The sequence below is a fragment of the Embleya sp. NPDC055664 genome (assembly GCF_053618075.1).
The window spans coordinates 1-112,559 of the sequence record NZ_JBSHGZ010000024.1; the positions used below are offsets into that span (position 1 = coordinate 1).

At 70.9% G+C, this 112,559-nt stretch carries 102 protein-coding genes and 4 pseudogenes (1 of these 106 running past the window's edge); 60 read left to right on the forward strand and 46 right to left on the reverse strand.

The window, feature by feature from the left end:
• Positions 1-142: 142 nt before the first annotated feature.
• Genes ACWGR4_RS30895 through ACWGR4_RS30905 form a run of 3 tightly spaced genes read right to left on the reverse strand, consistent with a single transcriptional unit; the run spans position 143 to position 2,317 of the window.
• A complete protein-coding gene (locus tag ACWGR4_RS30895) occupies positions 143-559 on the reverse strand; it encodes a DUF3052 domain-containing protein (RefSeq protein WP_452130935.1) in 417 nt (138 codons plus the stop codon).
• A 48-nt stretch (positions 560-607) separates the two neighbouring features.
• On the reverse strand, positions 608-841 hold the full coding sequence (locus ACWGR4_RS30900; protein WP_452134280.1) for a hypothetical protein: 234 nt from the start codon (positions 839-841) through the stop codon (positions 608-610).
• A gap of 57 nt (positions 842-898) precedes the next feature.
• Complete coding sequence (locus ACWGR4_RS30905) at positions 899-2,317, reverse strand: family 2B encapsulin nanocompartment shell protein (protein WP_452130936.1); 1,419 nt, start codon at positions 2,315-2,317, stop codon at positions 899-901.
• A gap of 657 nt (positions 2,318-2,974) precedes the next feature.
• Between ACWGR4_RS30905 and ACWGR4_RS30910 the strand changes: the two genes are divergently transcribed.
• From ACWGR4_RS30910 to ACWGR4_RS30920, 3 genes are all read left to right on the forward strand, one after another.
• Positions 2,975-4,324, forward strand: a complete 1,350-nt coding sequence (locus ACWGR4_RS30910; RefSeq protein ID WP_452130937.1) for a family 2 encapsulin nanocompartment cargo protein terpene cyclase — start codon at positions 2,975-2,977, stop codon at positions 4,322-4,324.
• An 18-nt stretch (positions 4,325-4,342) separates the two neighbouring features.
• Positions 4,343-5,218, forward strand: coding sequence for a geranyl diphosphate 2-C-methyltransferase (locus ACWGR4_RS30915; protein ID WP_452130938.1), 876 nt, complete (start codon positions 4,343-4,345; stop codon positions 5,216-5,218).
• 248 nt (positions 5,219-5,466) lie between these two features.
• Entirely contained in the window at positions 5,467-6,063 is a 597-nt protein-coding gene (locus ACWGR4_RS30920) for a TetR/AcrR family transcriptional regulator (protein ID WP_452130939.1), read from the forward strand.
• A 19-nt stretch (positions 6,064-6,082) separates the two neighbouring features.
• Here ACWGR4_RS30920 and ACWGR4_RS30925 read toward each other — a convergent pair whose 3' ends face one another.
• A complete protein-coding gene (locus ACWGR4_RS30925; RefSeq protein WP_452130940.1) occupies positions 6,083-6,814 on the reverse strand; it encodes a response regulator transcription factor in 732 nt (243 codons plus the stop codon).
• 224 nt (positions 6,815-7,038) lie between these two features.
• Between ACWGR4_RS30925 and ACWGR4_RS30930 the strand changes: the two genes are divergently transcribed.
• From ACWGR4_RS30930 to ACWGR4_RS30945, 4 genes are all read left to right on the forward strand, one after another.
• Entirely contained in the window at positions 7,039-8,787 is a 1,749-nt protein-coding gene (locus ACWGR4_RS30930; protein WP_452130941.1) for an amidohydrolase, read from the forward strand.
• Positions 8,784-10,097, forward strand: coding sequence for an ArgE/DapE family deacylase (locus tag ACWGR4_RS30935; protein WP_452130942.1), 1,314 nt, complete (start codon positions 8,784-8,786; stop codon positions 10,095-10,097). Before ACWGR4_RS30930 ends, ACWGR4_RS30935 begins: the two co-directional genes overlap by 4 nt.
• Positions 10,094-11,272: a nitrilase-related carbon-nitrogen hydrolase gene (locus tag ACWGR4_RS30940; protein WP_452130943.1), complete on the forward strand. Its 1,179-nt coding sequence runs from the start codon at positions 10,094-10,096 to the stop codon at positions 11,270-11,272. The genes ACWGR4_RS30935 and ACWGR4_RS30940 overlap by 4 nt, the downstream gene beginning before the upstream one ends.
• 104 nt (positions 11,273-11,376) lie before the next feature.
• A complete protein-coding gene (locus tag ACWGR4_RS30945; RefSeq protein WP_452130944.1) occupies positions 11,377-11,676 on the forward strand; it encodes a hypothetical protein in 300 nt (99 codons plus the stop codon).
• 90 nt (positions 11,677-11,766) lie between these two features.
• Here ACWGR4_RS30945 and ACWGR4_RS30950 read toward each other — a convergent pair whose 3' ends face one another.
• The gene (locus ACWGR4_RS30950) at positions 11,767-12,447 is read right to left on the reverse strand and encodes a TetR/AcrR family transcriptional regulator (RefSeq protein ID WP_452130945.1); all 681 of its coding nucleotides are present in this window, start codon (positions 12,445-12,447) and stop codon (positions 11,767-11,769) included.
• A 151-nt stretch (positions 12,448-12,598) separates the two neighbouring features.
• Here ACWGR4_RS30950 and ACWGR4_RS30955 point away from each other — a divergent pair, with 151 nt between their 5' ends.
• Both ACWGR4_RS30955 and ACWGR4_RS30960 read left to right on the forward strand, forming a co-directional pair.
• A complete protein-coding gene (locus ACWGR4_RS30955; RefSeq protein ID WP_452130961.1) occupies positions 12,599-13,525 on the forward strand; it encodes an NADP-dependent oxidoreductase in 927 nt (308 codons plus the stop codon).
• A gap of 983 nt (positions 13,526-14,508) precedes the next feature.
• Positions 14,509-15,225, forward strand: a complete 717-nt coding sequence (locus ACWGR4_RS30960; RefSeq protein ID WP_452130946.1) for a helix-turn-helix domain-containing protein — start codon at positions 14,509-14,511, stop codon at positions 15,223-15,225.
• A 36-nt stretch (positions 15,226-15,261) separates the two neighbouring features.
• Here ACWGR4_RS30960 and ACWGR4_RS30965 read toward each other — a convergent pair whose 3' ends face one another.
• Positions 15,262-15,831 carry a TetR/AcrR family transcriptional regulator gene (locus ACWGR4_RS30965; RefSeq protein ID WP_380006849.1) on the reverse strand — a complete coding sequence of 190 codons (570 nt, stop codon included), beginning with the start codon at positions 15,829-15,831 and terminating at the stop codon, positions 15,262-15,264.
• Positions 15,832-16,020: 189 nt separating this feature from the next.
• Between ACWGR4_RS30965 and ACWGR4_RS30970 the strand changes: the two genes are divergently transcribed.
• From ACWGR4_RS30970 to ACWGR4_RS30985, 4 genes are read left to right on the forward strand one after another with little or no spacing between them, the layout of a single operon-like run.
• Positions 16,021-17,493 carry an MFS transporter gene (locus ACWGR4_RS30970; protein ID WP_452130947.1) on the forward strand — a complete coding sequence of 491 codons (1,473 nt, stop codon included), beginning with the start codon at positions 16,021-16,023 and terminating at the stop codon, positions 17,491-17,493.
• A gap of 55 nt (positions 17,494-17,548) precedes the next feature.
• Entirely contained in the window at positions 17,549-17,941 is a 393-nt protein-coding gene (locus tag ACWGR4_RS30975; RefSeq protein WP_380006142.1) for a GntR family transcriptional regulator, read from the forward strand.
• Positions 17,938-18,957, forward strand: a complete 1,020-nt coding sequence (locus tag ACWGR4_RS30980; protein WP_380006144.1) for an ABC transporter ATP-binding protein — start codon at positions 17,938-17,940, stop codon at positions 18,955-18,957. Before ACWGR4_RS30975 ends, ACWGR4_RS30980 begins: the two co-directional genes overlap by 4 nt.
• Entirely contained in the window at positions 18,942-19,913 is a 972-nt protein-coding gene (locus ACWGR4_RS30985; RefSeq protein WP_452134281.1) for an ABC transporter permease subunit, read from the forward strand. Before ACWGR4_RS30980 ends, ACWGR4_RS30985 begins: the two co-directional genes overlap by 16 nt.
• Positions 19,914-20,023: 110 nt before the next feature.
• Here ACWGR4_RS30985 and ACWGR4_RS30990 read toward each other — a convergent pair whose 3' ends face one another.
• On the reverse strand, positions 20,024-21,508 hold the full coding sequence (locus ACWGR4_RS30990; protein WP_452130948.1) for an MFS transporter: 1,485 nt from the start codon (positions 21,506-21,508) through the stop codon (positions 20,024-20,026).
• A 120-nt stretch (positions 21,509-21,628) separates the two neighbouring features.
• Between ACWGR4_RS30990 and ACWGR4_RS30995 the strand changes: the two genes are divergently transcribed.
• Positions 21,629-22,069: a helix-turn-helix domain-containing protein gene (locus tag ACWGR4_RS30995; protein WP_380006150.1), complete on the forward strand. Its 441-nt coding sequence runs from the start codon at positions 21,629-21,631 to the stop codon at positions 22,067-22,069.
• 66 nt (positions 22,070-22,135) lie between these two features.
• Here the strand turns inward: ACWGR4_RS30995 and ACWGR4_RS31000 are convergent, their stop codons facing one another.
• On the reverse strand, positions 22,136-23,038 hold the full coding sequence (locus ACWGR4_RS31000) for a MurR/RpiR family transcriptional regulator (RefSeq protein WP_380006152.1): 903 nt from the start codon (positions 23,036-23,038) through the stop codon (positions 22,136-22,138).
• 206 nt (positions 23,039-23,244) lie between these two features.
• On the opposite strand from ACWGR4_RS31000, the gene ACWGR4_RS31005 reads away from it, so the two are divergent.
• The 6 genes from ACWGR4_RS31005 to ACWGR4_RS31030 all read left to right on the forward strand — a co-directional run bounded on the left by ACWGR4_RS31005 (position 23,245) and on the right by ACWGR4_RS31030 (position 29,864).
• Complete coding sequence (locus tag ACWGR4_RS31005) at positions 23,245-24,399, forward strand: C45 family autoproteolytic acyltransferase/hydolase (RefSeq protein ID WP_380006852.1); 1,155 nt, start codon at positions 23,245-23,247, stop codon at positions 24,397-24,399.
• A 78-nt stretch (positions 24,400-24,477) separates the two neighbouring features.
• Positions 24,478-26,130, forward strand: coding sequence for an ABC transporter substrate-binding protein (locus tag ACWGR4_RS31010; protein WP_452130949.1), 1,653 nt, complete (start codon positions 24,478-24,480; stop codon positions 26,128-26,130).
• A 62-nt stretch (positions 26,131-26,192) separates the two neighbouring features.
• Complete coding sequence (locus ACWGR4_RS31015; protein WP_380006156.1) at positions 26,193-27,143, forward strand: ABC transporter permease; 951 nt, start codon at positions 26,193-26,195, stop codon at positions 27,141-27,143.
• Positions 27,140-28,015 (forward strand): ABC transporter permease, encoded by an 876-nt coding sequence (locus ACWGR4_RS31020; RefSeq protein ID WP_380006158.1) that lies wholly within the window; start codon positions 27,140-27,142, stop codon positions 28,013-28,015. Before ACWGR4_RS31015 ends, ACWGR4_RS31020 begins: the two co-directional genes overlap by 4 nt.
• Positions 28,016-28,017: 2 nt before the next feature.
• Positions 28,018-29,046, forward strand: coding sequence for an ABC transporter ATP-binding protein (locus ACWGR4_RS31025; RefSeq protein WP_452130962.1), 1,029 nt, complete (start codon positions 28,018-28,020; stop codon positions 29,044-29,046).
• On the forward strand, positions 29,043-29,864 hold the full coding sequence (locus ACWGR4_RS31030; protein WP_452130950.1) for an ABC transporter ATP-binding protein: 822 nt from the start codon (positions 29,043-29,045) through the stop codon (positions 29,862-29,864). The genes ACWGR4_RS31025 and ACWGR4_RS31030 overlap by 4 nt, the downstream gene beginning before the upstream one ends.
• Here the strand turns inward: ACWGR4_RS31030 and ACWGR4_RS31035 are convergent.
• Complete coding sequence (locus ACWGR4_RS31035; protein ID WP_452130951.1) at positions 29,777-30,565, reverse strand: TetR/AcrR family transcriptional regulator; 789 nt, start codon at positions 30,563-30,565, stop codon at positions 29,777-29,779. The genes ACWGR4_RS31030 and ACWGR4_RS31035 overlap by 88 nt on opposite strands.
• Positions 30,566-31,409: 844 nt before the next feature.
• Here ACWGR4_RS31035 and ACWGR4_RS31040 point away from each other — a divergent pair.
• Together ACWGR4_RS31040 and ACWGR4_RS31045 are read left to right on the forward strand one after the other, a co-directional pair.
• Positions 31,410-32,426, forward strand: a complete 1,017-nt coding sequence (locus ACWGR4_RS31040) for an ArsR/SmtB family transcription factor (protein WP_452130952.1) — start codon at positions 31,410-31,412, stop codon at positions 32,424-32,426.
• A 278-nt stretch (positions 32,427-32,704) separates the two neighbouring features.
• On the forward strand, positions 32,705-33,598 hold the full coding sequence (locus ACWGR4_RS31045) for a hypothetical protein (RefSeq protein ID WP_452130963.1): 894 nt from the start codon (positions 32,705-32,707) through the stop codon (positions 33,596-33,598).
• Positions 33,599-33,617: 19 nt separating this feature from the next.
• Here the strand turns inward: ACWGR4_RS31045 and ACWGR4_RS31050 are convergent.
• Positions 33,618-33,725, reverse strand: a pseudogene (locus ACWGR4_RS31050) (SAM-dependent methyltransferase); the annotation flags it as partial.
• 106 nt (positions 33,726-33,831) lie between these two features.
• Positions 33,832-34,281 (reverse strand): nuclear transport factor 2 family protein, encoded by a 450-nt coding sequence (locus tag ACWGR4_RS31055; RefSeq protein WP_452130953.1) that lies wholly within the window; start codon positions 34,279-34,281, stop codon positions 33,832-33,834.
• 129 nt (positions 34,282-34,410) lie between these two features.
• On the opposite strand from ACWGR4_RS31055, the gene ACWGR4_RS31060 reads away from it, so the two are divergent.
• Complete coding sequence (locus ACWGR4_RS31060) at positions 34,411-34,953, forward strand: MarR family winged helix-turn-helix transcriptional regulator (protein ID WP_452130954.1); 543 nt, start codon at positions 34,411-34,413, stop codon at positions 34,951-34,953.
• Positions 34,954-35,141: 188 nt separating this feature from the next.
• Here ACWGR4_RS31060 and ACWGR4_RS31065 read toward each other — a convergent pair whose 3' ends face one another.
• From ACWGR4_RS31065 to ACWGR4_RS31080, 4 genes are all read right to left on the reverse strand, one after another.
• Positions 35,142-36,620, reverse strand: a complete 1,479-nt coding sequence (locus ACWGR4_RS31065) for a GntT/GntP/DsdX family permease (RefSeq protein WP_395795079.1) — start codon at positions 36,618-36,620, stop codon at positions 35,142-35,144.
• Between the two features lie 118 nt (positions 36,621-36,738).
• The gene (locus ACWGR4_RS31070; protein ID WP_380006176.1) at positions 36,739-37,158 is read right to left on the reverse strand and encodes a RidA family protein; all 420 of its coding nucleotides are present in this window, start codon (positions 37,156-37,158) and stop codon (positions 36,739-36,741) included.
• A gap of 58 nt (positions 37,159-37,216) precedes the next feature.
• Positions 37,217-37,972: an IclR family transcriptional regulator gene (locus tag ACWGR4_RS31075; RefSeq protein WP_452130955.1), complete on the reverse strand. Its 756-nt coding sequence runs from the start codon at positions 37,970-37,972 to the stop codon at positions 37,217-37,219.
• Complete coding sequence (locus tag ACWGR4_RS31080; RefSeq protein ID WP_452130956.1) at positions 37,969-39,084, reverse strand: sugar kinase; 1,116 nt, start codon at positions 39,082-39,084, stop codon at positions 37,969-37,971. The genes ACWGR4_RS31075 and ACWGR4_RS31080 overlap by 4 nt, the downstream gene beginning before the upstream one ends.
• 176 nt (positions 39,085-39,260) lie before the next feature.
• Between ACWGR4_RS31080 and ACWGR4_RS31085 the strand changes: the two genes are divergently transcribed.
• Positions 39,261-40,550 carry an amino acid deaminase gene (locus tag ACWGR4_RS31085; protein WP_452130957.1) on the forward strand — a complete coding sequence of 430 codons (1,290 nt, stop codon included), beginning with the start codon at positions 39,261-39,263 and terminating at the stop codon, positions 40,548-40,550.
• 10 nt (positions 40,551-40,560) lie between these two features.
• Entirely contained in the window at positions 40,561-42,177 is a 1,617-nt protein-coding gene (locus tag ACWGR4_RS31090; protein WP_452130958.1) for an N-acyl-D-amino-acid deacylase family protein, read from the forward strand.
• A 57-nt stretch (positions 42,178-42,234) separates the two neighbouring features.
• On the opposite strand, the gene ACWGR4_RS31095 is transcribed toward ACWGR4_RS31090, so the two are convergent.
• Positions 42,235-43,113, reverse strand: coding sequence for an SDR family oxidoreductase (locus ACWGR4_RS31095; RefSeq protein WP_452130959.1), 879 nt, complete (start codon positions 43,111-43,113; stop codon positions 42,235-42,237).
• Between the two features lie 211 nt (positions 43,114-43,324).
• Here ACWGR4_RS31095 and ACWGR4_RS31100 point away from each other — a divergent pair, with 211 nt between their 5' ends.
• Genes ACWGR4_RS31100 through ACWGR4_RS31110 form a run of 3 tightly spaced genes read left to right on the forward strand, consistent with a single transcriptional unit; the run spans position 43,325 to position 45,241 of the window.
• Positions 43,325-43,981, forward strand: a complete 657-nt coding sequence (locus tag ACWGR4_RS31100; RefSeq protein ID WP_380006188.1) for a HemK2/MTQ2 family protein methyltransferase — start codon at positions 43,325-43,327, stop codon at positions 43,979-43,981.
• Positions 43,982-44,015: 34 nt separating this feature from the next.
• On the forward strand, positions 44,016-44,204 hold the full coding sequence (locus ACWGR4_RS31105) for a CDGSH iron-sulfur domain-containing protein (RefSeq protein ID WP_452130964.1): 189 nt from the start codon (positions 44,016-44,018) through the stop codon (positions 44,202-44,204).
• Positions 44,201-45,241 carry an iron-containing redox enzyme family protein gene (locus ACWGR4_RS31110; RefSeq protein WP_380006190.1) on the forward strand — a complete coding sequence of 347 codons (1,041 nt, stop codon included), beginning with the start codon at positions 44,201-44,203 and terminating at the stop codon, positions 45,239-45,241. Before ACWGR4_RS31105 ends, ACWGR4_RS31110 begins: the two co-directional genes overlap by 4 nt.
• Positions 45,242-45,662: 421 nt before the next feature.
• Here the strand turns inward: ACWGR4_RS31110 and ACWGR4_RS31115 are convergent, their stop codons facing one another.
• The 4 genes and pseudogenes from ACWGR4_RS31115 to ACWGR4_RS31130 all read right to left on the reverse strand — a co-directional run bounded on the left by ACWGR4_RS31115 (position 45,663) and on the right by ACWGR4_RS31130 (position 48,217).
• Entirely contained in the window at positions 45,663-45,983 is a 321-nt protein-coding gene (locus ACWGR4_RS31115; RefSeq protein ID WP_380006192.1) for a hypothetical protein, read from the reverse strand.
• A gap of 403 nt (positions 45,984-46,386) precedes the next feature.
• Positions 46,387-46,482: pseudogene (locus ACWGR4_RS31120) on the reverse strand (SDR family oxidoreductase); the annotation flags it as partial.
• Positions 46,483-46,551: 69 nt separating this feature from the next.
• The gene (locus ACWGR4_RS31125) at positions 46,552-47,154 is read right to left on the reverse strand and encodes an O-methyltransferase (protein ID WP_452131291.1); all 603 of its coding nucleotides are present in this window, start codon (positions 47,152-47,154) and stop codon (positions 46,552-46,554) included.
• A gap of 34 nt (positions 47,155-47,188) precedes the next feature.
• Positions 47,189-48,217, reverse strand: coding sequence for an alpha/beta hydrolase (locus ACWGR4_RS31130; protein WP_452131292.1), 1,029 nt, complete (start codon positions 48,215-48,217; stop codon positions 47,189-47,191).
• A gap of 156 nt (positions 48,218-48,373) precedes the next feature.
• Here ACWGR4_RS31130 and ACWGR4_RS31135 point away from each other — a divergent pair, with 156 nt between their 5' ends.
• Positions 48,374-48,838, forward strand: coding sequence for a MarR family winged helix-turn-helix transcriptional regulator (locus ACWGR4_RS31135; RefSeq protein WP_380006198.1), 465 nt, complete (start codon positions 48,374-48,376; stop codon positions 48,836-48,838).
• A 325-nt stretch (positions 48,839-49,163) separates the two neighbouring features.
• Here ACWGR4_RS31135 and ACWGR4_RS31140 read toward each other — a convergent pair whose 3' ends face one another.
• Positions 49,164-49,307 carry a hypothetical protein gene (locus ACWGR4_RS31140; RefSeq protein ID WP_452131293.1) on the reverse strand — a complete coding sequence of 48 codons (144 nt, stop codon included), beginning with the start codon at positions 49,305-49,307 and terminating at the stop codon, positions 49,164-49,166.
• Positions 49,308-49,350: 43 nt separating this feature from the next.
• Here ACWGR4_RS31140 and ACWGR4_RS31145 point away from each other — a divergent pair.
• Positions 49,351-49,455, forward strand: a pseudogene (locus ACWGR4_RS31145) (IMP dehydrogenase); the annotation flags it as partial.
• Positions 49,456-49,677: 222 nt separating this feature from the next.
• Positions 49,678-51,639, forward strand: a complete 1,962-nt coding sequence (locus ACWGR4_RS31150) for a bifunctional aldolase/short-chain dehydrogenase (RefSeq protein WP_452131294.1) — start codon at positions 49,678-49,680, stop codon at positions 51,637-51,639.
• 178 nt (positions 51,640-51,817) lie between these two features.
• Here the strand turns inward: ACWGR4_RS31150 and ACWGR4_RS31155 are convergent, their stop codons facing one another.
• The gene (locus tag ACWGR4_RS31155) at positions 51,818-52,540 is read right to left on the reverse strand and encodes a GntR family transcriptional regulator (protein WP_078982397.1); all 723 of its coding nucleotides are present in this window, start codon (positions 52,538-52,540) and stop codon (positions 51,818-51,820) included.
• Positions 52,541-52,654: 114 nt separating this feature from the next.
• Between ACWGR4_RS31155 and mtnA the strand changes: the two genes are divergently transcribed.
• The 6 genes from mtnA to ACWGR4_RS31185 are packed head-to-tail and all read left to right on the forward strand — an operon-like array spanning position 52,655 to position 59,522.
• Complete coding sequence (mtnA, locus tag ACWGR4_RS31160; RefSeq protein ID WP_380006202.1) at positions 52,655-53,698, forward strand: S-methyl-5-thioribose-1-phosphate isomerase; 1,044 nt, start codon at positions 52,655-52,657, stop codon at positions 53,696-53,698.
• A gap of 53 nt (positions 53,699-53,751) precedes the next feature.
• Complete coding sequence (locus ACWGR4_RS31165) at positions 53,752-54,894, forward strand: sugar ABC transporter substrate-binding protein (RefSeq protein WP_452131295.1); 1,143 nt, start codon at positions 53,752-53,754, stop codon at positions 54,892-54,894.
• 33 nt (positions 54,895-54,927) lie between these two features.
• Positions 54,928-56,547, forward strand: a complete 1,620-nt coding sequence (locus ACWGR4_RS31170; RefSeq protein WP_380006206.1) for a sugar ABC transporter ATP-binding protein — start codon at positions 54,928-54,930, stop codon at positions 56,545-56,547.
• The gene (locus tag ACWGR4_RS31175; protein WP_452131296.1) at positions 56,544-57,680 is read left to right on the forward strand and encodes an ABC transporter permease; all 1,137 of its coding nucleotides are present in this window, start codon (positions 56,544-56,546) and stop codon (positions 57,678-57,680) included. The genes ACWGR4_RS31170 and ACWGR4_RS31175 overlap by 4 nt, the downstream gene beginning before the upstream one ends.
• Entirely contained in the window at positions 57,673-58,890 is a 1,218-nt protein-coding gene (gene mtnK / locus ACWGR4_RS31180) for an S-methyl-5-thioribose kinase (RefSeq protein WP_452131297.1), read from the forward strand. Before ACWGR4_RS31175 ends, mtnK begins: the two co-directional genes overlap by 8 nt.
• Positions 58,887-59,522: a class II aldolase/adducin family protein gene (locus ACWGR4_RS31185; protein ID WP_452131298.1), complete on the forward strand. Its 636-nt coding sequence runs from the start codon at positions 58,887-58,889 to the stop codon at positions 59,520-59,522. Before mtnK ends, ACWGR4_RS31185 begins: the two co-directional genes overlap by 4 nt.
• A 259-nt stretch (positions 59,523-59,781) precedes the next feature.
• On the opposite strand, the gene ACWGR4_RS31190 is transcribed toward ACWGR4_RS31185, so the two are convergent.
• Positions 59,782-60,645, reverse strand: a complete 864-nt coding sequence (locus tag ACWGR4_RS31190) for an acyl-CoA thioester hydrolase/BAAT C-terminal domain-containing protein (protein ID WP_452131299.1) — start codon at positions 60,643-60,645, stop codon at positions 59,782-59,784.
• Between the two features lie 280 nt (positions 60,646-60,925).
• Here ACWGR4_RS31190 and ACWGR4_RS31195 point away from each other — a divergent pair, with 280 nt between their 5' ends.
• The gene (locus ACWGR4_RS31195) at positions 60,926-62,044 is read left to right on the forward strand and encodes an FAD-dependent oxidoreductase (RefSeq protein ID WP_452131300.1); all 1,119 of its coding nucleotides are present in this window, start codon (positions 60,926-60,928) and stop codon (positions 62,042-62,044) included.
• A gap of 17 nt (positions 62,045-62,061) precedes the next feature.
• Here the strand turns inward: ACWGR4_RS31195 and ACWGR4_RS31200 are convergent, their stop codons facing one another.
• The gene (locus tag ACWGR4_RS31200; RefSeq protein WP_452131301.1) at positions 62,062-62,583 is read right to left on the reverse strand and encodes an EF-hand domain-containing protein; all 522 of its coding nucleotides are present in this window, start codon (positions 62,581-62,583) and stop codon (positions 62,062-62,064) included.
• 165 nt (positions 62,584-62,748) lie between these two features.
• On the opposite strand from ACWGR4_RS31200, the gene ACWGR4_RS31205 reads away from it, so the two are divergent.
• On the forward strand, positions 62,749-63,939 hold the full coding sequence (locus ACWGR4_RS31205) for a PP2C family protein-serine/threonine phosphatase (protein ID WP_452131302.1): 1,191 nt from the start codon (positions 62,749-62,751) through the stop codon (positions 63,937-63,939).
• A gap of 43 nt (positions 63,940-63,982) precedes the next feature.
• Here ACWGR4_RS31205 and ACWGR4_RS31210 read toward each other — a convergent pair whose 3' ends face one another.
• From ACWGR4_RS31210 to ACWGR4_RS31225, 4 genes are all read right to left on the reverse strand, one after another.
• Positions 63,983-64,480, reverse strand: a complete 498-nt coding sequence (locus tag ACWGR4_RS31210; protein WP_452131303.1) for a WD40 repeat domain-containing protein — start codon at positions 64,478-64,480, stop codon at positions 63,983-63,985.
• Positions 64,456-66,702: an nSTAND1 domain-containing NTPase gene (locus ACWGR4_RS31215; protein ID WP_452131304.1), complete on the reverse strand. Its 2,247-nt coding sequence runs from the start codon at positions 66,700-66,702 to the stop codon at positions 64,456-64,458. The genes ACWGR4_RS31210 and ACWGR4_RS31215 overlap by 25 nt, the downstream gene beginning before the upstream one ends.
• A 506-nt stretch (positions 66,703-67,208) precedes the next feature.
• Complete coding sequence (locus tag ACWGR4_RS31220; protein WP_452131305.1) at positions 67,209-68,066, reverse strand: alpha/beta fold hydrolase; 858 nt, start codon at positions 68,064-68,066, stop codon at positions 67,209-67,211.
• Positions 68,063-68,779, reverse strand: a complete 717-nt coding sequence (locus ACWGR4_RS31225) for a DUF899 domain-containing protein (protein ID WP_452131306.1) — start codon at positions 68,777-68,779, stop codon at positions 68,063-68,065. Before ACWGR4_RS31225 ends, ACWGR4_RS31220 begins: the two co-directional genes overlap by 4 nt.
• Before the next feature lie 346 nt (positions 68,780-69,125).
• Here ACWGR4_RS31225 and ACWGR4_RS31230 point away from each other — a divergent pair, with 346 nt between their 5' ends.
• The 7 genes from ACWGR4_RS31230 to ACWGR4_RS31260 all read left to right on the forward strand — a co-directional run bounded on the left by ACWGR4_RS31230 (position 69,126) and on the right by ACWGR4_RS31260 (position 77,718).
• Positions 69,126-70,106 carry a C-terminal binding protein gene (locus ACWGR4_RS31230; RefSeq protein ID WP_452131307.1) on the forward strand — a complete coding sequence of 327 codons (981 nt, stop codon included), beginning with the start codon at positions 69,126-69,128 and terminating at the stop codon, positions 70,104-70,106.
• 67 nt (positions 70,107-70,173) lie between these two features.
• A complete protein-coding gene (locus ACWGR4_RS31235) occupies positions 70,174-71,373 on the forward strand; it encodes a KamA family radical SAM protein (protein WP_452131308.1) in 1,200 nt (399 codons plus the stop codon).
• Complete coding sequence (locus ACWGR4_RS31240; protein ID WP_452131309.1) at positions 71,370-72,593, forward strand: alanine racemase; 1,224 nt, start codon at positions 71,370-71,372, stop codon at positions 72,591-72,593. Before ACWGR4_RS31235 ends, ACWGR4_RS31240 begins: the two co-directional genes overlap by 4 nt.
• A 53-nt stretch (positions 72,594-72,646) precedes the next feature.
• Positions 72,647-73,726, forward strand: a complete 1,080-nt coding sequence (locus tag ACWGR4_RS31245) for an iron-containing redox enzyme family protein (protein ID WP_452131310.1) — start codon at positions 72,647-72,649, stop codon at positions 73,724-73,726.
• Between the two features lie 35 nt (positions 73,727-73,761).
• Positions 73,762-74,811: a pyridoxal phosphate-dependent aminotransferase gene (locus ACWGR4_RS31250; protein WP_452131311.1), complete on the forward strand. Its 1,050-nt coding sequence runs from the start codon at positions 73,762-73,764 to the stop codon at positions 74,809-74,811.
• 156 nt (positions 74,812-74,967) lie between these two features.
• Positions 74,968-76,143, forward strand: coding sequence for a methionine adenosyltransferase (gene metK, locus ACWGR4_RS31255; RefSeq protein ID WP_452131312.1), 1,176 nt, complete (start codon positions 74,968-74,970; stop codon positions 76,141-76,143).
• A gap of 204 nt (positions 76,144-76,347) precedes the next feature.
• A complete protein-coding gene (locus ACWGR4_RS31260; RefSeq protein ID WP_380006239.1) occupies positions 76,348-77,718 on the forward strand; it encodes a glutamate-cysteine ligase family protein in 1,371 nt (456 codons plus the stop codon).
• A gap of 42 nt (positions 77,719-77,760) precedes the next feature.
• Here ACWGR4_RS31260 and ACWGR4_RS31265 read toward each other — a convergent pair whose 3' ends face one another.
• Both ACWGR4_RS31265 and ACWGR4_RS31270 read right to left on the reverse strand, forming a co-directional pair.
• Positions 77,761-78,069: a TSUP family transporter gene (locus tag ACWGR4_RS31265; protein ID WP_452131313.1), complete on the reverse strand. Its 309-nt coding sequence runs from the start codon at positions 78,067-78,069 to the stop codon at positions 77,761-77,763.
• A 203-nt stretch (positions 78,070-78,272) separates the two neighbouring features.
• On the reverse strand, positions 78,273-78,848 hold the full coding sequence (locus ACWGR4_RS31270) for a TetR/AcrR family transcriptional regulator (RefSeq protein WP_452131314.1): 576 nt from the start codon (positions 78,846-78,848) through the stop codon (positions 78,273-78,275).
• Between the two features lie 117 nt (positions 78,849-78,965).
• Between ACWGR4_RS31270 and ACWGR4_RS31275 the strand changes: the two genes are divergently transcribed.
• Positions 78,966-80,075, forward strand: coding sequence for an NADP-dependent oxidoreductase (locus ACWGR4_RS31275; protein ID WP_452131315.1), 1,110 nt, complete (start codon positions 78,966-78,968; stop codon positions 80,073-80,075).
• 133 nt (positions 80,076-80,208) lie between these two features.
• Here ACWGR4_RS31275 and ACWGR4_RS31280 read toward each other — a convergent pair whose 3' ends face one another.
• Positions 80,209-80,682, reverse strand: a complete 474-nt coding sequence (locus ACWGR4_RS31280; protein WP_380006255.1) for a carboxymuconolactone decarboxylase family protein — start codon at positions 80,680-80,682, stop codon at positions 80,209-80,211.
• 34 nt (positions 80,683-80,716) lie between these two features.
• Positions 80,717-81,454, reverse strand: a complete 738-nt coding sequence (locus ACWGR4_RS31285; protein WP_380006257.1) for a TetR/AcrR family transcriptional regulator C-terminal domain-containing protein — start codon at positions 81,452-81,454, stop codon at positions 80,717-80,719.
• Between the two features lie 84 nt (positions 81,455-81,538).
• Here ACWGR4_RS31285 and ACWGR4_RS31290 point away from each other — a divergent pair, with 84 nt between their 5' ends.
• Positions 81,539-83,050 carry an MFS transporter gene (locus ACWGR4_RS31290; RefSeq protein WP_452131316.1) on the forward strand — a complete coding sequence of 504 codons (1,512 nt, stop codon included), beginning with the start codon at positions 81,539-81,541 and terminating at the stop codon, positions 83,048-83,050.
• Positions 83,047-83,700 (forward strand): NAD(P)-dependent oxidoreductase, encoded by a 654-nt coding sequence (locus tag ACWGR4_RS31295; RefSeq protein WP_452131317.1) that lies wholly within the window; start codon positions 83,047-83,049, stop codon positions 83,698-83,700. Before ACWGR4_RS31290 ends, ACWGR4_RS31295 begins: the two co-directional genes overlap by 4 nt.
• A gap of 34 nt (positions 83,701-83,734) precedes the next feature.
• On the opposite strand, the gene ACWGR4_RS31300 is transcribed toward ACWGR4_RS31295, so the two are convergent.
• Positions 83,735-84,574 (reverse strand): alpha/beta fold hydrolase, encoded by an 840-nt coding sequence (locus tag ACWGR4_RS31300; RefSeq protein ID WP_452131318.1) that lies wholly within the window; start codon positions 84,572-84,574, stop codon positions 83,735-83,737.
• A 360-nt stretch (positions 84,575-84,934) separates the two neighbouring features.
• On the reverse strand, positions 84,935-85,864 hold the full coding sequence (locus ACWGR4_RS31305) for an NADP-dependent oxidoreductase (protein ID WP_452132675.1): 930 nt from the start codon (positions 85,862-85,864) through the stop codon (positions 84,935-84,937).
• A 75-nt stretch (positions 85,865-85,939) separates the two neighbouring features.
• Between ACWGR4_RS31305 and ACWGR4_RS31310 the strand changes: the two genes are divergently transcribed.
• Positions 85,940-86,320 (forward strand): winged helix-turn-helix transcriptional regulator, encoded by a 381-nt coding sequence (locus ACWGR4_RS31310; RefSeq protein WP_380006271.1) that lies wholly within the window; start codon positions 85,940-85,942, stop codon positions 86,318-86,320.
• Between the two features lie 70 nt (positions 86,321-86,390).
• Here the strand turns inward: ACWGR4_RS31310 and ACWGR4_RS31315 are convergent, their stop codons facing one another.
• The gene (locus ACWGR4_RS31315) at positions 86,391-87,128 is read right to left on the reverse strand and encodes a S1 family peptidase (protein WP_452132674.1); all 738 of its coding nucleotides are present in this window, start codon (positions 87,126-87,128) and stop codon (positions 86,391-86,393) included.
• 263 nt (positions 87,129-87,391) lie between these two features.
• Between ACWGR4_RS31315 and ACWGR4_RS31320 the strand changes: the two genes are divergently transcribed.
• Both ACWGR4_RS31320 and ACWGR4_RS31325 read left to right on the forward strand, forming a co-directional pair.
• Entirely contained in the window at positions 87,392-88,117 is a 726-nt protein-coding gene (locus ACWGR4_RS31320; RefSeq protein ID WP_452132673.1) for a DUF3152 domain-containing protein, read from the forward strand.
• 277 nt (positions 88,118-88,394) lie between these two features.
• The gene (locus tag ACWGR4_RS31325) at positions 88,395-89,360 is read left to right on the forward strand and encodes a hypothetical protein (protein WP_452132672.1); all 966 of its coding nucleotides are present in this window, start codon (positions 88,395-88,397) and stop codon (positions 89,358-89,360) included.
• Between the two features lie 66 nt (positions 89,361-89,426).
• Here the strand turns inward: ACWGR4_RS31325 and ACWGR4_RS31330 are convergent, their stop codons facing one another.
• From ACWGR4_RS31330 to ACWGR4_RS31345, 4 genes are all read right to left on the reverse strand, one after another.
• A complete protein-coding gene (locus ACWGR4_RS31330) occupies positions 89,427-90,029 on the reverse strand; it encodes a TIGR03086 family metal-binding protein (RefSeq protein ID WP_452132671.1) in 603 nt (200 codons plus the stop codon).
• Positions 90,030-90,082: 53 nt separating this feature from the next.
• Positions 90,083-92,062, reverse strand: coding sequence for a helix-turn-helix domain-containing protein (locus ACWGR4_RS31335; protein ID WP_452132670.1), 1,980 nt, complete (start codon positions 92,060-92,062; stop codon positions 90,083-90,085).
• A gap of 30 nt (positions 92,063-92,092) precedes the next feature.
• Positions 92,093-92,887 (reverse strand): 3-hydroxybutyrate dehydrogenase, encoded by a 795-nt coding sequence (locus tag ACWGR4_RS31340; RefSeq protein WP_452132669.1) that lies wholly within the window; start codon positions 92,885-92,887, stop codon positions 92,093-92,095.
• A gap of 143 nt (positions 92,888-93,030) precedes the next feature.
• Positions 93,031-94,344 (reverse strand): tannase/feruloyl esterase family alpha/beta hydrolase, encoded by a 1,314-nt coding sequence (locus ACWGR4_RS31345; protein WP_452132668.1) that lies wholly within the window; start codon positions 94,342-94,344, stop codon positions 93,031-93,033.
• 372 nt (positions 94,345-94,716) lie between these two features.
• On the opposite strand from ACWGR4_RS31345, the gene ACWGR4_RS31350 reads away from it, so the two are divergent.
• The 3 genes from ACWGR4_RS31350 to ACWGR4_RS31360 all read left to right on the forward strand — a co-directional run bounded on the left by ACWGR4_RS31350 (position 94,717) and on the right by ACWGR4_RS31360 (position 98,671).
• Positions 94,717-95,979 carry an esterase/lipase family protein gene (locus ACWGR4_RS31350; protein WP_452132667.1) on the forward strand — a complete coding sequence of 421 codons (1,263 nt, stop codon included), beginning with the start codon at positions 94,717-94,719 and terminating at the stop codon, positions 95,977-95,979.
• A gap of 11 nt (positions 95,980-95,990) precedes the next feature.
• The gene (locus ACWGR4_RS31355) at positions 95,991-97,052 is read left to right on the forward strand and encodes an alpha/beta fold hydrolase (RefSeq protein WP_452132666.1); all 1,062 of its coding nucleotides are present in this window, start codon (positions 95,991-95,993) and stop codon (positions 97,050-97,052) included.
• Positions 97,053-97,288: 236 nt separating this feature from the next.
• The gene (locus ACWGR4_RS31360) at positions 97,289-98,671 is read left to right on the forward strand and encodes a hypothetical protein (RefSeq protein WP_452132665.1); all 1,383 of its coding nucleotides are present in this window, start codon (positions 97,289-97,291) and stop codon (positions 98,669-98,671) included.
• Between the two features lie 68 nt (positions 98,672-98,739).
• Here the strand turns inward: ACWGR4_RS31360 and ACWGR4_RS31365 are convergent, their stop codons facing one another.
• From ACWGR4_RS31365 to ACWGR4_RS31380, 4 genes are all read right to left on the reverse strand, one after another.
• On the reverse strand, positions 98,740-99,615 hold the full coding sequence (locus ACWGR4_RS31365) for a glutamate ABC transporter substrate-binding protein (RefSeq protein WP_452132664.1): 876 nt from the start codon (positions 99,613-99,615) through the stop codon (positions 98,740-98,742).
• Positions 99,616-99,916: 301 nt separating this feature from the next.
• Positions 99,917-100,471, reverse strand: a complete 555-nt coding sequence (locus ACWGR4_RS31370; RefSeq protein WP_452132663.1) for a hypothetical protein — start codon at positions 100,469-100,471, stop codon at positions 99,917-99,919.
• Positions 100,468-101,922 (reverse strand): ATP-binding protein, encoded by a 1,455-nt coding sequence (locus ACWGR4_RS31375; RefSeq protein WP_452132662.1) that lies wholly within the window; start codon positions 101,920-101,922, stop codon positions 100,468-100,470. The genes ACWGR4_RS31370 and ACWGR4_RS31375 overlap by 4 nt, the downstream gene beginning before the upstream one ends.
• 62 nt (positions 101,923-101,984) lie before the next feature.
• Positions 101,985-102,692 (reverse strand): response regulator, encoded by a 708-nt coding sequence (locus ACWGR4_RS31380; protein ID WP_452132661.1) that lies wholly within the window; start codon positions 102,690-102,692, stop codon positions 101,985-101,987.
• A gap of 303 nt (positions 102,693-102,995) precedes the next feature.
• On the opposite strand from ACWGR4_RS31380, the gene ACWGR4_RS31385 reads away from it, so the two are divergent.
• On the forward strand, positions 102,996-103,784 hold the full coding sequence (locus ACWGR4_RS31385) for a polysaccharide deacetylase family protein (protein WP_452132676.1): 789 nt from the start codon (positions 102,996-102,998) through the stop codon (positions 103,782-103,784).
• Between the two features lie 36 nt (positions 103,785-103,820).
• On the opposite strand, the pseudogene ACWGR4_RS31390 reads toward ACWGR4_RS31385, so the two are convergent.
• Both ACWGR4_RS31390 and ACWGR4_RS31395 read right to left on the reverse strand, forming a co-directional pair.
• Positions 103,821-105,109, reverse strand: a pseudogene (locus tag ACWGR4_RS31390) (acyltransferase family protein).
• Positions 105,110-105,210: 101 nt separating this feature from the next.
• Positions 105,211-106,059, reverse strand: coding sequence for an SGNH/GDSL hydrolase family protein (locus tag ACWGR4_RS31395; RefSeq protein ID WP_452132660.1), 849 nt, complete (start codon positions 106,057-106,059; stop codon positions 105,211-105,213).
• A gap of 204 nt (positions 106,060-106,263) precedes the next feature.
• Here ACWGR4_RS31395 and ACWGR4_RS31400 point away from each other — a divergent pair, with 204 nt between their 5' ends.
• The 3 genes from ACWGR4_RS31400 to ACWGR4_RS31410 all read left to right on the forward strand — a co-directional run bounded on the left by ACWGR4_RS31400 (position 106,264) and on the right by ACWGR4_RS31410 (position 109,969).
• Entirely contained in the window at positions 106,264-107,205 is a 942-nt protein-coding gene (locus ACWGR4_RS31400) for a YihY/virulence factor BrkB family protein (RefSeq protein WP_452132659.1), read from the forward strand.
• A gap of 263 nt (positions 107,206-107,468) precedes the next feature.
• Positions 107,469-109,010, forward strand: coding sequence for a M4 family metallopeptidase (locus ACWGR4_RS31405; protein ID WP_452132658.1), 1,542 nt, complete (start codon positions 107,469-107,471; stop codon positions 109,008-109,010).
• Between the two features lie 287 nt (positions 109,011-109,297).
• Positions 109,298-109,969: a FadR/GntR family transcriptional regulator gene (locus ACWGR4_RS31410; RefSeq protein WP_380006313.1), complete on the forward strand. Its 672-nt coding sequence runs from the start codon at positions 109,298-109,300 to the stop codon at positions 109,967-109,969.
• A gap of 65 nt (positions 109,970-110,034) precedes the next feature.
• On the opposite strand, the gene ACWGR4_RS31415 is transcribed toward ACWGR4_RS31410, so the two are convergent.
• Entirely contained in the window at positions 110,035-111,045 is a 1,011-nt protein-coding gene (locus tag ACWGR4_RS31415) for a hydroxyacid dehydrogenase (protein ID WP_452134282.1), read from the reverse strand.
• A 476-nt stretch (positions 111,046-111,521) separates the two neighbouring features.
• Here ACWGR4_RS31415 and ACWGR4_RS31420 point away from each other — a divergent pair, with 476 nt between their 5' ends.
• Positions 111,522-112,559: the 5' portion of a sugar ABC transporter substrate-binding protein gene (locus ACWGR4_RS31420; protein ID WP_380006320.1), read on the forward strand. 291 nt of this gene lie beyond the right edge of the window; only the first 1,038 of its 1,329 coding nucleotides appear in the window; the start codon lies at positions 111,522-111,524; its stop codon lies off the right edge, out of view.

The following is a 112,559-nucleotide window of genomic DNA, read 5'->3' on the forward strand; positions in this document are numbered from 1 at the left end:
TACCCCTTCACACCACCCGGTTCCACTAACACATGGTTTCCCTACCAATGGTACGTAACCCCCCAAACGGCCCCGCCCCCCCGCCCCGAGCGGTCGGCCGGGCCGTGGCGCGAGCCGCACACCCGGACGCGACGAACCGGCGTTATGCGGAGGGTGGTTCGGGTCGGACGAAGTGGTTGCCGGACCATGCCCCGAGGGCGACGGAAGCCACGGATACGAGGCCGGCCGCGTGCGCTTCCTCGGCGATCTCGCTCGGGTCGACGCAGCCGGGTTTGCCCGTCGCGGGGGTGAGCACCCAGATCGCGCCCGTGTCGGCCAAGGCCCGTGCCATATCGATGAGTTCGCAGGCCAGGTCGCCGTCACCGATTCGCCACCACAGCAGGACGGCGTCCACGACCTCGTCGGTTTCGTCGTCCACCATCGCGCCGCCGATCGTGTCCTCGATGTCGGCGCGGATTTCGTCATCGGTGTCGTCGTCCCAGCCCAGTTCCCGAACCGCCATGGCCGGCACGATGCCCATCCGCCGCGCGTGGTTCGGCGCGTCCGCGGCAGCCCCCATCACAACCTCCGCTCTCGACACGCGTCCGTACACCCGTGCACGCGGGCGCTACCAGCCGATCGTCGGGTGAAAGCCGATGCAGTCGGGGTCTTGCAGCGGGCAACTCGGATGCGGCTTGCGTTCCTCCTGCGGGGGCGTCGCGGCCGGCAGGCGTGACTGGGCGACGGCTTCGGCCGCGTACACGTACTCCGCACACGTGCAGGTCCGGCATCCGCCCCGGCGTTCGGGCGGCCCGCTGTGCCGGGAACGTCCGTGACCACACAGGCATTCGAACCCGGCCATCCGGACCTCCGCGCCTCGGCAGCACTTTGCCCACCACGATAGCGCCGCCCTCCCCGGTCAGCGGCGGTGACCGACCTCGACGTTCTCCAGGATGCCGAGCGCGTCCGGGACGAGGATCGCGGCCGAGTAGTAGGCGGTGACCAGATACGAGATGATCGCCTGCTCGTTGATGCCCATGAAGCGCACCGACAAGCTCGGTTCGATCTCGTCGGGGATGCCGTCCTGCCGCAGGCCGACGACGCCCTGGTTGTCCTCGCCGGTGCGCATGCACATGATCGACGTCGTGCGCTGCTCGGTGAGCGGGATCTTTCCACACGGGAAGATGGGCACACCGCGCCAGGCCGGAATCCGGTGCCCGTTGAAGTCCACCGAATCCGGGACCAGACCGCGCGCGTTGCACTCGCGTCCGAAGGCGGCGATCGCCTTGGGGTGCGCGAGGAAGAACTTGTTGCCGCGGCGGCGGGAGAGCAGTTCGTCCATGTCGTCGGGACCGGGGACGCCGTCGTGGGGCTGGATGCGCTGGCTGTGGTCGCAGTTGGCGAGCAGCCCGAACTCGCTGTTGTTGACCAACTCGTACTCCTGGCGCTCGCGCAGCGCCTCCACGGTCAGGCGCAACTGCTGCTCGGTCTGGTTCATCGGCTCGTTGTAGAGGTCCGCGACCCGGGTGTGAACCTTGAGCACGGTCTGGGCGGCGGAGAGTTCGTACTCGCGCGGCGCGAGTTCGTAGTCCACGAAGGTGTGCGGGAGGACCGCCTCACCGACATGGCCGGCGATCAGATCGATCGGCGCCTCGCCGTACTTGTTGGTCCGCTGCTTCGGGATCCGCGCCACGCCGTCGAGATGGGCGCGCAGCGACTCGGCCCGCTCGGCGAGGTTGTCCACGTCGGCGCGGGTCAGTTCCAACACCGTGCACGGCGTGCTCGCCCGGAACGTGCACGGCCAGGTCGGCTCCGCCGCAGTCAGACACTCGTCGCCGAAGTACGCGCCGTCCGCCAGCGCGCCCAGAACCGTTACACCCCCGTACGGCCCCGACCCCACTCGGTCGACGCGTCCGTGCGCCAGCAGGAACACCCGCTCGACGTCCGCCCCGGACTCGGCCAGCACCGCGCCCGCCGGGTATTCGCGCTGCTCGCAACGCCGGGCCAGCTCCGTCAGCACGGCCTGGTCGGGATAGTTCCGCAGCGCCGGCAGCTCACCCAGTTCGGCCGGGATCACCTCGACCCGGCCCGCGGTCTGCACGAAGGTGACCCGCCCGTCGCCCACCGCGTAGCTCAGCCGCCGGTTCACCCGGTACGTACCGCCCTGCACCTGCACCCACGGCAACATCCGCAGCAGCCAGCGGGAGCTGATCTCCTGCATCTGCGGGACGGACTTGGTCGTCGTCGCCAGATTCCGCGCCGCCGCGGTGTCAAGGCTCTGTTGTTTCCGTTCCCGATCCCGATCCGCGGATGGCTGCGGATTTGCGTCGACCGACATGAAGCGCCTCTTCCTCCCGAGCTTGGAGCAGACGGGAACAGCCTGACAACAACGAGGGTGAATCTGCTACTACACGAAAGAGTGAATAGCGCGCCCGACGTGCGGCAATTGAACGGGATTTCGACCGATTAAACACGACGACACCGTTCATGGAAAGGATTCGGGTTTCGTTCCGGCGCGAAGCAGGAAAGCGGAATCGCTCGTCGCACTTCCGGATCGCGATGCATCACCCGTTTTCCACCGGATCGAACCCGGCGGATCCCCGGCGGCCGTCCGGGTCCGCCCGTGCGCCCGCCGAAGCCCCGCCGGTCGGGATGCCACCCGATCGCAGGCGTGTGATGCACAGGTCATCCACGGTGTGCGCCCGGCAAACATGCGACCGAAAGTTCACTACATCGAATGACAATCGACCCCTCCTCCTCGCCGAATCGGGGAGTCGCCCTAACCTGTTCCCGGATGCGAAAAGGACGCTCTCCGCCCATCGTCCATTTCGACCCGCCGCAGACGAGACACGCCTCGCACAATCACATCGCCCCGACGCTAGGGGCGGCCCCGTCGACCGGATACGGAATTTACTTTCCGCCGTTTTCCCGGACCACCGGCCGTGTATTCCCGACTTTCGGCAAACCCTCCATCCGATCACCCAAGGAGTCACGGATGCCCGATCACTCGCTCCATCCGGTGCCGACACCGGGCCCACGGGCCGTGGCGGCGCCCGCCGCACTCCGCGCCGCGCCCGAGGACGGCGTCCGGGGTGATCCGGATCCGACTCGCGAGGTCCTGGAGCGGGTGCTGCGCGGCCCGAGCGGCCTGGGTACGTCCGCCCTGTATGCGGCGCGGCGCCCGGGACCGCCGGAGCCGCCCCGGGAGAGCCCGGCCCTTCACCACCCCGCGGCCGAGCCCGAAGCTCCCGACGCCGGCGCCCGGGACGTCGTGGCCCGCGACGTATGGGAGCGCGCGTTGCGCGGCCCGAGGGGCCTGGGGACCGCGGGTCTGCACTTGGGGCAGCGCGCGCAACCATCGATGCCGTGCCGGGAGATTCCGGGCTTGTACTACCACCCGGTGGGTGAGCCGGACGAGGTGCGGGTGGCGGAGGTCGGTCGTCGGATCAAGGACTGGGCGGTGGACGAGGTTGCGCTGTTCCCGCCCGAGTGGGAGGAGCAGTTCGACGGTTTCTCTTTGGGCAGGTACATGGTCGCGTGCCATCCCGATGCGCCCTCGATCGAGCACCTGATGGTCGCCACCCGGTTGATGGCCGCGGAGAACGTCCTCGACGACTGCTATTGCGAGGACCACGGCGGCTCACCGGTCGGCCTGGGCGGACGCCTCCTCATGGCGCACACCGCGCTCGATCCGGTGCACACCACGCCGGAATACCAGGGCCCCTGGGCGCAGTCGCTGCGCGGGGACGCCCCGCGGCGGGCGTACCGCTCCGCCATGGACTACTTCCTGCGGCTCGCCGGCCCCTCTCGGGCCGACCGGTTCCGGCACGACATGGCGCGTCTGCATCTGGGCTATCTCGCGGAGGCGGCGTGGGCGCAGACGGAGTACGTGCCCGAGGTGTGGGAGTACCTGGCGATGCGGCAGTTCAACAACTTCCGTCCGTGTCCCACCATCACCGACACCGTCGGCGGGTACGAACTGCCCGCCGATCTGCACGCCCGGCCGGACATGCAGCGTGTCATCGCGCTGGCCTCCAACGCCACCACGATCGTCAACGACCTGTACTCGTACACCAAGGAACTCGCCGCCCCGGGGCGGCACATGAACCTGCCCGTGGTGCTCGCCGAACGCGAAGGTCTCGACGAGCGCGAGGCGTTCCTCAAGGCCATCGAGGTGCACAACGAGCTGATGCGTGCCTTCGAGGCGGAAGCCGCCGCGCTGGCTCTCGCGTGTCCCGTGCCCCAGGTGTCCCGCTTCCTGCGCGGGGTGGCGGTGTGGGTCGACGGCAACCACCACTGGCACCAGACCAATACCTATCGCTACGGCCTGCCCGATTTCTGGTAACCAATGAGGAGATCCATCGTGACCCAGACAGCCCAACCCGCCATCTCGGTGACCATCCCCGGCCCGGCGACGCCCTACCAGGGCGACATCGCCCACTACTGGGATCACGAGGCGCGGCCGGTGAACCTGCGCCTCGGTGACGTGGACGGCCTCTACCACCACCACTACGGCATCGGGGCCGTCGACGACTCCGCGTTCGCCGGCTCCCAAGGCAGCGACCGCGAGAGCAAGCTCATCGCCGAACTGCACCGACTGGAGTCCGCGCAGGCCGATCTGCTCCTGGACCATCTCGGGCCGATTCGGCGCGACGCCCGGCTGGTGGACGCCGGTTGTGGTCGTGGCGGCTCCATGGTGATGGCCCACCACCGCTTCGGATGCGCGGTCGACGGCGTGACCCTGTCCGTCAAGCAGGCCGAGTTCGCCAACCGGCGCGCCCGCGAACTCGACATCGACGCCTCCGTGCGCGCCCATGTCTGCAACATGCTCGACATGCCCTTCGCGAGCGGGCAGGCGCGGGCTTCGTGGAACAACGAGTCGAGCATGTACGTCGACCTGCACGACCTGTTCGCCGAACACGCCCGCATCCTCGCCCCGGGCGGCCGGTACGTGACCATCACCGGCTGCTGGAACCCCGTCTACGGGCAACCCTCCAAGTGGGTGTCGCAGATCAACGCCCACTTCGAGTGCAACATCCACTCGCGTCGCGAGTATCTGCGGGCGATGGCCGACAACCGCTTCGTGCCCCAGGCCGTCATCGACCTCACGCCCGCGACGCTGCCCTACTGGGAATTGCGCGCCACGTCCTCCCTCACCACGGGCATCGAGGATGCCTTCCTCAACTCCTACCGCAACGGCTCCTTCCAGTACCTCCTGATCGCAGCCGACCGCATCTGACCGCATCCGACCGCCGGGCGGTGATCACCGCCCTTCCCGGAACCATTCCCACGCCTGATGGCGCGTCCGCTCTTCCCACCTCTCTTCCCGCCTCCTCGCGAAGACCGTAGCACCAGTTTTCTCCAGATGGAGAAAACTTTGCCGGGGAACTAGCGCGTGTCTTCAATCTCCCGTCGGGCTCCGCGGCGTTCGGTGCCGTGCATCGGCGTGCCGGGGAAGCAGGTGAAGACACGCGCTAGGGTGCCCCCATGTCCACTCCCGTCCGAGCACCCCGATCGGCCGGCGGCGCGGCGCGGCGCGAGGCCCTTCTCGACGCCACCGTGCGGCTGCTCGCCCGGGACGGCGCCCGGGCCGTTACGCACCGCGCCGTGGCGGTCGAGGCGGGCACCACCCACGGGTCCGCCCGCTACTACTTCGGCACCCGTGAGCAGCTGCTCGACGAGGCCCTGCGCCGCCTCGCGGCCCGGCAGATCGACGAGATCCGTACCGTGTTGCGGCGCTCGGCCACCGCCGACCCGCAGGAGTTCGCCACCCGGCTCGCCCGCTACCTGACGGACACCGTCGCCGGCGATCGGGACGCGAGCATCGCCCGATACGAGCTGTTCCTGGAGGTGGCCCGCCGACCCGAGCTGCGCCCGGCCCTGGCGGAGTGGGGGGCGGTACAACGCGAGGCCCTGGCCGCCCGGTTGGCGGCCGTGGGCGCAGCCGAACCCGAGGCCGCCGCAGCCGACCTGCTGACCCTGCTCAACGGCCTCGTCCTCGAACAACTCGCCACACCCGACGACGACTTCGAGCACACCCGCCTGCGCCCCGCGATCCTGCGCCACTGCGCCGGCCACGGATAGGCCCTGTCCGGGCCCGCCGTCAGCGCGCCGCCCGATCCGCCGGCCGGTCCCGCAACATGTGGGCCAGAAGTCGGCCCCGGGACCGCAGCCCCGTCTTGTCGAAGATGTGCTGAAGGTGACTCTTGACCGTCGGCACGCCGATCGACAACACGCGGCCGATCTCCGCGTTCGTGGCACCGTCGAGCAGCAGGGCGACGACCTCGGCCTCGCGCGCGGTCAGCTCCCAGGCCGCCTCGGGGGCCGGATCGGCCGCCGGCTGCTGCCACGCCCCGAACGCATACTCCACGTACGGGTGCGCCTTGCGGAGAAACCGCAGCTCGCGCGCGGTGAAATCGCCCTCGCGCGCGTCCCGCAACAGCGACACACCCCCCACGAGCCGGCCATCGTGGCGCAGGTACAACTCGGCCTCGTAGCGGATCCCGAGCGGACGCATGAAGTGCCGGTAGTAGTCCGACGCGTCGAACCGTTCCCCCAGGTCGAACAGCGTCGCCAGCGGGGTGTCCGACGCGGCGAACCGCCTCGGGTGGAACGGATCGAGCAGATGGAAATGGCTCAGGTAGCCGACATTGCGCACCGGCGGAATGGCCCGGAAGACGTGGCCGACCGCGTTCAGGCCCGCGTCGACGGAATAGAAGACCATCCCGGTCGCCGAGACCGACTCGGCCAGGAAGTCCATCGTCTGCGCCTTGAACTCGTCGACGCTTCGCGGGCCGACGGTGGATCGTGTGCCGCTGGGGTGCGTGGGGTGCATCGGGGCCGCCCGCTTCGTCCGAAGGAAGGGTCGAGGAGGGGCCGACCGAGGTGGCCGACCGGAAGAGATCGACACGAGGAGGTCGAAGGGAGGCAGGAGGAACCTAACCGCGTCCGAAGCCGGGGGTCAAGGTCGGGTGTCAACCGTTGGATCGATGTGCCCCACCGCGTCCGCGCCTACTTTCACCCGATGACCGGACCCGCCGGTCGGAGCGGAGGCAGCGGATGGCCAGGACACTCATCACCGGTGGCAACGTACTGACCCTCGATCGGTCCGCGCCGGACGCCGAGGCGCTGGTGGTCGAGGCGGGACGGGTGCTCGCCACCGGCGGCGCCCGCGACATGGCGAGCCTCGCGGGTCCGGGCGCGCGGACGATCGACGTGGCCGGGGCGACCGTGCTGCCCGGTCTGATCGACACCCACCCGCACGTGCTGCACTTCGGTGGCCTGGCGGCGGGCCTGGTCGACCTGACCGACGCCGTCGACCACGCCGACATCGTGGCCCGGATCCGCGAGCACGCGGCACACACGCCCCCGGGCGAGTGGATCATGTGTACGCCGGTCGGGGAACCGCACTACTTCGTCCGGCGCTCGTCGGCCGACCTCGCCGAACGGCGCCTGCCCGACCGGCACACCCTGGACGCGGCGACCGCCGATCACCCGGTGCTGATCCAGGCATGGGCGCCGCGCATGCCGAACGTGGTGGCGTTCAACAGCGCGGGACTGCGCGCCGTCGGGCTGAGCGCCTTCATCCCCGACCGCGTCTGCGACGTCGAGATCGACAAGGACGACGACGGCGCACTCACCGGCATCCTGCGCGGACCGGTCACCAACTACTACACGTACGACCCGTTCTGGTCCCAGATCCTGAGCAAACTGCCCCCGCTCGACCCCGCCCGCGCCGTACAGGGCACCCTCGACGAGATGGCCCGCTTCACCGCGCGGGGGGTGACCACCGTGTACGAGGGCCACGCGATGGAACCCGAACACATCGACGTCTACCGGCACTTGCGCGCCCAGGGGCTGCTCACCTTCCGCGTGCTGACCGCGCCGGACATCGAATCGGTCATCTTCAGCCCGTTCGAGCCGCTGACCACGGCCGACTTCGGGGCCCGCCTGGAGCGGCTGACCGCACAGCCCTGCGAGCGGGACGACGAGTTGTTGCGCGTCGACGGCATCACCATGAGCCCGGGCGGGCCGTGCTTCTCCGGCTACTTCGCGACACACGAGCCCTACCCCGACCCGTTCGGGCGGCCCACCCGGGGAGTTCGGTTCCTGTCCCTGGAGAAGGAGGAACTGTTCGTCCGGTTCTGCGCCGAGCGCGGCATCCGCGCGAACATGTGCATGGGCGCCTTCCGCGAGCACGACGACTTCCTCGCGATCGCCGAACGTGTGGTCCGCGAGCACGACTTCCGCGATCGGCGCTGGATCCTGCAACACGCGATCACCATCACCCCCGACCAGGTCCGCCGCTACCGCGCGCTCGGATTCCAGGTCACCACGTCGGTCGGCTTCGCCTGGGGCAAGGGCCGGATGTACGGGGAGCGGATGGGCGAGCACGTGTGGCGCGATCTCGTCCCCCTGCGCCGACTGCTCGACGCGGGCCTGGACCTCGGCGGCGGTACCGACTGGGGACCGAAGAACCCGTGGGAGCAGATCAAACTCGCTCAGACGCACGAGTTCGCCGGCTCCGCTCACCGCAACGCCGGTCCCGACCAGGTCCTCACCCGCGCCCAGGCACTGGAGATGTGGACCACCGGCGCAGCCCGGGTGCTGGACTGGCCGGACATCGGAGCCCTGGTACCCGGTCACCACGCGGACATCGCGATCGTCGACCGCGACCCCTTGCGCTGCGACATCGACGACCTCGCGGACACGCGGGTGCTGCGCACCCTCCTGGGCGGACGCACCGTGCACGACAGCGGCGACCTCGCGGACGCCGGCGACGAACCCGAAACGGAGAACGGCCGATGACCGCACACGAGCAGGTGCTCACCCGAATCGACGGCCTGCGCGACGAGTTGCTGGCCACCGTCGCCGCGGCCATCCGCATCCCGAGCGTCACGCCGACCTTCCCCGGCGAGGACTACGCCGACGTGGTGGGCGCAGAGGGCGCGGTCTCTCGCCTGTTGGCGGGCGTGTACGCCGACGCCGGCGCCGAGGTCGACGTGTTCGCGGTCGACCCCGGGCGGGACAACGCGGTCGGGGTGATCCGCGGTACCGGGGGCGGCCGTTCGTTGATTTTCAACGGTCACGTCGACGTCGTCCCGCCCGGCGACCCCGCCGCGTGGCGCTCCGGCGACCCGTTCGACGGGGCGATCGAGGACGGCTGGATCCACGGGCGCGGCTCGGCGGACATGAAGAGCGGCCTGGTCGCGCAGGCGTTCGCGGCCCGCGCGCTGCGCGAGGCCGGGGTGCGGCTGCGCGGCGACCTGATCCTCCAGGCCGTGGTCGGCGAGGAGAACCTCGAACACCACATGGGCACCTCGATGGTGCTCGCGCGCGGCTACACCGCCGACGGCGCGATCGTGGCCGAACCCACCGGCGCGGCTCGGCCGTTGACCGTGATGGCCGCGACCCCCGGCGTGCTGGTGATGAAGGTCGACGTGGTCGGCAAGAGCGCGCACTCGTCGATGCGAGGGCGCATGTTGCGCGGGCAGGGCACGCGGGACCCGATCGCGGTCAGCGCCATCGACCGGGGACTGGTGATCCACGAGGCCCTGCGACGCCTCGAACACGACTGGGCCGTCACCAAGTTCGACCCGCTCTTCGAATCCGGACAGTTCACCATCGCCCCCGGCGCCCTCGACGGCGGCGCCCGACACTCCCGCAGCGGCGCGTTCATCCCGGACCAAATGAGCATGGTCTACGCGGTGTTCCACCCGCCGGCCGAGGAACAGGACACGATTCGGGCGGAGATCGAGAGCCACATCGCGCACGTCGCCGCCACCGACCCGTGGCTGTGCGACCACCCGCCCGTGGTCACCTGGCAATTGTGCTATCCCGGCTCGCGTGTGGACCCGACCCATCCGCTGTGCAACGTCGTGGTCGGCGCGCGCGAACTGGCCGGGCACGACAGTCGATACGCGGCCCGGCCCGGCATCGAGGCGTTCCCCTCCGCGACCGACGCCACCTGGCTCTGCCGGGCGGGTATTCCGACCGTGGGCCTGGGTCCGGGTGAACTGGCCATGGCGCACACCTACGACGAACGTTGCGCGGTCGACGAGATCATCTGCGCGGCCCGTACCTACGCGCTCGCGGCGATCGATTGGTGCGGCGCATGAGCGGTTCCGAACCGATCGCGCCGTACATGGCCGTCGGACTGTCGACCATCGTGCACGGCATCGGCGCCCGCCGGCACATCACCCGCAACCTCGACACCATCGAGGACGCCATCCACGCCGCGGTCTCGACCGTCGGGATCAACATGCCGGTCAAGCTGATCGCGCTCGCCGAGGGCGCGCTCACCGGCTTCACCGACGAGATCTTCGACCTCCCGCACGTCCGGGCCGCCCGGGACCTGTTCATCGACATCCCCGGCCCCGAGACCGACCGCCTCGCCGCCCTCGCCCGCCACTACGGCACCTACCTCGTCGTCCAGTGCAAGGCCCGCTGGCCCGAGATCGTGCCCGACCGCTACTTCAACGTGCTGTTCGTGATCTCCCCCGACGGCGAGATCGTGCACCGCGCCGCCAAGAACCACGTCTGGTGCCGCGAGCGCTCGTGCACCCCGCACGACGTCTACGACCGCTGGGTCGAGGTGTTCGGCGACGGGATCGACGCCTTCTACCCGGTGCTGCGCACCCCGGACATCGGCAACATCGGCACGATCTGCTGCAGCGACGGCGAATACCCGGAGGCGGTACGGGCGTTGGCGCTGAACGGCGCCGAGGTGGTGTATCGCCCCAGCGAAGCGGTGCCGATGACCCAGGCCGGCCCCGACCCCGGCGGCACGTGGCTCCTGCAGAACCGGGCCCACGCGCACTTCAACTCCCTGTACATGGTCTGCCCGAACGTCGGCCCGGTGTACGTGACTCCCGACGCCCGGCACCCCTACGACATCGCCGGCGGGCACTCGCACATCGTCGACCACCTCGGCGCCGTGATCGGACACACCGTCTCCGGCGCGAACAGCTTCGTCGCCGGCATCGTGGACATCGAGGCGCTGCGCCGATTCCGGACGATGAACCTCAACTCCAACTGGCTGAAGGACCTGCGCACCGAACTCTTCCGCCGGATGTACGACCACCCCGTACACCCGGCCAATCTGTGGCTCGATCACGATCCGACGGGCCATGCCGACGTCGACGAGATCTATCGCGCCAACATCCGCCGCCTGATCGATCGCGGCTCCTACACACCGCCCGCACACGCCTCCCCGGGCGCGCGGTACATCCCACCGCCCGGCGGCGACGATCCGGCGATGCTTTTGGACCGGTGGGCGGACGCGGACGGGTGAACGTCGGCCGGTGAACCCGTGCCGTCGGCCGTCCGTGTAGGTGACGGAGACTCCAGGCTCCGGCCCACCGTCGGGGCCCTGCCGGAATCAGGAGGGGATCGACGATGGCGACAACTTCCACGAGGCCGACCCGGGGCGCACTGTTCGCGGCCGGGTTGGCCGCCGCCCTGCTGTCCGCCGCCGCGCCGGCGATGGCGAGCGGGACGGCGCTGTACTGCGGTGCGGGCATGGGCCCGACCGCCGACATCGCGGTTCGAGCCGCGATCGAGGATGCCCAGGGCTCGGCGCGCACGGACGGCCGCTACTCCTGCGAACCGGCCGACACGCCGCAGGTCTCCGAGGTCTTCGACGACCCGTATCGCGGCCACGTGTTCTACGCGAGTGTGACGATGAACTGCGGTTAGGTTTCGTGCCGTGGGGCCTTGCCGCCCCACGGCGTTCTGCCACTGCGACCCGACGACCGCGACCCGGACGACGCCGACCGGTGCGGGCGTTCACTGCGCTCGATGCGCCGGCCGGTGGAGGTCGTCGAGGTGGAGTGGGGCCGGGGCGGGCAGGGGTGTGTCGGGCGATGGCCGGCAGGACTGGAGGAAGTAGGCGAGCAGGCGGCGGGATGCGGCGACGGAGTCCGCCGGGGAGTCGCGCAGGACGCCGTTGTTGGCCAGGAGCAGGAGGGTGACGTCGCTGGTGTCGAAGTCACGGCGCAGTTGTCCGGCGTCCTTCGCCCGCTGTACCAGCCGGGCCAGGCCCGCCTCGGCGCGGACACGCTCGCGCCGGACGTCGGGCGCGTCGGGGAATTCGGCGAGGAACGCGGCGCTGAACCCTCGGTCGTGGGCCTGCATCATGCAGACCTTGGTGAGGGCGGTGCGCAGTCCGCGCCAGGGATCGTCGTCCCGGAGGGCCTCGTCGAGGGCGGCTGCGCACTGGGCGAGTTGTTCGGAGAACGCGGCGGCGATCAGCGAGCCGCGGGTGGGGAAGTGCCGGTAGAGGGTGGCGGCACCCACGCCCGCCCTGCGGGCGATCGCGCCGGAGGACACGCCGGGGCCGTCCAGGGCGTACGCCTCGCGGGCGGCTCGGAGGAGCCGGGCGCGGTTGTTCCGGGCGTCGGCCCTTCGGCCCGTCGCGGGGGTGCCGGAGGTGCTGGGAGGGGGGTTCCGAGACAGTCGGGCAGGCATGTCTCCCACTTAAGCACAAACGGAAGGGGTCGACCGTTTGGCGGGTTAGCGTGACGTGGTGCCGCGGTGTTTCGCGGCCGACCGTCGGCCGCGAAGGTGCGCGGCCGTGAACTCTCCCGCCGAACGACGGGCGTGTGTACGGAGGTTGACCGTGTTTGCCGTGCAATACCACCGCTATGGGGGTTCCGAGGTTCTCGCGGTCGAGGAGGTCGAGGAGCCGCACGCGGGGCCCGGGCAGGTCCGCATCGCGGTGCGGGCCACCGGTGTCACCCCTGCCGACTGGTACCTGCGTTCGGGGAGGCTGCGGGACTTCGTCTCCCTGGACTTCCCGCATACGCCGGGCATGGATGCCGCGGGAATCGTCGACGAGGTGGGGGAGGGGGTGATCGGCACCGCCGTGGGAGACGCGGTGTTCGGTCTCGTTCCCTTCGTGGATCAGGGCGGCGCCGCGGCCGAGTACGCCGTGCTGGAGGCGTGGGCGCCCAAGCCTCGGTCGTGGTCCTTCGAGGAGGCGGGTGGAGCCGCGGGCAACATCGACACGGCCACGCGGGTATTGGAGGCGTCGGCCGCCGCCGAGGGCATGACCCTGTTGATCGAGGGCGCCGCCGGAGGCGTCGGCACCATCACGGCGCAACTCGCCCGGGCCCGGGGCCTCGCGGTGATCGGCACCGCGAGCGAGGCCAACCACGGCTTTCTGGAGCAGTTCGGTGTCGTACCGGTCACCTACGGGGCGGGGCTGGCCGATCGGGTCGCCGCGCTTGCTCCGCGCGGGGTCGATGTGGTTCTGGATGCGGCGGGCAAGGGCTCTCTCGCCGACCTTGTGGCCATCGCCGGTGACCCGGAGCGGGTGGTGACCATCGCGGACTTCGATGCCGCTCGGCACGGTGTGCGGTTCTGCCGCTCCGAGGCGGGGGAGTCGCCGGGCTGGGCCGGGCTGCCCCTGGCGGCCGAACTGGCCGACGCGGGCCGCCTCACCGTCCCGCTGCACGCGGTGTTCCCGCTGAAGGAGATCGCCACGGCGCACGACGTCAGCGCCCTCGGCCACGCACGCGGCAAGATCGTCGTGACGGTGCCTTGACGCCCGGCGGCGGGTTTGCGGATGGGCGGCCCGGAAGCACACCGAGGCCGCGCACGATTCCCGGCGCGACCACCCGGCTCCGCGCTTCGCCGTTGATCTCGGCACGGACGAGCGGGGCCGAGGTCGCGCCGGGTACGCCCTGCCGGCCCGCGCGTCGAACGTTGCCCGACCCCGACCCGCTTGCTCCGTCGCGACGGGTTCGCGATCGTCCCCACCGGGCCCGGATGGGCTTCGCTGCCCGGTGCTTCCCTCCCGGGGGCATGAGGACAAGCACGGCTCCGGGCCGAGGCATGGGTGGTGCCTCGGCCCGGGCGGCGGCCCCGCGGATCGGGCGCGGCATCACACGAGGTGGCGATTCGTGTCTGCCGCGGGTCGAGGACCCGGGCGCGTCCGAGGGCGTTTTGGTGTTCATGACCGGTCGCGAGCGCCGGTCCGCTCGCCGGGGAGGCCGGATCGGCGACGCGGGCGCGGGCAGCGCCCTCCCCCCGGTGCTGCCCGCCCCCCGTCGACGGGCAGCCGGTCGGTCGAAGCGGTGATATCGGTACTTCTTCGTCCGTCCGCGGCCCGCCCCGCGGCCGATTCGCGGCCGATTCGCGACCGAGGAGCCGGCGGTGCGGGATCGCCGTGCCCGAGTCCCAGATTGGCGGGTCCGAGGGCGCGTGTATTGCACGAATACGTCACGGTGGGGGCTGCGGCGCGTTCCGGCAGCCAAACGGTCCGATTCCGGGCTCGTCGGCGCCGTGACGGACACGCTACTGTGCGTCGATATGCGAGAAGCCGGTCGACCGTCGGGGGACAGGCGCCCCGAAGCGCGCGGTGGTGGGAGCGCGACGAGTGCCGTCCGCGCCGAGGTGAGCCCTGCGGCAAACGGTGCGGAGGCAGGGGAGTTCGTGGCCCGAAGGGCGGATCCGGCATTGCGCGGACAGGTGTTGGGCCTGCGTGGATTCCGCCTCCGAGCCCGTGGCACCAGACACCGGTTGGTCGTGCCGGACGGGGTCGTCAGGGTGATGATCGGGTTCGGCGAACCGGTGCGGGTGGTCGACGCGATCGACCCGAGGCGTGCCGTGTCCGGAACCTCGATGGTCACCGGGGGGTGTACGAAGACCGTGATCGGCGAGCACACCGGTGTCCTGGCGGGCGTCACCGTGCTGCTGACGCCGCTCGCGGCCTACCGGATCTGCGGCCTCCCGATGGCCGAATGGGTTGACCGCCCGCTGGACCCCGTGCACCTGCTCGGCTCGCCGGGGCGGCACTTCGACGAACGCCTGGCCGAATGCCCGGACTGGTCGGGCCGTTTCGGCTTGGTCGAGGACCTGCTTGCCGCCCGGCTCCGGGACGGTCCGCTTTGTTGTCCCGAAGTCGTTGACGCCTGGCGGGAGTTGGTGCGGGTGGACGGACGCGCGCGAGTGGACGAGCTGGCCGACGCGGCCGGCTGGAGCGTACGGCGCCTGGAGCGGCGCTTCCGCGAGCAGATCGGCACGTCGCCCAAGACCATGGCTCAAGTCCTGCGCCTGCGCGCGGCGTTGCGACTGCATGACGCGGGGCTGTCGTGGACGGAGGCGGCCACGGAGACCGGCTACCACGATCAGCCCCACTTCGTCCGCACCTTCAAGGGTCTGATCGGGTGTACGCCCGGCCGATTTCGGTCCGACCAGGAGGTGCGGCGAAGTGTGGGCGAGGCGGGGTGGGTCGATTCGTGACCGGGTCGATTGTGGGATTACCCGGCCGGCGGCGGGTCACGACAACAGTCGGTCGACCAGCCCGTCGATGTACTCCGGAGTGAGTGCGCCGATCCCGAACAGGACCCGGATGTACATCGGGGCCATGACGTGGTCGAGTACGTCCAGCGCGTCGGGTGGGTTTTCCCCGCGCTCGGTGGCGCGGTCGAGCATCGACTGCAGTTGCCGGGAGCGTTCGGCGAGGAAGTCGTCGCGTGCCCGCAGGCCCTGTTCGTCCATGTCGGACAGCGCGATGGTCAGGCGCAACACCGCCGGGCCGTCGGGGCCGGTGATTTCGCGGGCCACGTTGGCCGCGTAGGTGTGGAGGTCGCCGGACAGGCTTCCGGTGTCGGGCATCGGCGAGCGTGCGGTGAGGCGGGAGTTCGTCACGTCGGCGAGCAGATTCTCCAGGCTGCCCCACCTGCGGTAGATGCTCGTGTCGGCCACACCCGCGCGGGCGGCGACCTCGCCGACGGTGAAGCCGGTGTAGCCGCGTTCGCCGACCAGATCCGCGACGGCCTGGTGTACCGCCGCGCGCACGCGGGCGCTGCGGCCGCCGGGCCGCCGGGCTCGTTGTGGTTCATCCATCCGCGGCTCGTCGATCTGTGACTCGTCCATCCGCTCACCTTAACGCAGCCACTGCTTGCGTTAGTGGGCGGATGCGCTTTACAGTCCTCTCTAACGCAGTAGTCAGCTGCGTTTGTGGGTCCTGTCGGGCTTTTTTGTGCCGGCAAGTCGGTCATGCCCGGTCGTACCGGGCGAAAGAGGGGGACGAGCATGGCTGCATTGCCTGTGGCCGCAGGCGGTCGATCGAGCCGGACGGCGTTGCTCGCTGCGACCTGCGCGGGCCAGTTCATGGTGCTGCTCGACAACACGATCGTCGGCGCGGCGCTGCCCGACATGCAGGAGCGCCTGCATACCGAACTGACCGGCCTGCAATGGATCGTCGACGCCTATGTGCTGCTGGTGGCCATGTTGCTGCTGTCCGGCGGCGTGTTCGCCGACCGCTTCGGCCGAAAACGGGTGTTCCTGTCCGGCGTGGCGGTGTTCACCCTCGCGTCGTTGATGTGCGCCATGGCGCCCTCGGTCGGCTGGTTGCTCGCCGGACGGGTGCTCCAGGGCGTCGGTGCCGCGGCGTTGAGCCCGGCGTCGCTGGCCCTGCTCGTCGCCGCCCATCCCGTTCCGCAGGAACGAGTGAAGGCGATCGGACTGTGGGCCGGCTTCAGCGGCATCGGCCTGGCCGCGGGTCCGCCGGCCGGTGGCATGTTGGCCGATGCCTTCGGATGGCCCGCCATCTTCCTGATCAACGTGCCGATCGGCGTGCTGCTCCTGGCTGCCGGGCTGCGCCTTCTGGGCGAATCCCGTAATCCGAACGCGCCCGCGATCGACGTCCCCGGGACGGTGTTGTCCGTCCTCGGCGTGGGGACGCTGACATATTCCCTGATCGAGGGCGGCAGCCGCGGCTGGACCTCGCCGCCGATCCTGGGCGGCTTCGCCGCCGCGGTCGTCGTCCTCGCCGCCTTCGTCGTCGTCGAGGGGCGCCGCGCCAATCCGGTGCTCCCGCCGCGGTTGTTCCGCCGGCGACTGTTCACCGTGTCCAACACCGCCATGGTCGTGGTGGGCTTCGCGCTCATGGGCTCGACGTTCTTCTTCTCCCAGTTCTTCGTGTACGTCCAGGGCACTTCGCTGGTGCGCGCCGGCCTGCAGACCCTGCCGTCCACGCTCGCGATGGTGATCGTCAGCCCGTTCGCGGGCAGGCTCGCCGCCCGGTACGGCTTCCGCGTCGTGGTGACCGCAGGTCTGACCCTGGCCGGACTCGGGCTGCTGGCGCTGGGCTTCGTGCACGCCCACACCGGCTACGGGAACGTGTGGTGGCGACTGGCGATCGTCGGTATCGGCTTCGCCCTGACCATGTCCCCGCTCACCGGCGCCGCCATCCAGGCGGTCGACCCGCAGGAGGGAGGGCTTGCCGCGGGCATCAGCAGCACCACGCGCCAGATCGGCGCCGTGCTGGGCGTGGCCGTGCTCGGGGCCGTCGTGCGCACGCGGCAGTCCGACGGTGCCTCGTTCGAGGCGGGCCTGAACAGCGCGTTCCTGGTGGCCGGCGTGATCACCCTGATCAGCGCCGTATTCACGGGCCTGTGGCTGACGGCAACCACGCCCACCGAATCCCCCACGCGACGGCACCAGGCCGGCGATCCTCGCGTGACCGCGGCCGCCGGCGCGGTCGAGCCTCCCGGGAACAGTTGACTCGGGGTTCTCGCCTCTCTACTTTTACTATCATCATAGTGAAACGGAGAGTCGGGTGTTGAAGTTACGTCTCGACGGTGCCACCGGCGTGCCGCCCTATCTGCAGATCGTGCAGCAGGTCCGACAGGCGCTGCTGCTCGGCTACATCCGCGTCGGTGACCGACTGCCGACCGTCAAGGAGGCGGTCGCCGAACTGGCGATCAACCCGAACACGGTGGTCAAGGCGTACCGGCAACTGGAGCACGAGGGCCTGGTCTCGGCCAAGCCCGGCCAGGGCACGTTCGTCGTCGGCGAGGTGGCCCCGGTGCCGCCCGGCGTACACGCGGCGCTGCGGCGGTCGTTGCAGCGGTGGGTGCACGACGCCTACGCGGCTGGGCTGGACGACGAGATGGTCACCGCGATGTTCGCGACGATTCGTGCCGAGGTTCGAAACGAGGGCGTCGCGTGAGCGCGCCGCTGTCCATCGAGCCGGTTCTCGCCGGCGCGGCGCCGGCCCTGGAGACCGAGCGTCTGGGCCGGCGTTATGGGAAGGTCCGGGCGCTGCACGACTGTTGGTTGTCGTTGCCGGCGGGTTCGGTGATCGCGTTGGCGGGGCCCAACGGCGCGGGCAAGAGCACCCTGCTGCAGTTGGTGACGGCGCTCCTCGAGCCGACCGAGGGCGTGATCCGGGTGTTCGACGAGCCGGTGCGGGCGGGCGTGGCGGCGGGTCTGGAACGGGTGGCGTTCGTCGCGCAGGACCACCCGCTGTACCGGCACCTCACCCTGGCCGACCATCTCGAACTGGGCCACAGGCTGAACCGGCGCTGGGATCGGACGCTCGCGGAACGGCGCTTCGCCGAACTGGACCTGCCGCTGCGCCGTCGCGCCAAGGACCTCTCCGGCGGCCAACAGGCCCAGGTCGCCCTCGCTCTCGCGATGGCCAAGCGCGCGCCGTTGCTGGTCCTGGACGAGCCACTGGCCAGTCTGGACCCGCTGGCCCGACGCGAGTTCATGGCCACCGTGCTGGCGGCCGTCGTGGAGGACGGGCTGACCGTACTGATGTCCTCCCACGTCGTCGCCGAGCTGGAACGGGTCTGCGACTGGCTCGTGGTGTTGTCCCACGGCCGCGTCCGGATGACCGGCCCGGTGGACGACCTGGTCGCCTCGCACCGGGTACTGACCGGCCCGCGCACCGAACTCGGCACGTCCATACCGGGCGTGGTGCGCCACGAACAGGCGGAACGACAAAGCACGTTGCTCGTGCACACGATCGGCGAGCGACCACCGGTGCACCCGAACTGGCAGTCACGGCCGGTCGGGTTGGAGGAGTTGGTACTCGCCTATCTGGAACTCCCGGAGGGGGAGCCGGTGGTGCCGGGCAACGCGCCCGGGATACCCGGAACACCCGGTAAACCTCGAATACTTCCGGACCCGTCGACAGGCCGGGCGTCGAATTCTCCTCCTGCCGAATGGAGTTCCCGGTGATCTGGCTGACCTGGCGTCAACACCGGATCCAGGCGCTGAGTGCCGTCGGCCTGTTGATCCTGGCCGGCGTGTTCCTCGGCATGCACGGGCAATCCCTCCACGACGAGTACAACCGGCACGTCGCAGGTTGCCTCCATCAGACCTCGCCCTCGCCCGCCTGTTCGCTCACGGTCCGGTCGTACTTCAACGAAGTCGCCCGGGCGGAACGGCTGATCACCTGGGTCAACGTGATTCCGGGCCTGGTCGGCGCGGTCGTCGGGGCGACGCTGCTGGCCCCCGAGTACGAGAACGGAACGTGGCGACTGGTCTGGACCCAGGGCGTCACCCGCACCCGGTGGCTGGTCACCAAGTCGGCGCTGATCGTGTCGGCCACGCTGCTCTTCGGCGCGGCGATGTCATGGCTGTTCACCTGGTACCGCGAGCCCCTGGACAAGGTTTCCGTCGACGGCCGCTTCTCGGCGCAGGCCTTCGATACCGAGGGCCTGTCACTGGCGGTGTACACGCTGTTCGCGCTGTCCCTCGGTGCCCTCGCCGGCTTGCTGCTCCGCCGTACGGTCGCCGCCATCGTCGTCGCCTTCGCGGTGTTCCTCGCGGTCCGGCTCCCGGCCGAGAACTACCTCAGGCCGCACTACCAAAACCCGCTGACCCGCTACTGGTCACCCACGCCTCCGCGTTCGGAGAAGGTGCCGCGCCGGGACTGGATCCTGTCCGACGGCTGGCTGGACGCCTCCGGACGGCATCTGTCCCACGACGAATTCCGCCGCATTGCCAACGCCCACGCGGACGACGCGAGCCTGGTCGAATACCTGCGATCCCACGGCATGCGCTCCTGGGAGACCTACCAGCCGGCAACTCGCTTCTGGCACTTCCAACTCGTCGAAGCGACCCTGTACGTCACGCTCTCCGCCCTGCTGCTCACCGCGACCGTGCTGTGCCTTCGACGGCGTCCGTTCTGACCGACCCTTTGAGGGGTGGCGTCGCGTGTGGAGTCGTGGTTCCGGGGGCGCCGCTTGTTGCCGCCGGGCGCGTGCGGGGCGGGTCTGTCGGGCTGGTGCGGGGGTGGCCGTCAGGTGTCCGAGGTGGGTGCCCGGGCCGCCGTCGGGCGGGTGTTTCGTGGCATCGCGACGAGGGCCATCACCGATGCGCCGGCTACGCAGCCGGCCGCCACCGCCAGGGCCGCCGCGTAGCCGTCGGCGAGGGCGTGCGGGGCGGGGGTTCGGCCCGCGCCCGTCACGGCGGAGGCGATCGTGCTCAGGACCGCCAGGCCGACGGCGCCGCCGACCTGGCGGACGGTGTTGAGCAGCCCGGCCGCCACACCGCCTCGGGCGGGCGGGACACCCGCGGTGGCGGCCAGCGTGATCGGCGTGAAGGCGGCGGCGGTTCCGAGCCCGAACAGCATGCCCGGGACGGCGACGGCCCACCAATAGGAGCCGTGCGCGGCGGCGGTCGCGGACGCCGCGAGCGCGGTGAGCCCCACTGCGCCCAGGGCGCAGTACGCGGAGACGGCGCGGCGCGGGCCGAGCCGAAGGCTCAGTGACCCGGCGGTTCGTGCCCCGACCATCATGCCGAGGCCGATCGGCAGGAATCCGCATCCGGCGCGCAGCGGTGTGTAACCGCGGACGTACTGCATGTGGAACGACAGGATGATCAGCGTCGCGACGAAACCCAGCGCCACCAGGAACATCACCACGTTGGCGCCGCGCACCGACCGCAATCGGAACAACCCCGGCGGCAGCAGCGGATCGGCGGCCCACCGGGCCTGATGTACGGGGAAGAGGCCGAGCAACAACACGCCGACCGTCAGCACGGCCCACACCGACGAACTCGCCCACCCCACCGCCTCGGAACGCATCACGGCGAACACCACGGCCACCAGCCCCGACGTGGCCAGGAGCGCGCCGACGACGTCGAGCCGACCGGGCCCGCCCGATCCGCGTCGGTGCGGCGCGAGTACGGCGAGGCCGACGGCCACGGCGCCGATCCCCAACGGGACGTTCACCAGGAACACCCAGCGCCACCCGAGCCACTGGGTCAGCACCCCGCCGAGCACGGGCCCCGCCGTCGCGGCGATCCCGCCGACCGCGCTCCAGGTGCCCAACACCCGGGCCCGACGCGGCCCTTCCGCAAACGTGGCGGTGAGCACGGACAGCGTGGTGGGCATCGACAACGCCGCCCCCAGGCCCTGCGCCGCCCGGGCCGCCGACAACATCGCCGGCGACGTGGCCAGTGCGCACACGAGCCCGGCCGCCGTGAAGAGGGCCATCCCGACGGCGAGGCTCCGGCGCGGCCCGTACACGTCGCAGCAGCGCCCGCCGAGCAGGAGGAACCCGGCGAACGCGAGCGTGTAGGCGTTGACCACCCAGGGCAGCGCCGCGGGGGAGTAGCCGAGGTCGACCCGGATGTCCGGCAGCGCCACGGACACGATCGTCGCGTCCAAGACCACCACGAACGAGACCACGCAGGCAAGCACGAGCACCACCCGCTCCCGGCGCCGGGTCGCCCGCTCGCCGATCGAGGTCGGCGGCGTACTCGTGTCGCGGACGGTTCTCATCGGCTCTCCCGAGGTGCGCGTGGCAGACCGACTCGCAGCCGGCGCGGACATCCGCGCCCGGGGCCGGGTCGAGTGGGATCGACCTTGCCTTCTCAACCCGGGTTGAGGTCAACTGTGGCGATGAGGGACACCCCGGTCGCGGTCGGCGACGTCGCGGACCGCTTCGACCTGCCGATCTCGACGCTGCACTACTGGGAGCGCCGAGGGCTGATCACCCCGCACCGCCGCGCGGGCCGGCGCTACTACGACGCGGAACACCTGTACCGAATCGCGCTGATCCGCCTGTGGCGCGACACCGGCCTGATGTCGCTCGACGAGATAGCCGCCGTCCTGGCCGGCCGCACTGCGACACACAACTGGCGCGACACCGTCGCCTCGAGGATCACCGCCATCGAGGCGCAAATAGACCAACTCGACACGGCCCGCGGCTACCTCGGGTACATGCTCGAATGCACCCGAGACAACCCGGCAGCCGACTGCCTCCAATTCCGCACCGAAGTCCGGGTCCCCGCCCCCAAACACCCGCCAACCCACGACCGACCCGCGCCACCCGCCCCCTGAGCGGAGGCTACGAGCGGCGTGGTCGAGGTGGATGGCCGGGGCTCGTGACCACCCCCTGCTTCGGTTTCAGCGTTTGGGGCGGGCTTCTCTGGGGTCGAGGAGTTGGGCTCTGAGGGATGTGAGTTGGTGGGAGTGTTCGACGGAGCGGGTTTCGTCGAGGGAGGCGACGGCCAGTAGGAGTGCGTCGCCGAGGACGAGTGCGGCCAGGGATTCGGTGGTGATGCCGGTCGGGGTGTGGGGGGCGTACAGGACCGCGTCCGCCGTGTCGGCCAGGCGTTCCACCAGTTCGTCGGTGACCACCACGATGCCGGCGCCGAGTACGCGGGCGCGGTCCAGCAGTACCTCCATGTCATGCAGGAATCGGCCCGGGACGAACATCACCACCACGTCCTGGCGGCGCAGCGTGAGCAGTTCGTCGGCCAGCGCGAAGCCCGTGGTGCCCACGAAGCGGGCTCGCCGGCCCATGCGGTTGAGCTTGAGCGCGAGATGGCGGCCGGCCAGTTCGGAGGCGCCGACGCCGTACGCCAGCACCTCGCCGGCGTCGGCCAGCAGTTGGGTGGCCCGGCGGAAGGCGGTCGCGTCCAGGTTGGCCCGGCCGTGTTCCAGCCGTTCGATCGCCTCGTCGTAGACCCTGGCGCGGATGCCGTCGAGGTCCTGGCCGACCTGGGTGATCCGCTGCCGGACCCGCACCTCGGGGGCCACGTCCGTGACGAAGTCTGCGGCGATGTCGCGCTTGAGCGCGGACAGGCCACCCAGCCCCAGGCGTTGCAGGGTGCGCACCACGGTGGCGTTGCTGACGCCGATGCTCGCGCCGAGGTCCGCGGCGCTGGCGAAGAGTACCTGCTCGGGGGAGCAATTGGTCAGGTATCTGGCCACGTTTCGCTCGGCCGGAGACAGGTCGGCCCACTGCTCACGGATCGCCGCCCGGACTCGGGCCAGCGCCGGATTCTCCTGCGGTTGTTCGCTCACGCCTCTTGACTCCCCGGTATCAACCATTACTCTCCTCATGAAACAAGCAATACATGTTACCGCGATCTCGTAATGACTGTTACGGCGGCAGCTCGGATCGAACCGACCCGGGACGACCCGGAACGACAAGTGTCGCCGCGACCCCCGCGATACCCCCGCACGGCGGACCCCCATACCCCAGCACCCCAGGAGACGACGTGAGTGGCGTGTCCCTTCCGACCATCGAGATCGGCGGCGAGCCCCGGAGCCGGGGCCGCCAGTACGGCGAAGGGGCGAGCGCGCTCATCCATACCGCTGTCGACTACTACGCCGAGGCGTTCGGCGCCGCCGGCGGCCTGACCTGGAGTCAGGTCACCGCCCGCGCCGAACACTGGCTCGCCCCGTCCCGCGCCTTCGCCCCCGACCTGGTCGAGGAGATGACCGGGATCGCCGAGGGAGCCGGTCTCGACCTGCTCGACATCCTCGCCCTCAACGCCCGCGGCGAGATCATCTACGACGACACCTTCGCCGCGATGGGAGCCCCGGCCGCACCCCCGACCCCAAAGACCCCGGAGACCCCCGACGGTTGTACCTCCTTCGCCCTGCTCGAACCGGCCTCCGGCGACGGCCACGTGTACGCCGGTCAGAACTGGGACTGGCGCCACGGCGTGCGCGAGACGGTCATGGTCGTGCGCGTGGTCCAGCCCGGCAAGCCCACCGTGGTGATGCAGGTCGAGGCGGGCCAGGTCGGCCGGCAGGGCGCCAACTCGGCCGGCCTCGCGCTCAACGCCAACGGCCTCGGCGGTCGCTTCGACCACGCCATCGGCATCCCGCAGACGCTGATCCGGCGCCGCGTACTCGACTGCGCCAACCCGGCCGAGGCGCTGGACGTGCTCTTCCGCACCCGCGCACACATCGCCAGCAACGCCCTGCTCACCCACCGCGCGGGCTTCGCGATCGACGTCGAGACCACCCCCGGCGCCAACGGCTGGATGTATCCCGACGACGGCCTGCTCGTGCACGGCAATCACTACCAGGCCTTCATGCCCACCCAGCTGGCCGCGAACTACCGCCCCTCGGCGCCGGATTCGCTGCTCCGAGTGCCGCGCGCAGAGGCCGGCCTTCGGCGCTGCCGGGACGCGGGCGACCCGGCCGCGACCCGCAAGCTGATCCACGCCGCGATGTCCGACCACCTCGGCTACCCCGAATCGTTGTGCACCCACCCGGATCCGGCCCGACCGGCGGTCCGACAGTGGGCGACGCTCCTGTCCAGTTGCGTCGATCTGACCACGGGCGAATACCGCGTCACCGCCGGCACCCCGTGCGATCACGAGTACGAACTCCTGCCCTGGAACCTGCACGACGGCCCCGGCGGCGCCTGAACCCGCCGCTCCCGGCGCCGCTCGGCCTCGCATCCCCGCACCCCGCGTCCCCGCACGCCCGCATCCCCGGAGAGTCGCATGCCCCGCACCCGTACCCGTTCCCTCGCCGCCCTCGGCCTCGCGGCCCTGCTCGGCCTGAGCACCGCCTGCTCCACCAAGACCACCGGCGGCAACCACCCCGCGGGCACCCCCGGCAAACCCGCCGACCTCGCGCTGACCGACACCACCGCCAAGGGCACCGGCCCGGTGGACAGCGTCAGATGGCTGCTCGCCAAGGAACCCAAGTCGCTGGACCTGGACGTGCGTTCGGACAGCGACTCGAACGCGCTGCTCGCGAACGTCTGCGAACGACTGTTCCAGACCCAACCCGACCTGAGCTCGCGCCCGCACCTGGCCGACTCGGCCACCTACACCGACCCCACCACGCTCGTCCTCAAGCTGCGCGCCGGCGTCACGTTCCACGACGGTTCGCCGATGACCGCCGACGACGTGGTGTGGAGCCTGCAACGGCACGCCGCCGACGGCAGGAACGAGTCGGACGAGTTCGAGCGGGTCGGCTCCATCGAACGCACCGGCGACGCCGAGGTCACCGTGCGCCTGAAGGAACCCGACGCGCTGTTCACCAAGGCCCTCGCCGGCAACGCGGGCGTCGTGCTCGACCGCGAACAGGCCGAGCCCGCGGGCAAGGACTACGGCACCCCGGGCCGCACCGACGCCTGCACGGGCCCGTACACCCTCAAGGAATGGAAGGCCGGCAGCCGGATAACCCTGGAGCGCTACGACGCCTACTGGGACAAATCCCGCAAGCCGCTGGTGCGTTCGGCCACCTTCGGCTGGGCCGACGAGAACGCCATGGTCAACAGCATGACCACCGGCGCCGCCGACGGCACCTACCTGACCACGATGAGCGCCGTCCCGCCGCTGGCCGGCAACGGCGCGCTCACCGTCTCCTACGGCTCCTCCTCCCGCGCCTGGACGCTCATCCCCACCGAGCGCGGCGGCATGAAGGACTCGCGCGTGCGGCGCGCGCTCTCGCTCGCGCTGGATCGCCAGGGCATCGCCAAGGCGGCCTTCGCCGGACTGGCCACCCCCTGGAAGACCCCCCTGGGACCGGGCGCGTGGGGCTACGAGAAGGCCACCTTCCAGGCCGGCTACGACGCCCTCCAGGGCGCCCCGGCGCAGCCCACCGCCGCCGACCTGGACGCGGCGAAGAAACTGGTCACCGAACTGGGCCCGGCGGCCCCCACCCTCGTGATCGCCAACGACGGCACGCCCACCCGCAACCTGATTGCCAACGCGGTGGTGGACGCGGCCCACCGGATCGGCCTCAAGGCCCAGATCAAGACCATGTCCGGCGCCGACTTCACCTCCCTGTACACCGACCAGGCGCTGCGCAAGAGCGTCGACATGTTCGCCGACGACTGGTACATCTCCAAGGCCGACCCGGCCGGTTTCTACGACAACGCGCTCACCGGCTCGAACAACAACTGGGTCGGCTTCAGTTCGCCCGAGTACGACAAGGTCGTCAACGAGGCACTGCGCACCACCGACGACGCGGCCCGGGCCAAGCTGCTGGTCGAGGCCGAGCGCCGGTTCACCGCCGACGCGGTGTGGCTGCCGCTGGTCCAGGTGCCGAACGTGCTGGTCACCAGCACCAAGCTGACCGGCGCCCCCGCGTCGATGTCCAACGTCGCCTACCCGTGGCTGGCCGACCTCGGCGCCAAGGGCTGACGTCCCGCGCCGGTCCCACCGGCGCGCCCAGGCCCGTTTCCCCGCCCCCGGAGGTGTCTCCCATGCCCGCCCGCGCCCTGCGCATCACCCTTGGGCTGCTCGTCACCCTGCTCGCCGCGTCCTTCGTGATCTTCGGCGCCATCTACGCCGCCCCCGGCGACCCGGCCGCGTTCCTGGTCGGCGGCCAGGAGGACGCGACGCCGGAGAAGCTGGCCGCCGTCCGGGCCGCCTACCACCTCGACGACCCGCTGTGGGTGCAGTACGGGGACTGGATCGGCGGCGTCCTGCACGGCGACCTCGGCCGCTCGATGCAGTACCACGACCAGGTCGCGGACCTGGTGTCCTCGCGCGTGCCCACCACGCTGTTCCTCGTCTCCTACTCCGCCGTGCTGTTCGTGGTGGCCGGCGTCGCCCTCGGCGTGGTGTCGGCGGTGCGCGGCGGGCGGGTCGACGCGGTCGTCGTCGCGGTCACCACACTGCTCGCGTCGATCCCCAAGTTCGTCAAGGCGCTGGCCCTGGTCGCCTTCCTGGGAGTGCAGTTGGGCTGGTTCCCGGTCACCGGCGCCGGCGAGGGCTTCGGCGACCGGCTCCACCATCTGACCCTGCCCGCGCTCTCCCTGGCCCTGGGCGAACTGGCCGTGGTCAGCCGGGTGACCCGGCAGAGCATGCTGGAGCAGTACGCCCAGGACCACGTCGCCGTGGCCCGCGCGGCGGGACTGTCCGAGTTCAAGGTGATCCGCCGACACGTGCTGCGCAACGCGCTCGCGCCGGTGGTGACCATGTGCGGCCTGATCACCGCGAGCCTGTTCGCGGGCACCGTGGTCGTGGAGACCGCGTTCGGGATCAGCGGAATGGGCTCGCTCCTGGTCCAGGCGATCAATACGCACGACTTCCCGGTGACCCAGGCCGTGCTGCTGCTCATGGTGCTCGCGTACATGCTCGTCACCACGCTCGTCGACCTCGTCCACCCGCTGATCGACCCGCGGGTGCGCCTCGAAGGAAGCGCCGCATGACCCTCCTCCAAGCCGCCGTGCCGTCGGCCACCACGGCATCCCCCGAGCCGGCCAAGCCCAAGCGGACCTGGCCGATCCCGTTCCGGATCGCGGCCGGATTCCTGCTGCTGACCGCGGCGTCGGCGATCCTGGCGCCGCTGGTGGCGCCGTACGAACCCGACGCGATCGACCTGAACGCCTCGCTCGCGCTGCCCGACGGCGCACACGTGCTGGGCACCGACCAGTCCGGGCGCGACCTGCTCTCCCGGGTGTTGCACGGGGCCGGCCCGAGCCTGGTGGCGCCGCTGGCGCTGCTCGCGCTCGCGTCGGTGATCGGCATCGCGCTGGGCACGCTGGCCGCCTGGCACGGCGGTTGGGTGGACGCGTTCGTCTCGCGCGTCACCGACGTGATGTTCGCGTTCCCCGGGTTGTTGTTCGTGATCCTGATCGTGTCGGTGTTCGGCGACGGACTGACCACGGCGGTGATCGCGCTCGCGCTGGCCTACTCGCCGGTGGTGGCCAAGTACACCCGCAGCATCGCGCTCGCGGAGCGGGCCAAGCCCTACATCGACGCCTACCGGGTGCAGGGCATGGGCGGATTCGCGATCTGCGCCCGGCGGCTCGTGCCCAACCTGGCGCCGTCGCTGATCGGCTACCTGGTGCTGATGTTCGGCCAGGTGCTGATGGGCATGGCCACGCTCAGCTATCTGGGTTTCGGTGCCCAGCCGCCCAGTTCGGAATGGGGGCTGATGGTCAAGGAGGGGCAGGCCGCGCTGATCCAGGGCGCGCTGTGGCCGGCCCTGGTACCCGGCACCGCGATCGCCCTGGTCGTGGTGGCCTTCAACGTCGTCGGCGTGCGGATCTCCGACCGCCTGGGGGTGAGGGAACGATGACGATGGTCGACAAGGCGAACGCGGCCGTCGAGAACCGGCTCGACCACGATCGCCTGCTGGACATCGAGGACCTGACGGTCGAACTGCCCGGCGTCGGCGCGCGCCGCCCGGTGCTCGACGCGGTGCGCCTGTGCGTGGATCGCGGCGAAGTGGTGGGCCTGGTCGGCGAGTCCGGCTCGGGCAAGTCCACCGCCGCCAAGGCCGTGTTGCGGATGTTGCCGCGTGACGCGCGGATCCGCGGTCGGGTGGGCGTGGCCGGGCGCGATGTACTCACCCTGGACACCGGCGACCTGCGCGAACTGCGCGCCCGCCGGGTGGCCATGGTGCACCAGGACCCCCGCTCCTCGCTCAATCCGGTGCGCCGGATCGGCGACTTCCTGACCGAGCGGCTGATCCACACCCTGGGCCGGCCGAAGGCGCAGGCGTACGCCGAGGCACTGCGGCTGCTGGAAGCGGTGGGCATCGTGCGACCGGCCGAGCGGTTGCGGCAGTTCCCGCACGAGTTGTCCGGCGGGATGCTCCAGCGGGTGGTGATCGCGGCGGCGCTCGCGGGCGACCCCGAACTGCTGCTCGCGGACGAGGCGACCAGCGCGCTGGACGTGACGACCCAGGCCGAGATCCTGGCCATCCTGCGCGAACACCGCGCCCGGCGCGGCCTGGGCCTGCTGTTCATCACGCACGATCTGCACCTGGCCGCGGCCTACTGCGACCGGGTGTACGTGATGTACGCCGGACGGGTCGTGGAGGAGCGCACGGCCGAGCAGCTGTTCGCGGATCCTCGCCATCCGTACACGGCCGGACTCCTCGCCTGTACACCGGAGTTGGGCGATCCGCGCCCGATCCGGCCGATCCCGGGCCGGCCGCCGTCGCTGGACGACGCCTTCCCCGGCTGCCCGTTCGTCGCGCGCTGCCCGGCGGCGCAGGGCGCGTGCGAGACCTGGCGGCCGGTTGCCCGCGAACTCGACGGCGGCGGCAGCGTGATGTGCCGCCGCACCGACTTGGACCACCCCGTGGAGATGGTGCGCGCATGACCACGCCGGCTTTGGAAGTACACGGCCTGTGCCGCGAGTTCGCGCTGCCGGGCCGTCGTGGCGGCCGGACGGTCGCGGCCGACGACATCTCCTTCACCGTGCCGCCGGGCGGTTCGCTCGGCCTGGTCGGCGAGTCCGGCTCGGGCAAGACCACGATCGCGCGCATGTTGGTGGGCCTGGTCCGCCCGGACGCGGGCACCATCGCGGTGGACGGACATCCGCGCGCGCCACGCGCACGGGGCTCGGCGCAACGGCTGCGTCGGGCGCGGGAGATCCAGATGGTCTTCCAGGACCCGTACGTCTCGCTGGATCCCAGGCTCACCGCCGCGCAGTGCGTGGCCGGCGTACTGCGGCTGCACGGCGAGGCGGATCGTGACAAGCGGGTGCGTGAACTGCTCGACCAGGTCGGCCTGGGCACGCGCGAGGCCGACGCGCGTCCGCATCGGCTCAGCGGCGGACAGCGGCAACGGCTGTCCATCGCCCGGGCGTTGGCGGCCCGCCCGCGCGTCCTGGTGCTCGACGAGGCGGTCTCCGCGCTGGATGTGTCGATCCAGGCGCAGATCCTGCACCTGCTCACCGAGTTGCGCACGGAGACGAACGTCGCGCTGGTGTTCGTCAGCCACGACCTCGCGGTGGTGCAGCAGGTCACCGACGACCTGTTGGTGCTGTATCGGGGCGTGGCGGTCGAACAGGGCCGCACCTCCGACATCCTGACCGACCCGCGACACGCCTACACCCGGCTGCTGGTCGGCTCCGCACCGCGCCCCGGCTGGGACCCGGCCTCGGTCGGCGCACTGCGCGCGGAACTCGTCGAGTGAGACACGCGGTCGCCGGCGCGTCGGTTCGAGAGGCGGGCCTCGATGCCGTCGAGGATGAAGTCGAGGCCGGTTCGGAAGGTCTCGTCGGGGTCCGGGTGCGGGCCGTCACGGACGACCGATTCCAGCGCCGGGAATCGGCCGGTGGCGAAGACGCGTTCCAGATAGGGCCCGAAGGCGGCCTGCCACTGCCGCTTGTCCATCCCGGTGGCCCGCTCGGCGCGCCACTCGGTGATCTCGCGGCGCACCGCGCCGATCACGTAAGCATCGACCGCGTCGACGGCCGGCACGACGATGTCCAGGCCGATGTCGCCCATCGCGGCCAGCACGGCCTCCCCCCGGGCCAGCGCATGCGGTCCGAGCCGGGGACGCCCACCGATCAGATCGGCGAACCATTCGTGCCGGTGGGCTGCCTGCCGGGTGCTCTCGGCCAGGGAGTGCAGCACCTCGCGCCAACCGTCCCCGACCGGCCGAATCTCCGCGTGAACCGCATCGACCATCAGGTCGAGCAACTCCTCCTTGGTGGCGATGTAGCCATACAGCCGCATCGGCCCGACGCCCAGCACGGCGGCCACCTTGCGCAGCGACACCGCCTCCAGGCCGTCCACATCCGCCAGCCCGATCGCCGCACCCAGAATCCGCTCCCGGCTCAACGGCGCCGGCACCGGCCGACTCGGCGGCTCCTCCCGCTCCCACACCAACATGCCGCCGACGATACATCGCCTGCATCGATACGACGTATTCCACCAATACGGCGCATCATCACCAGTCGTGACGACCACCACCCTTGCCGAAGCCGCCTCGGTTTTGATCCCATTCCGCGGCCGGCCCGGGAGAGGTCGAGGCGTGCCTCGTCGCCCTGCTCGACGTTCGGATGAGCCGTGACGCAGCCGACCGATGGGCCGCGCACCGGGTCCAGCGGGATGCCCTCGACGACGGCAGCCGGATCGAGTGGGACGAACCGACCTGGTGGGCGCCGGGGTCGTTGTACGGCGTCGACTCGAGACACGGCCCCGGCGAGGACCACCTCCACGACGACGACCGGGTACGGGAGTGGCCGACCGAGTTGCGGCGGCGCAGGCCCCGACCGGTCCGACCGACGAGTGCGGCCGGAGGTGGGCGGATATCCGCTCACCTCCGGCCGGGTTCGAGTCCGGTGGACGTCCCGGCCCTCCCCGTTGGGCGGGGTGCGATCCGGGTGTGGGTGCCGCATGGGGTTGGGCGGCGTGCTCGTCGGCCTGTGCTTCCGCCCCGTGTCGGATCCTCGGCCGATTGCGTCGCCTGTACCCATGTGGTCTCGCACCCGGAGTCCTCCACTCCGGCTCGAATCTGCTCGGCGGGCGGACGACGTTGTCCGTTCGCCTCGTTCCCGAAGCCTGGTCGATCCGGCGTCGTCTGAAAACGCCTTTCAGGCTGGGCCGAAACCCCCTGGTCGGAGCGCCGTCGAGGACGCACACTGTCGTGGTCCTCCCGATGAGGTACGCACCGAACGGGAGGCGGCATACAGCGCGTCTCGGACGAATCGCCCCCGACCCTCGGAGTACACGAGTGCTGCGGATCCACTTCACCGCGGAGGACCTGGCCCGGACCCGACTGGCCACGACGGTCGGTGCGGCGGCCGAGACCTACCACAGCCTGGAACTGCTGCACGGTCCGCGCAGACCGCTGCCCTTCCGGGCCTGGCGCGCCGAGGTGGCCGCGCGACTGGAGACGGGGCCCGGTCCGCTCACCGCGCTGATGCCCGTCCGCGGCCCGGGCCTGGACCTGCGCACGCTGGTCGGGGACTCGCCCTCCCTCGACGAGGGCATCGAGAACCTGCTCGCGGTACCCGGCGCGCGATTACGCGCGGAACTGGCGGACCTGACCTTCGATCCCGCCTACTCGACCTGGGTGCGCGATTTTCTGGACGGCGCCCTCGAACCGCGCCGCGAGTTCGCCGAGGCGCTGCGGGCCGCTCATGCCGCGACCGTCGCGCCCTTCCACGAGCGGGTGCGCTCGCACCTGGAGGCGGCCCGCAGCCGCTACACCCGCGCCTTGCTCGACGGCGGTGTCGAGGGGCTGTTGGCCGGGTTGTACGTGCCGTTCATCCGGTGGAATCCGCCGGTCCTGGAGATCCGGCGACGCAAGGACCACGACATCGTGCTCGGCGGCCGGGGCCTGGTGATCGCACCGACGCTCTTCGTCTGGCGGGAATCGGCGGTGCTCTGGGACGTCCAGGACGAAACCGCGCCGTACGTGCTGGCCGTGCCCACGGTGCGCGACCTCCAGGACGGCGCCGCGCTGTGGCGGCCCGGTACGGGCGACGACCGCGCGCTCGGCGCACTCCTGGGGCAGACCCGGGCCGCCGCGCTGACCGTGATCAACGACGGTTGTACGACCACGGAGTTGGCCCGTCGGCTGAACGTCTCGGCGGCGTCCGCGAGCCAACACGCGACCGTGCTGCGCAACGCCCGGCTGATCACCACGACCCGTCGCGGCGGCGCGGTCCTGCACTCGCTGACCTCGCTGGGCCTGGAACTCCTCGGCGAAACCCCGCCGCGCGCCCGCCACCCGGCGCGGACCTGACCCGACCAACCCGACGCGACCCGACTCCACGACGCGACCCGGCCGCTCACGCCGGCGGCTCAGTCCGTCGGCGGCGCCGGCACCGGAATCACCGGCTCCCCGAGCGCTTCGCGGTTGCGCAGCAGGGCCTGGAGCCCGATACCCGACCCGTCGTCGCCATCGTCGCACGCCCCGGGAACGTCGAGGCGGGTCGGCGGGCCGGGATTGCGCGGCGGGCGCGGGCGGGAAGGCTGCCGGTGACCGGTTGTCGTCGTCGTGTCGGGAAGGAACCGCCCGTGATGCGCAGGGGTTCGGGTACGAGCGCCCAAAAGGGTCATCCGTTCGGTCGTCGGCCCACCGGCGGTTGGGCCGACACGGTGTGGGACTGGTCGAAGTCCGGTACCCGCGACGCCGCCCGGAACCGGCTGTTACGCCGACTACCCGGAATCGGTCCGGCGACGGCGTACCGGTTCGGCCTGGTGGAGCGGCCCCACTACGCCTACGGCGTGCGCCGGGCCACCGAATCGGCCGCGCGCCTGGGGCATCGCGGCGTGACGGTGGTGGAGTTCGGGGTGGCCGGCGGCAACGGCCTGCTGGCGCTGGCCGAACACGCCCGCCACTACGCCGCCGCCACCGGCGTGGCGGTGCGCGTGGTCGGCTTCGACGGCGGGGTGGGCATGCCGCCGGCCAAGGATCCCCGCGACCTGCCCTACCTGTTCGGCCCCGGCTTCTACGCCATGGACCACGCCCGATTACGCGCCCGCCTGGGCGAGACCGAACTGGTGATCGGCGACCTCGACCGCACGCTCCCCGACTACCTGGACACCCACACCTGCGAACTCCGGGAAAATCCGGTCGGGTTCGTCGCGTTGGACCTGGACCACTACACCTCGACGACCACCGCACTCGAACTCTTCCGCAGGTCCGACCACGGCCACCTGCTGCCCAGGGTCACCTGCTACCTCGACGATCTCCCGGGCACCGTCGAGCAGATCGGCGAGGCCGCCGCGATCGCCGACTTCAACGCCGCCCACCCGACCCGACCGATCGGCCGCGTCCTGGGCCTGCGCGCGTTCACCCCGTTCGACCCACCGTGGGCCGACCAGATCTACGCCCATCACCGCCTGGACCACCCCGACTACCCGACGCTGGAAGCGGGCGCCACCGGCAGCCAACTCCCGCTCACCCGCTGACCGCACGCCGGCACCGAGGTCAGGGTTTGCGGGCGACGAAAGCCCACTGGTCGACCGGGGTCGTGGTGACCGGCTCGTCGGGGCGCCACAGGGTGATCGAGCCGAAGCCGGGTTCGGCGAGGTCGAGTCGGCCGACGCCGATCCCGAACACGCTCCGGAGGCAGGGGAGTTCCGCGACCCGGTCGAGCCCCCGCAGCCCCGGACGTGCCCGGCGTCGCCACGTCCTCCGGGCGCTACGCCGTCTCGGCCGCCGAGTCGTCGCCGATGATCGAGTCGACGGTGATCCAGTCCGGCGGCATCGTGGGCGGCGTCTTCCAGAAGATGTCGAGCTTGCGGATCAGTCCGTCGTCGTTCAGTTCCAGGTAGTTGGCGAAGCGCATCGCGAGCGGCTGCTCGCCGGCGGCGTACGTGATGGTCTCCACGGCCTCGTTGAACGCGTAGCGGCCGTCGTCGCTGAGGAACGTGAAGCGCGACCGCAGTTCGTGGGCCCGGGTGCGGCCGATCACACCGGACACGAACGCGATGTACGCGTCCTTGCCCCGGCAGGTGTCCTCCTCGTTGTCACGCATGCCGATGCGGATGAAATCGTCGGCGAGAGTGGACGCGACGAGGTCCCAGTCGTGGCTGTCGACGCCCTTCCAGAAGTTCGCGACGGTCTTCGCCCGCTGCTCGCGGTCGCTCATGACGGCGGGTTCCTTTCGCTGGTTTGCCCGGCCCTGCACCGAACCACAGTTGCGACACTGACGCAACTATCTTGCTAGGGTGGGCCCGCCGGGCCGCCCGGCAGCACGCGACGCGACCGGGAAGCCCAGATGACCGACGCCACCCCCCGACCCGACCCGCACCCCCGACTCAGCGAGGCCGCCATAGGCGGCGACTCGCCGCACGGTGCCTGGCTGCGCTCGGTCATCCCGCCCCTGCGCGACCTGGTGCGCGTGTCCCGCGACGACCGCCTCGTCGAGCGTGTGGGACGTGAGGCCGGCGTACGGGTCCCCACCCACCTCGTGCTCGCCCTGACCCGCATCGGCGACTTCCAGCCGGTACGCCTGTCCGACCTCGCCGATCGGATGGAGGTCGGCCGCACCACGCTCAGCCGTCAGGTCGCCGAACTCGTCGCCGTCGGATTCGTGCGACGCACCCCCGACCCCGACGACGCCCGCGCCGCCGCCCTCGAACTCACCGACCACGGCGAGGAGACGCTGCGCCGGATCTGGGCGGCCTGGAGCGACGCCATCGCCGAAGTCACCCGCGACTGGCCCGAATCCGACCGCGAGGCCCTTCCCATACTGCTGGGCCGCCTGACCTCGGGACTGCAGGGCCTGACCGAGAACGGACCGAAGTCCCCGACCCGGTAACGGCGGTCGGGCAACGATCACCCCGAAGGCCCTCTTGCCGCCGGCCGAGCAGGTGCCGGGTGGCCGACCGGCCCACCGACCGCCGGCCGCCGGCGCCCCCTTCGGTCACCGCCGTGCGCGAGCCGTCGACGGTAAAGGCCGCCTTCCCGTTTCCGGGAAGACGGCCTGCGGCCCGCGTACGTGCGCCGCTAGATCACCAGGCTCAGCAACGCCGCGACCGCGAAGCCCGCCACCGACAGCACGGTTTCGAGGACCGTCCAGGACTTGAGGGTGTCGCGCTCGGAGATGCCGAAGTACTTGGCGACCATCCAGAACCCGCCGTCGTTGACGTGGGAGGCGAAGATGGAGCCCGCGGAGATCGCCATGATGATCAGGGCGAGGTGGGCCTGCGACATGTCCTGGCCCTCGACCAGGGGCACGACGATGCCCGAGGTGGCGACGATGGCGACGGTCGCCGAACCCTGGGCGACGCGCAGGACCACCGAGATCAGCCACGCGAGGACGATGACCGGGAGGCCGACGTTGTCGAAGGTCGTCGCGAGCGCGTTCGCGATACCCGACGCCTTGAGGACCGCGCCGAAGACCCCGCCCGCGCCCACGACCAGCAGGATGTTCCCGACGGGCTTGAGCGAGGCGGTCGACACCGTTTCGAGTGACTTGCGGGACCAGCCCCTGCGGATGCCGAGCAGGTAGTACGCGAGGATCAGCGCGATCGTCAGGGCGACGAAGGGGTTGCCGAAGAACTCGATGACCGAACGCACGGTCGACGGGTCGAAGGCGATGGAGGAGAACGTCGCGCCCAGGATCAGGATGAGCGGCGTGCCGATGATGGCGAGAACCGTACCGAGCGCGACGGGCTTCTCCGGCGGCTCGATGCCCGAGGCGGCCTGCTCGGCGGCGACGGCGGCCTTCGCCTCCGCGGCGGCCTCGACCATGTCGTGCGGGACGTCGACGAAGATGCGCTTGCCGATCCACGCGGCGTACGCCCAGGCGGCCAGCACGGCGGGGATGCCCACGACGACGCCCATGAGGATGACCCAGCCGAGCGAGACGTCGAACAGCCCCGCCGCGGCCACGGGTCCGGGGTGCGGCGGCAGGAACGCATGGGTCATCGACAGACCGGCGAGCAGCGGCATCGCGTACAACAGGATCGACTTGCCGGAGCGCTTGGCGGCGGCGTAGACGATCGGCGCCAGTACGAAGATGCCGACGTCGAAGAAGACCGGGACACCGAAGATGAGGCCGGTCAGGCCCATGGCGAGCGGCGCGCGCTTTTCGCCGAAGAGGTTCAGTAGGCGGGTGCTCAGCACCTCCGCGCCGCCGGACACCTCGAGGATCGCGCCGAGCATCGTGCCCAGGCCGATGATGATCGCCACATGGCCGAGAATGCCGCCCATGCCCGACTCGATGACCGAGACGGCGGCGGACTTCTGGACGGTACCGAAGAGTTCGGTGACGGACAGCCCCGCGCCGAGGCCGACGGCTATGGAAACCGCGAGCAGCGCGACGAACGGCTGAAGCCTGACCTTGATGATCAGGTAGAGAAGGAGCGCGATGCCGAGCGTCGCGACGGTCAGCAGGGCGGCCGTGCCGTCGAACAGGAGCAGCAGACCGCCGGTGTGCGGTGGGGACTTCGGGGGCGGCGTCGAAGCCGGCAGCGTGGACAGCACGGAGGGGACCTCATGGATTCCGGGCGCGTGGGGCAGGGGGACCGCGGCACGGCGCCATGGGGGAGGAGGGCGCCGTGCCGTGGGGGACAGCCGGGAACGATCGGGGCAAGGGGGCTCAGCCGAGAACGGCGAGCGCGTCGATCTCGATGAGCAGACCCGCGGGGAGGCCGACGTAGACGGTGGTGCGGGCGGAGGCGGGCGCGGTCAGGCCCTGCTCCTCGAAGTACGCGTTGTAGATCTCGTTCATCTCGGCGAAGTGGCCGGTGTCGGTCAGGTAGACGCGCATCATCATCACGTCGTCCCAGCTCGCGCCGCCCTCCTCCAGGATCGCCTTGACGTTGGCGAAGGTCTGGAGGGTCTGCTCGCGCAGGGTCGGACCGGCGGGGGTGGGCGCCTGGCCCTCGACGGCCGGGAGGAACCCGACCTGGCCGGCGACCTGGAGGATGTTGCCCTTGCGCACGCCGTGGGAGAACTTGGCGGGCGGCGCGGTGTGCGTGGCGGGGGTGATCGCGGTCTTTTCGAGCTTGTCGGTCATGAACATGCCTTCGTGGTCGGGGCGGTGATCGGGCGCTGATCGCGCGGTCGTCGGGCGGTCAGCGCGGGGGGTGGGCGGTGCCCGAGTACTCCCGCGTGATGGCGTCGGCGGTGCGGCGGACCAGCGGGAGCAGGCTCAGGAGTTCCTCGGCGGTGACGACGACATTCGGCGCGGAGACCGACATGGCGGCGACGACCAGACCGTCCGCACCGCGGACGGGGGCCGCGATGCAGTTGATGGACTCCTCGTGGCCACCGAGGTCGGTGGCCCAGCCCTGTTCGCGGACGGTCGCCAGTTCCCTGAGGAACGCGGCGGCGTTCGGTATCGAACGGGACGTGTACATGGGGTAGTCGAGCCGCTCGGCGATGGCGCGCCGTTCGGGCTCGGGCAGGTCGCCGAGGAGCAGCTTGGCGACGGCGGCGACGGTGATCGCGACCGGCTTGCCCACACGCGAGTACATCCGCACCGGGTAGCGGCTCTCGACCTTGTCGATGTAGAGGACCTCGTTCTCCTCGTACACCGCGAGGTGCACGGTGTGCCCGCACTGCTCGTTGAGCGCGACCAGGTGCGGGTGCGCGATCTCGCGGACGTCGAGGTTCTCGACGGCCTCCTGGGCGAGCGCGAACAGGCGCGCGCCGAGGCGGTAGCGCTGGTCCTGCTGGCGGTAGACGAGACCGTGCTCGTGCAGGGTGCGGAGCAGACGCAGTGCGGTGGACTTGTGGACGCCGAGGCGCTCGGCGACCTGTCCGAGGTCCGCGGGCCCCTGGGCCAGCAGCGGCAGGATGCTCAGCGCGCGGTCGACGGTCTGGCTCATGGCGTACATACCTCCCGGTCCGCCCCGGTGGCGGTGGCCTCGGTCCAGCCGGGGCCGAGACGCAGTCTGCCCCAGGCCGCGTCGTCCAGGGCCGCGAGGCGATCGGCGACGGCGCGCGGCGGCGGGACGGCGAGGTCGCCCGCGACGGTGAGGGCGGCGGCGGCCATGAGGTGGCCGTGGCGGATGCGCCGGCGTACCGGCAGACCGCGCAGGGTCGCGGACAGGAACCCGGCCGCGAAGGCGTCGCCCGCGCCGACGGGAGCGGCGATGTCGACGGTGAGGGCCGGTACGAACACCGACGGCCCGTCGTCGGTGAAGACGGTGGCGCCCGCGCCGCCCTGCTTGACGACGACCACGCCCGGCTCGGGGAGCGCGGCCCGAATCGCGTTCGCGCCGCGGATGTTCCACGCGGCCGCGGCCTCGTCCTCGCCGACGAAGACCAGGTCGGCGCCGCGCGCCAGGTCGAGCAGGACGGTGGGGTCGGCCGCCACGCTCCGGCGCTCGTCCCAGAGGTTCACGCGGTAGTTGACGTCGAAGGACACGAGGGGCCGACCGGGCCGGCGGCGGGTCGCCTCGCCCAGGAGTGCGAGGCAGTCGTCGGAGAGGGCGGCGGTGATGCCCGAGACGTGCAGGATGCGGCCCGACCACAGGTCCCGGTCGGGGACGACGCGGGGCGACATGGCGGAGGCCGCGGAGCCGGCGCGGTAGTAGAGGACTTCCGCGACGGGTTCGGCTTCCGTGGCGACCGCGACGGCTGCGGGCGCAGCGTCGGTTCCGGCCCGGTCGCCGGTCCCGACGGCGCGTTCGCCCGCGGTGCGGAAGTAGATGCCGGTCGGGCGGAGCCGGTCGCGCTGCACGGCCGACGTGTCGACCCCGTACGCCGCGACCGCCTCGACGAGGTGGTCGCCGAAGCCGTCGGTGCCGACCCGGCTGAGCCAGCGCGTACGGTGCCCGGCCGCGGCCAGCGCGCACGCCACGTTGGACTCGGCGCCGCCTATGCCGCGCTCGAAGGACGGAACGTCGGCGAGGCGACCGGAGCGTGTGGGCACGAACGTGACCATGGACTCGCCGAGGCAGACGACGTCGACGGTTGCCGGTGCGGTCACGCTCACGATCGCTCGGGCTCCTGGTTCATCGGATGATCGCAGATCATCGGGCGGTCGCATCCGCCTCGTCGACGGCCGCGCGACGCCGACCATTGACCCGGCGTTGGCTCGGATGTTAGACAGCAGCGAGCGATATACGCAATGGCCGTTGCACAGGATGCAACGATACTCCGGAGGTGCCCATGGCCGTCGACAACGCCGTCGGACGGCTCGCCAGGCTCGCGGACGAGCGTGTCGACCACCGTTTCAAGGGCCTGCCGCCGGACGCGGAGGGCCTGACCGTCGGCGAACTGGCCGCCGAGCGGCGCAACCTGTTCACCGGCGGCTTCACCACGCCGGTCCTGGCCCTGTCCGCCGAATCCGTCGAGCACAACCTCGCCCTGATGGAGACGTACGCACGACGGCACGGCCTGGCGTTCGCCCCGCACGGCAAGACGTCGATGGCGCCGCAGTTGTTCGCCCGCCAACTCGAGCACGGCGCGTGGGGCATCACGGTGGCCGTCCCGCACCAGGCCAGGGTCGCCCGCGCGTTCGGCGTCCCGCGGATCTTCCTCGCCAACGAGGTGGTCGACGCGGCGGCGCTGCGCTGGGTGGCCGCCGAACTCGACGCGGACCCGGACTTCCGGTTCCTGTGCTACGTCGACTCCGTGCGCGGCGTCGCGTTGATGGACGCCGCGCTGCGCGCCGCCGGGGCCCGCCGCCCGGTCGACGTGGTCGTCGAACTCGCGGCGGGCGAGGGCGCCCGCACCGGAGCCCGGACCGAGAGCGAGTGCGCCGAGATCGCCGACGCGGTCGCCGCCTCCCCGGTCCTGCGCCTCGTCGGCGTCGCCGGCTACGAGGGCGAGGTGCCGCGGGCCGACGGCGACCGCGTGCGTGCGTGGCTGCGCCGACTGACGTCCCTGGCCGCCGAGTTCGACAAGCGGGGCCGCTTCGAGCAGCTCGACGAGATCGTGCTCGGCGCGGGCGGCAGCGCCTGGTTCGACGCAGTGGCCGACGTTTTCGCCGAGCTTCCCGCGCTGTCCCGCCCGGTCCTGAAACTGCTGCGCTCCGGAGCGTACGTCTCGCACGACGACGGCCACTATCGCCACCTCACGCCGTTCAACCGGGTCCCCGACGAGGGCGTCCTCCAGCCGGCCTTCCGCCTGTGGGCCCAGGTCGTCTCCCGCCCGTCCGCGACACAGGCGTTCGTCAACGCCGGCAAGCGCGACGCCGCGTACGACCTCGACCTGCCGGAAGCACAGGTGGTGCGCTCCGCGCGGGACGGCTCGACGCGTCCCGCCGCCGGCATCGCCGTCACCGGCCTCTCCGACCAGCACGGCTGGATCACCACCGACGCCGACGCCGAGTTGGAGGTGGGCGACTGGCTCGGGATGGGCCTGTCGCACCCGTGTACGTCCTTCGACAAATGGCAGCTGATCCCGTTGGTCACCGCCGACGGCACCGTGACCGACTACATCCACACCCTGTTCTAGGAGCCGTCGCATGGACCTCGTCATTCGTGATGCACGCGTCATCGACGGCGCCGGCGGCGCGTCCTACCGGGCCGATGTGGGTCTGGACGGCGGCCGGATCAGCGAGATCCGGCGTGCGGGCGGTCCCCGGCTGTCCGGGCGGCGCACCCTCGACGCGGGCGGGCTCGCGCTCTCGCCGGGCTTTATCGACATGCACGCGCACAGCGACCTCGCGCTGCTGCGCGACCCGGACCACTCCGCCAAGGCCGCACAGGGGGTGACGCTCGAAGTCCTCGGCCAGGACGGCCTGTCGTACGCGCCCGTCGACGACCGTACGCTCGCCGAGGTGCGCAGGTCGATCACCGGCTGGAACGGCGACGGCTCCGACATCGACTTCGACTGGCGCACCGTCGGCGGCTACCTCGACCGCCTCGACCGCAACTTCGGCGGGCAGGGCATCGCGGTCAACGCGGCCTACCTGATCCCGCAGGGCACACTGCGCATGTACGCCATGGGGTGGGACGGCCGCCCCGCGACCGACACCGAACTAGCCCGGATGAAACAGCTCGTCGCCGAGGGCATGGAGCAGGGCGCGGTCGGCATGTCGTCCGGGCTCACCTACACGCCCGGGATGTACGCGGACGACGCCGAACTCACCGAACTGTGCCGCGTCGTCGCCCGATACGACGGCTACTACTGCCCGCACCACCGCTCGTACGGAGCCGGGGCGTTGCAGGCGTACGAGGAGATGGTGCAACTCACGAAGGCGGCCGGCTGCGCGCTCCACCTGGCCCACGCCACGATGAACTTCGGCGTGAACAAGGGCCGGGCCCCCGACCTCCTGGCCCTGCTGGACGCGGCGCTGGACGACGGCTGCGACATCTCCCTCGACACATATCCCTACACCCCCGGCTGTACGACGCTCGTCGCCGTGCTGCCGAGTTGGGCGAGCGAGGGCGGCCCCGAAGCGACCCTGGCCCGGCTCCGGGACGACGCCGAGGCCGAGCGCATCCGTCACCACCTGGAGGAGATCGGCTCCGACGGCTGCCACGGTGTCCCCATCGAGTGGGACACGATCGAGATGTCCGGCATCACCGATCCGGGTCTGGAGGCGTACGTGGGCAAGACCGTCGCCCGCAGCGCCGCCGAGCACGGCGAGGAGCCGTGGGTCACCGCCCGACGCCTGCTCATCGGCGACCGGCTCGGCTCGACGATCCTCCAGCACGTCGGGCACGAGGAGAACGTTCGGCAGATCATGCGCCACCGGGTCCACACCGGCGGCAGCGACGGAATCCTTCAGGGCGACAAGCCACACCCGCGCGCGTACGGCACCTTCCCGCAGTACCTCGGCCGCTACGTCCGCGAGTTGGGGGTGCTGAGCCTGGAGGAGTGCGTGGCGCACCTGACCTCGCGTTCGGCGGCCCGACTGGGCCTGCCCGACCGGGGTCTGGTCCGCGAGGGATACCGCGCCGACCTGGTCCTGTTCGACCCGGACACGGTCGCGGCCGGCTCGACGTTCGAAAACCCGCGCGTCCTGCCCACGGGTATCCCACACGTCCTGATCGACGGCAGGTTCGTCATCGAGGACGGCCGCCGCACGGACGTCCTCGTGGGCAAGGCGATCCGCCGAACCGGGACGTCCGCCTAGCGACCGAGCGACCGAGCGACCGAGCGGCCGGGCGGCCGTTCGTGCCGTACGGCGGGGTCAGCCCGGGAGGGTTTCGCCGCCGATGGGGGCCAGGACTTCGCCGGAGTAGTAGCCGGACAGGCGGCCGGAGGCGAAGAAGACGTAGGACGGGGCGATCTCGTCGGGGTGTGCGGCGCGGCCCATGGGTGTCTGCTCTCCGAACGAGGCGACCTTTTCCGGCGGGAACGTGGCCGGGATGAGCGGGGTCCAGACCGGTCCGGGGGCGACGGCGTTGACCCGGATACCCCGTTCCTGGAAGGACTGGGCCAGGGAGTAGGTGAACGCGAGGATCGCGCCCTTGGTCGCGGAGTAGTCGATCAGTGTCTTGTTTCCGCGCAGCCCGTTGATCGACGACGTGTTGATCACGCTGCCGCCCGACGGGAGGTGGGCCAGGGCGGCCTTGGTGGTCCAGAAGAAGCTGTGGATGTTCACCCGGAACGTGTGGTCCCACTGGGCGCTGTCGAGTTGTTCGAGGTCGTCGACCGGGTTCTGGGTGCCGCAGTTGTTGACGAGGATGTCGAGCCCGCCGAGGTCGGCCACGGTGCGCTCGACCATCTCCCGGCAGTTGCGTTCGATGGACAGATCGGCGCGATGGAGTACACACGTGCGCCCGGTTGCCTCCACCAGCCGTCGGGTGTGCGCGGCGTCCTCGTCCTCCTGGTCGGACAGGTACGCGACGGCGACGTGGGCGCCCTCCTTGGCGAAGGCGACCGCCACGGCGCGCCCGATACCCGAGTCGCCGCCCGTGATCAACGCCCGTTTGCCGTCGAGGAGCCCGCTGCCCCGGTAGTCGGCCATCTCGTCCCGAGGGGACGGCGTCATCTGCCTGGTCGTGCCCGGCGCGCTCTGCTGCTGCGGGGGCGGGGGCGGGACAGTGTCCTTGGCCGGTTTACTCATCGCGGGTCCTTTCGAGCACGACCATGGGGCGGTCGGTGGCGTGGCCGTCGCCCGTGCGGGCGCGCGATCCGCCCGCTACCCGCAGGGCTCCGGCCCATGCGCGGCGGGCATCGGGCGGATACGTGCACGGGCGCCCACCCGGTGCGATCCCGTCGGCGCGAGGATCATGGAGTTTGTCGGGGCTCCCCGGGGGCAGCCGACGACGATGAGAATGCTTCGTTTGCCCGGTGTGTATCGACCTCAGGCGGACACGAAACTCCTGGCGTCGGCGTTCGTCGAGCAGGGGTTGCATCGAGCCGATCAGGTGTTGGACGTCGGGACCGGGACCGGGGCGGTGGCGCTCGCGGCGGCTTCCGCGACGTCCCCCGGCTGTCGGGTCACGGCGATCGACATCTCCCGCCAGGCCGTGTGGGCGGCTCGCCTGAACAGCGCGTGGCGTCGCGGCCGGGTCAGCGTACGTCGCGGCGACCTGTTGGAACCCGTGGCCGGCCGGACGTTCGACGTGGTGTTGGCGAATCCGCCGTACGTGCCCACGCGGGAGGAGAACGCCGCTCCGCGCGGGCGGGCGCGGGCCTGGGACGCCGGTACGGACGGGCGGCTCGTGCTGGATCGGCTGTGTACCCAGGTGCCGCGCCACCTGAAGCCCCAGGGCACGCTCCTGGTCGTGCATTCCGCGCTGTGCGGCGTGGGGACGACGCTGGGGCTGCTCGAAGCCGTCGGCCTGCGTGCCCGGGTGGTCGCCCGCAGCCTGGAGCCGTTCGGTCCCGTCCTGTCCGCGCGGGCGGCCTTCCTGGAGGAGCGCGGCCTGATCGAGCCGGGCTGTCGCGAGGAGGAGTTGGTGGTCATCCGTGGCGACTTCCCACAGTGACACCCGCAGGATCACGGTCGTCGACGGCGGCCCGATGCTGGTCGAGGGGCCCGTGGAGGTGGAGCTTGCCGACGGGAGTACGGCCTTCTCCGACCGGAGCGTGGTGGCTCTGTGCACGTGCCGCCGAACCCGTCGCCCGCCGTGGTGCGACACCAGCCACCGAGCCCATCGGCTCCCACCGGAGCCACGATCTACCCCACCGACGGCCGGGGAGGACGGATGACCACGCCGATACTGCCCACCCCTCGCGGGCCGCTGTCCCGCGCGGTTCTCGCGGCTCTGGCCGAACCGGCCGGGACGGGCGTACGGGCGCCGGCCGGAGCCGACCCCGACTCCGGCGCCGACGGCTTCGGCGAGGACCTCCAGTTCGCCCTGTACGCCTGCTATGAACTGCACTATCGCGCGTTCGCGGGAGTCGATCCGCGCTGGGAATGGGACCCCGACCTCCTGCGTCTGCGTGCGCGACTGGAGAAGTCGTTCCTGTGCGCACTGCGGGAGAACGTCGACGCCGATGGCGGTGTGGACGATGCCCTCGCGCCGCTGCTGATCGAGCCCCTCGACGGCACCGGGGTCAGCCGCCACCTCCTGGAGCGCGGTGACCTGGAGCAGTTCCGCGAGTACGTCGTGCACCGCTCGCTCTACCACCTGAAGGAGGCCGACCCCCAGGCGTGGCTCATCCCGCGCCTGACCGGACGCGCCAAGGCGGGTGTGGTCACCGTCGAGTTCGACGAGTACGGCGGCGGCCGTGCCGAACGTATGCACGCGCGGCTGTTCGCCGACCTCATGCGCGGACTCGGGCTCGATCCGACGTATGGCTTCTACCTCGACCGGGTGCCCGCGCCGATGCTGGCGGTGGTCAACCTCATGTCACTGTTCGGACTGCACCGGGCGCACCGGGGCATGGCCGTGGGCCAGTTCGCGGCCATCGAGATCGGCTCGCCACCCGGTGCGGCCCGCCTTGCCGCGGCGCTGGAACGGTTGAACGTCGCGGACCCGGCGTGCGCCCTGTTCTACACCGAACACGTCGAGGCGGACGCCGTCCACGAACAGCTCATGCGCCGCGAAGTGGTGGCGGCGCTGCTGGAGCACGAACCCGACCTCGAGGACGATGTGGTCTTCGGGATCCGGGCCGGCGGCGTCGTGGAGGACCGGCTCGCCGCGCACCTGCTCACCGCCTGGAACGAGGGCCGCAGCTCCCTGCGCCCACCGGAGCGGCTTGCCTCGGAGCCGGCGCGCCGGGCCGCGACGGGCGCACCGTGATCACCGAATACGCAAATCCCGGCGCACTCGTCCTCCTCGCCGACTTCGTCTCGCCCCCGGCCGCCGACCCGGCCGAGGAGGCGACCCTGCGGCGCTGGTCGGAGCAGGCGCCGCGGAAACTGTGGCTGCGCGTTGGAGAGCCGGTTGGCTGCCGCCGTCGCCGGGCACCGGGCGTGACCGGCTGCGCTTCGGCTCGCTCGTCCCCGGAGCGAGCGAGCCGAAGCGCGCGGCACCCCGTCGGGTCCGCTGGTGGGTACGGCGGGCCCGGCGGGGGTTGTCCTCGCGGGGTGGTCCGGCCGGGTCCTCGCGGGATGCAAGCGCGAGGACCCGGGGTCCGGTTTGCGAGGCCGAGAGTGCCCGTTGGGCGCCTCTTTACGGCCCAACGACACGGATGCTCAGGGGGATCGGGTGCAGGGGCGGTTCACTCGAACGCGGTAGCCGATGGCGGCGGGTTCTCGCGGCCCGGGGCGAGGGCGCGCGCGTGGTTCTCGTGTCCGCGGACCTGGATGTGGTGGTCGGTGCTCGCGATCACGACGCAGGGGTGGCCGTGGTCGGTGTTCTCGGTGTCGATGTGCAGTTCACCCTCGGTGCCGACGGCGAGTTTCGGGCCGCCGGTGAGTACCGCGTTCCAGGTGAACGGGTAGTCGGTGTCGGCCGCGGGCCAGTCGTGCAGACAAACGTCCACCTCGACGTGGCGCCCACCCGGCACGTCGATGTGGCCGTGGGCGGCGAGAACGTCCATCTCCCCAGTGTGCCCCCGAGGCTGCCGGCGCGGCCCCGCGGAACCGGCGGACGTACGAATCCGGGGCGCCTGCTCGGCGCCTTCGGCGGGCATCCGCGGCGTTTTCGCGGCCTACCCCCGTCACCCGGGCGGAGTATCGCTCCGGGTGACGGGGGTAGGCGTATGGGTGTGCCGGCTGCTCCGGTGGCCGGTGCCCGCGCGATCCGGCGTCGGTCCATCCCCCCGGTCCGACGAACGGACCGCGTGTGCGGAGGAAGCGTCGGCGGTCGGCGGAAACGGGAGCTTCACGCCGGCCTCCGACCTCCGGCCCGGACCCGGCCCCGGTCCGCGCTCGATCCGGTTGCCGGCGCGGTGTTGCTCCAGGGGAGTGAAAACGTCGGCTCCGTACCCGGCGGGGGAGGGGTCAGTGGCTGGGGGCGTTGAATCCCCCGTCGGGGTAAAGGATCGAGCCGGTGAAGTAGGAGGATTCGTCGCTCGCCAGGAACAGTACGGCGTCGGCGCGTTCTTCACCGGCTGACCGGCTCGCGCGCCGCCTGCGGTGCGGCCGAGTCGGCGTGGCGCGGTGGCGTCAGCGGGGTGGGAGTCGGGTTCCGACGACTACGCCGAGGTCTGCCGCGAGGCGGAGTTGGGTGGCTCGGAGTTCGGGGTGTTCGAGCCAGTGCAGGCGGGGGTGGTCGAGCGCGCCGTCGAAGTACGGCGGCCACGTGGTGGTGGGGGTGAAGTCGTCGATCACGACCGTCCCGCCGGGGGTGAGCAGGTGGGCGGGATCGGCGGCGCCGTTGCCCTTGGCCTGGCCTCCGCCGTCGAGGACGAGCAGGTCGTAGGGGCCGTGGTCGGCGATGCGCCGCCAGTCGCCGGGGAAGACGTCGACGTGATCGCAGTCCCGGAAGACCTCCGCCGCGACGCGCGCCCTGTCCGGGTCGCGTTCGACGCTGACGAGCCTGGTGCCGGGGAGCGCGCCGGAGGCCAACCACGCCAGGCCGACGCCGTATCCGGTCCCGGTCTCGCCGATGCGGTGCGTGGCCCCGGCGGCCAACACCTGCAACAGGCGGCCCTGTTCGGGCCTGCAGGAGAACGCGAATCCGTGCCGGCGCGCCGCCTCCACCGCCCGCCGGACCAGAGGGGGGAGAGCGTCGGCGTCCCGGTACGCGTCGGTTCCGGTGAGCGACATGACGCCATTATGAAGCCGCGCCGGGCGCCGACGGTCAGGGGTGGTCCGTGACGCGGTGTGCCAACCAGGCCAGGGCGGGCGGCATGCGGTGTTCGACGGCGTGGTGGCCGCCCTCGAACAACTCGAAGTACACGATGTCGTCGGGGACTTCGATGTCGGTGAGCGCGTTGCGGAAGGCCAGTGCGCCCAGGTCGAGGAACCATTCGTCGCGGGTGCCGGCGTCGATCCGGATGCCGCGCTGCGAGCGGAGGGCGTCGGCGTGCGCGGGGGCCATGCGTACCGGGTCCCAGGCCAGCCAGCGTTGCCACTCGCTCTCGCGCAGAGCCCCGGTGCGGGGGTCGAAGGGGAGGGTGGGGGAGCCGTCGGGGCCGGGGGAGAAGCAGGCGGAGACGCCGAGGATCTCCAGGAGGTTCAGGTCTTCTTCCCTGGTGAAGGCGACGCGCGAGCGGAAGTCGGCCCACCAGCGGAGGATGTCGCCGCCGTAGGGCCGTAGTTGGCGGGCCGCGGTGAGGAAGTGCGGTTGGTATTGGGCCTCGGACAGCGAGTCGCCGGAGTGGGTGGCGAAGGCGCCGAACAGGTCCGGGCGGAGCATCGAGGTGATCGCGGCGCCGAGTCCGCCGCTGGACTTGCCCGCGATGGCCCGGTGGTCGCGCTCGGGGAGGGTGCGGTAATGGGCGTCGACGTACGGCACGATCTCCTCGCACAGGTAGGAGTGGTAGCGGCCGGTGCCGGGCGAGTCGATGAACTGGCTGCCGCCGTACGTGGTCCAGGCGTCCACGAAGACCAGCACCATCCCGGGTGCCTCGCCGCGAGCGAAGATCTCGTCGATCAGTTCGGGGACCGGCTTGCGAAAGGCCGTGCGGTTGCCCCAGACCGGGAGGGTACCGGCGTAGCCGAGCAGCAGATACGTGACGGGGTAGCGGCGTTGGGGCGCTTCGTCGTAGTCGGGTGGGGTGTAGACCCACAGCGGGCGTCGGGTCGGGTCGCCGAGGGGGTTGCCGCGCAACAGCACACTGTCGACGACGTGTTCGTCGATGCGGCCGGCGAGGGTGAAGGTCGTCATGGGTTCGGACAGTACTACGATTTCAAAATATCTGAAATAATAATTTCCGGAGGGTAGGGTGGCCCTGTGACAGCACGGCATGCGGCGGCGCAATCGGCGCGGACACAAGACTCGATCGACCGGCACATCCTCCGTTGGGAGCACGAAGTCCCGGGCTTGGAACCGGAATTGGAGGGCGCCATCACCCGCATGCAGATGCTCGTGCGACACCTGCAGCAGGAGAAGGAGGCCGCCTTGGCGCGGCACGGCCTGAAGTTGTGGGAGTACGAGATCCTGTGGCGCCTGCGCTCGGCGGGCGAGCCGTACCGTATGGCGCCCACCCGCCTGGCCCGGGGGCTCGGCGTCCATCCCGCGACGCTGACCAGCCGCCTCGACCGCCTGCAGTCGGCGGGCCTGATCACGCGTGAGCATGCGGCCGAGGATCGCCGCAGTCTGCTCGTCGGCCTGACCCCCCGGGGCGCCGAGACGTGGGCGGCGGTGATCGACGACCAGCGGGCGGCCGAGACCGGTCTGCTGGCACCCCTGACCGGCAAGCAGGTGGGCGACCTGGCCGCCCTCCTGCGGGTCGTGGCCCTCGCCGTCGAGGAGCACGGCTCGCCCCTCATGCCGGACCTCGACTGAATCGCCATCGAGCGGGGACGGCGGCCCGTGTCCGGCACCGGGGAAGCCGGAGGCGGGCGCCGGCTCGACGCGGGCCTCGGCCCTACCGACCCGAAGGGGTGGACCGCGAGGGGCCGCTGCTCCGGTGCCTCGTTGCCCGGGCGGCGGGCGGTGCTCGCGCGGTAGGAGACGGCGAGCGTTACGAGTAGGCGGGTGACCCGGGTTTCACGCTGCCGGCGCCGAGGAACGGGTGCGCGCCGACCTCCCGGCCGGTCAGGCCCGGGCGACGAACACGGCCACCGGCAGGGGCGGTGGGACGGTCCGAGTCCGCCTTCGAACCCGGTGGTCAGGTCGCGGCGGGGAGATGGCGTGCCGCTGCGAGTTCGGCCATCGTTCGAAGCCTCGCGAAGTAGGAGGCGCAGTACTCCTCGTTGATCCTGTGTTCCGTCCACAACCGTGCCAGCCGGCTCTCGGCCTGTGCTTCGGCCATGTCGGCCGCTGTTGCCTCCGCCACAGCACGTGAACGAAGGAGCAGGGCGACAGCATCGAAGGTCTTCGGCCCCACGCTCCCCCTCGACCAGGCCGCAGAGGCATACCGCGCCATGGACGAACGCCGCGCCATCAAGGCCCTCCTCCGCGTCCGACCCACCCCGACCGAACCGCCGCGGCCCCGCACCCGAGCAGGCCGCGGCGGACTTCGTACGACGTGAACCGGTGCGTACCTCGCTCGCGGTGCGGTGGTGCCCGGGCGGACCCGGCCTTCCGGGCCGGCGTATTGACCGTGGGCACGACAGCTCCTAGGTTGTCAGACAAATTGGCTTGGTTGGTCTGATGAATACCAGGACGAGGACGGTGCACCCATGCGCAATCGATGGTCCGACGCGGACGCCGGCGACGGTCCCCTGGGGCAGTGCGCCTACGGTTCACGGCTGATCGGCGGCGAACCCACACTCGTGTTGCACGGCGGCGGCAACACCTCCGTCAAGGCCGAGATCGCCGATGTCACCGGCGCGCCGGTCGAGGTGCTCTACGTCAAGGGCAGCGGCCACGACCTGGCCTCGATCGGCCCCGAGGGGTTCGCCCCGCTGCGCTTGGCCCGGCTGCGCGAACTGCTCACCGTCAGCGCGCTCAGCGACGCCCAGATGGTCAACGAACTGCGCTGCGCACTGCTCGACGCGTCCGCCCCCGACCCCTCCGTCGAGGCGCTGCTGCACGCGATGTTGCCGCACCGCGCAGTACAGCACAGCCACGCCGACGCGATCCTGACCCTGACCAACCTCGCCGACGGCGAGGCGGTGATCCGGGACGTGTTCGGCGACGACGTCGCGATCGTCCCGTACGTGATGCCCGGCTTCGATCTCGCCGTGCGCTGCGCCGAGGTGTGGCGCGACCAGGCACACGCCGGGACCATCGGCCTCGTACTGCTCAACCACGGCCTGTTCACCTTCGGCGACGACACTCGCGAGGCGTACGAGCGCCACCTGGACCTGATCACCCGCGCCGAGCGCCGACTGGCCGAACACACCGACGCCGCGCCCGCCCCCGCCCCCGCGCCGGCACGCCCGACGAGCGCCGAACTCGCCCTGCTGCGCCGGGAGATCAGCGAGGCCGCGGGCCGGCCGATGATCGTCGCCCGGCACGCCGACGAGGACACGGCGAGGTTCGTCGCGCGGGCCGACCTGGCCGAGGTCGCCTCGCGGGGCCCGGCGACCCCCGACCACGTCATCCGCACCAAGCGGGTGCCGCTGGTGGGCCGTGACGTGGCCGGCTACGCCGACCGCTACCGGGAGTACTTCGAACGCCATCACCGGCGTCGCGGCACCGAGTTGAAGCCGCTGGACCCGGCGCCGAGGATCGTGCTGGACCCCGACCTGGGCATGCTCACGGTCGGCGGCAGCGCCAAGGACACCGACGTCGCCCGCGACATCTACCGGCACACGATGGACGTGATCACCGTCGGCGAACGCCTCGGCGGCTACCGGCCCGCGTCCGAGGAGCACATCTTCGACCTCGAATACTGGGACCTGGAGCAGGCCAAGCTGCGCCGGGCCGGGGCGCCGCAGGCGTTCGCCGGCGAGGTCGCGCTGGTCACCGGGGCCGCGTCGGGCATCGGCAGGGCGTGCGCACAGGCGCTGGCGGCGGCCGGCGCGAGCGTCGTCGGCTGGGACCTCGACGCCGGCGTCACGCAGACCCTGCCGGGCGCCGGATACCTCGGTCAGGTTGTGGACGTCACCGACCGCGCCGCCGTGGAAAGCGCCCTGCGGGCCGCCGTCGAGCGGTTCGGCGGCCTCGACATGGTGGTCGCGAGCGCGGGCGTGTTCAAGGCGGGCGCGCCGATCTCCGCGCTGGACGCCGACGCGTGGCGCACCTCGATGGCGGTCAACGTGGACTCCGTCGCCCTCCTGTTCCGCGAGGCCCACCCACTGCTCGCGCTCGCGCCACGCGGCGGCCGGGTGGTGGTGATCGCGTCCCGCAACGTGCCGGCGCCCGGGCCGGGCGCGGCGGCGTACTCGGCGTCCAAGGCGGCCGTCACGCAGTTGTCCAGGGTGGCCGCGCTGGAGTGGGCCGCCGACGGCATCAGGGTCAACGTGGTGCACCCGGACGCGGTCTTCGACACCGGCCTGTGGACCGACGAGATCCTGGCCAAGCGCGCCGCCGACTACGGCATGACGGTCGAGGAGTACAAGCGGCGCAACCTGCTGCGTACCGAGGTGAGCAGCACCACCGTGGCGCAGGCGGTCACCCGGCTGTGCTCCGACGACTTCGCCGCGACCACGGGCGCGCAGATCCCCGTGGACGGTGGCAGCGAACGGGTCGTGTGAGTGCCTACCGTGCCCACGAACGGGCACGGTAGGGGGAGTTGGGCGGGTACGCGCGGAACTGCGCGCGCGTACCCGCTCGTTGCCGTGCGCTTGCGCGGTTGGGCTTCGAGAGGCCGCCGCTCGTGCGCTCGCGGGTTCGCCCCGGGCGCCGTGCGGTCGGGCCGCCGTGCCGGCGCGGTCAGGCCGTGCGTACCAGCTGGAACTCGTAGGAGCCCTCGACGAAATACGTCTTGCAGTATGCGAGCAGCCGGTGGTCGTCGTCGTAGTGCAACTGGTCGAGCAGCACGAACAGGCGGTGTTTGGCCGCGTCCGGACCCCACGCGATGTGCGCCGACGAGACCGCGTGCACCTTCGCGAGGCCGAGCGTCGGATGGATGCCCAACTCGGTTTCGAAATAGGCGAACAACGACCCGCTCAGCTCCTCCGGATCGAACGCGGCCGGCAGCAGGCCGCGCGGGATCACGTCGTAGGAGTAGGCGACCACGTCGCCGTCGGCGGTCACCCGGCGGCGCAGTTCCAGCGCCTCGGTGTCGGACGGAACACCCATGCGTTCGGCCTCGTCGGGCAGCACCTGGCGCAGCGTGCGCCGCCCGTACTCGTGCCCGGGTTCCTTGCCGCTGCGCCGGATCGACTCGGTGATCGAGCCCATGCGTTCCAGGCCGTCGCGCACCGCGGGGCGGGTGCGCACGAATGTGCCCGCGCCCTGCTGGGTGCGGATCAGGCCGAGCACGTCGAGTTCCTTGAGCGCGGTGCGCACCGTGGCCCGCGAGACCCCGAACCGCCTGCACAGATCGGCCTCGGTCGGCAACCGTGCCCCCGCGGGATGGACGCCGTCGCGGATCTCGATCTTGAGTTCCCGAACGATGTCGTCGGCCAGCGGCCGCCGTGTCTGGGTCGCCATGTCGGACATCTTGACACGCTTCGAATTGTCTGACAACTTCGGCGCACTCGGATCATGAGGACGACCCGCGGAGGCATCGACGGGTCGTCCCACGAAGAGACGGAGACGCGGCGGATGCGCACGATCGACTGGATTCCCGCCGACGACGCCGAGCGGGAACCCGGCAGGGGATTCATCAGGCTGGTCGACCAAACCCTGCTGCCCGACAGCCTCGTCGAACTCGACATCCACGACCTCGACGTCCTGGTGGACGCGATCCAACGACTGGCGGTACGCGGAGCCCCCGCACTCGGCGTGGCCGGCGCCCTGGGCGTCGCGCTCGCCGCGCAGAACCTGCCGGCCGACCGGGCCCGGCAGGCCATCGCCGAACTGCGCGAGGCCCGGCCCACGGCGGTCAACCTCGCCTACGGCGTGGACACCGCGCTCGCCGCCCTGGAGCAGGGCGGCCCGCTCGCCGCCCTGGACGCCGCGCTGCGGGTACGGGACGCGGACATCGCGGCCTGCGTCGCGATGGCCGAACGGGGTACCGACGCGCTGGCGCGGCTGGTTCCGGACCGGGCCGCGCTGACCGTACTGACCATCTGCAACACCGGCGCGCTCGCCGCCGTCGAGCACGGCACGGCGCTCGGCGTGGTGGCGAAGCTGCACCGCGACGGCCGACTGGTGCGCGCCATCGCGTGCGAGACGAGGCCGCTGCTCCAGGGTGCGCGGCTGACCGCGTGGGAACTGGGCCGCATGGGCGCGCGGTACGACGTGATCGTGGACTCGGCTGCGGCGATCACGCTGGCCCGGGGCGGCGTCGACGCGGTGCTGGTGGGGGCCGACCGGATCGCCGCCAACGGCGACACGGCGAACAAGATCGGCACGTTCGCGGTGGCCTTGGCCGCGGCTCGGGCCGGGGTGCCGTTCCTGGTGGTCGCCCCCGAGACCACGATCGACCGGGACACCCCGAACGGCGACGCGATCGAGATCGAGGATCGCGGCGGCGCCGAGGTCCGCTTCTTCCACGGTGTACGGGTCACCCCGCCCGACGCCACCGCCCTCAATCCCGCCTTCGACGTGACACCCGCCGACCTGATCACGGCGATCGTCACCGACACGCGCGTCATCGACGTCGCGGCGGGCGACACCCCTGCCGGCGACACCTCCCGTGCATGACACCCCCGCGGACCGGCCGGTCGTGGCCGAGACCACCGAGTGAGGAGAACACCATGAGATCCAAGGCCATTCGCGTGATCGGGGCCGCCGCCGTCGGAATGTCCCTGCTCGCCGCCTGCTCCCAGAGCACCGACGACAAGAAGGCGGAGCCCGGCGCGTCCGGTGCCGCCGGCGGCGCCGGCAACTGCGCGACGCAGCGCACCGTCGACAACGCGCGCAAACTGCCCGAGGCCAAGCCCGCCGGCCTCAAGGGCGACTTCAAGGTGGCGCTCGTCCGCCAATCCGGCGTCGGCGACTACTTCGAGCAGTGGGGCGACGGCGCGACCAAGCAGATCAAGGCCGCCGGCGGCAGCGTCACCGTGTACGACGCGCGGGGCAACAACGCGACCCAGGTCAGCCAGCTCGACCAGGCCATCAACGCCAAGCCCGACGTGATCATCGTGGACCACGGCCTCGCCGACTCGGTCAACCCCAAGATCGACGACGCGATCGCCAAGGGCATCCCGGTCGTCGTCTACGACGTGGCGATCTCCAACTGCAAGGCCACCTACATATCGCAGGACGACGCCTCGATCGCCGACAAGATCCTCGGCTACATGAAGCAGGACAACCCCTCGGGCGGCAAGCTCGCCTACGTCAACGTGTCCGGCATCGCGCCGCTCGACTCCCGCGACAAGGTGTACCAGCAGTTCCTCAAGGACAACCCGACGTTCACCCAGAAGGCGCGCTTCGGCAAGTACACCGAGTCGGTGGCCGCCGACACCGCGACCGAGGGCACCGCGGCGCTGTCGGCCGCCCCGGACACCACGCTCGCGTTCGCCGCCTACGACGAACTCGCCAAGGGCACGCTGATCGCGCTGCGCCAGAACGGCGTGACGAACAAGGTGAAGGTCTACGGCGTGGACGTCTCCACCGCCGACATCCAGCTGATGACCGAGGCCGGCAGCCCGTGGCGGGCCACCGCCGCCACCGACCCGGCGAACGTGGGCGCGGTCGTGGCCCGGGCCTCGATCGCGGCGGCCGGGAAGGTCGACCTGCCGCAGAAGATGACCATCCCCGCGACGCTGATCACCCAGGACACGCTCAAGGCGAACGGCGTGACGAACATGGACACGCTGCGCAAGGCACTGCCCGAACTGGCCACCCCGGACGTGCTCGGGGCGCCGTGGATCACCCCGATCCGGCCGGGCGCCTGACCCACCCTCGGTCGAAACCGGAAAGGAGGCCCCGTGCAGCCCCGACAAGACGACCGACGCGAAGACCGCCGAGACCGCCACCGGGACACCGTCCTCGAAGTGCGGGACATCTCGAAGAGCTACGGCCCGAACCGGGTGCTGCGCGGGGTCGGCCTCCGCATCGGCGCGGGTGACATCTACGGCCTGATGGGCGCCAATGGCGCGGGCAAGTCCACGCTCATCAAGATTCTTTCGGGCGCGGAATCCCCGGACGGGGGCGAGATCCTGCGCGACGGCGAAGTCGTGGTCTTCCCCGACCCGCTCGCCGCCCAGCGCAGCGGCATCGGCACCGTGCACCAGAACCCCAACGACGGGGTGATCCTCGACATGACCGTCGCGGAGAACCTGGCGCTGGACCGGCTCGGCGACCGATCCTCGCCCATCCTGTTCAGCCGGCGTCGGACCGAGGCCCAGGCCGTCGAGGTCGCGGCCACCCTGGGCCTGCGCTTCGACCGGCAGACGTTGCGCGCACCGGTGCGCGACGTGGGCGTCTCCGAGCGGCAACTCCTGGTCCTGGCCCGGGCGTTGTCCCGCAAACCCAGGCTGCTGATCCTGGACGAACCCACCTCGGCGTTGTCCGCGGAGGAGAGCGCGCGCCTGTTCGACCTGGTGCGCGCGCTCGCCGCGGACGGCATGACCGTCCTGTTCGTCACCCACAAACTCGCCGAGATCGACCAACTGTGCGACCGCGTCGGCGTCCTGCGCGACGGGGCCATGCAGGGCGAGTTCGAGCCCATACCCGGGCGGGGGTTCGACTGGACGACCGTACTGACCGCCCTGTTCGACCGTACCCCCGCCGAGTCCGAGCGTGCCGAACTCCCGCCGGGGGAGCCGGTATTGGCGCTCGAAGGGGTCCGCCTACAGGAGGACGACCCGCACCCCCTCGACCTCGAACTGCACCGCGGCCAGGTCACCGTGCTGCTCGGTCTGCTCGGCAGTGGCAAGACCGAACTGCTCGAATGGATCTTCGGCGCCACGTCGATCGGCGCGGGCCGGCGAACCCTCGACGGTCGCCCCTTCGATCCCGGGTATCCCGGCGCCGCGATCAAACGCGGCGTCTACCTCGTTCCCGAATCCCGCCACGAACAGGCGATCATCCCCGGCTGGCCGATCCGCTCCCAACTGACCCTGCCCTTCGTGAGCACGTTCACCCGGGGCACCCTGATGCGCACCGGCGCCGAACGCCGGGCCACCGCGACGATGATGCGCGACCTCGGCGTGGTGGCCGCCGGCCCCGACGCGCCGATCGAGACCCTGTCCGGCGGAAACCAGCAGAAGGTGGTCATCGGCCGCTGGCTGCTCGGCGAACCGCGGGTACTGCTGCTCGACGAACCGTTCCGCGGCGTCGACATCAACGCCCGCCACGACATCGGCGCCACCGTGCGCGAACTCGCCGCGACCGCCGCGGTCCTGGTCGCCACCTCCGACGTGGACGAGGCCCTGGAGGTCGGCGACCGCATCGTGGTGCTCGACCGCGGCCGGATCACCGCCGACCTCGCCCTGAGCGACGCCGGCCGCGAACGCCTCATCGCGGCGATGAGCGTACGCCGTACCCCGTCACCACCGCCCTCGGAGGCAGCGCCGAGCGCAGCCGGAAAGGAAAGCCACGCATGAATCTGCGCGACTCGACATCGACCGCGCGGCGGACCCCACTTCCGGCCGCGTTCCCGGCCGCGCTCGGCGACTTCGTGGTCCGCTACGGGATCATCCTCGTGGGCGTCACGCTCTACATCGCGTTCTCCGCCACCACGACGGGCTTCGGCACCTGGGACAACACGGTGTCGATCCTGCAGATCCAGGCGGTCGCGGCGATCGCCGCGCTCGGGATGACGCTGACCGCCATCGTCGGCGACCTGGACCTGTCGGTCGGCGCGGTCACCGGCCTGTCGGTCACGGTGGCCGCCGAGGCGATGATCCACTACGAACTCACCGGCCCGAGCGCGATCGTCATCTGCCTCCTGGTCGGCCTGCTCGTCGGATGTGTCAATGCCACCCTCATCGTGTTCCTGAACATCCCGCCGCTGCTCGCCACCCTCGGCACCATGTTCACCATCCAGGGCCTCAAACGCTGGCTCGTCGACGGCCAGACCCTGACCACCGGCATGAAGCTCGGCGACGGCACCGTGGTCAAGGGCAGGTTCACCGACGACTTCACCGCCATCGACGGCGACAAGCTGTTCGGCATCCCCTACTCCGTCCACCTCTTCCTCGTCATCGCCCTGCTGCTGTGGGTCTTCCTGCAACGTACCCGCCACGGACGGGTGTTCTACGCCGTCGGCGGCAACGAGGAGGCCGCGCGCCTGGCCGGTACCCGGGTCAAGCGCTACAAGTTCGCCGCCTACGCCATCTCGGGCGTACTCGCCGCGACCGCCGGCATCATCCTCGCCTCGCGCCTGCGGCAGGGCGACGTCACCGCGGGCGACTCCTCGCTGCTCGACGCGGTCGCCATGACCCTTGTCGGCTACGCGGTGCTGGGCGCCAAGAAGCCCAACGCGCTCGGCACGTTCGTCGGCGCGGTGTTCATCGGGCTGATCCTCCAGGGCCTGACCATGCGCGGACTGCCCTACTACACACAGGACTTGATCAAGGGGCTCGTGCTCATCTTCGCCCTGCTGATGTCCTTCTCGCTGCGCCGCGGCCGGCGCCGCCGGGCCGCCGCGGCGACACCCGGCTCCGACTCTCGGGTCGGAGCCGGCCCCGAAGTCCCCACCACCGCACCGGCGATCGCGGAGCGCACCCATGGCTGACCGGATCCTGACCTCCGCCGAGGTCCCCGCCTACATCGCCGAACGCGCCACGCTGCGCGACCTGATCGACCCGACGACGCTCACCGTCGCCGAGGTCGGCGACGGCAACCTCAACCTCGTCTTCGTCTGCGCGGACGCCGCGGGCCGACGGCTGGTGCTGAAGCAGGCGCTGCCGTATGTACGCCTCGTCGGCCCGGAATGGCCGATGACCGAACAGCGTGCGGTGCGGGAGGCCGCCGCCCTGCGGATCCACGGCGCACTGTCCGAACACGTCTGTGGTCTCCTCGACTTCGACCCCGACGGGTATGTGCTCGCGCTCGAAGACCTGTCCGACCACGAGGTGTTCCGCACCCGGCTCAACGCCGGCGGAGCACACGAGGGCGTCGCCGAACGACTCGCCGAATACCTCGCCGACGTCGCGTTCGGCACCTCGGTAGGCAGCCTCACCGAGGCCGAGTTCCGTGCCCGTGCCGCCGCCGCGATCAATCCGGAACTGTGCGAGATCACCGAGGATCTGGTGTTCACCGAGCCCTTCCTGGGCGCCGAACGCAACTCGGTGCGCCCGGCGCTCGACGCGCTCTACGCCGAACTGCGGGCGGATCGGGCGTGGTCGGCCGCCGCGATGGCGATGAAACACACGTTCCTCACCACGCAGGAAACCCTGCTGCACGGCGACCTGCACACCGGCAGCGTCTTCGTTCGCGGCAACGCGCGGGACGGCGACCTGTCGGTGCGGGCGTTCGACCCCGAGTTCGCGTGCTACGGGCCGATCGGGTTCGACCTCGGCATGTTGTGGGCGAACCTGCTCTTCGCGGGCACCCGGGCCGCCGCGCTGGGCGAACAGGGGCGTGCAGAGGCCCTGTTCGGGACACTCACGACGAGCTGGGACGCGTTCACGGCACGGCTGCGCGGACACTGGCCGGGGCGGCGCGCGCCGGAGCGCTACCCGGACGCCTACCTCGACGGGCGGCTGCCGGCCGTCCTCGCCGACGCGTTCGGCTTCGCGGGCTGCGAGGCGGCGCGGCGTACCGTGGGGCTGGCCAAGGTGAGCGACCTGGAGACGCTGGACGACGATCGGTACGCCGTCGTCGGCGCCGCGATGTTGCGGCTGTCCCGAACCCTGCTCGTGGACCGGGCCACGCTGACCCCGGCGCGTGTCGCCGAGGCCGCGTCCGCGCCGGCGGGCGGCGAGGGACGCGGACCCCGATGACGGCGAAGCACATCCTCGCGGCCCTGGTCGACGCCGGCCGGCAGTGCGTGGACAGCGGCCTCGTCCTGGCGAGCGGCGGCAACCTGTCCGCCCGGCTGCCCGGCACCGACACCTTCGCGGTGACGGCTGCCGGCAGCCGGCTCGACCGGCTGACCGAACGGGACTTCGCGATCGTGCGCCTCGACGGCGAGCCGCTCGCGGGCGACGCGGGTTCGGCGGCACCGTCCAGCGAATGGCGCCTGCACCAACACACCTACCTGGCCCGACCCGACGTCGAGGCGGTGGTGCACGTGCATCCCGAATACGCCGTGCTCGTCGACGCCATGGGCGAGCGCATCCGGCAACTCACCCTCGACCACATCGCGTACGCCCCCGTGATCGAACGTGTGCCGTTCCACCCCAACGGCTCCCGCGAACTGGCCGAAGCCGCGGCAACCGCGACCCGCCACAGCGACTGCGTAATCCTGGCCCACCACGGTTGCTCCACGGTGGGCACATCCCCCCAGGACGCACTACGCAAAGCCCAAAACCTGGAAAGCGCGGCCCGCTACACATACCGCCTACTCACGTTGGGCAACCAAACCACCGAATTCCCCCGATACGCCCGCACCTCGGCAACCCAACACCACTGACCCCCCGACACCCGGTGCCACAACCGGAAACGCTCACCGGGTCGGCGAGCGGATCCATTCTCCTGACTCGACTTCGATGACGATGCGCCAGTCGTCGGGGTTCGGTTCCAGGGTCAGGAAGTGGCGGGGGCCGAGCGTTACGAGGCGTCGAATGCGCCGGGGGAACGTCGGGAGTTGGATCCGACATGCGCGGTGGGCAGGCGGCACGTCGATCGCGAGCCGATTACCGGCCACTTGGTACCGGCGTCCCGGCCGGTGGTCAGGTGCCGAGGATGGTGGCTCGGACGGTTGGCCAGGCGGCTGCGCCGAGCTTGGCGTCGGCATCGGGGGTGCCGCCGTGGTCGAAGTGGGGGGATGGGGGTGGAGGGGCCTCGCCTGGGAATACGGTTCGGTGGCCCGCGTCGGGGCGGGAGATGAGGGCTGCTTTGCGTCCGGTTGCCGCGTAGCGGTCCGCGAGTTCGTGCGCGAAGCGCATCGAGGGCCACATCCGGTCCGCGCCGCCCGCGATCAGGACCAGGTCGGCTGCGGTCCTCTCCACGGGGATGGTCGCGGCGGGGAGCCGGTCCGGATGCGTCGCGAGGCTGCGTTCGTACCAGCCGAGCACGGACACCGGAGCATCTCGAGGTTCCGTCGGCTGCCAGGAGTCGTCGTAGGGGACGAAGGGGAGCGGCTGCCCCTGCCAGGTCCAGCCGGAGCGACACGGGCGCTCGCAACCGTCGCGGCCGGCGCCGACGTTGGCCCAGACGACCGACGTCGGGGCGAGCGCGATCACGGCGTCGGCGCAATCCGAGACGGTGGACACCAGTAGCGCGGCCTCGGCGCCCTTGGACACGCCGAGGACACCGACGCGTTCCGTGCCGCGCTCTCGCAGCCACCCGGTCGCGGCGACGAAGGTCTCCAGCGCGACCTCGCAGATACCCGACGGCTGCCCGGGCCCGCCGAACCACCGGATCGACACCGCCGTAACCCCGGCGCGGGCGAAGAGCCGACACCGCTCGCGCTCGATCCGTCCGCTCGAACCGGACAACACCAGAACACCCGCCGCCGCAGGACCACCGATCGGCTCCGCCAGAAAGCCCTCCCACGGGGAGGCCAACTCGTACTCCACGATCTCGACGCCCAAGGCTCCCCCGACTCCGCACCAACGGCTCGGATTTCGACAGCACGAGCCTACCGACGAGTCAATCTCGGGCGGCAACACCCAAGTCCGCCTCGATGACAGAGCATCTCGAAGACGTGTACGGCGTCGCCCGGCAGCGGGTGGGTGGGCAATTCGCCGAACTTCGGCCGCTGGAGCGGGTGGAGGCGGCCGGAGGTGCCTCGTCCTCCTCGAAGACGACCGGGTCCTCGACGTCGGCCTCGATGGTTGCGATGCAGTGTATCGAGTAATACGGTGTATCGGCATGAGACACCGCATCGCCGTAGTCGGGAGTGGTCCCGCCGGCCTTACCTTTGCCCGAGTCCTGTACCGCCATGGCCACCCCGTCACCATCCTCGAACGTGATCCCGCCCCCGATGCGCGCCCCCCGGGTGGCACGCTGGACCTGCGCGAGGGGATGGGCCAACTCGCGCTGGACAGGGCCGGGTTGGCGGCGGAGTTTCGGGCGCTGTCTCGTCCCGAGGGGCAGGCCATGCGCATCCTGGACCCGGACGGGGCCGTCCTGCGCGACTGGCGACCCCGTCCGGACGATCGGGCCAATCCCGAGATCGACCGCGGGCAACTCCGCGACCTGCTGCTCGGCCCTCTCGACGTCCGGTGGGGGAGCGGCGTGACGGAGGTGGTGCCGGGGACCCGGGACGGCGTACTGGTCCACTTTGCGGACGGGCGACAAGAGACGTTCGACCTCGTGATCGGCGCGGACGGTGCCTGGTCTCGGGTCCGCCCGGCCCTCTCGTCGGTGACGCCGCACTACACCGGCATCACCATGGTCGAGACCTCCCTGGACGACGTCGACAACCGCCGGCCCGACCTGGCCCGGATGATCGGCGACGGCTCCATGGCCGTGTACGGCGTGAACCGAGGTCTTGTCGCCCAACGCAACAGCGGCGGCCACGTCAAGGTGTACGCCCAGTTCCGCGCGCCGCTGGAGCGGCACACGAACCAGGAACCGGCCGACGTCGAGGCCGTGCGATCAAGCCTGTTGGCCCTGTTCGACGGCTGGGCCCCTCCCGTACTCGACCTGCTCCGCCACGGCACCGATTTCGTCCACCGCCCGCTCCATGTGCTGCCCGAGTCCCACACCTGGACCCACGTCCGCGGGGTGACGCTCCTGGGCGACGCCGCCCATCTGATGCCGCCATTGGGGGCGGGCGCGAACCTCGCGATGCTGGATGGCGCCGAACTCGCCGAGTCGATCGCCACCGGCTCCGGGGATGTGGACGAGGCCGTGCGCACGTTCGAGGAACGGATGTGGGTACGGGCCGCCAAATGGGCGAAGATCACGACGGCCGGTCTGGACCGCCTCGTGAGCCCGAACCCCGCCGACGCCATCGCGCTGTTCGACGAGGTCCAGTCGGCCTGACCACTTCGCCGGCGGGATCAGGAACGGCCCGGCACCGGCTGTCCGGCGCCGTAGGCCGCGGCCATGGGGGACTTCGCGTTGGTCACGAAGCTCCGGATGCCCGCCAGGTAGGCGTCGCGGTCGACCAGTCCGTCACCGTCGGTGTCGAGGGCGTCGAATGCCGCGGCGGCATCGGTTTCGGCGTTGCCCCCGGCCGTACGCAGGCGGATGAACTCGGCGCGGTCCAGGCGCCCGTCGGCGTCGGCGTCGGCGATGTCGAACAGGGAACCCAGCGCGGGTCGGCAGGCGCGTTCGAACGCGTCGTGCCCGACCCACGTGCGGTATTCCTCGAATGTCACGCGCCCGTCGCGGTCGGCGTCCATGTCCTGGAAGACCGCCTCGTGAGCCGCCCGCGACGCAGTGACGACCGAATGGTCGGCGTCGCGGCCGACGGCGGAGGCGACGCGGTCCACCCGTGAGAGGTATTCCTCGTGGGTGATGGCGCCGTCGCCGTCGACATCCAACATGGCGAAGATGCGGTGCTGCGGTGAGTCGGACACTGCGTTTCCTCCAGGGTGCTCCGCGGTTTTGCAACCGCAAGATACCCCGAAGGTGCCAAAATGCTCATGTGCAGAATAAGTAATATATAGGGCTTAATGCCCTCGGGTGGGATCGGTGTGAGACTGGGCGAGGAAGGGGTGGTCCTCGTGCCGGACACACCGCGCATGTTCTCCGTTCCCGACGACGCCGTCGACGAGAATCGCCTGGAAGAGCTGATCATCGAGGCGCAGACCGCGCTGCCGGTCGAGTTGCCCGCGCTGGCGAATCGGTGTGCCGACCTCCTCGGCCTGGACACCGCGTCGATCTACCTCGTCGACCTGCAACAGCGTCTGCTCGTGCCACTCGACGAGGCCGCGGAGTCGTTGCGGATGGACGGCACGTCGGCCGGATGGGCGTACCGCACGGTCTCCCCCCGGGTGGCCGAGGTCGACGACGGCCTGATCCTGTGGATGCCCCTGGTCGACGGCGCGGAGCGGCTGGGCGTACTGGCGGTGTGGACCGCCGCGCTCGACGCGGTGCGCATGCGCCGCAGCCGGATGCTGGCCCATCTGCTCGCCATGCTGATCACCTCCAAGCGGGCCTACAGTGACTGGCTCGCCGCCCGTACCCGCACCGAGTCCATGGGCGCGCCCGCCGAGATGTTGCGGGCCTTCCTGCCCCCGCGCACGATCGGCAGCAGGCGGTGCGTGTCGACCGCGGTCCTGGAACCGGCGTACGACATCGCGGGCGACGCCTTCGACCATTCGGTGGTCAAGAACATCCTGCACACCATGATCCTGGACGCCATGGGTCACGATCTGACCGCCGGACTGACCTCGTCGGTCGCCATGGCGGCGGCGCGCAACGCCCGCCGAAACGGGGCCGAACTGCCCGACATCGTCGGCTCCGTCGACCGGGCGCTCGCCCAATGGCTGCCCGACCACTTCTGTACCGGCGTGCTGTGTCGGCTCGACGCGGAGACCGGAGTGCTGCACTGGGTCAATTGTGGTCATCCTCCGCCGCTGCTCATCCGTGCCGAGCGGGTACTCCCCGGGGCGCTGGACCGGCCCCCGCAACCGCCGATCGGCCTGGCCGGTTCGCTCGCCCCGGCGGCCCGGCAGGTGCACGAGGCGACCTTGGAACCGGGCGATTGTGTCCTGCTCTACACCGACGGCGTCGTGGAGGCCCGCGACGCGAACGGCGCGGAGTTCGGCCTCGACCGGTTCACCGACTTCATCATCAGCTCCTCCTCCGCGGGGCAGCGCCCGGAAGAGGTGTTGCGGCTGCTCATCCACGCCATCCTCGACTACCAGCGCAACCCGCTGCGCGACGACGCGACCATCCTGCTCTTCGAATGGAGTCCGCCGCCCCGGTGACGCGGAACGGCACGCCGCGACCGCGACCGCGACCGGTTCAGGGTCACCCCGTTCCGCACGTGCGTCGGTAGGACCGACCCGGGATCAGCTGCCGCCATTCCTCCCGGGTCAGGTCGCGGGCGAGCGTGGCGCACAGGTCGGTCGCCGTGCGGGCGGGGTCGGTGTCCCACAGGCGGACGACATGGTCGTCGCCGCCGCTGGCCAGGGTGTGACCGTCGGGCCCGAAGGCCACGGTGCGGACCTGTCCGGTGTGACCCGTCAGGGTGGCCGGACGGGTGTGGTCGGCGACGTCCCGGATCATCACGGACGTGTCCGCGTTGGCCGTGGCCAGGATGCGGCCGTCAGGGCTGAAGGTCAGCGAGATCGTGGCGCCGGCGGTGTTCAGTAGCGTGGCCCGCCGGGTCTGTCGAGCCGGGTCCCACAGCTGCACGGTCTGATCGATGCCGGCGGTGGCCAGGATGCGGCCGTCCGGACCGAACTCCACCGACCACACCCGGCCGGCGTGCCCGGTCAGGGTCAGCCGGCGCTGCCCGCTCTCCACGTCCCACACCGCGGTGGTGCCGTTGTCCCGGCCGCCGCCACGGTGCGGCCGTCGGCGCCGAACGCGACGCTCTTGATCGAGGCCCCGTAGCCGGTCATGGTCGCGCGCGGCCTGCGCTGCGCCACGTCCCACACCACGACCCGGCCGTCGTCCCCACCCGTGGCCATCGACCGCCCGTCCCGGCTGAAGGCCACCGCCCGCAACCAGCCCGGGTGGTCGGTCAGCGTCGCCAGGCGCACGCGGCGGACCGAATCCCACAGCACCACCTTCCCGTCCCGCCCGACACTGGCCAGGGTGCCGTCCGGGCTGTACGCCACCTCCGACACCGCATCGACGTGACCGGTCAACTCGGCCTGGTAGAAGCGGCGCGTGGACATGCTCAGCAGCGCGCCACGCGCCTCCGCCGTGTGCGCGGTGCGATACGCCTCCACGCTCAGCAGCATCGCCGTCCCGGGCCGGGAATCGGCCAGGTTCAGCGCCTGGGCGGCCAACTGCCGCGACAGCGCGGTGTCCCGGGACCGAAGCGCACTGCGGCGCTGCTCCACCGCGACCCCGCCGACGACCGTCACCGCGACCAGCAGCAGCGCCAGGCCCGCCGCCAGATACCGCAGACGACGGGTGCGTCGGGCGGCCACCATCCGCTCGCGGTCCTCGGCGGCGATGCTCGCGGCGAGGAAGTCCCCTTCCAGCTCGGTCAGTTCGTCGCGATGCCGATCCCGCTCGGCCCACTCCCGAGCCACCGCCAGCCGGGTTCCCCGGTACAGCGTGCCCGGGTCGCGCGCGAAGTCGGCCCAGACGCCGGCCGCCTCCGTCAGTCGTCGGTGGGTGAGGATTCCCTCGCGGTCCTCGTCGATCCAGGCCCGCAGCCGGGGCCAGGCGGTGATCAGCGCCTCGTGGACAAGCTCGACGTTCTCCCCGTCGAGGGTGACCAGACGGGCCTGCACGAGCTGTTCGAGGATCGACGCGATGCCCTGCGCCGGCCCTGTCCCCGGCGCGGCCGTGCCCGTGCCGACGGCCTCCAACTCGGCCCGGGCGACCGGGCGCCGGGTGTCCTGCGCTCCCTCGCCCGGCGTGATCAGCCGCAGCAACACCCGACGGACCAACACGAGTTCCTCGGACGAGAGCCGGGAGCACACCTGCTCCGCCGTGGCCGCGATCGCGCCGTGGACGCCACCCGCGGCCTCGTACGCCTCCACCGACAGGGTTCGGGCGCGACGCCTGCGCCAGATCTCCCGCATCACGTGCGACAGCAGCGGCAGTCCGCCCGGCTCGCCCTGCACCTCCTCCACCAGCCGTGCGGTCAGGGCCCGCTCGACGATCAGGCCGTGCGCCCGGGCGGGCCCGACGATGGCCTGACGCAACTCGGCGGGCGTCATGGGCCCCACCAGGAGGGTGGTTTCGCGCAACGCCTCGGCGAGTTGCCGGTGTTCGGCGCAGCGGCCGTAGAAGTCGGCGCGCACCGCGATGACGACGCGCACCCCGCCCTCGGGCCGTCGCACGGCCGCGATCAGGCCGTTCAGGAACTCCGTGCGTTCGGCCCGGTACCGGCAGAGCGTGAAGATCTCCTCGAACTGGTCTACGATCACGACGATGTCGCCGGTGTGCCCATCGCCGTCTTCGTCGCCGTCCCCGTCGTCGCCCCGAGGGCCGAACGCGCTGAGCACGCCGGCGGGATGCGACCCGGGGGTACGGATTCGGATCTCGGCGGGACGCCCGAACGGGGCCGCGCCGGCCGGGTCGCCGTCGGATTGCCGCAGCCGGGGTATCAACCCCGCGCGCAGCAGCGAGGACTTGCCGCTGCCCGACGCCCCGACGAGCGCGGCCAGCCGACGGGTACGCACCAGGTCGAGAACGTCGTCGATCAGTCGATCCCGGCCGAAGAACTGCTCCGAGTCCTCGATCTCGAACCGGGCGAGGCCCGGATAGGGCGACGGGACGTCGTCGAGCGGTCGGGAATCCTCGTCCGCCGCCTCCTGCCGGCGCCGCTTCCACGTGTCCGGATCCCCGCCGCACGCGACCGCATAGGCCAGTGCAACCTTCAGCGTCGGCAACTGCTCGCCGGCCGCCGCGCGGGACAACACCGTGACCGAAACGCCGGCCTGCCGGGACATCTCGCGATACGTGGGGCCGCCCGCGTCGGCCCGTAATCGCCGGAGTTCGTGGGCGAAGCGCTGCACCGGCCCGGCACCCGGGTCCAGTGGCTTCTCCGGCCGTCCCGCCACCGGTTCCCCTCCCGTGAGCGTCGCCGAAGGGACGCCGAATCCCATACCACCCGGAACGGTACCCGCGTGCCGCCGGCCCCGACCAGTAGCGAATTCGGTCGGATACCGAAGATCACTCCGGAGAATCCGTTGATCCCGACGATTGTTTCGGGCGCCCGACCTGCCTGCGCAACAATTCCCCGCCCCGAAGGCTTGGATGTGTCCCCGGCGGCACGACCACCGGACCGCGCCGGGGCACGGTCTTGTTCGATGCGCTGGGGGTTCACCCGGCCCGCCGAGTTCAACCGGGCCTTCCGCACCGCCACGGGCATACCGCCCGGCGCGTACCGTGTCGCCGCCGGGAGCAACGCCGAGGACGTCCCCACGATCGGCCCACAACCGCGTCCGCCGACGCCCGTCGGCTCGTCGGGCACGGGGTTCCGGTGCGGCGGGTCGCCCGCGCGGCCCGCGGTCGCGACGTGGCAGCGCAGGCTCCGAACGACGTAGGCCGGGCGCGCGCGGGCGACCTACACGATCGGATCGGCCTGGAAAAGATCCGGCGCCGTCGGCGTCACATCGTCGAGGAACGCGGTCACCATCGGCCCCAACACCGCCGACTCCCCGAAGATGCCGACATGCGACGTCGCCGGCAGGATCACCAGGCGCGCGGCCGGAACCTCTTGCAGCATCCCGGAGCCCGCCGCCGCCTCGTCGCCGCCACCGCGCAGCCGGAACATGGTCAGTGCGTGTTCCGGCCGCACGGCATCGGCATCCCCGGCGATCACCATCGTCTTCGCGGCGATCGAGCGCATCTGCGCGTCGGTGATGTGCTGGTCGTCGATGCCCAGGACCTTCATCTTGGCGACGTAGGCGTCGAACGCCGCGGCGTCCGGCGTATGTTCGCGAAATGCCCGCTCGACGGGCGTACCGGCAAAGGCCGAGGCGTCGAGCCCGTCGATGGCCTTGGACACCGACGGGTACCAGCCGTCCCGGCGACAGGTGGCCGACAGCGAGACCAGTTTCCCGACGAGCGCCGGATGCCGCAGGGCCAGTTGCAGCGCGACCCCGCCGCCCTGCGAGTAGCCCAGCACATCCGCGCGCTCGACCCGCAGCGCCCGCAGCAACGCGGCGGCGTCGTCGGCGAATTGCTCGTACGACATCGGGCGCGAGGTGTCCGGAGTGCGGCCGTGCCCCTGCTGATCGAAGACGATCACGGTGCGCCGATCGGCGAAGGCCGACACCCACGACGCCATCGACTCGGTGCCCATGAACCCGCCGGGGATGAGCAACAACGGAGGCGTAGCCGACGCGCCGAGTTCGCCGTGCACTTCGTAATAGAGACTCAGACCGTTGATCGGCAGTCGGCCGGTGCGTGGCGGCTTCATCGCCGTGCCTTGTCGGCATCCGGGTTCGGGCCGTACAGCCGGGCGACATCGGGCGAGCCGAGCCACTTGGAGTAGGTGGGCGACTTCGGCCAACCCTCGGGTGAATCCTGCCATTCCTCCTGCCGACCCCACGGCAGGATGTCGATCAACGGGAAGGTGTAGCTTAGTTGTTCGGTACCACGACCGGCGGTGTGCCAGGTGCGGTAGACCGTGTCGCTGTCGCGGAGGAACACGTTTACTGCGAAGCCCCCACCGGGCGGCGCGCCCACGTCGGCGCCGAACGAGCTTTCCGCCGACGAGTACCACTCCATCGTGTTGCCGACCTTGGCCCGGTAGGCGAGCGCTTCGTCGATGCGCCCGTTGGTCACGATGACGAAGCGGGCGTCGTAGTTGTCGAGGAAGTCGAGCCGGACGTACTGCGACGTCAGTCCGGTACAGCCGCCGCACTGCCACTTTGCGCCCTCGGACCACATGTGGTGGTAGGTGATGAGCTGGGAGCGCCCGTCGAATACGTCGACCAGCCGGATCGGGCCGTCCGGACCGATCAGCGTGTAGTCCGGGAGCTCGACCATCGGCAGCCTGCGGCGCTGTGCGGCGATGGCGTCGAGTTCGCGGGTGGCGGCCTTCTCCCGCGCCCGCAGGTCGTCGAGCGCGGCCTGCCACTCCTGTTGCTCGACGACCGGGGGCAGGGCGCCGGTGCTCTGGTCGGTCATGGTTCCTCCCGGGTCGGATGAAGCTGCTCTGAGGTATGGACCGGAAACGTCGGCGGAACTCATCGGTGCGTGGCGGCCCGCGACACTGTCACGCTGTGTGACGGTCGGCGCCGATCGGCCCCGGGTCGCGATCCCACCCGTCGCGCCCGGGGTCGGGTATCGGCCACCCGGACCGGAGCAATCGCACAAACGCCCTGTATGAAGCGAATTGCCACAAGGCCGAAAAACGGCTGGTCCCTCACGCGCCGTGTGGATTCAATTACTGCTCATGCCCCATCCGACTACGGAGAGAGGCTGAAGATTGACGACTCATCGCGGCGTCGATCCTCGACGGCAACCCTCGCCCGTGACGAGGTCCCGGCCGTCGGTCGTGGTGCTCGACGCTCCGGGGGCGGGATACGCCGAGGGCGCCGAACCGGAAGGGGAGGTCATCGGCCCCCACGGCGACGTGCGGCCGCTGATCGTACCGGCACATCGGCGTGACCTGCTCTTCGACATGGAGGCCGACTACGTCATCCTGTGGCACCGGGTCGCACTGGACGCCGAGTTCTTCGAGAAATCCGCCGGCTGCCGGGCCGTGGTCTGCGCCAGCGTCGGCTACGACCACGTCGACATCGACGCGGCCAGGGCACACGGCGTCCCCGTCTACCACGTTCCCCATTACGGAACCGAGGAGGTCGCCGACCACACGCTGGCGCTCTTCCTCGCCCTGGAACGGCGCCTCGGCGAGCTGCGCGACCATGTGGCGAACGGCGGATGGGACTGGCGGGCCATCGGCGATCCACGACGGCTGCGGGGACTGGTCTGGGGTGTGGTGGGTCTCGGACGCATCGGGCTCGCGGTGGCCCGGCGGGCCGAGGCGTTCGGGCTCCGGGTCGTGTTCTTCGACCCGTACAACCATCCCGGGATCGAGAAGGCGCTCGCCGTGGAGCGGCGCCACGACCTGGACCGACTGCTCGCCGAATCCGACGTCGTCAGCCTGCACGTACCGCTCACCGCGGACACCCGCCACCTGCTGGACGCCGACCGGCTGCACCGCATGCGGCGGCGGTCCGTCCTGATCAACACCGCGCGCGGCGGGCTGATCGACCTCTCGGCGCTGGAAGGCGCGCTGGCCGAGGAGCGACCCGCGCGGGTGGGCCTGGACGTCGTCGACGGTGAGCCGGACATCCCCCACTGGCTGCGGAACCACCCCAGGGCCCTGATCAGTCCCCATGCGGCGTTCTACTCCTCCTCGTCCCTCACGGAACTGCGCACGCGTGCCGCCGAAGCCGTTCGCCAGATGATCGGAGGGGAGCCGATCACCTCGGCTGTCCCGGTGTCATGAGCCACGCATGAGCTACGCCTGAGCAACGCCCGACCCATGCGCCTCACTCCACTCCGAGGAGAGCAGGATGACCACCGACGCAGTCCGGTGCGCCGCGGACGGGGAGTCCACCCCGGACGACGAATGGACCGACTGGAAGTGGCAGCAGCGCAACGCGATCCGCACGGCCGGACAGTTCCGGACGCGCTTCCCCGGGTGTGACCAGGAGATCCTGGATCGCATCACCCGGCACAACCTCTCCAGGCGTTTCCAGGTGACGCCCTACTACCTGAGCCTGGTCGCCACCGACCCGACCACGGGCGGACCGGCGCTCGACGACCCGCTGTGGAAGCAGGTCGCCCCGCAACGGTTCGGCGGCGACGGCGGCGACGAACCGTACGCCTACGACGGCAAGACCGAGAACTGGGAACTCCCGCACGAGATGGTCACGCCCATCGCGCAGCACAAGTACGACAACCGCGTGATCCTGCGGTACGCGAACGTGTGTCATGCCTACTGCCAGTTCTGTTACGAGGCGCTGCGCACGCTCGACAAGGACTCCGCGAAGGCGAGCTTCGATCGCGACCACTGGCGGGCCACCCTGGACTACTTACGCGCGCACCCGCAGGTCGAGGAGATCATCCTGAGCGGGGGCGAGCCGCTCATGCACGCCAACGGCCAGATCGACCAAGTGCTGGGTGAGGTCTCGGCCGCCCGGCCCGATCTGCTGGTGCGCTTCCATACCCGGGCCCTGACGTTCAACCCCTACCGGATCGACGACGAACTCGCCGCGATCCTGGCCCGGCACGGCGTCGTCTCGATCGGGCTGCACGTCACCCACCCCAGGGAGCTGACGCCGGAATTCGACGTCGCGGTCAAGAGGTTGCAGGCGGGGGTGCCCATCATCTTCGCGAACGTTCCGCTCCTCGGCGGTGTCAACGACTCCCCGGAGACCATGCGGGAGTTGTGTATGGGTCTGTATCGACGGGGCGTGCACGCGGGCTACCTCTACCACTTCATGCCGCACAGCCCCGAGTCCGAGTGTTTCCGCATCCCGGTGCAGCGCGGGGTGGAGATCATGCGGTCGCTCAAACGCCGGATCTCCAACCCCGCCGTCCCCGAGTACGTGCTGCCGCACGCCACGGGCAAGTACACGGTTCCGCTGGTGGACGTCGGCTCCACCGACGGCCTGCCTCGACACGTCCTGGACGACGAGGGTTTTCGGGTGTTGGAAATGGTCAACTGGCAGGGGGACCATGTGCGTTATCCCGACCCGGAGGTGGTGTGACGGCGATCCCGCGGCGCGAGCGCGTCGCCTCCCTCGCCGCCGCCCGGCTGGAGAAGACCGTGTCCGCCGACGCGGTGCGGCACAACCTCGGGGTGCTGCGCGCGGCCGCCGGGGGCCGGCGCGTCATGGCCGTGGTCAAGGGCGACGCGTACGGGTTCGGCGCACCCGACCTCGCCCGCCTCCTGGTCGACGCGCGGGTGGACGCGCTGGCCGTGGACACGGTCGCCCAGGGGGCCGAGCTTCGGGAGGTCGGCATCGAGGTCCCGATCCTGGTGATGGACGTGGATGTCGCGGACAACGCCGCCGCCTGCGCGCGCCATCGGCTCATGCCGGCGGTCGCCACGGCGGAGCAGGTCCGGCGCCACGGCGCGGTGCTGCGGGATCGGGGCGGCGCGCCGGGCACGGTGTGGCTGCGTACCAATGTCGGGTTCAACCGGTTCGGGCCGCGCGAGGACGAGGGGTTCGGTGCCGTACTGGACGCGCTGCACGAGGCGCGTGACGCCGTGCGGCCGGCCGGGGTGTTCGCCCACCTGTCCAGCGCCGGTCGGGACGAGGGGGAGACCGCGGCGCAGGCCGATGCGTTCCGGGCCCGGCTGGCCTCGACCCGCGCCGTGCTGGGGCCTCGGGTGGTGGCCTCGCTCGCGGCGACGCACGGACTGCTGCACCCCGACGCGCTGCGCGGGACGGACTGGGTGCGGCCGGGGCTCGGTCTGTACGGGCTGCTCCAGGCCGACGATCGGGTACGCGCGACCCCGGCGGGTGCGCGTCTCGACGGACTTCGGCCGGCGGTCTCCGTACGCGCCCGGGTCCTGGACGTGGTCACGGTGACCCGCTCGGAGGGGTTCGGATACGACCGGTCCGCGTCGGTCGCTCCCGGCCGGCGCCTGGGCTCGGTCGCCATCGGCTTCTCGCACGGGCTGGCCGGATCGGCCGCGGCGCCGCGCGGACTGCTGCGTGGGCGAAGTTGCGCCATGGTCGGCCGGCCCGGCATGGACTGCACCCAATTCGACGTGACGGACGTGCCGGGCGGCGCCCGCCCCGGGGACTGGATGACCTTCATCGGGCCGGAGCACGAGGGCGGCGGGCCGGCGCGCACCGCCCGGGATCTGGGCGCGGAGCTGGGGCTGAGCCTGTACGAACTCCTTGCGACCCTGCGGATGCCCGTGCGCGTCGAGGATTCCCGGCCGCGCCGAGACGGCATCGAGGCTTTCGAGGACTGACCACCGCCCCCGTAGCGAACGTGGAGGACAAAAACATGGTCGAGGACCCGGGTATGGAACGGATTCCGCCGCGCGAAGGTGTGCGGCGACCGGCCGCGGACGTTCCGGAGGGCTCGGTGGAGAGCCTGCTCAACGCCGCCCTGGACGGTGCGGCAGAACCGCTCGAACTCGACGCCGGTCATCGTCGCCTGCTGGCCGCACTCGGCGAAGCCCAGGAACGCGGGCGCAGCCACGGCGACGCGGCGGCCCTGCTCGACGTACACCGCAGCGCGTACACTGTGTACGAGGGGCTGCTCGGCCACCCGCTGGGCATCGCCGTGCACGAACGCACCGCCTGGTTCAACGCGTTCCGCCTGCTGTACGAGGACGAGGTGCTGCGTGCGGACACGGCCGAGATCCAGGACCGGCTGCCGTCCCCGCAGGACGCCGCCAGTCCCGACTTCGTGCGGGACTGGTTCGTCACCGAGGCCAAGGAACGCAACGAACTCGACCGCCTCGTGGAGACCTGTCTGGAAGAGCGGGCCACGATCGACCAGTTGGCCCTGTTCATCCGGGCCGACGGATATCTCAACTACCGCTTCTTCGACGCGCTGGTCCTGGCCCAGCCGCACTTCATGGAGACGGTCAAGCACGAGATCAGCCGTCATCTGTGGGACGAGTGCGGCGCGGGCGAACGACACCGGGCGCACACCCTCCAGTTCACCCGCAGCCTGCAGACCCTCGGACTGACCCTGCCGACCGTGCCGCCGTGGGAGGACTGGCGTCCCTACGCCGGGCACAACCTGTACTTCGTGCTGGCCTGCAACCGCCGGAACCACTTCAAGGCGCTGGGCAGTCTGGCCATGCCGGAACTGTTCGACGTGGACCGCGACGCCTCGGTGATCCGCGGCCTGGAACGGCACGGTTACGGCGCGGCGGAGGACTTCGAGTTCTTCCACAACCACGTGGAGGGCGACGCGGAGCACGGGCCCGAGTGGCTGGACGGTGTCGTACTGCCGATCGTCGAGGCCGAACCCGAGGCCGGCATCGAGTTGATCACGGGCGGAGCGCTTCGGATGCTCGCCATGCGCCGATACAACGAGTACCTCGCCACACTGCTCGGGGTGGGGCCGGCCGCCGAGCCCAACCCGTGAGCCCGGCGGCGGAGAATCCGTTTCCGTCGCTGGAGATGACGGAACGGGCCACGGGTCTGCGCGCCCGCGAACGATTGAGCACCAACGAGAACGAGTTCGGCCCGTCGGCCGAGGTGATCCGGGCGATCCACACCGCGGCCGCCCAGGCGCATCGGTATCCCGACTGCGAGCACTTCGCGCTGCGCGAACGGCTGGCCGCCGGGCTGCGGACCGACCGGGACACCGTCATGGTGGGCCCGGGTGTGGACGGGCTGCTCGCCATGACGACGCGGGCATTCCTCGGCGCCGGCCGGACGGCGGTGACCAGCGAGTCCACCTATCCGACATTCGGCTACTTCGCCCGGGCCGCCGGATCCGACGTGCACGCGGTGCCCTACCGGGCGGACGCGCCCGACCTGCGGGCGCTGGCGCGGCGCGCGCACGAGTGCCGTGCCGATGTCGTCTACCTCGCGGATCCCGACAACCCCGGCGGCGGTTCGCACGGCGCGGCGGCGGTGTCGGCCCTGGCCCGGGCTCTGCCGGCGGCGACGCTGCTCGTGGTCGACGGCGCCTACGCCGAGTACCAGAGTCCGGCCGAGCAGTTGAGCGCTCGACAGGTCACGGGCACAAGGATGTTGTGGCTGCGGACGTTCTCCAAGGCGTATGCCCTGGCCGGGCTGCGGATCGGGTACGCGGTCGGGGACCGGTCGCTGCTCGACGCTCTGGCCCGCGGCGCCGAGCACTACGTGGTGGGCCGGGTGGCCGAGGCGGCGGCGCTGGCCTCGCTCGACGCCGAGGCGCACCTGGCGCGCGTCGTCGAGCGGACCGCGGAGGGGCGAGCGCACTACACGGCCGCCCTGGGCCGACTGGGCCTGAGCGTGCTGCCCGGAACGACCAACTTCGTCACCGTGCGGCCGGCCGATCCGGCGACGGGCGAACACCTCGCCGAGGCGCTCGCGGCGCGGGGGATCTTCGTCCGGCACCTGAAGGTCCCCGACCTGGCGGGCTGCCTGCGGATCACCATCGGGCCGGCCGGTCAGCGCGCGAGGGTGCTGGACGCGATCGCGCGGTGTTCGGAGGAGCGGGTTGCGGCGGCTGCTCCCTAGCGCGCGAACGGCCCTCCCCGAACCGCTTTTTGTGCTCGGCCCTCTTGGAATCGTTCCCTGCGAACAGCGCCTTCGGCACAGCCCTCTCGGAACAGCTCCCTGCGAACAGCGCTTTCGGCACAGCCGTCCCGAACAGCCCTCTGTGAAGGAGAACCCGTGTCCCTGTCACCCTCCGAACCGGCGGCGGAGCAGATCGCCGAATCGGTATGCCCCGGCCACCCGGACAAGGTCGCCGACCAGGTGTCGGACAGCGTGCTGGACGCGTACGTCGCCGCGGATCCCCGCGCCCGCGTCAACTGCGAAGTACTGGTCACCCGGGGCGTCGTGGTGGTCACCGGACAGATCACCTCCACCGCCGATGTGGACGTCGAGGCCGTGGTCCGCGGCGTGCTGGCGGACGTCGGCTACCACGAGCCGGCGCGGCACGGCCTGAGTGCGAACACCAGTGGGATACAGCTGTTGCTGGACCGCCAGTCACCCGAGATCGCCCACCGCGTCGACCTGGGTGGGGCGGGCGATTCGGGCATCGTCTACGGCTACGCGACCGACGAGACACCCGAACACATGCCCCTGGGCTGTGTTCTCGCGCACGACATCGCCCGCCGGGTCGCCGGCACTCGCGACGACGACGGCGCCCGGCTCCTGGGACCGGACGGCAAGGTCCAGGTCCAGTTGTCCGGCGAACCGGCGACCGTCGGGGAGGAGACGCGCCGAGCCGTGGTCGTGGTCTCGGCGCAACACCCGCAGGCGCTCTCGTCGGCCGATCTGACCGAGACGGTGACCGAAAAGCTCGTCGTGCCCGCGCTGCGGGACCGTGGTGTGCGTCCCGACCGGGTCTACGTGAACCCGGCGGGCACGTTCGTGGTGGGCGGTCCGTCCGCCGACGCCGGGCTCACAGGGCGCAAACTCATGGTGGACTCCTACGGCGGTCTGGTGCGACACGGCGGTGGCTGCTGTTCGGGCAAGGACGCCACCAAGGTCGACCGTTCGGGCGCCTATGTGGCCAGATACCTGGCGACCAACCTGGTCGCGGCGGGACTGGCCCGGCGCTGCCGGGTCGGGCTCGGGTACGCCATCGGGCATCCCACACCCGTATGGGTGAACGTGGATTTCGCCGGCACCGGCGTCGTGGACGCGGCGGAGGTGGCCGAGGCGCTGCCGGCCCTCGTGGACCTGCGGGTGGAGGCGGTGATCGAACGCCTGGAACTGCGCACGGCACGGTTCCGGCCGACCGCCACCTACGGCCACTACGGCCGTCCCGACCAGGACTTCACCTGGGACCGGACAGGATTGGTACCGGAGATACGGGAGCGTTTCGACCGCACCGGATGACGCGGCCGGTGGTCGGCGGTCGCCGTACGAACCGGGTGGCCGGGTACTGCGGTCGGGTGTATGTCCGCGTATGCCCGGCCGCCGGCGCCCCGCGTTGTGGAAGGCTGTCAGCCGCGTCGCGACGGTCGGCCGCTTCCGCGGTGGTCGGCTTTTGACCCAACGCGCGACGCTTCGTCGTGCTCCATTGAATCCAAGGTGTGTTCCATGTCCATCGCATCCGCGGCACACGTGCTTTCACCGGCCGAACTGCGCAGCGTGTTCGAGCAGGACAAACAGGACGAGCTGGTCGGCATCGAGATCGAGTCGGCCGCGCTGAACCCGCGTACGGCGGAGGCGATTCCGTACGAGGGCGAGACCGGAATCGGGGCCTACCTCGCCCGGCTCGCGGCCGAGCCCGGCAACGAAGCCGTCCACGACTACGGCACGCTCGTCGGTGTCCGGCTGCCCGACGGTGGCCAGGTCTCCCTGGAGCACGGCGGGGCCGTGGAGTATTCGTCGGCTCCCGCGGCGTGTGTCGCGGACCTGATGAGGGTCGTGCGCACGACCCTGGAACGGCTCGCCGCCGTCGCGGACCGATTCGGTTTCGCTCTCGTGCCGGGCGCGCAGTACCCGTGTACGGCCTTCGAGGACGTGCGGTGGATGCCGCACTCGCGTACGTCGCTGATGCGCGACCACTTCGCGAGCCTGGGGCGGGAAGGGGAGTGGGGTCCGCGGATCATGTCCATGATCGTGTCGACGCAGGTGTCGTTCGACTTCACCTCGCCCGACGATCTCGCGGACAAACTCCGGGTCCAGGCCGCGGCCTCCACGCCGGCGGCCGCGCTGTTCGTCAACGCGCCGATGGACGCCGGAAAGCCGAGCGGACTGTTGTCGCGCCGGATGCGCTTCTGGAGTCGTGCCGACCCGATTCGCACCCGCGTCGTTCCCGTGACGCTGCGGGAGGACTTCACCGTCGACCTCTTCATCGACTGGGCCCTGGGCCTGCCGATGATGCACCGGGGCATGCCGGACGGAAGCCGCAAGCGCGTGCCCCCCGTGCCGTTCCGCACCCTGCTGGCCGAGGGCTTCGAGGACGGCACCCGGCCGGGACTGCGGGACTGGCGCGACCATCTGTCGCAGATCTTCCCGGACGTGCGGCTGCGCGACACCCTGGAACTGCGCGCGGTGGACGGGCTCCCCTACGCGGACCTCGCCGCGGTACCCGCGTTCTGGAGCGGATTGACCTACCACGCGCCCACGCGCGCGGCCGTATGGGAGTTGCTGCGCGACATCACCGCCGAGCAGCACCTCGTGGCCCTCGACGACATCGCCCGGCGCGGCATGCAGGCGACCCTGGCCGGCCGCCCCGTGCGCGAAACGGCGGCCGAACTGCTCCGTCTGAGCAGGACGGGGCTGCGCGCCCGTGTCGAAGCCGGCCTCGAACGTGCCGAGACACTGTCGTACCTGGAGCCACTCGAAGCGGTCGCCGCGACGGGCGAGACTTTCGCCCACCGCACCCTCGCCCAGTGGCACCGAGACCCCATCGCCTTCCCGGCGAACTACGTCGAGACCCACCGGATCCCGAGCGCGGGATGACGCCGGCGCCGGATGCGTGTTCGGTTCACGTTCCGGTCGTGATCATCGCGAGGAGAACGATGACGAGTAGGGCGATGTAGGCGATGGAGTGGATGCGGTCGGGGACGCGTACACGATGCTTGCGACCATGGCGACGGGAAGGCTCAGTGGGTTCGCCATCGCGGCAGCATCGGCCATGGGGAGGCCCCTGCGCCGCAGGAGCGGAACCGTCATGACGCTTCCGCCCACTCCCCGGCACGCGGCGACCGCGCCTATTCCGGCTCCGCCGAATGTGGTGGTGAGCCGTCCGAGGGGCGCCGGTGGTACCGCGTGTGCGGTGGGAGCCGCCCTCCTCCGCGACGACGCCACCACACCTTCGGCCGGGCCGTAACGGAGCGAACATCACCCCGAGCCGGGGCGACGTCGGATCGCGACTACCGGGAATGTAGTGCTCATTGGTTATACGGGCGCCTGGTTCAACCCCCGCACATTACGTATTCACCGAGCCCCCGGATGCCGCGGCCCACGCCGGGCTTCGAGGCGTCGGCTCCCGAGTGGCGTGCGGCGAGGGAACGTCAGCGCGTTTCGGCGTTGTGGTTGCTCGTGGCGCTCAGGATTGCGCCTGCGATGACGTCGAAGAGGTGATCGGCGCGTGGTGCGAGTGCGGGTTGGTCGCCGAGCCAGGCGAGCATGGCCATCAGCGCGAACAGGTCGTCGCCGTCGAGGTCGCCGCGCGCCGTGCCCGCCGCCTGGGCGCGGGTCAGGAGCCGCGCGCCGGCCGCGCGCAGGGTGACGCACGAGGCGTGGAGCGCGGATTCGGTGTCCGCGATGGCGGCTGCCATCAGTACGGTCACGCCCCGATACTCGGTGGTCCACGCGACGCAGTCGCGTACCCACGAGACGAGGGCTTCGTCGGGCGGGTTCGACGTCTCGGCGAGTGCGGCCGCCTGTGCGGTGAGTTCGTCGAAGTTCGTGCGGAGCAGGGCCTCCAGCAGCGCCTCGCGCGTCGGGAAGTGCCGCAGCAGCGTGGCGAGTCCGACGTCGGCCCTGCGCGCGATGTCGCGCATCGACACGTCGATGCCCTGTTCGGTGATGGCGGCGCCCGCTACTGCGAGCAGGTGGTCGCGGTTCTTCCTGGCATCGGCCCGCATACGTGTTCGTCCCTCTTGACTATCCGGTTCAGTGATCCATATATTCGGATCAGTGATCCACATATGCGGATCGCTGATCCGAATAAGCGTATCCCGCGACCTGGACAGGAGAAAACGATGCCGACACGCACGATGAAGGCGATCCGGCTCCACGCGCACGGCGGCCCCGAGGTACTGCGGTACGAGGAGGTGCCGATTCCCGAGCCGGCGCCGGGCGAGGTGCTCGTTCGGGTGCGGGCGGCCGGCATCAATCCGCCCGACTGGTACCTGCGCGACGGCATGTCCAACCTGCCCCCGGAGACGAGGCCGACGTTCGACCTGCCCGTGATTCCGGGCACGGACCTGTCCGGCGTCGTCGAGGCCGTCGCCGCCGACGTGGACGGCCTCTCCGTCGGCGACGAGGTCTTCGGCCTCCTGCGCTTCCCCGGCTTCGACGGCCACACCTACGCCGAGTACGCGGTCGCGCCCGCGTCGGACCTCGCACTCAAGCCGGCCGGCATCGACCACGTGCACGCCGCCGCGGTACCCATGGCCGGACTCACCGCGTGGCAGTTCCTGATCGAGCTCGGACACGATCACCCGTCGCCGTTCCAGGCGGCGAGGCATCGCCCGGTACCGCTCGGCGCCGACGTGACGGTGCTCGTCAACGGCGCCGCGGGCGGCGTGGGGCACTTCGCGCTACAGCTGGCGAAGTGGAAGGGCGCACGCGTCGTCGCGGTGGCATCGGGCGCGCACGAGTCGTTCCTGCGCGGGCTCGGCGCCGACGAGTTCATCGACTACACCAAGAGCCGACCCGAGGATCTCGTACACGACGTCGACCTCGTCCTGGACACCGTCGGCGGCCCCCACAGCAGCCGCTTCCTGCGCACGCTCAAGCGCGGCGGGTCCCAATTCCCGGTGTTCTTCGGCGAGTTCGACGAAGCCGAAATCGCCGAATTGGGCGTCACGGTCACGGCAACCCAGGTCCGCTCGAACGGCGCGCAACTCGCCGAACTGGGACGCCTGCTCGACGCGGGCGCGGTCCGCGTCGCGATCGACAGCACGTTCCCCCTCGCGGACGCCCGGGCGGCGCACGAACGCGCCGCCCGAGGGCACATCCGCGGCAAGATCGTACTCACGATCCCCTGGGACGCGTATCCCGTCGAGATCGGCGTGAGCTCCGACCGAGGGCGTCGAGCCAGACCATCGACCGCGCACCGCACACGAACTCCATCACCGAGTACGTGAGTTCGGACTTGCCGCCCGACCCCGGACCTGAGTACCGATCGGCAACGGGCGGGCCTGAAGGTGGCCAGGGGAGGCGGCTCGGGTGCTCGCCTCCCCTGGTGCGGGGTGTGCGCAGGACGCGGAAGGTCTCAGGTCACCCGAGTTGCCCGGGCCGGTAGTCGCCGGCGGGCGTCCCGACCATGACATTGCCGCGGTTGAAGGCGTTGATGACGGCGATCTGGGCGACCAGGTCGGCGAGTTGGTCCTCGTCGTAGTACTTGGCGGCGTTCGCCCAGACCTCGTCCGGGACGCCGCCCGCCGCGTCGGCGATGCGGGTGCCCTGTTCGGCCAGTTCCAGGGCGGCGCGCTCGGCATCGGTGAACACGGTGGCCTCCCGCCAGGCCACGACCAGGTTCAGCCGTACCGAGCTTTCCCCGGCGTGGGCGGCGTCCTTGGTGTGCATGTCGATGCATCCCGCGCAGCCGTTGATCTGACTGGCGCGGAGCATCACCAGTTCCCGCGTCGCGGCCGGCACCGTCGAGTCCGCGAGCGCTTTGCCGGCCGCGATGAGGTGCTTCATGGCCTTGGCCGCGACGGGGCTGGTCATGAAGTTCAGACGGGCGTTCATGGTGCGCTCCTTGTTGTTGTCCGCTGTTGCCCCTCTAAGACAAGGGGCCTTGGCGGCTTGTGACAGGAGCGGGTGTGACGTGCGTCTCTCGGTCGAGCGATGCGTGCGGGGGCTGGGCGAGGAGGCCGTCGATGATCACGCGGAGTTTCCAGGCGGCCCTGGCGTCCTGGTTGCCGCCGGTGAGGCTCGGGGTCAGGGATCGCAGGGTGGGGTATCGGTCGGCGGGCAACGTCCGGAAGGTCGCGTCGAGTCGGGCGGTGAACGTCTCGGGCGTGGGCGGGTCGGCGCCGGCGCCGGTGTTCTCCAGGGCGGTCGAGTAGACGTACTGGCCGAGCAGGTCGATGGCCCAGGAGCAGGCGTCGTCGTCGAGTCCGCCCGCCCGGAGCAGGCGCGCCATCTCCTCGGTCAGGCGCAGGCCGTGCGGGCCGGGGAGGGCGTCCCGCAGGCCGACGGAGGCGATGTCGTTGTGGCCGGCCAGGGCCGCGACGATGCGTGCGACGAGCAGTTCGAGGCGGGTACGCCAGTCCCCGGCGCCCTCGTCGGGCACGACCACGTCGGCCACCGCGTGGTCGAGGACGAGCGCCATCAACTCCTGCCGATCGCGGACGTACACGTAGAGCGAGGCGGGGCCGGTCTCCAGGGCCTGGGCGACGCGCCGCAGGCTCACCGCTTCGCAGCCCAGCTCGTCGACCAGCGCGATGGTCGCGGCCAGCACGGCGTCCAGGCCGAGCATGGATTTCGAGGGGCGGGAGCGGGAGCGGGCTTGCGGCATGGGCTGAGCCTACCTTGACGAATGTTGTTCGTTAAGGGCACTCTGCTTGACGAACAGTGTTTGTTAAGCGTGAGAGGGAGACCTGTGACCGTTCCCGCTTCGACGTCGGCTTCGGCTTCGGCGTCGACGTCGGCCGTTCGTACGGCGCCGCCGCGCGCCCATCCGCGTCGGTGGCGGATCCTGGCGGTGGTGCTGCTCGCCCAGGCGCTGGATCTGCTGGACGCGACCGTGATGAACGTGGCCGCCCCGTCGGTGCGCGCCGGGCTGGGTGGTGGTGCGGCGATGATGCAGTGGCTCACCGCCGGGTACACGCTCGCCTTCGGCGTCCTGCTGATCGTCGGCGGGCGGCTGGGTGATCGGTGGGGTCGGCGGCGGTTGTTCGTCCTGGGCGCCGCCGGGTTCACCGCGGCCTCCGCGGTGTGCGCGGCGGCGCCTTCGCCGACCGTGCTGGTGGCGGCTCGGGTGGTGCAGGGTGCGCTCGGCGCGCTGATGATCCCGCAGGGCTTCGGTGTCCTGACCTCGGTGTTCGACGAACGCGAACGCGGCCGCGCGTTCGCGACGTTCGGGCCGGTGATGGCGCTTGCCGGCGTCGGCGGCCCCGTCCTCGCGGGCGGCCTCATCGCGCTCGACCCGGCCGGACTCGACTGGCGGCTGATCTTCCTGATCAACCTTCCGCTCGGCGCGCTCGCCGTGGTCGGGGCGCTGCGGTGGATGCCGGCCGACCCTGGGGACCCGCTCGTGCGGATCGACCCGCCGGGCGCGCTCCTGGTCGCGATGGGGTCCGCGCTCGTCGTGCACCCGCTGATCCAGGGGCGGGAGGCGGGTTGGCCGTGGTGGACGTTCGCGGAGATCGCCGCCGGCATCGCGGCCTTCGCCGCCTTCGGCCGACGTCAACGCACCAGCCGCTCGCCGGTCCTGGTGCCGAGCCTGCTGTGCAAACCCGCGTTCGTCGGGGGCCTTGCGGTCACCGCGGCGTTCTTCACCGGCCTCGGCGGACTGCTGCTCGTCCTGTCCCTGCACTTCCAGCTCGATCTCGGTCGGTCCGCGTGGGGCACCGCGCTCCACCTGTCGCCGCTCGCGGTGGGTATCGGGCTCGCCTCGCTCTTCGCCCCGGCGGTGTCCGCCCGGCTCGGCCGCTCGCTCCTGCATCTGGGGCTCGGGGTCGAGGCGCTCGGCACGCTCGGCCTGGCGGCGGTGGCCGGGTCGGGGTCCGCGGTCTGGGCGCTGTCGATACCGACCCTGGTCGTGGGCCTGGGGGTGGGCCTGGTGTCCGGCACGCTGGTCCGGTCGATCCTGGCGGCGGCCGAACCCGCCGAGACGGGCAGCGCGTCGGGCACGCTCAACGCACTCCAACAACTCTCCACGGCCCTGGGTGTGGCCGTGTTGGGCACGGTGTACTTCGCCGCGCACGACGCCGGCGCTCCGGAGGCGGGAGCGCACGGTCTGGTCATCGGTGCGCTGGTGGTCACGGCGACCTGTCTGGTCGGCGCGGGCCTGGTGTTCCTGCTGCCGCGTACACGCGACGAGCGACCCGCTTCGACCCCTTCGGCCCTTCAGCCCCCTCGACCCATTGACCACGTGAGGACATCGTCATGAGCAACGTCATCGTCTTCGGAGCCAACGGCCGTACCGGACACCTCGTCGTCCGCGAAGCCCTGCGACAGGGCCACGACGTCACCGCTGCGGTGCGCGACCCGGCCCGGTGGCAGCCCCCGGCCCCGGAGGACTCGTCCTTGCCCGGTACGGGGAAGTCGAACGTCGTGCGGGCCGATGTGCGCGACGCCGCCGACGTACGCTCCGCCGTCGAGGGCCACGACGTCGTGGTCTCCGCGATCGGCCCGCCGGGGCGGCACGCACACGGGCTCTACTCCGACGCGGCGCGGGCGCTGGTGTCCGCGATGGAAGGCGCGGGCGTACCCCGGTTGATCGCGGTCACGTCGGGGGGAGTGCACCACCGTGACCCCAACTTCCCCTGGTGGTACCGCAATCTCGTCACTCCCCTGGTACGGGAGTTGTACGACGACATGCGGTTGATGGAAACGATCGTCCGCGGAAGCACCCTCGACTGGACCTTCGTCCGCCCCGCGCGGTTGCAGGACGAACCCCCCACCGGCAACTACCGCGTCGTCGACGCGAGCAACCCCAAGGGCGGTCGAAAGGTGACCCGCACCGACCTCGCCCGCTTCATAGCCCACGAACTCGACGAACACCACTGGTCCCACGCCGCCCCGACCCTGGCCGAATAACGCGCGAGGCGGTACAGCCGGCGAGCACGACCACCTATGCGAGCGTGAGCATTGCCTCGGTGACCTTGGCGATCGCCGTGTTGGGGATCGTGGTGGCGGCGTCGAGGATGAGCAGTTGTGCTTCGGGGATTTCGTGTGCGATTGCCTCGCCGTTGGCGAGGGGGAAGAACGGGTCGCGGCGACCGTGGACGACGAGCGTGGGGATCTCGATGTCGGGCAGGCGTTCGCGCCAGCGGGGTGCGCAGTCGAGCCTGGAGAACACCATGCCCATCTGGTTGGCCATCTGGACCGGGGGCGTGGTGTCGGGTGTGCGGTCCCAGATGCGTGCGGCGATCGTGCGCGCGGCGACGGGGTCGTTGCCGAGGATCTCCGCGCCGGCGGCGGCGAATTTTGCGACCGCCTCGCGGTCGGCCCAATCGGGCATCGCTCGTGCGAACAGGCGGCCCATCGTCGCCTGGTCGTGCTCGGGGAGGTCGTCGTCGGCCGGGCCGGGGGCGACCGCGCGGGTGCCGACCAGGGTGAGCGCCGAGAACGCGCCCGGATGGTCGAGTACGGCTACCTGGGCGACCATCCCGCCGACGCCGATCCCGCCGAGGTGCGCGGGCCCGCCGCCGAGCGCGTCGACGAGGGCCGCCGCGTCGGCGGCGAGGTCGCGCAGCGTGTAGGCGGGCGCTTCCGGGTCCTTCGTCGTCGACTCCCCGCTGTCGCGCAGGTCGTAGCGCACCACGCGGCGCCCGCCGGCGGCGAGGCGCTCGCACAGCGCGTCGGGCCAGGACAGCATCGTGGTCCCGCCCGCAAGCAGGACGAGCGGTGCGTCGTCGTCCCCGAACGACTCGACGCCCATGGCGATTTCGTTGGCATGCACAGTGGTCATCGGTTCACCCGGAGATGTCGTAGGAGAGGTGCGTGGTCAGCGTGATGCGGGTTGTACCAGGGCAGACCCGATCCGCCGGCCAAACTCATCGCTCACGCATGTACGGCCTGCCGCGGTGGTGCACGGAATGGCCGGGTGAAGCGCCGCGGGCGCGGCGACGGTGCGGTTCACGATCGGTCGGAAAGGTCGGCCCGTAGCGCGTGGTCGTATACGTCGCAGCCCGGCGCTGGACCGGAACCGGGCCGCCGGCACCGAGAGGGTGCGGCGGCCCGGTTGGGTCGGGCTCGGGCATTGGGTTTTGATCCGACCTCGGGGCGCGGAGCGTTCGGCTTTTGGCACGGCCCCGGGTGGCTGGTTTCGTCAGAGGGTGAGGACGAGTTTGCCTTGGAGGTGGCCGGTGTCCAGGTGTTGGTGGGCTTCGGTGATGTGTTCGAAGGGGAAGGTCTTTTGGATGTGGACTTGGAGTCTGCCCTGGTTGACCAGGTCGACGAGACCGCGTAGGGCGATGGGGTCGGGGTCGACGGCGATGCCGCTGAAGTGCATGCCGGCTGCTTCGTAGGCGGCGATCAGGCGTTGGTCGTCCTCGGCGACCGCTGTTACGAGCCGGCCGCCCGGGTGGAGTACGGCGAGGGAGCGTTCGGCGGTGTCGCCGCCGATCGTGTCGAGAACGACGTCGATGTCGCGGGCGGCCTTGGTGAAGTCGACGGTGGTGTAGTCGATTACCTCGTCGGCGCCCAGCGCCTCGACGAAGTTCCGCTTGTTCGGGCCGGCGGTGGTGATCACGTGTGCGCCGCGTGCTTTTGCGATCTGGATCGCGATGTGGCCGACTCCGCCGCCTCCGCCGTGGATCAGGACGCGGTGGCCCTCGGTCACGGCGGCGAGGTCGACGAGGCCCTGCCAGGCCGTGAGTCCGGCGATCGGCAGTGCCGCCGCCTCGATGTGCGAGAGCGACGGCGGCTTGTGGGCCAGGTGCAGGGCCGGGGCGGCGACCACCTCGGCGTACGCGTTCGCCGCGCGCGGGAACAGGGGCATCCCGAACACCTCGTCGCCGGGCCGGAACCGCCACGTCAGCGGGCCCTCCTCGACCACCCCGCTGATGTCCCAGCCCAGGACGAACGGTGGCCGGCCGAGCAGCGGGAACTCGCCCGCACGCAGGCGCGCCTCCAGCGGGTTCAGGCCGATGGCCTTGACGCGGACCAGGACCTCGGTCGGCAGCGGGCGGGGTTCGGGTGCGTCCACGACGGTGAGGACCTCGGGGCCGCCGAGGGTGTGTTGGGTGACGACTCGCATGGCTCTCCTGATGTGAGGAAGGGGGAGAGATCCAGGCTAGGTTTTTGATGGGTACCGGCAGGTACCTTGGGGGCCATGAGCGGATTCGGTGCCGGCGATCCCTTCCTCGCCGACTGTCCGGGGCGGCTGGCGGTCGAGTTGATCGCCGACAAGTGGACGGTGGTCGTGCTCTACGGCCTGAGCAGGGGCCCGGTGCGTCATGGGGAGTTGGTCGGGCTGATCGGTGGGATCTCCCGCAAGGTGCTCACCCAGACGCTCCGACGGCTCCAGGCACACGGGCTCGTTCGACGCCACGCCCATGCCGAGGTGCCGCCGCGGGTCGAGTACGAGTTGACCCCGCTCGGGGCGACGCTGATCGATCCGATCCACATGCTGACCGAGTGGGCCAGGGCGCACGGCGACGCGGTGCTCGACGCGCTCGACGCCGATCCCGAACCCGTCGCCCACGGCGACTGAGGCCCCGTCAGAGCGTGGCTTCGGGTCAGTCGGGGGAGGCGGGTTCGGGCTCGGGGCGACGGCTATTCGGTCAGACGCCCGCGACGGACTGGATCCATGTGCGGTACGCGGTCACGTTCGTGTACGCGGTGGTGCTCTGTCGGTCGCTGGTGGAGGCGACGCCGACCTGAATGCCGTTCGCGTTCATCGGACCACCCGAATCGCCGCCCGCGGTGATGCCGTTGCCGTAACCGGCGCAGATCGCCGAGCCGTTGTACGCGTCGCGGCAACCGCCGGTGACGGTCACGTTGGCGACTTTCAGGAACTGCGACTGGCAGTTGATCTCCTGGCCGCACCGGGACGTCGCGCCCCAGCCGTAGACCTGGACGCTCTGACCCACCGTCACCGATCCGGGCTGGCCCAGCCGGGAGTAGGTCGCCGAGACGGAGCGGTCCAGGCGTACCAGAGCCAGGTCCGCCGACGGATTGGTGTAGGTCTGGGCGCCGTTGGCCACGGTGCCGCCGGAACTCTGGTCGAGGCTGCCGATCCGGAACGTCAACTGCCCACCGCTGACGCAGTGTTTGGCGGTCAGGATCCAGGTGGGGGCGATGATGGTCGAGGTACAGGTCTGCCTGCCGGCGGAGAACAGGCGGGCCGCCCATGGGGCGTTCTGTGCGTATCCGCCACCGATGATCGGCCGGGGACCTTCGGCCGACGGGTTCTCGTTGGAAACCTCGACCGGAGCGGGGGAGGCGGTGGCGGTGGCGTCGAGGGTGAGCACCATGAGCAATGCGGCCAAGAGGGCGGGGACGATCCTGGTTATTCGCAAAGTTCCTCGTTTCCGACGACACGCGATATCTCACGCGTGGGGTACAGGGGATACCAGGATCCCCAACGTCGGATTCCACGGGTAATAGCAATCTCCCCTTTTGGTGATGTTATGGCCAGGAAAAGAATCGCACCGGTGTCGGCCGGAGTTCCGTCGATCCGGTCGTTGTGGCTTCGGTCATGGCGTCCTTCGACGTGGATGCGGATGATCCTGTGGAGCGCGATGTCCGTGCTCACCACGACAGACGGGAAGCCCGACCCATCGTGAACTCGGCCCTCAAGTCGATCCTCGCCGCCCTCCTGGCGTCCGGCCTGCTCCTGGCGACTGCCGGCTGCCGACTCTCGGACAAAAAAGACGACAAGGATGAGAAGTACGTCACCGGCGCCGCGGATACCCGCCCGTACGAGGAGTGGCTCGCGGCACGCTCGGAGATACCGGCCGACCTCGCGCTCTCGGGACGGTTCCGTACCGTTCCGGGCCACGACGAGGCCAGGGGCGGGACACGCGTACTGCGCTATCGCATACAGATCGAGGAGGGCCTGTCGATCGACGCCACATACTTCGCGCGCGCCGTGCACGAGACGCTCAACGACACGCACAGTTGGGGTGGCGACGGGACCATCGCCCTGGAACGGGTGGGTTCGGGCGACTCCGACTTCGTCGTGACCCTCGCCAGTACCGGAACCGTCAACACGTGGTGCGCCAAGGACGGCCTGGACACCGGCGAACAACGTGTCTCGTGCAACGTCGCCTCCACCCGGCGGGTGATGATCAACGCGTGGCGGTGGGCGACGGGATCCACGACGTACGGCGACGACCTGGCGAACTACCGACGCATGCTGATCAACCACGAAGTCGGCCATCGCCTCGGTCACATGCACGAGACGTGTGACCGGTCGGGCGCACCCGCGCCGGTGATGATGCAGCAGACGTTGACCCTCGTCACCGGCAGCGCCACGTGCTCGCCCAACCCGTGGCCCCGCCCATGAGCCGAATTGGGTGATTCATCCATCCGGAACGGCTCGCTTCCCGTTACGCAGGCCCCGAGATTGTCGGCCCCACCCTCGCAGTCTCGCCACCTGAACCACTAGGCAACGGCGCGACACGAGCGGAAAATTGTCGGCGGGGTTGGTCAGCCCCACCGGGGAACCGCACCCGTGGTGAACCGGATTTCGGGGCCTGTCGTTTCGACAGCGTCGTCGAAGCGTGGACAGGTTCCGAGTACTCGGCCGGGCAATGGCCCGAGCCTCATCCTCGGAGGAACAGGTGACCGTCACTCATCACGGTGACAGGCTCAATGGCGAGTCTGTCACGATCGCGACATCCACCACACGGATCGCCTCGTGGCTGGAGGACATCGCGACGGTGGACCGGATCCACCACTACCTGGACGCGCAACTCCGGAGCCGCACGACGGCTCCGGGCGCCAGATCGCTGCGTGCGATGCGCCTGCACAACGACGAGGCACAGGCCTCGATCCTCGCGGCCGTACGCGCCGGTGACGCCGGTGCCACCGCCGGCGGTGCCACGGACCCGACGGGTGCCGCGCTCGCGCGGGAGGTGAGCGAGCACGCGTCGCGCTGGACGCACGCGCTGGCTCGCCTGATCGAGCACCCGGGCTGGTTCGACCACCTCTGCGACGCGCTGATCGCGACCCACCAGGTCGTACGGGTCGGCCCCGCCAAACCCTGCGCTCGCTGCGGGAACGACGGCGAGCGTGTGGTGTACACCAGCCTGTACCCGGGCGTCATGGACCGGGTCACCGTGTCCTGCGACCCGTGTGGTCGAACCGCCCATAACCCTTACGGCGAACCCGGCCCCGAGATCGACGTCCGCCTGGTCGCCCGTTCGGGCTCCGCCGTCCTGGAGATCGCGACGGTCGCGGACCCGCGGGCCGTGGCCCCGACCGCGATGCACCTCCGGTTCGCTCCCGGCGACGTGGAGGGCGGCCCGGTGAAGCCGTCGCCCGGGGAGCACTTCCGGTTGGAACCGGGCGGACGTTCGACCACGACCATGGAACTGCCCGACGCCGTGGGGGTGGGCGCCCGGCTCGAAGTCCTGTGCGTCAACGGTTTTCAGGTCTCGACCCGGAGCTTCGCGCTCCCCGGCCCGGCCGCGATCCCCCGCCCCCGCGCCACGATGTCCCGCCGCCGAGACGCCCGCAAGGTCGCGCCGAAGCGCGGTGCGGGGACCACCGACCCGGCGGTCGCCGCCGTCTCGTCGAAGGTCTGACAACCCCCGGAGACCTGACTCCCGGCCCGAGACCCGACTCCCGCCCCCGCGCAGCGGCGGCGGGAGTCAGGGGGTGCGGCCGATGAAGGCGAGCAGGCGGGTTTGTGCGTCGGCGTCCTCCGGGACCTCGACCCGGGGGCCGTAGTGGCCGCTGCCGCGCAGGACTTCGTCGAGCGGCAACATCCCTTCCAGGAGCCGGGCGCACGTGGCCTGGTCCAGCCGCTCGTCCTGGCCGGTCGCCCGGGCCAGGTCCCAGGTGTGCATGAAGACGTCGACCGTATAGAACCGGTCGATCGCCTCGCTCAGCGGCAGTTCGCCGATATTCGGGTTCACCAACATCTTGCCGGTGGTGGCGGGGTCGTCGAGGAGGGCCTGCACCGCCTCGTTGTGCACGGTCCAGGCGGCCTCCGGGTCGTCGTCCACCGGCGGCCCCTTCGGCAGTTCGATCCCGGCGCCCGATCGGAGAAACGCCGGGAACCACTCGACCAGATGGCGCACCACGTCCCGGGCGGTCCACCCCTCGCACGGTGCCGGGTTGTCCCACGCGGCGGCCGGCACGCCGTGTACCCGCTCGGTGAACACGCCCGCGACGCGGCGGTGTTCGTCCGCGGCGGCGGTTTCGTGCGGCAAGGCCGTCTCGTCGTGGTACGGGTCGTTCGTGGCAGTCATGCTGCCGCCTCCTCGGTGTGGGATACGGAAGGGCGTCGCGCGCCCATCTCACATCATCGACCCGGGGGTGGGGGAGCGCAGCTCTCGGTGACGACCGCCGGCGGGCGTTCGGTGAGTTGGTGCAGGCGCAGGGCGAGTTGCAGTTCGAGTGCCTGCTGCGGCCCGTTCCAGTCCGGGCCCAGGAGGGCTTCGACGCGGTCCAGGCGTTGTACGACCGTGTTGACGTGGATGTGCAGTTCGTCCTTGGCGCGGGTCAGGCTGCCGCCGCACGCGAAGTAGACCCGGAGCGTGCGCACCAGCTCCGTGCCGCGCCGCGCGTCGTACGCCAGCAGCGGGCCCAACGCGTCGCCGACGAACGTGTCGACGTCCTGCCGGCCGCCGAGTACGACGCCCAGGAACCCCAGCTCCGCGGCGCACGCGCCGTCGCCGGTGCGGCCCAGCACGATCAGGGCGCGCAGGCAGCGGGCCGCCTCGGCGTGGGCCGCGGCGATGCCGCGCGCACCGACGGCGGGACCCGCCGCGGCGACGGTGACCGGCGCTCCGATACGTACCCCGAGCCGGCTCGCGGCGCGTCGGGCCGCCTCGCCGGGCGGTGTGCCGTCGTCCGGCAGGAGCAACACCGTGGACCCGGCGTGCTGCGCGGTCACGCCGCTGCCCGCGAACAGGTATTGCCGGGCGCGCGCCGCGAGCCGCTCCCGGCCCGACGTCGCGGTGTCGGCGACGAGGACCAGGTGGGGGCGGTCGAGGTCGATCCCGGAACGCCGCGCCCGGGCCGACAGCGTCACGGGATCGCGGTCGGGATCGGTCAGCAGGTCGGCCAGCAACTCGCCGCGGACCCGGTTCTCCGTCTCCGCGACCGAGCGGCGCAGCAGCAGCAGGAGCGCGGCCACGACGCCGGCCCGCTCGAAGACGTGCCGGTCGGCGTCGTCGAGATCGGCGCGACGCAGCACCAGGCTGCCGAGCGCCTCGGGCCCGGCCAGGACGGCGCAGACCCACCCGCCGTGCCACGCCACCGCGCGTCCGAGCGCGTGCGACTCCTCGGCGGCGCGGACCAGTTCGGCACCGTCGAGCGGGGTGGAGCCGTCGTCCGTCGTGGTGCCGGTCAGGTCCAGGCCGGCGGTGTCGTGGATGGCGACCGCCCCGCCGAGGAGTTCGGCGACCGCGGCGGCCACGTCCGGCAGGTCGCCGCCGCGCAGCACCAGATCGGTGAGTTTGTCGTGCGCCTCCTCGGCGCGCTGCACCGCGTTGGCGTGGGCCCGGATCACGGTGTTCGCCTCGGCCAGTTCCGTGAGCGCCGCACGGGTGTCGGCCATGGCGCGCGCGGTGTCGATGGCGATGGCGGCGTGCGTGGCCAGCGAACTCATCAGCGCCACTTCGTCGCCGCCGAACGTGCGCGGCGCCCGGTCGGCCGCCATCAGGACACCGACGACCTTGCCCCCGTCCCCGCGCGTGGAACCCAGCAGGAGGGGCACGCCGAGGATGGCGACCAGACCCTCGTCGAGTACGCCCTCGTCGACCCGATCGACGTGCCGGAAACGGGTGTCCGTGCGGTAGTCGGGGGTCGCGTACGGTCGCGCGGTCTGTGCGACGAGGCCGCCGAGGCCGTCCCCGAGGCCCAGGCGCAGGGCCTGGAAGATCGGGGAGACCGATCCGTCGGTCACCCGCATGTAGGTGTCGCCGGCCTCCTCGTCGGGCAGGGTGAGGTACGCGGTGTCGGTGCCCAGCAACATCCGCGCCCGTCGGACGATCGAGCGCAGCACCGAGTCCAGGTCGCGCAGCGCCGCCAGGTCGCTCGCGGTGTCGAACAGCGCGGTCAACTCCCGCTCCCGACGCCGGTGTTCACGCAGCGTGCCACGGATGCGCAGGGCCTTCGCCGTGGCGTCGTCGAGGTCCGCGAGATCGTCGGGCGCGGCACCGGCCGCGCGGGCCTGCGCGGCCAGGGCCCGGAAGTCCTCGGCGGTCGCGTCCGCGGAGAGGAGGTCGAGGAGATCCCGGGCGAACCGCGCGGGTCGCGTGGGGTGTTGCTCTGCCATGGTGGTCCGTCCGTCCGTTCGCCGTGCGAGTCAGTGTGCGGTCCAGCCGCCGTCGAGGACGAAGGACGTGCCGGTGACGTGGCGGGCGTGCGGTCCGCACAGGTACAGGGCCGCCGCGGCGACCTCCTCGGGCTCGATCAGCCGTTTGATCGCCGTGCGTTCCAGCAGGATGTCGCGGACGACGTCGTCGGCGGGGATTCCGTGCGCGGCGGCCTGGGCGGCGATCTGGCCCTCGATCAGCGGCGTGCGGACGTAGCCGGGGCACACGCAGTTGCTGGTCACCCCGTGCGGGGCGCCCTCCAGGGCGGCTACTTTGCTCAGCCCCTCCAGGGCGTGCTTGGCGCTCACATACGCCGACTTGAACGCGCTCGCCCGCAGACCGTGCACCGAGGAGATGTTGACGATGCGCCCCCAGTTCCGCGCGTACATGTGCGGCAGGACGCGGCGCATGATGCGAAACGGCGCCTCCACCATCACCTTGTGGATGAGGGCGAACCGTTCGAGGGGGAACTCCTGGATCGGCGCCACGTGTTGCAGACCGGCGTTGTTGACCACGATGTCGACCCGGGTCGGCAGGGCGTCCACGGCATCCGGGTCGGCCAGATCGGTCCCGTGCGCGGTGCCGCCGATCTCCTCGGCCACCGCCTCGGCCGCGTCGGCTGCGATGTCCACGACGTGCACGTGTGCGCCGGCGGCGGCGAACGCGAGGGCGCAGGCGCGTCCGATCCCGCTCGCCGCCCCGGTCACCAACACGACGCGTCCGGCGAGGAAGGGGTCGTCGGGGGGAGTGGGCGAGAGGTCGCCGGTGATCGCACTGGTTGCCATGGCCATATCGTAGGAAAGGCGAGCCTGCGGGCACATGGAGTCCGTCGCCATGGTCGTGGGGTGTGCCGTGGGCCGAGGCGCCATGTCGGGCCTGCGGATGCGGCGGTGTCGCCCGGCGCGTATCGAGCGGCCCCGACCGGGGGTCACCACGTGCCGATGTCGCCGTCGTCGACGTCGTCGTTCCAGGCCACCGTGCGGTTCGACGGCGGGTTCGTGCCGTGTTCGACCCAGTCTTCGAGGGCCTTGAACACGGTGCGGTACGCGGGTAGGAGCGGACGCAGCCGAGCGGGGAAGAGGTCGCAGAACCCGTCGACGTGGTTGCCGCCTTCGATGCGGTACTGGCGGTGCAGCCGGCCGCGACCGGCGGCGGCGACGAGGTCGGCGTAGCGGTCGGAGTGCAGCGTGATGGGCAGGAACGCGTCGAGGGTCCCGTGCAGGGAGAGCAGCGGCTTGCCGATCGCCCCGGTGAGCGCGACCCGGGCGACGGCCTCGTGTACGGCGCGGGGGCGGTTCGGGTAGTCGTAGTCGGCGTCGCTGCCCGCTTCGCCGGGGCCGGCGAAGGGGACTCCGGCGGGCGGTAGACCCGGGCCGGGGTGGTGCGGGTCGAAGACGGCCCGGTATGTGCGTTGGGTGGCATCCCAGTAGGTCCGGTGGTGGATGTCCCACAGGAACTCCGAGCCGGCCGGCAGCCCCGCGTCGATCAGCCGTGCCGCCGCGTCCGGATCACCGCCGTCCCGGTAGCGCGGATAGTGGGCCAGGGCCGTCGGCAGGTAGGTGAACAGGTTGGGTCCTTCGGCCAACCACAGCGGGCCCTCCCAGTCCACGCCGCCGTCGTACAGGTCCGGGTGCCGCTCCAGCTGAGCGCGCGTCAGGTAGCCGCCGTTGGAGATCCCGGTGACGTAGGTGCGGTGCGCCTCCGTGCCGTAGTGGCGGCGCACCACCAGGCGTGCGGCTACGGCGAGTTCGTACAGGCGCCGGGACCAGTCGACGAGCGCGTCGCCGGGGCGGCGCCCCGCGGTGTGGAAGTCGGGGCCGGAGTTGCCCTTGTCGGTGGCCGCGTAGGCATAGCCGGCGGCCAGCGCCCCGTCGGCGATGATGCGGTCGGTGGCGTATTGGCGGCGGATCCCCGGGGCGGCGGTGACGACCAGTTTGCCGTTCCAGTCGTCGGGGAGGCGCAGTACGAACTGCGCGTCGTGGTGCCAACCGTGATGGGGATTCAGCCGGGTCTCGGCGGGGAAGCAGCCGTCGATCTGCAGCCCCGGCACCGGACGTTCGGGCCGTGGGGTCCCGGACGCGTGCAGGTTTTCCCAGTCCGCGAGGACGGTGTGCCCCGTGACGGCGGTGCCGACGGTGGTCAAATCCGCGAGGGGCACGACCTGTTGGCGTTCGGCTCCCGGCACGTGGACCGTGCGGCCGGTGTCGACGCGCACGGCGCCGCCTTCCGTGGTGTCCGCCATCGCCGGCTCCTTCGGAGAGTGGTGGGATACGCCCGTACCGCGCGGGAGCGCCATGCCGGGGCGCCGCGCCGGAGCGCCGCGCATCCGCACGACGGTACGGGCGTACCCGGATGTCGTCCATGGCGACGAGCCACACATGTCGGCGCCCGGGCATGGTCGCGGAGCACACCGGCCGCCGGATCGGCCGCCGGCGCACGGCGATTGCACCGGCGCACGGACCGGTACGTCGTCGCTCGGTCGACCCCGGACCAGGGGTGTGACCCACACCTCCGGCCGCTCGTCGTGTGGGCCATCCTCATGGGCCCGGCCCACGTGTCCCGCCTACCGTGTCGGGGCGGGCCGCTCCGGGCCCGCCGGGCGGAGGAGTTGACGATGGTGCGGAAGTCGGGCGGCTGGATTCTCGCGGTGTTGCTCGCGCTGCTGACCGGGCTCGTCGCAGCGCCGGCCGCCTCGGCCGCGGCGCCGGCCTACCTCACGATGGAGGCGAGCTACACCTCGCCGGCCAACGGCTGGGAGCGCGTCGAGCGTTATCTCGACACCACCGCCGGTTTCCACCAGGAGCAGTACCCGCCGGACGGTCGCGGTGACCAGGACGGTCAGCGCCTGACCTTCTTCGGCGGGGTGAAGCAGCCGTATTCCGGGCGCTTCCTGCTCTACTCCGCGCCCGGCTGGAACAGCGGCGCACACCAGGTGCCGGTGCTGCTGGTGCACGGCGCCAACGACAACCCGGACCGGGCCTGGGCCAACCCGGGCGAGTCGGGCGGCTACGGGTGCGGGACGGCGTCCTGCCCGAACACCGGTCTGATGCAGTACCTCTCCACGCGGGGATACCGGGTCTTCGCCATCGGCTTCGCGCACAAGCAGGGCGACAACCTGATGCAGGCTCAGGAGGTGGGCGACGCGGTCGCGTTGATCCGCGCCCGGTTGGGCGTTCCCCAGGTGGATCTGGTCGGCTGGAGCAAGGGCGAGATGTCCACCAGGGCGTACGTCTCCTCGGTCAAGCCCTCCTGGGGGCGGCCGTACGCCGGCGACGTACGGCGGCTGGTCACCCTGGGCGGCCCCAACGGCGGCTACGACTACCCCTTCGCGCACGGCTGGGCGCACGATTTCAGCATCTGGCCGGAGTGCGGCGGCAAGGTCAACGCGCCCTCGCCGCACCTGCGCATGACGTGCTACGGGACGTATCAGGCACACCCGGAGTACGCGTTCACCCCGACCGGCGGCTACGACGACTACCCGGGGCAGCGGCAGATGTTGGCCCGCTGGGACGGTACGTACGGGGTCGACCAGAGCCAACAGGACTGGTACACCACGTACTACGGCGGCCAGGGGTTCTACACCGACGGCACCGGCATCCAACCCGCCATCGCCGCGGGCTCGTTGATCACACCGCTGCACCAGGCCGGCATCCCCGCCCAGGTCCGCACCTTCCTGCTGGCCGGCGGTACACCGAGCATCCTCGGCATCTTCAACGAGAACCGAGGGCCCAGCGACGGCGTGGTCTTCGTCTCCAGTGCCCTGGACACCACCGGAGTCGGTACGGTCGGCGGGACCGCGCTGGTCGCCGGCGCCAACCACCTCGAACTCGGCTGGAACACCACGGTCGCGGCCAAGGTCGCCGGCTGGCTCGACTGAAGGAATCAAGGATGCTGCTGCCCACCATCGCCGCCGGTCGGATCGCGACCTCCCGGCTCACCGTCAACTGCCTGCAGATTGAAGGACGTTCCGGTGAGCCGGTGGTCTTCGTGCACGGCAACGTGTCGTCCTCGCTCTTTTGGCGACAGGCGATGCTCGAACTGCCCGCGCACTACCGGCCGATCGCGCTCGACCTGCGCGGCTTCGGCGACACCGACCCGCTGCCGGTGGACGCGACCCGCGGCCTGCGCGACTACAGCGACGATCTGAGCGCGTTGATCGAGGCGCTCGACCTGGGCCGGGTACACCTGGTCGGCTGGAGCCTGGGCGGAGGCGTGGTCCTGCAACAACTGCGGGACCACGCCGAGCGGTTGCGCTCGGTGACCCTGGTCAACCCGGTCTCGCCGTACGGGTTCGGCGGCACGCACGGGATCGACGGCCGGCTGAACAGCCCGGACGGCGCGGGCTCCGGCGGCGGCGCCGCGAACCCGGAGTTCGTGCGGTTGCTGGCGGCCGGCGAGACCGGCGGGGAGTCACCGCTGTCACCCCGCGCGGTGTTCGACGCGTGCTACGTCAATGCGCCCGTGGAGCCGGCCGACGCCTATGTCGCCTCGATGCTCACCACCCGGGTCGGCGACGACCACTACCCCGGCGACTCCCGCACCAGCGAGGTCTGGCCGGGCCTGGCTCCGGGCGACCGCGGCGTGCTCAACTGCCTGGCGCCGACGCACTTTCGGATCGACGACCTGGAACTCGCCGAGGCCCGGCCCCCGGTGTTGTGGCTGCGGGGCTCGGCCGACGTGATCGTCTCGGACACCTCGCTCTTCGACCTGGCCCACCTGGGCGCACTGGGCGCCGTTCCCGGCTGGCCCGGCGCGGAGCACTGCCCGGCCCAGCCGATGATTGCCCAGACCCGCGCCGTCCTGGCCCGCTACGCGGCGGCCGGCGGCCCGGTCCGGGAGGCGGTGATCGAGGGCGCGGGCCACAGCGTGCACATCGAGCGCCCCAAGGAGTTCCTGACGGAACTGCTCCGGGTGCTGCACGAGGCCACCCCCGAAACCCCGGCCGGGTGACGCCCCGCGGGCAGCGTGCGGCCGCGGGGCCCGGATGTCACATGTGTCCCCGGATCGTGCCGTTCCGGTAACAGCGGCCGGCGAGCGCGGTTCGCGGCTTTAGGGTCGTGATCACAAGCACGGCGCCGCCGTCGGGTACCCGGCACCAGGGGGGTTACGGGTACCCGCGTCACATACACGGCGGCGTCGTGGTCCGCGACAGACACCGAACTGGGGGGTTCACGGTGCGTATCACCATGCCGCGTCGCGCTGCGACCAAAGTTGTTGTACCGCTGACCGCGCTCGCGCTCTTCGGCCTTACGGCCTGCGAAAAGTCGGGCGGCGACGCCAAGGACGAGCCGTCCGTGTCCGCTTCGACATCCGCCGACAGCGGCAAGGGGGACAAGAACGCGACCCCGGCGACGGACCGGCAGTTGTCCGCGGTCCTCATCGACGGCAAGGACCTCCCCGCCGGATACGGCGGCGGCAAGGTGTCGAACGAACGGTCACCGGACAAGCCGGGCCAGGTGGTCAGCCCCGCCGAATGTGTGGCGCTCGGCAGCGGCGGCACGTCGCACCCGGTCGGCCACGCCGAGCGGTCGTACGCCCTCGCTCCCGCGGACCCGGAGTCGGACGACTCGGTGCGGGTGAGCCTGTCCAGCGCGCCGCGCGATGTGCTGCAAAAGCAACTCGACGACGGGATCAAGGCGCTGAGTTCCTGCGCGCACTACACACTCACCGAAGGCGGCGACGTCACGACCTTCGCCGTGACCGACGTCAAGGTCGGCGTGCGGGGCAAGGACAGCGTCTCGTACAAGGTCGCGGTTTCCGGCAACGGCCGACTGCTCGGCACCGCCGTCAACACCCTGGTTCTCCGGGGCACCACCGGTCTCGCCGTCACGTCGTTCGCGACGCCGGGCAAGGGCGACCCCGCCGATACCGGCCCGTTCGTGAGCGCCCAGCTCTCCCGGCTCGACAAGATGCCTCCGGACACGGGGAGTTCCCCGTCCGAGCCGGTGCGGCCCACGGCCAAGCCTTCGGCCACGCAGAGCGCCGAGAGCAGGACGATGCCGACCGCCGACACACTGACGGCGGCCCTGCTCAACGCGCAGGAGATTCCGGCGGAGTACTCGGCCGAGGCCCCGGAACCCGCGACGCCCGAGGCCGCACCCCGACTGTCCGACCCGCGTTGTGCACCCTTGATGGACACCTCACTGGACCAGCGCACCGCCGCGATTCAGCAGAAGTATCGCAAGACGACCCTCGACGCGACCGTACAACCCACCGAGGGTGTGGTCACCGAACTGTCGAGCGGCCGACACGCGGTGCTGAAGCAGGAGTTCGACGCGTACGTCGCGGCGCTCAAGGTCTGCTCGTCGTTCTCCGAGACCAACGACGACGGCACGGTCGACCGGTACACGATCACCGAGGTCTCCGTCGGACGCAACGGCGCGGACACCGTGGCGTTTCGGATGCGCGACGACCACCCCACGAACGGACGCCTGTACGCCTACCTCGTGGTGGCCGTGAAGGGCAACGTCGCCATGCAGATGGCGTCGTTCGCACAGGCCGGCCCGGCCGAGGTGCCGTCCGCGATGATCACCGGCCAGCTGTCCAAGGTGGCCGAGATCGCGGGCTGACGACCCGTTGGGTGAGGCGAGATGCCCGGGCGGCGGGCCGTGAGGTGGTCGACCTCGCGGCCCGCCGCTCAGTCCACGTAGCGGGCGGGGGGTGCAGCCGCGGTGGGGTCGGAGAGGTTCGCGGCCAGCCACTTTCGGTAGGAGACCATCCATGGGCTGTTCGGGCCGCCTGCGCGGTAGTTCTCCAGGATCGCGTTGACCCGGCGGACGAGGTCGGTGTCGTTGAGGTTCATCGCGACGCCGTACAGCGTTTCGTCCAGGCGTGGTTCCAATACGCGGATCATCGGGTCCTGTGCGGCGAGTCCCGCGGCGAGTGAACCGTGTGTGAGGATCGCGTCGGTCCGACCCTCCTGTAGGCGCACCAGGCAGTCGAGATGGTTGTCGGAGAGGTCGACGATCGCACCGAGGTTGGCCTGTGCCAGCACGTCCACGGCCGTGGTGCCGGCGCCCACGCACACCCGCCGTCCGCGCAGCGACGCGTCGAATGCCTGCACGGGCGATCCCTTGGGTACCACGAGTTGCTGGCCGCTGCGGAAGTAGACGGTGGAGAAGGCCACTTCGGTCTTGCGTTGACACGTGATGGTCATCGTCCGCACCATCACGTCGACGTCCCCTGCCCGGAGCCGCGGTACCCGCTGGTCGGGGGACATGGTCACGAACTTGACCCGGGCGCCCGGGCCCAGGATCCCGCGGGCGATCGCCCACACGATGTCGATGTCGAACCCGACGACCTCGCCCGTCGCCGGGTCGACGGACCCCCACAGGTAACTGTTGAGATCGACGCCCGCGACCAGGAGTCCGCGCTGCCGGATCCGGGCGATCGCCTGCCCGTCGTCGGCGTTCGTCGGCCGCAGACTGGCCCACGGATCGCACGCGGGCGGCGGCGCGGCCGGCGGCGTGGCGGGTGGTGTCGCCGCCGGCGCTCCGACAACCGCCGCGGGCAACGGGCGCCGCGTGGGCGGGGAACCACCGCACCCGACCGTTAGCCCCATGAGTACGACCACCACCAGACATCCGGCCGCCACTCTCACCGGTTGTAAGCCCATCGCCCGCCACGTCCTCTCCGTACGGCGCCTGTCGGAGGCGCCGCGCGCACGATCCGCACACGACCCCCGTTTCGATCGACACCATCGTTGCGTGCCGAGGGGAGGCAGGTGTGGGTATCTCCCCATGCGGATTGCCGGTTCACGGCCGCTGTCCGTTCTATGGCGACATGGTGACCCGCCCGGGCCCCCGGCCCGAGGTTCAGCCGGATCGGCTCGCCGGGGCAGTGGGCCGTTCGGGCTGCGCGTTGTAGCCGGCGATGTCGCAGTGCAGCGGGCCCCACACGCCCGGCTTGCCGAGTTCGCGAAAGTTGACGTCGACGTCGGTGGCGGCTTGGCCGCCCGGAACGCGGGCGTTGGCCGCGGTGCAGGTGAGTTGATGGATCGCGTCCACCGGCACGCGGCCGGCGTCGAGCGGCAGCGTGAGCGTGACGCTGCCGTCTCCGGTGTCGACGTCGACCCGGCCGGCCACCTCCGCCAGGGCGGTCGTAAATCCCCGCCGCTGTTCGGCCTCGGTCGGTCCCTTCAGGAGCAACGCGATCGCCTGGCCGGGGTCGAGGGACGTGTCGGTGGGTCGGGACACGGCTCGGACACCGTCGGAGGTCGAGAAGAACAGGCGCGTGCGGTCGGGGGCGGCGCCGACCTGGGGAACGCCCCTGGCCGGGGGGCCGACTCCGTGTGGCGTCGTGGTCGAGATGCCGCATCCGGCGACGAGGGCGGCCATGACGGCGGCGGTCACGGTGATGGCGAGCTTCACTGGTCCTCCGGATGTCGGGTGTCCGGCACGACGACCGGTGGTACGAGCGGGAGTTCGATGGTGAACACGGTGCCCTCGCCCGCGCTGGAGGCCGCGCGCAGGGTACCGCCGTGCAGGTGGATGTTCTCGCGCGCGATGGCAAGTCCCAGGCCGCTGCCGTCGGATCGGGTCCGGGCCGAGTCGGCCTTGTAGAAGCGGTCGAAGATGTGCGCGAGTACGGCCGGATCGAGGCCGGGGCCGTGGTCGACGACATCGACGGCGACCCGGTCGTCGGCGCGGCGCAGCACGACCCGGACGGGGTCGCCGCCGTGCCGCAGCGCGTTGCCGACCAGGTTGGCGAGGGCGACGTCGAAGCGTCGAGGGTCCAGGACGACTCGGATCCCGTCCGGGAGTTCTGTGTCGACCCGGTCGCTCCAGCCGCGGGCGCGCAGGGTTCGGCGTACCGAGCCGGCGACGTCGACCTCGTCGGTGTGCAGGACCGCGGCGCCCGCGTCGAAGCGGGAGATCTCCATGAGGTCGTCGACCATGCGCGCGAGTTTGCGGGTCTCCTCGGCCACCAGGCGCAGTGCCTCGGAGGTGTCGGGGTCCAGATGGGCGGTGTCCTCGTCGAGGACCTCGGTGACGGCGACCATCGCCGCGAGGGGGGTGCGCAGTTCGTGCGAGACGTCGGCGGCGAACCGGCGGGCGCCGGCTTCGAGGCGGCGCAGTTCGGTGGCGTCGCGTTCGATGGTGTCGGCCATGGTGTTGAACGTCGTGGTCAGATCCGCAAGTTCGTCGTTGCCGCGGACGGGGATGCGGGTGTCGAGGTCGCCCTCGGTGATCCGGTGCGCCCCCGCGCGCAGCCGCCGTACCGGGCGCAGCACGTGTGCGGCGGCGACGAGCGCCGGGACGAGGGCGAGTCCGACGGCGGGGATCGCGCCGTAGCGGGCCGCGGTGACCAGGGCGTGGATGTCGGCCTGTTCGCCGCGCAGCGACATTTCGGCGTACACCACGATCCGGGTGGGGGTGCTCTCGGGCCCCGCGTGGAGGATCGGCATGCCGACGACCAGCCACGGGCCGCCGGGCCGCGCGACGCGCTGGGCCACCGCGCCGTTCTTCCGCAACACCGCGGATCGCAGGGCGGCGGTGATCGCGCCCGGATCGCCCGGCGCCTCGGCGGGGACGAGCGGGCCGTCCTGGTACGACACGTGCGTGCGCCAGTTGCGCGGGGTGCCCGCGCGGTTGAGCAGTACGGTCAGCTCCAGCAGGTTCTCGGCACTGGGCGGATACGCCAGATCGGGTGCGCGCGCGTCGAGTTGGGCACGCAGTTCGTCGGTCGCGGCGTCCTCGGTGCGGTCGAGGATCGCGTCGCGGGCCTTGTCGAACGTCAGCGCGGAGGTGATCAGCGCGCTGAACGCGGCGACCAGGACAAACGCGACGATCAGCCGGGGGCGCAGGCCACGCAGCGACAACCGGCGTCCGCGAGCGCGCGGCGCCCCGCGCGCGGAACGCGCGGTGGACCCGGTGGACGTGGTCACAGCGGACCGAAGCGATAGCCGAATCCGCGAACCGTCTGCACGTAGCGGGGGCGGCGCGGGTCGTCCTCGACCTTCCCGCGCAGGCGCAACACGCACGCGTCGACCAGCCGGGCGTCGCCGGCGTAGCTGTGCTCCCAGACCCGTTCGAGGAGGATGTCGCGGCTGTACACGCGCCCGGCGGAGGCGGACAGGTACAGCAGCAGCTTGAGTTCGGAGGGCGCGAGGGTGAGTTCGGTTCCGTTCTTGGACACGATGAGCGCGGCCCGGTCGATCGTCAGGTCGCCGTACCGGTCGACCCGGGGCGCGATCGGGTCCCCGGCGATGGGGTCGTCGGGGTCGGCGGGAACTGCGCGGCGCAGGGCCGCCTTGACGCGGGCGCCCAGGACCTCGCCGCCGGCCGGTTTGACGACGTAGTCGTCCGCGCCCGCCTCCAGGCCGACCACGACGTCCATGTCGTCGCCGCGCGCGGTGAGGATGATGATCGGGAGTTGGTGTCGCTCCCGGATCCGGCGGCACACCTCCAGGCCGTTCATGCCCGGCAGCATCAGGTCCAGCAGGACGAGGTCGGGGCGAAAGTCCTCCAGCGTGGCGAGTCCGGCCTCCCCGGTGGGCGCGACGGCGACCTCGTGGCCGCGTCGCCGCAGTGCGATGGCGACGCCTCTTTGGACCGCGGGGTCGTCTTCGATAAGCAATACGCGTGGCATGGTGGTGACAATTCCCTGCTGAGTCGTCCCGACGGATCATATGGATTATGTGGCAGTCGGCGGTGCCGTTCGACTTTACGACGGATTGCGGGGTATCAAATCCGGCGCCTGTTCGTACAGCTCAGAGCCTCGTTGACCACCATATGGTCCCGGGATGACGGCTCCGTGCGGGATATGTGACGAGACGATGACAGCCTCCGGTTTCGATACCCGAACGTGTTTGGCTCGGCGAGCAGTCGAACCAGGACCCGGGATATCGAGACAGGAATACCCATGACGATCGGTGGAATACGTCGCGGCGGCATGGCGAAGGGCGTGGGTGGGGCAATGGCCCTCGTCGTGACCGCAGCGGCTCTCGCGAGTTGCGCCGGCGGCTCCGACGGACCGGCGAGGCAACGCGTCGGCGACACCCACCAGGCGGCCCGCCCGGTGCCGGGCACCGCCGATGCCGAAACGCCGACCGACCCGCGTTCGACGGAGAGCGGCAAGGTCGATCCATCGATCTCGCGGCACTCGGAGGACGGCGGCAAGTCGGTCGACCTCACTCTCGACGACGGCCCGGACGCCGTGTGGACGCCCCGCTTCCTGGATCTGCTGAAGAAGCACAACGCCAAGGCCGTGTTCTGCGTCCTGGGACCCGCCGCCAAGGCCAACCCCGAACTGCTCGGAAAGATCGTCGACGCCGGCCACCGCCTGTGCAACCACTCGGTGCATCACGACACCGGCATGGACAAGAAGCCCGTCGACTACCAGACGCAGGAGATCCTCGACGCCAAGAACATGATCGACCAGGCGTCGGGAGGCCGACGGATCTGGTACCACCGCGCACCCGGTGGCGCGTTCACCCCGGAAAGCCGCCGGGTCGCCGCCGATCACGGCATGCGGCCCCTCGGTTGGAACGTCGACCCGAGCGACTACCAGCGCCCCGGAGTCGACACCATCGTCACCCGCGTCCAACAACAACTGGCCAAGGGTCCCACCGTTTTGATGCACGACGGGGGCGGCAATCGCGAACAGTCCTTCCAGGCCCTCGAGAAGCTCCTGGCGTGGTTCGACGAGCAGGGTTACCGGTACAGCTTCCCGCAATCGTGAACCTGCTTCGATCACCGGTCGTCGTGTCCGGAACCGTCAATATTCGTCGACCAGTTGGGTGACATCCACGGAGGCCGCCCCGCCGTGCGGCTCCGGTACGACCGCCCACAGGGCGGCCATCGCGGCGAACGTGGCCACCAGGGCAATGGCCCCGGTGCGCCCACGCGCCCACCGGGCCCGGAAACGGATCGGATCCTCCACCAGGAGCTTGGAAAGTACGGCGGCGGCGACGGAAACGACCACGATGACGGCGGTCCGTCCCCAGCCCGCGAAGCCGAGGCGTTCCTTGTCCAGCAGCAGATAAGCCGGCCAGTGCCACAGGTGAGGCTGTACGAGATCAGACCGGTCCAGCGCATCGCGGCGCAGCCCAGGACCCGGCCGACGGGGCTGCCCGGTGCCCGGGTGAGGCACGAGACGAGGACCGCGGCGGCCAGCGCGTGCAGGAACATTCCCCCCTGGAACAGTGACGGGGAATCCTCTCCGTCGGCCAAGACCCAGTACGCGCCGATGCCGCACACCAGGGCGAGCGAGATCCATCCGGCCGGGCGCTCGCCCAGTCGGGCCACCGCGCGAGTGGCCGGCCCGGTGGCCATCAGCGCGCCCAGGAGCAGGGAGAAGGCGCGCGTGTCGGTGCCTTCGTACACTCGGGTGCTGTCGATCGGATCGGCGAGGTGGAGCATCAGCACGAGCGAGGCGAGGGCCCCCGTCGCCGCGACGACGGCGACGTTGCGGCCCGCGTGCCTGCCTCGGGCCACCAGGACCGGGACCAGCGGCCAGAACAGATAGAACTGCTCCTCGACGGCGATGCTCCACAGATGGCTGAAGACGCGGGTGTCGCCGGAGTTCCAATAGCCCATTCGGTCCGCGATGTAGTGCCAGTTGGCGAGATTCGCCACCACCCACGGGCCGTCGTCGAGCGCGTTCCGAAGCAGCGCGGGCGAGCCGAATGCCCATACCGACAGCAGGGTGCCGGACACCATGGCGGCGAGCGCGGGCAGGAGGCGGCGGGCCCGGCGGCCCCAGAACGCGACGAGGTCGATGCGGCCGTTGCGGGCCGCCGCCTCCTTGAGCAGCAGCCCGGTGATCAGGTAGCCGGACAGCACGAAGAACAGGTCGACGCCCAGGAAGCCGCCGCCGAAGTTTCCGGCGTGAAAGAGCAGTACCGCCGCGACGGCCACACCGCGCAGACCGTCCAGTGGCCCGATGTGCGCTCTGGCGGAGGTGGGCGGATTCGCGGCCGTCGCGGGCGGCGTGGGTGGCATGGGCGTTGCGGACGGCGTAGGAACCCGCCGATGGGTACGCCGAGGGGAAGTCTGCGCAGGCATGGGGTAGTTCTCCGAAAGACGCGGGGGCGGAACGAGCCCGGGCCCGTTCCGCCCCTCGATCGAATGTGGCCGGGGGAGGCGAGCGCGTCGCCCCGGGTCGACTACTTGCAGCCGAGGCGTGCGTACACCTTGTCGCCGGTCCACGCGCCGGTGGCCCAGCGGTCCGCCGCCGCCGGTGTGAAGGAGTACTGCCTGCCGAGTTCCTTGCCCAACCAGTGGGCGAACGCGGCAGCGCCCTGCTGACACGAGTGGATGCCGTCGTCGCTGCGCTGCGCCTTGGCGGCGGCGCCGTCGGTGCCCCACAGGGCCGCGGCGTCGAGGAAGTGCACCTTGCCCGGATGCTTGTCCGCCACGTCCTTGGCCGACTTCGGGGCGGACTTGATCTCGGCCTCGTGCGGCTTGTAGAAGTCGTCGATCCGGAACGGCGGCGCGGACACGATGACGAGTTCGGCGCCCGCGTCGGTCACCGTCTTGACCAGTCGTTCGTAACTCGCGCGTTGTTCCTCGGACTTGCCCCAGTCGTAGGTCGTGATCTGGTAGACGACGACGTTGGGCTTGAAGGAGCCGAGTTCCTTGGGCAGTTGGTCCCAGGTGGGTTCGGCGACCTCGCCGATGACGCCACCGCCACCGGCAGCCGCGATCGACTTGAACTCGGTGCCGTCGGCCTTCATCGCCGCGCCCAGCGCGGGGGCCTCGACTTCGCCGATGGAGTCACCCATCCACAACAACTTGGCGAGCTTCGCGTTCTTGTTCCCGACACCGGAGGGTTCCCGGCCGGCGCCGCCCGAGGACGCGGTCGAATCGGCCCGGCCCACGGTGGCCTTGCTCGTGTCGTCCGAGTCATCGCAGGCACCGAGCCCGAGAACGCCGATCGCAGCGGCGAGCGCGATTCCCACGGAAAACGGAACGGCGCGCCGACGACGGACAGAGGGATTGGTCTGGCTGTTCATGCAGCTCAGTAGAACCGCGGAAATCCGCACCCGGAGGCCTCGTCATCGTTTCATCACACCCCGTGAGCGAAACAGTCATCCACCACGACCGACATCGCGGCGGCCGTCGGTGCCGGTCCGCTCGCGAAGTTGTCGGGAGGGGGTGGTGATCCGAAACTCTTCGGTTTTTGCGCTGTATTCGCGGTCGTCGGGCAGAAGTCGCCCATGGGCACAGCGATGCGGGTTCCGGAGACGCGGGACATGAAGGGTGAGGAGTTGTCGGCCGACGAGGCGTGGGCGACGCTGCGTCGGTACGGCGGGTGGACGCTGGTCAAGAACGCGTTCATCCGCTTTCGGTACGCGGACGGGTTCACGCACTCGCGTGCGCTCGCGCTCCAGGCCGTGTTGTCGGTGCTGCCGTTCGCGATCGCCGTCGTGGGTCTGTCCAGGGTCTTGCACACGGACAAATTCGGCATGTTCGTCTCGTCGGTCCTCGGTCGGCTGTCCACCGGCCCCAGTTCGGCCGTCGTGCAGGACACGCTGCGCGACGCGGGTGAGGGCAGCGCGGCAGCGCTCTCCCTGGGGCTGCTGTTCGCGCTGGTCAACGTCGCGACGGCGATGAGTCAGATCGAGCGGGGCGCCAACCGGATCTACGGCGTGGAACGCGACCGCCCGTTCCTGCGCAAGTACGGCCGCGCCGCGGTGATGACCCTCGTGGTGGGCATCCCGATCGGTCTCGGCGTACTGCTGACCGTGGCCGGCCGCGACATCGTCGGAGCGGCCGGCGACGTCTACGGCTGGAGCGACACCCAGCAAACGTTGGGGAACACGATGCGTTGGCCGGTGGGCATCGTGCTCGCGCTGCTCTCGGCGTCCGCGGTGTTCCGGTGGTCGCCGCGCCGTCGCCAACCCGGCTTCACGTGGCTGGCGTTCGGGGCGGCGGTGTACGTGGCGTTGTGGGTGTTGCTGACGTGGCTGCTGGGCCTGTACGTCCGCTTCAGCGGCTCGTTCGACTCGGTGTACGGGCCGCTCAGCGCGTTCGTGTCGTTGATCCTGTGGGCCTACCTGACCTCGATCGCGCTGTTCCTGGGTTTGGCATTCGCCGCACAACTGGAAGCGGTCCGCGCCCATCTCCCCGAACCCACGAAACCCGACCCCGGCGCCTGACGCCATGCCGCGTTCGGGTCGGCGTTCGGGTCGACTCGGCTTTGTGGGCGGGTAGTTGATGGGGGTCGTTGGGGCCGGTGCGGGGTTTTTGACAGATTGTGCCGTGCCGGTTGCGTTTTATTGACGGTCGACTTGTGCCTGTGTGAGCGTTTCGTTCGCTCGGGCACGAACCCGACGCACCTGACGGTCGGTTCCGTTCACCTCGCGGGGCCGGCGCGAGTCGGACTCGTGGTCGAGGCCTGTCCTCCATCCAAGGAGCCTCGATGAAACGCAGCACGGTGACGGTCGGGTCGGTCCTGGCCCTACTCGCCGGCCTCGTGGTCGGTACCTCCCAGTCGAACGCGGCGACGCCTCCGCCCGCGCCCGGATTGGCGGCGGCCGTGTCCGCCGCCGACCGGGCCGCGGCGAGCGGCCTGGACGTCCTGGCCAAGGGCCCCGACGAGAGTTACGTGCGGCAGCAGGTCACCCCGTGGGTCGACAACCTGTACTCCGTGGCCTACGAGCGCACCTACCGCGGGCTGCCCGTGGTCGGCGGCAGCGCGGCGGTACTGGCCGACGGCAACGGCACCGTCCGGGCCGCCCAGTCGGCCACCGATCAGCGGATCGACGTCCCCGTCAAGCCGACGGTCGGCAAGGACGCGGCCGAGAACGTCTCGCGTGCGCAGCTCAAGGTCGTCGAGAAGGTCGACTCTCGACGCCTGGTCGTCCGGGTCCGGGAGGGTGGCGCGAACCTGGCCTGGGAGACCGTGCTGATCGGCAACACCGACACCGCGCCCAGTCGGCTGCACGTCTTCGTCGACGCCCGCTCGGGGCAGCTGCTCGACTCCTACGACGACGTCAAGGGCGGCACCGGCACCAGCCAGTGGAACGGCCCCAACCCGCTGACGATCACCACCAGCGGCAGCGCCGGCAACTACAAGATGACCGACCTGACCCGGCCCGGCCTGTCCTGCTCCGACTACAACGGCGGCGTCTTCACCAAGGCCACCGACACCTGGGGCAACGGCAACGCCGCGAGCAAGGAGACCGGCTGCGTGGACGCCCTGTGGGCCGCGCAGAAGGAATGGAACATGCTCCGCGACTGGCTCGGCCGCAACGGCCACAACGGCACCGGCGGAAGCTGGCCGGTCCGCGTCGGGCTGCCCGCGGTCAACGCCTACTGGACCGGCTCGCAGATCCAGATCGGCCACAACCAGAGCAACCAGTGGATCGCGTCCATGGACGTCGTGGGCCACGAATTCGGGCACGGCATAGACCAGTTCACCCCCGGCGGCGCCGGCTCCGAGGCCGGTCTGGGTGAAGGCACCGGCGATATTTTCGGCGCGCTCACCGAGGCGTACACCAACGAGCCCTCGCCCTACGACCGCCCGGACTACCTGGTCGGCGAGACGGTCAACCTGGTCGGCAACGGCCCGATCCGCAACATGTACAACCCCTCGCAGATCAGCAACAACCCGAACTGCTACAGCGCCTCGATCCCGGGCACCGAGACCCACGCGGCGGCCGGGCCGCTGAACCACTGGTTCTACCTGCTCGCCGAGGGCACGAACCCCGGCGGCGGCAAGCCCAGCAGCCCGACCTGCAACAACACGCAACTCACGGGCGCCGGAATCCAGACCGCGGGCAAGATCTTCTACGGCGGCATGTTGCTCAAGACGAGCGGCATGACCTACAAGAAGTACCGCACCGCGACCCTGAAGTCAGCCAAGGCGCTCGACTCCACCTGCGGCCTGTTCAACAAGACCAAGGCCGCCTGGAACGCGGTGAGCGTCCCGGCCCAGCCCGGTGACCCGACCTGCCCGTGATGCCGAACGCACCTCGATAGGCATCCGACGACAGGCACCCGACGTCCGTTCCCCAGACGAGGCCGCGGCCCCCGCCGCGGCCTCGTTCGCCGTGTCGGGTTCCGCGCATCCGGCGCCGTCGACGGGAGCCGTTCCCGGAACGGTCCCGGGAGATCGGATGGCTGAGGGCCCGAGGGTGTAGGAACGACGCCGCGAGCGGCCGATGGGTGGCGGTCCGACCAGCCCTGTTTTCCGGTGCGCCCGGCCGTCATACTGGAAGTCATCGGACCTCTGGAAGGATCATCGGCATGGCTGTGACGGACGAGGCCATCGACAGGATCAAGGAGATGATCGTCTCCGGGGAGCTGCGGCCCGGCGACAAGCTTCCGAAAGAGGCGGACCTGGCCACCAAGCTGGGGTTGTCGCGCAACTCGCTGCGCGAGGCGGTCAAGGCGTTGTCGCTGATCCAGATCCTGGACGTACGCCAGGGCGACGGCACATATGTGACCAGTCTGGAACCGGGCCTGTTGATGGGCGCGATCGCGTTCGTCGTGGACTTCCACCACGACAAGAGCGTGCTCGACTTCCTCCAGGTCAGACGGATCCTGGAACCCGCCGCGACCGCGCTCGCCGCGGCCCGGATCGACGCCACGGGGATCGCCGAGCTGCGCGGCCTCGCGCAGGTCGACGAGCCGCAGCCGACCACCGAGCAACTGATCGAGCAGGATCTGCGCTTCCACCAGGCGATCGCGGGCTTCAGCGGCAATCCCGTGCTGTGCTCGCTGCTGGACTCGCTGTCCAGTCCCACGATGCGCGCCCGGCACTGGCGCGGCCTGACCCAGAGTGGTTCGTGGGAGCGTACGGTGCGCGAGCACCAGGCGATCGTGGACGCGCTGGAGAGCGGCGACGCGGAGGCCGCGCGGGCGTGGTCGACGGCGCACATCGCGGGCGTCGAGCAGTGGCTGCGCAAGGTGGCCTGACGCGCGGTCGGGCCGGGCCCGGCAGTGCCCGACCCGACCGCGCCCGGCAGTGCCCGACCGCGCGGTCAGGCCAACGACGCGGCGTGGGCGGGGTCGATCGCGTGCCGAAGCGGCCGGTCCTCGGTGAAGCGGCGCACTTCCTCGAGCACGAGCTGTCCGAGGCGGTGGCGTTCGGCGCCCATGGCGCCGGCCAGGTGCGGTGTCAAAACGACGTTGGGAAGGGTGAACAGTGGCGAGTCGGCGGCCGGGGGCTCGGGGTGCGTGACGTCGAGTACGGCGGTGAGGTCGGGCCTGGCCCGCAGGACCTCCGTGGCGGCGGTCTCGTCGATCAGCGCGCCCCGCGCGGTGTTGATCAGTGTCGCGCCCGGCCGCATGGAGCCCAGCAGCCGTGCCCCGATCGAGCCGCGGGTCTCGGGCAGCAGCGGCGCGTGGAGGCTGACGACATGGCAGCCGGCGAAGAGTTCGTCGATGGAGACCAGCCGGACTCCCGCGCGCTCGGCGGTGTCCGAGGAGGCGATGGGATCCGTGGCGAGCACCTCGACGTCGAAGCGCGCCAAGTGGGCGGCGACCAGCCGGCCTATGTGCCCGAGCCCCAACAGGCCCACCCGTGACCGGTAGGCGCCCGGGACGTCGGGATTGGTGGGGAAGCGGCGGTTGTGCGCCACCTCCCGCGCGATGTGGTGGGCCTGCTTCAGTCCGAGGAGGACATGGGCGAGGGTGAACTCCGCCACCGGAACGGCATTGGCCGCGGCGGCCGAGACGATCGGGATGCCGCGGCCCCAGAAGGCGGGTGTGGTCAGATGCCGGACGGATCCCGCCGCGACGAGAACCGCCCGCAGCCGTGGGGCATGTGACAGGAGGGCGCCATCCAGGACGGGTGCACCCCAGCCCGTGAGCAGAAGGTCGACGTCCCGCAGCACATCCGGGTCCGCGGCCAACTCCTGCCGGGTGAGGGGCGGACCCTGCCAGTGCACGAGCCGGCCGAGCCCGGCCAGTACTTCGGGCGGGTAGACGTCGGCCCGGCGTGCTTCCTCCATGACCAACAGCGCTGTCGGTACGGTGGCCGGTTCGTTCATGGCGGGTCGGTCTCCTCGGCCTGTCCGATGGTGGACCGACAGCCGGACGATCGGCGGTCCCTGCTCGGATGCGGTGGCAAACGTCTGACTGAATGTCGCGATTGGTACGGCCTGGCCCGGGTTCGGCGCGGGCCGGCCCGGGTGTTGTCCGGCCTGAAGCTCACGGAAACCATACATCGGATCATTGAAATGTCATCGCTGTGACCTTGACTGCTCGAACTTCTCGACTCGGACGACTACTCGCCGTTCCCGTCGATGCCCAAAATCCACGCGTAAGCGCCCATCCACCGGTGCCAGGCCGTCTCTACCGCCCGTCGGATCACGTGGAGCCGGTGCGGGAGCGCGCCGGACGAGTGTTCTCGTCGGCCGCTGAAACCTCTTGTATTCATCGGACTATTGACCGGCGAATCGGACCCCGTTACCGTCCCAGCAAGCGCTTTCCAGGCCACTGCGATCCGGCGAAAACAGGAGTAGTCATGCAAAGATCGCGATGGATCGGTGTCGGGGCCCTCGCCTCCGCCCTGATCCTCACCAGCTGTACATCCGGGCCTGCGGGAGTGGATGCCAAGCAGAACTCCAAGGCGCCTCTCGAGCTTTGGACCCGCACGACGCCGGGCGGACCGGGCGAGAAGGGTGCGCAGGAGCTGGCCGCCGCCTTCGAGAAGGCCACGGGCTTCAAGGTCGAGGTCACGGCCATCTTCGACGACTTCGAGACCAAACTGCAGCAGCGCGCCGCCCAGAAGAAGCTTCCCGACATCGTCATGAACGACGCGACGCAGATCGGGACCATGCACAGCCAGGGTCTGCTCCGCGAGATCGACATGGGCAAGATCAAGGACAGCGCCCAGATCATCGCTCAGGGACTGCAGTCCGGGAAGAGCCTGGACGGCAAGCAGTTCGGCCTGCCCATCTCCGCGCAGGCGTCCGCGCTGCTCATCCGCAAGGACTGGCGCGAAAAGCTCAAGCTCGAGCCCCCGCGGACCTGGGACGAGTTCGCCGCGATGGCCGCGGCCTTCACCACCCAGGACCCCGACGGCGACGGCAAGAACAACACCGCCGGGCTCGCCGCGCCGCTGTCCACCAAGCGCGGCTACGCCTCCTGGTATTTCTCCAACTTCCTCTGGGCCGCGGGTGGCGACTTCATCACCGAGACCGGCAAGGGCAAGTACAAGCCGGCCATGACCACCCCTGCATCGGTGCAGGCCATGCAGTGGTTCCGTGACCTCGGCTGCAAGAGCAAGGCGATCCAGCCCGGCGCCGTGACCATGGACACCCCGCCGACGAACGAGACGTTCGAGGCGGGCAAGGCCGGGATGTACGTCGTCGGCCCGTACCTGCTGCCGCGCTTCGACAAGTCGCTCGGCGCGGACAAGTACGAGGTCGTGCCGATGCCCAAGGGGCCGAAGGACGCCACCGTCCTCGCCGAGGGCAGCTCCGTCTACCTGATGGCCGGCTCCGACAACCGCGCCGGCCAGGACGCCTTCGCCGCCTTCGCGGTCTCCGTCGAGGGCCAG

What these genes read in the sequence shown, in the direction of transcription:
- ACWGR4_RS31150 (WP_452131294.1), top strand. Translation starts at nt 49,678, where the DNA reads ATGCGCAATCGATGGTCCGACGCGGACGCCGGCGACGGTCCCCTGGGG.
- ACWGR4_RS30905 (WP_452130936.1), bottom strand. Translation starts at nt 2,317, where the DNA reads ATGTCGGTCGACGCAAATCCGCAGCCATCCGCGGATCGGGATCGGGAA.
- ACWGR4_RS30970 (WP_452130947.1), top strand. Translation starts at nt 16,021, where the DNA reads ATGGCTGCATTGCCTGTGGCCGCAGGCGGTCGATCGAGCCGGACGGCG.
- ACWGR4_RS31015 (WP_380006156.1), top strand. Translation starts at nt 26,193, where the DNA reads ATGCCCGCCCGCGCCCTGCGCATCACCCTTGGGCTGCTCGTCACCCTG.
- ACWGR4_RS31085 (WP_452130957.1), top strand. Translation starts at nt 39,261, where the DNA reads ATGGCCGTCGACAACGCCGTCGGACGGCTCGCCAGGCTCGCGGACGAG.
- ACWGR4_RS31350 (WP_452132667.1), top strand. Translation starts at nt 94,717, where the DNA reads ATGGTGCGGAAGTCGGGCGGCTGGATTCTCGCGGTGTTGCTCGCGCTG.
- ACWGR4_RS30950 (WP_452130945.1), bottom strand. Translation starts at nt 12,447, where the DNA reads ATGCCTGCCCGACTGTCTCGGAACCCCCCTCCCAGCACCTCCGGCACC.
- ACWGR4_RS31355 (WP_452132666.1), top strand. Translation starts at nt 95,991, where the DNA reads ATGCTGCTGCCCACCATCGCCGCCGGTCGGATCGCGACCTCCCGGCTC.
- ACWGR4_RS31060 (WP_452130954.1), top strand. Translation starts at nt 34,411, where the DNA reads ATGACCGACGCCACCCCCCGACCCGACCCGCACCCCCGACTCAGCGAG.
- ACWGR4_RS30925 (WP_452130940.1), bottom strand. Translation starts at nt 6,814, where the DNA reads ATGCACCCCACGCACCCCAGCGGCACACGATCCACCGTCGGCCCGCGA.
- ACWGR4_RS30935 (WP_452130942.1), top strand. Translation starts at nt 8,784, where the DNA reads ATGACCGCACACGAGCAGGTGCTCACCCGAATCGACGGCCTGCGCGAC.
- ACWGR4_RS31285 (WP_380006257.1), bottom strand. Translation starts at nt 81,454, where the DNA reads ATGCCGCAAGCCCGCTCCCGCTCCCGCCCCTCGAAATCCATGCTCGGC.
- mtnK (WP_452131297.1), top strand. Translation starts at nt 57,673, where the DNA reads ATGGCTGACCGGATCCTGACCTCCGCCGAGGTCCCCGCCTACATCGCC.
- ACWGR4_RS31155 (WP_078982397.1), bottom strand. Translation starts at nt 52,540, where the DNA reads ATGGCGACCCAGACACGGCGGCCGCTGGCCGACGACATCGTTCGGGAA.
- ACWGR4_RS31380 (WP_452132661.1), bottom strand. Translation starts at nt 102,692, where the DNA reads ATGCCACGCGTATTGCTTATCGAAGACGACCCCGCGGTCCAAAGAGGC.
- ACWGR4_RS31195 (WP_452131300.1), top strand. Translation starts at nt 60,926, where the DNA reads ATGAGACACCGCATCGCCGTAGTCGGGAGTGGTCCCGCCGGCCTTACC.
- ACWGR4_RS31100 (WP_380006188.1), top strand. Translation starts at nt 43,325, where the DNA reads ATGCTTCGTTTGCCCGGTGTGTATCGACCTCAGGCGGACACGAAACTC.
- ACWGR4_RS31130 (WP_452131292.1), bottom strand. Translation starts at nt 48,217, where the DNA reads ATGACGACCTTCACCCTCGCCGGCCGCATCGACGAACACGTCGTCGAC.
- ACWGR4_RS31330 (WP_452132671.1), bottom strand. Translation starts at nt 90,029, where the DNA reads ATGACTGCCACGAACGACCCGTACCACGACGAGACGGCCTTGCCGCAC.
- ACWGR4_RS31110 (WP_380006190.1), top strand. Translation starts at nt 44,201, where the DNA reads ATGACCACGCCGATACTGCCCACCCCTCGCGGGCCGCTGTCCCGCGCG.
- ACWGR4_RS31310 (WP_380006271.1), top strand. Translation starts at nt 85,940, where the DNA reads ATGAGCGGATTCGGTGCCGGCGATCCCTTCCTCGCCGACTGTCCGGGG.
- ACWGR4_RS31245 (WP_452131310.1), top strand. Translation starts at nt 72,647, where the DNA reads ATGGAACGGATTCCGCCGCGCGAAGGTGTGCGGCGACCGGCCGCGGAC.
- ACWGR4_RS31185 (WP_452131298.1), top strand. Translation starts at nt 58,887, where the DNA reads ATGACGGCGAAGCACATCCTCGCGGCCCTGGTCGACGCCGGCCGGCAG.
- ACWGR4_RS31095 (WP_452130959.1), bottom strand. Translation starts at nt 43,113, where the DNA reads ATGAGTAAACCGGCCAAGGACACTGTCCCGCCCCCGCCCCCGCAGCAG.
- ACWGR4_RS31360 (WP_452132665.1), top strand. Translation starts at nt 97,289, where the DNA reads ATGCCGCGTCGCGCTGCGACCAAAGTTGTTGTACCGCTGACCGCGCTC.
- ACWGR4_RS30930 (WP_452130941.1), top strand. Translation starts at nt 7,039, where the DNA reads ATGGCCAGGACACTCATCACCGGTGGCAACGTACTGACCCTCGATCGG.
- ACWGR4_RS31295 (WP_452131317.1), top strand. Translation starts at nt 83,047, where the DNA reads ATGAGCAACGTCATCGTCTTCGGAGCCAACGGCCGTACCGGACACCTC.
- ACWGR4_RS31395 (WP_452132660.1), bottom strand. Translation starts at nt 106,059, where the DNA reads ATGAACAGCCAGACCAATCCCTCTGTCCGTCGTCGGCGCGCCGTTCCG.
- ACWGR4_RS31055 (WP_452130953.1), bottom strand. Translation starts at nt 34,281, where the DNA reads ATGAGCGACCGCGAGCAGCGGGCGAAGACCGTCGCGAACTTCTGGAAG.
- mtnA (WP_380006202.1), top strand. Translation starts at nt 52,655, where the DNA reads ATGCGCACGATCGACTGGATTCCCGCCGACGACGCCGAGCGGGAACCC.
- ACWGR4_RS31115 (WP_380006192.1), bottom strand. Translation starts at nt 45,983, where the DNA reads ATGGACGTTCTCGCCGCCCACGGCCACATCGACGTGCCGGGTGGGCGC.
- ACWGR4_RS31105 (WP_452130964.1), top strand. Translation starts at nt 44,016, where the DNA reads ATGCTGGTCGAGGGGCCCGTGGAGGTGGAGCTTGCCGACGGGAGTACG.
- ACWGR4_RS30920 (WP_452130939.1), top strand. Translation starts at nt 5,467, where the DNA reads ATGTCCACTCCCGTCCGAGCACCCCGATCGGCCGGCGGCGCGGCGCGG.
- ACWGR4_RS31165 (WP_452131295.1), top strand. Translation starts at nt 53,752, where the DNA reads ATGAGATCCAAGGCCATTCGCGTGATCGGGGCCGCCGCCGTCGGAATG.
- ACWGR4_RS31280 (WP_380006255.1), bottom strand. Translation starts at nt 80,682, where the DNA reads ATGAACGCCCGTCTGAACTTCATGACCAGCCCCGTCGCGGCCAAGGCC.
- ACWGR4_RS31220 (WP_452131305.1), bottom strand. Translation starts at nt 68,066, where the DNA reads ATGAAGCCGCCACGCACCGGCCGACTGCCGATCAACGGTCTGAGTCTC.
- ACWGR4_RS31125 (WP_452131291.1), bottom strand. Translation starts at nt 47,154, where the DNA reads ATGTCGCTCACCGGAACCGACGCGTACCGGGACGCCGACGCTCTCCCC.
- ACWGR4_RS31045 (WP_452130963.1), top strand. Translation starts at nt 32,705, where the DNA reads ATGCGCAGGGGTTCGGGTACGAGCGCCCAAAAGGGTCATCCGTTCGGT.
- ACWGR4_RS31025 (WP_452130962.1), top strand. Translation starts at nt 28,018, where the DNA reads ATGGTCGACAAGGCGAACGCGGCCGTCGAGAACCGGCTCGACCACGAT.
- ACWGR4_RS30940 (WP_452130943.1), top strand. Translation starts at nt 10,094, where the DNA reads ATGAGCGGTTCCGAACCGATCGCGCCGTACATGGCCGTCGGACTGTCG.
- ACWGR4_RS31400 (WP_452132659.1), top strand. Translation starts at nt 106,264, where the DNA reads ATGGGCACAGCGATGCGGGTTCCGGAGACGCGGGACATGAAGGGTGAG.
- ACWGR4_RS31010 (WP_452130949.1), top strand. Translation starts at nt 24,478, where the DNA reads ATGCCCCGCACCCGTACCCGTTCCCTCGCCGCCCTCGGCCTCGCGGCC.
- ACWGR4_RS31415 (WP_452134282.1), bottom strand. Translation starts at nt 111,045, where the DNA reads ATGAACGAACCGGCCACCGTACCGACAGCGCTGTTGGTCATGGAGGAA.
- ACWGR4_RS30910 (WP_452130937.1), top strand. Translation starts at nt 2,975, where the DNA reads ATGCCCGATCACTCGCTCCATCCGGTGCCGACACCGGGCCCACGGGCC.
- ACWGR4_RS31075 (WP_452130955.1), bottom strand. Translation starts at nt 37,972, where the DNA reads ATGAGCCAGACCGTCGACCGCGCGCTGAGCATCCTGCCGCTGCTGGCC.
- ACWGR4_RS31300 (WP_452131318.1), bottom strand. Translation starts at nt 84,574, where the DNA reads ATGACCACTGTGCATGCCAACGAAATCGCCATGGGCGTCGAGTCGTTC.
- ACWGR4_RS31385 (WP_452132676.1), top strand. Translation starts at nt 102,996, where the DNA reads ATGGCGAAGGGCGTGGGTGGGGCAATGGCCCTCGTCGTGACCGCAGCG.
- ACWGR4_RS31235 (WP_452131308.1), top strand. Translation starts at nt 70,174, where the DNA reads ATGACCACCGACGCAGTCCGGTGCGCCGCGGACGGGGAGTCCACCCCG.
- ACWGR4_RS31340 (WP_452132669.1), bottom strand. Translation starts at nt 92,887, where the DNA reads ATGGCAACCAGTGCGATCACCGGCGACCTCTCGCCCACTCCCCCCGAC.
- ACWGR4_RS31335 (WP_452132670.1), bottom strand. Translation starts at nt 92,062, where the DNA reads ATGGCAGAGCAACACCCCACGCGACCCGCGCGGTTCGCCCGGGATCTC.
- ACWGR4_RS31270 (WP_452131314.1), bottom strand. Translation starts at nt 78,848, where the DNA reads ATGCGGGCCGATGCCAGGAAGAACCGCGACCACCTGCTCGCAGTAGCG.
- ACWGR4_RS31275 (WP_452131315.1), top strand. Translation starts at nt 78,966, where the DNA reads ATGCCGACACGCACGATGAAGGCGATCCGGCTCCACGCGCACGGCGGC.
- ACWGR4_RS31305 (WP_452132675.1), bottom strand. Translation starts at nt 85,864, where the DNA reads ATGCGAGTCGTCACCCAACACACCCTCGGCGGCCCCGAGGTCCTCACC.
- ACWGR4_RS31090 (WP_452130958.1), top strand. Translation starts at nt 40,561, where the DNA reads ATGGACCTCGTCATTCGTGATGCACGCGTCATCGACGGCGCCGGCGGC.
- ACWGR4_RS30985 (WP_452134281.1), top strand. Translation starts at nt 18,942, where the DNA reads ATGGAGTTCCCGGTGATCTGGCTGACCTGGCGTCAACACCGGATCCAG.
- ACWGR4_RS31030 (WP_452130950.1), top strand. Translation starts at nt 29,043, where the DNA reads ATGACCACGCCGGCTTTGGAAGTACACGGCCTGTGCCGCGAGTTCGCG.
- ACWGR4_RS31035 (WP_452130951.1), bottom strand. Translation starts at nt 30,565, where the DNA reads ATGTTGGTGTGGGAGCGGGAGGAGCCGCCGAGTCGGCCGGTGCCGGCG.
- ACWGR4_RS31260 (WP_380006239.1), top strand. Translation starts at nt 76,348, where the DNA reads ATGTCCATCGCATCCGCGGCACACGTGCTTTCACCGGCCGAACTGCGC.
- ACWGR4_RS31410 (WP_380006313.1), top strand. Translation starts at nt 109,298, where the DNA reads ATGGCTGTGACGGACGAGGCCATCGACAGGATCAAGGAGATGATCGTC.
- ACWGR4_RS31175 (WP_452131296.1), top strand. Translation starts at nt 56,544, where the DNA reads ATGAATCTGCGCGACTCGACATCGACCGCGCGGCGGACCCCACTTCCG.
- ACWGR4_RS30945 (WP_452130944.1), top strand. Translation starts at nt 11,377, where the DNA reads ATGGCGACAACTTCCACGAGGCCGACCCGGGGCGCACTGTTCGCGGCC.
- ACWGR4_RS30900 (WP_452134280.1), bottom strand. Translation starts at nt 841, where the DNA reads ATGGCCGGGTTCGAATGCCTGTGTGGTCACGGACGTTCCCGGCACAGC.
- ACWGR4_RS30995 (WP_380006150.1), top strand. Translation starts at nt 21,629, where the DNA reads ATGAGGGACACCCCGGTCGCGGTCGGCGACGTCGCGGACCGCTTCGAC.
- ACWGR4_RS31070 (WP_380006176.1), bottom strand. Translation starts at nt 37,158, where the DNA reads ATGACCGACAAGCTCGAAAAGACCGCGATCACCCCCGCCACGCACACC.
- ACWGR4_RS31205 (WP_452131302.1), top strand. Translation starts at nt 62,749, where the DNA reads ATGTTCTCCGTTCCCGACGACGCCGTCGACGAGAATCGCCTGGAAGAG.
- ACWGR4_RS31250 (WP_452131311.1), top strand. Translation starts at nt 73,762, where the DNA reads ATGACGGAACGGGCCACGGGTCTGCGCGCCCGCGAACGATTGAGCACC.
- ACWGR4_RS30895 (WP_452130935.1), bottom strand. Translation starts at nt 559, where the DNA reads ATGGGGGCTGCCGCGGACGCGCCGAACCACGCGCGGCGGATGGGCATC.
- ACWGR4_RS30965 (WP_380006849.1), bottom strand. Translation starts at nt 15,831, where the DNA reads ATGGATGAACCACAACGAGCCCGGCGGCCCGGCGGCCGCAGCGCCCGC.
- ACWGR4_RS31140 (WP_452131293.1), bottom strand. Translation starts at nt 49,307, where the DNA reads ATGGCCGAAGCACAGGCCGAGAGCCGGCTGGCACGGTTGTGGACGGAA.
- ACWGR4_RS31020 (WP_380006158.1), top strand. Translation starts at nt 27,140, where the DNA reads ATGACCCTCCTCCAAGCCGCCGTGCCGTCGGCCACCACGGCATCCCCC.
- ACWGR4_RS31405 (WP_452132658.1), top strand. Translation starts at nt 107,469, where the DNA reads ATGAAACGCAGCACGGTGACGGTCGGGTCGGTCCTGGCCCTACTCGCC.
- ACWGR4_RS31225 (WP_452131306.1), bottom strand. Translation starts at nt 68,779, where the DNA reads ATGACCGACCAGAGCACCGGCGCCCTGCCCCCGGTCGTCGAGCAACAG.
- ACWGR4_RS31345 (WP_452132668.1), bottom strand. Translation starts at nt 94,344, where the DNA reads ATGGCGGACACCACGGAAGGCGGCGCCGTGCGCGTCGACACCGGCCGC.
- ACWGR4_RS30990 (WP_452130948.1), bottom strand. Translation starts at nt 21,508, where the DNA reads ATGAGAACCGTCCGCGACACGAGTACGCCGCCGACCTCGATCGGCGAG.